General features: G+C 66.2%; 98 protein-coding genes and 3 pseudogenes (1 of these 101 only partly in view). 63 read left to right on the top strand and 38 right to left on the bottom strand.

Annotation, left to right across the window (positions count from 1 at the left end; translation table 11 throughout):
* The 3 genes in view from V9K93_RS18480 to V9K93_RS18470 are tightly spaced (at most 1 nt apart) and all read left to right on the top strand, a layout consistent with a single transcriptional unit that may run on beyond the window.
* Window positions 1-501 carry the 3' portion of an MlaC/ttg2D family ABC transporter substrate-binding protein gene (locus V9K93_RS18480; protein ID WP_046983823.1) on the top strand. 162 nt of this gene lie to the left of the window's left edge, so only the last 501 of its 663 coding nucleotides appear in the window; the start codon falls outside the window, past its left edge; it ends in the stop codon at window positions 499-501.
* Complete coding sequence (locus V9K93_RS18475; protein WP_012512544.1) at window positions 491-802, top strand: STAS domain-containing protein; 312 nt, start codon at window positions 491-493, stop codon at window positions 800-802. The genes V9K93_RS18480 and V9K93_RS18475 overlap by 11 nt, the downstream gene beginning before the upstream one ends.
* Before the next feature lies 1 nt (window position 803).
* The gene (locus tag V9K93_RS18470; protein ID WP_337302991.1) at window positions 804-1814 is read left to right on the top strand and encodes an MlaA family lipoprotein; all 1011 of its coding nucleotides are present in this window, start codon (window positions 804-806) and stop codon (window positions 1812-1814) included.
* Window positions 1815-1914: 100 nt separating this feature from the next.
* Here V9K93_RS18470 and V9K93_RS18465 read toward each other — a convergent pair whose 3' ends face one another.
* The 3 genes from V9K93_RS18465 to V9K93_RS18455 all read right to left on the bottom strand — a co-directional run bounded on the left by V9K93_RS18465 (window position 1915) and on the right by V9K93_RS18455 (window position 4624).
* Window positions 1915-2460 carry a glutathione peroxidase gene (locus V9K93_RS18465; protein WP_046983825.1) on the bottom strand — a complete coding sequence of 182 codons (546 nt, stop codon included), beginning with the start codon at window positions 2458-2460 and terminating at the stop codon, window positions 1915-1917.
* A gap of 137 nt (window positions 2461-2597) precedes the next feature.
* A complete protein-coding gene (locus V9K93_RS18460; protein WP_046983826.1) occupies window positions 2598-2996 on the bottom strand; it encodes a hypothetical protein in 399 nt (132 codons plus the stop codon).
* Between the two features lie 71 nt (window positions 2997-3067).
* Entirely contained in the window at window positions 3068-4624 is a 1557-nt protein-coding gene (locus V9K93_RS18455; protein ID WP_046983827.1) for a DNA recombination protein RmuC, read from the bottom strand.
* 45 nt (window positions 4625-4669) lie between these two features.
* On the opposite strand from V9K93_RS18455, the gene V9K93_RS18450 reads away from it, so the two are divergent.
* Window positions 4670-5275 carry a glutathione S-transferase family protein gene (locus V9K93_RS18450; RefSeq protein ID WP_136639520.1) on the top strand — a complete coding sequence of 202 codons (606 nt, stop codon included), beginning with the start codon at window positions 4670-4672 and terminating at the stop codon, window positions 5273-5275.
* Window positions 5276-5396: 121 nt separating this feature from the next.
* Here the strand turns inward: V9K93_RS18450 and V9K93_RS18445 are convergent, their stop codons facing one another.
* Window positions 5397-6404 (bottom strand): zinc-binding alcohol dehydrogenase family protein, encoded by a 1008-nt coding sequence (locus tag V9K93_RS18445; RefSeq protein WP_046983829.1) that lies wholly within the window; start codon window positions 6402-6404, stop codon window positions 5397-5399.
* Between the two features lie 91 nt (window positions 6405-6495).
* Between V9K93_RS18445 and V9K93_RS18440 the strand changes: the two genes are divergently transcribed.
* Together V9K93_RS18440 and leuE are read left to right on the top strand one after the other, a co-directional pair.
* Window positions 6496-7467, top strand: a complete 972-nt coding sequence (locus tag V9K93_RS18440) for a LysR family transcriptional regulator (RefSeq protein ID WP_046983830.1) — start codon at window positions 6496-6498, stop codon at window positions 7465-7467.
* Window positions 7468-7482: 15 nt separating this feature from the next.
* A complete protein-coding gene (leuE, locus tag V9K93_RS18435) occupies window positions 7483-8112 on the top strand; it encodes a leucine efflux protein LeuE (RefSeq protein WP_046983831.1) in 630 nt (209 codons plus the stop codon).
* A gap of 124 nt (window positions 8113-8236) precedes the next feature.
* Here the strand turns inward: leuE and V9K93_RS18430 are convergent.
* A pseudogene (locus V9K93_RS18430) lies at window positions 8237-9147 on the bottom strand (LysR family transcriptional regulator).
* Between the two features lie 113 nt (window positions 9148-9260).
* On the opposite strand from V9K93_RS18430, the gene V9K93_RS18425 reads away from it, so the two are divergent.
* From V9K93_RS18425 to V9K93_RS18415, 3 genes are all read left to right on the top strand, one after another.
* Window positions 9261-10331, top strand: a complete 1071-nt coding sequence (locus V9K93_RS18425; protein ID WP_337302990.1) for an aldo/keto reductase — start codon at window positions 9261-9263, stop codon at window positions 10329-10331.
* A gap of 52 nt (window positions 10332-10383) precedes the next feature.
* Window positions 10384-10803, top strand: a complete 420-nt coding sequence (locus tag V9K93_RS18420) for a hypothetical protein (RefSeq protein ID WP_046983833.1) — start codon at window positions 10384-10386, stop codon at window positions 10801-10803.
* A 158-nt stretch (window positions 10804-10961) separates the two neighbouring features.
* The gene (locus V9K93_RS18415; protein WP_046983834.1) at window positions 10962-12389 is read left to right on the top strand and encodes an amino acid permease; all 1428 of its coding nucleotides are present in this window, start codon (window positions 10962-10964) and stop codon (window positions 12387-12389) included.
* Between the two features lie 58 nt (window positions 12390-12447).
* Here V9K93_RS18415 and V9K93_RS18410 read toward each other — a convergent pair whose 3' ends face one another.
* Together V9K93_RS18410 and V9K93_RS18405 are read right to left on the bottom strand one after the other, a co-directional pair.
* Complete coding sequence (locus tag V9K93_RS18410; protein ID WP_046983835.1) at window positions 12448-13689, bottom strand: dipeptidase; 1242 nt, start codon at window positions 13687-13689, stop codon at window positions 12448-12450.
* Window positions 13690-13783: 94 nt separating this feature from the next.
* Window positions 13784-14953: a class I SAM-dependent rRNA methyltransferase gene (locus V9K93_RS18405; protein WP_046983836.1), complete on the bottom strand. Its 1170-nt coding sequence runs from the start codon at window positions 14951-14953 to the stop codon at window positions 13784-13786.
* Between the two features lie 384 nt (window positions 14954-15337).
* On the opposite strand from V9K93_RS18405, the gene V9K93_RS18400 reads away from it, so the two are divergent.
* The gene (locus V9K93_RS18400; protein ID WP_012512556.1) at window positions 15338-16300 is read left to right on the top strand and encodes a TerC family protein; all 963 of its coding nucleotides are present in this window, start codon (window positions 15338-15340) and stop codon (window positions 16298-16300) included.
* A 94-nt stretch (window positions 16301-16394) separates the two neighbouring features.
* The gene (locus V9K93_RS18395) at window positions 16395-17165 is read left to right on the top strand and encodes a rhomboid family intramembrane serine protease (protein WP_337302989.1); all 771 of its coding nucleotides are present in this window, start codon (window positions 16395-16397) and stop codon (window positions 17163-17165) included.
* A gap of 127 nt (window positions 17166-17292) precedes the next feature.
* On the opposite strand, the gene V9K93_RS18390 is transcribed toward V9K93_RS18395, so the two are convergent.
* The 6 genes from V9K93_RS18390 to rpmH form a co-directional block, all read right to left on the bottom strand.
* A complete protein-coding gene (locus tag V9K93_RS18390) occupies window positions 17293-18408 on the bottom strand; it encodes a glycerophosphodiester phosphodiesterase (RefSeq protein ID WP_337302988.1) in 1116 nt (371 codons plus the stop codon).
* 292 nt (window positions 18409-18700) lie between these two features.
* The gene (gene mnmE, locus V9K93_RS18385) at window positions 18701-20050 is read right to left on the bottom strand and encodes a tRNA uridine-5-carboxymethylaminomethyl(34) synthesis GTPase MnmE (protein WP_337302987.1); all 1350 of its coding nucleotides are present in this window, start codon (window positions 20048-20050) and stop codon (window positions 18701-18703) included.
* A 3-nt stretch (window positions 20051-20053) separates the two neighbouring features.
* Window positions 20054-22726 carry a polysaccharide deacetylase family protein gene (locus tag V9K93_RS18380; RefSeq protein WP_046983840.1) on the bottom strand — a complete coding sequence of 891 codons (2673 nt, stop codon included), beginning with the start codon at window positions 22724-22726 and terminating at the stop codon, window positions 20054-20056.
* Window positions 22727-22845: 119 nt separating this feature from the next.
* On the bottom strand, window positions 22846-24561 hold the full coding sequence (gene yidC / locus V9K93_RS18375) for a membrane protein insertase YidC (protein ID WP_046983841.1): 1716 nt from the start codon (window positions 24559-24561) through the stop codon (window positions 22846-22848).
* Window positions 24561-25055, bottom strand: a complete 495-nt coding sequence (gene rnpA / locus V9K93_RS18370; RefSeq protein ID WP_006404563.1) for a ribonuclease P protein component — start codon at window positions 25053-25055, stop codon at window positions 24561-24563. The genes yidC and rnpA overlap by 1 nt, the downstream gene beginning before the upstream one ends.
* Window positions 25056-25060: 5 nt before the next feature.
* The gene (gene rpmH / locus V9K93_RS18365; RefSeq protein ID WP_006404565.1) at window positions 25061-25201 is read right to left on the bottom strand and encodes a 50S ribosomal protein L34; all 141 of its coding nucleotides are present in this window, start codon (window positions 25199-25201) and stop codon (window positions 25061-25063) included.
* A 255-nt stretch (window positions 25202-25456) separates the two neighbouring features.
* Between rpmH and dnaA the strand changes: the two genes are divergently transcribed.
* The 19 genes from dnaA to V9K93_RS18270 all read left to right on the top strand — a co-directional run bounded on the left by dnaA (window position 25457) and on the right by V9K93_RS18270 (window position 45481).
* Window positions 25457-26788 (top strand): chromosomal replication initiator protein DnaA, encoded by a 1332-nt coding sequence (dnaA, locus tag V9K93_RS18360; protein ID WP_046983842.1) that lies wholly within the window; start codon window positions 25457-25459, stop codon window positions 26786-26788.
* A gap of 276 nt (window positions 26789-27064) precedes the next feature.
* Window positions 27065-28165 (top strand): DNA polymerase III subunit beta, encoded by a 1101-nt coding sequence (gene dnaN / locus V9K93_RS18355; protein WP_006404569.1) that lies wholly within the window; start codon window positions 27065-27067, stop codon window positions 28163-28165.
* Window positions 28166-29164: 999 nt separating this feature from the next.
* A complete protein-coding gene (gene recF / locus V9K93_RS18350) occupies window positions 29165-30259 on the top strand; it encodes a DNA replication/repair protein RecF (RefSeq protein ID WP_136639524.1) in 1095 nt (364 codons plus the stop codon).
* 112 nt (window positions 30260-30371) lie between these two features.
* Window positions 30372-32831 (top strand): DNA topoisomerase (ATP-hydrolyzing) subunit B, encoded by a 2460-nt coding sequence (gene gyrB / locus V9K93_RS18345; RefSeq protein ID WP_046983844.1) that lies wholly within the window; start codon window positions 30372-30374, stop codon window positions 32829-32831.
* A 67-nt stretch (window positions 32832-32898) separates the two neighbouring features.
* A complete protein-coding gene (locus V9K93_RS18340) occupies window positions 32899-33744 on the top strand; it encodes a CPBP family intramembrane glutamic endopeptidase (RefSeq protein ID WP_046983845.1) in 846 nt (281 codons plus the stop codon).
* 71 nt (window positions 33745-33815) lie between these two features.
* Window positions 33816-34622, top strand: a complete 807-nt coding sequence (locus tag V9K93_RS18335) for a M48 family metallopeptidase (RefSeq protein ID WP_046983846.1) — start codon at window positions 33816-33818, stop codon at window positions 34620-34622.
* A 132-nt stretch (window positions 34623-34754) separates the two neighbouring features.
* The gene (locus V9K93_RS18330) at window positions 34755-35948 is read left to right on the top strand and encodes a tetratricopeptide repeat protein (protein ID WP_046983847.1); all 1194 of its coding nucleotides are present in this window, start codon (window positions 34755-34757) and stop codon (window positions 35946-35948) included.
* 143 nt (window positions 35949-36091) lie between these two features.
* Window positions 36092-36760, top strand: a complete 669-nt coding sequence (locus V9K93_RS18325) for an energy transducer TonB (RefSeq protein WP_012509602.1) — start codon at window positions 36092-36094, stop codon at window positions 36758-36760.
* A gap of 95 nt (window positions 36761-36855) precedes the next feature.
* Window positions 36856-37617, top strand: coding sequence for a TonB-system energizer ExbB (gene exbB / locus V9K93_RS18320; RefSeq protein WP_004132614.1), 762 nt, complete (start codon window positions 36856-36858; stop codon window positions 37615-37617).
* 60 nt (window positions 37618-37677) lie between these two features.
* Window positions 37678-38103, top strand: coding sequence for an ExbD/TolR family protein (locus V9K93_RS18315; protein ID WP_012509603.1), 426 nt, complete (start codon window positions 37678-37680; stop codon window positions 38101-38103).
* Window positions 38104-38106: 3 nt separating this feature from the next.
* Window positions 38107-38520, top strand: coding sequence for an ExbD/TolR family protein (locus tag V9K93_RS18310; protein ID WP_004132666.1), 414 nt, complete (start codon window positions 38107-38109; stop codon window positions 38518-38520).
* Between the two features lie 149 nt (window positions 38521-38669).
* Window positions 38670-40130: a cardiolipin synthase gene (gene cls, locus V9K93_RS18305; protein ID WP_136640080.1), complete on the top strand. Its 1461-nt coding sequence runs from the start codon at window positions 38670-38672 to the stop codon at window positions 40128-40130.
* Window positions 40131-40170: 40 nt separating this feature from the next.
* Entirely contained in the window at window positions 40171-40440 is a 270-nt protein-coding gene (locus V9K93_RS18300) for a hypothetical protein (RefSeq protein WP_046986642.1), read from the top strand.
* Between the two features lie 9 nt (window positions 40441-40449).
* A complete protein-coding gene (locus V9K93_RS18295) occupies window positions 40450-41193 on the top strand; it encodes a pyridoxine 5'-phosphate synthase (protein ID WP_046986643.1) in 744 nt (247 codons plus the stop codon).
* Window positions 41194-41335: 142 nt separating this feature from the next.
* Complete coding sequence (locus V9K93_RS18290; RefSeq protein WP_046986644.1) at window positions 41336-42427, top strand: PA0069 family radical SAM protein; 1092 nt, start codon at window positions 41336-41338, stop codon at window positions 42425-42427.
* Window positions 42428-42612: 185 nt separating this feature from the next.
* Window positions 42613-42978 (top strand): hypothetical protein, encoded by a 366-nt coding sequence (locus tag V9K93_RS18285; protein ID WP_136640027.1) that lies wholly within the window; start codon window positions 42613-42615, stop codon window positions 42976-42978.
* Between the two features lie 948 nt (window positions 42979-43926).
* Window positions 43927-44520, top strand: a complete 594-nt coding sequence (locus V9K93_RS18280) for a hypothetical protein (RefSeq protein ID WP_337302986.1) — start codon at window positions 43927-43929, stop codon at window positions 44518-44520.
* Between the two features lie 205 nt (window positions 44521-44725).
* Window positions 44726-44959, top strand: a complete 234-nt coding sequence (locus V9K93_RS18275; RefSeq protein WP_248298524.1) for a hypothetical protein — start codon at window positions 44726-44728, stop codon at window positions 44957-44959.
* Window positions 44960-45220: 261 nt separating this feature from the next.
* Window positions 45221-45481: a hypothetical protein gene (locus V9K93_RS18270; protein WP_337302985.1), complete on the top strand. Its 261-nt coding sequence runs from the start codon at window positions 45221-45223 to the stop codon at window positions 45479-45481.
* A gap of 602 nt (window positions 45482-46083) precedes the next feature.
* Here the strand turns inward: V9K93_RS18270 and V9K93_RS18265 are convergent.
* Window positions 46084-46418: pseudogene (locus V9K93_RS18265) on the bottom strand (hypothetical protein); the annotation flags it as partial.
* Here V9K93_RS18265 and V9K93_RS18260 point away from each other — a divergent pair.
* Window positions 46415-46585 (top strand): annotated as a pseudogene (locus V9K93_RS18260) (RHS repeat-associated core domain-containing protein); the annotation flags it as partial. The pseudogenes V9K93_RS18265 and V9K93_RS18260 sit on opposite strands and share 4 nt — an antisense overlap.
* 165 nt (window positions 46586-46750) lie before the next feature.
* On the top strand, window positions 46751-47428 hold the full coding sequence (locus tag V9K93_RS18255) for a hypothetical protein (RefSeq protein ID WP_337302984.1): 678 nt from the start codon (window positions 46751-46753) through the stop codon (window positions 47426-47428).
* 97 nt (window positions 47429-47525) lie between these two features.
* Here the strand turns inward: V9K93_RS18255 and V9K93_RS18250 are convergent, their stop codons facing one another.
* The 3 genes from V9K93_RS18250 to V9K93_RS18240 form a co-directional block, all read right to left on the bottom strand.
* Window positions 47526-48236 (bottom strand): 2OG-Fe(II) oxygenase, encoded by a 711-nt coding sequence (locus tag V9K93_RS18250; protein WP_337302983.1) that lies wholly within the window; start codon window positions 48234-48236, stop codon window positions 47526-47528.
* Between the two features lie 107 nt (window positions 48237-48343).
* A complete protein-coding gene (locus V9K93_RS18245; RefSeq protein ID WP_337302982.1) occupies window positions 48344-49360 on the bottom strand; it encodes a class 1 fructose-bisphosphatase in 1017 nt (338 codons plus the stop codon).
* A 341-nt stretch (window positions 49361-49701) separates the two neighbouring features.
* Window positions 49702-50904 carry an amino acid aminotransferase gene (locus V9K93_RS18240; protein WP_337302981.1) on the bottom strand — a complete coding sequence of 401 codons (1203 nt, stop codon included), beginning with the start codon at window positions 50902-50904 and terminating at the stop codon, window positions 49702-49704.
* A 171-nt stretch (window positions 50905-51075) separates the two neighbouring features.
* Between V9K93_RS18240 and V9K93_RS18235 the strand changes: the two genes are divergently transcribed.
* Window positions 51076-53166, top strand: coding sequence for a TonB-dependent receptor family protein (locus V9K93_RS18235; protein WP_337302980.1), 2091 nt, complete (start codon window positions 51076-51078; stop codon window positions 53164-53166).
* Between the two features lie 76 nt (window positions 53167-53242).
* Here the strand turns inward: V9K93_RS18235 and V9K93_RS18230 are convergent, their stop codons facing one another.
* Window positions 53243-53596, bottom strand: a complete 354-nt coding sequence (locus tag V9K93_RS18230; RefSeq protein WP_337302979.1) for a hypothetical protein — start codon at window positions 53594-53596, stop codon at window positions 53243-53245.
* Between the two features lie 147 nt (window positions 53597-53743).
* On the opposite strand from V9K93_RS18230, the gene V9K93_RS18225 reads away from it, so the two are divergent.
* The 3 genes from V9K93_RS18225 (at window position 53744) to ligD (ending at window position 57692) form a co-directional block, all read left to right on the top strand.
* Window positions 53744-54142, top strand: a complete 399-nt coding sequence (locus V9K93_RS18225) for a hypothetical protein (protein WP_004132921.1) — start codon at window positions 53744-53746, stop codon at window positions 54140-54142.
* Between the two features lie 154 nt (window positions 54143-54296).
* On the top strand, window positions 54297-55202 hold the full coding sequence (gene ku / locus V9K93_RS18220) for a non-homologous end joining protein Ku (protein WP_046985040.1): 906 nt from the start codon (window positions 54297-54299) through the stop codon (window positions 55200-55202).
* Window positions 55203-55205: 3 nt separating this feature from the next.
* A complete protein-coding gene (ligD, locus tag V9K93_RS18215) occupies window positions 55206-57692 on the top strand; it encodes a DNA ligase D (RefSeq protein ID WP_337302978.1) in 2487 nt (828 codons plus the stop codon).
* Between the two features lie 71 nt (window positions 57693-57763).
* On the opposite strand, the gene V9K93_RS18210 is transcribed toward ligD, so the two are convergent.
* From V9K93_RS18210 to V9K93_RS18195, 4 genes are all read right to left on the bottom strand, one after another.
* Window positions 57764-58156 (bottom strand): hypothetical protein, encoded by a 393-nt coding sequence (locus V9K93_RS18210; RefSeq protein WP_046985038.1) that lies wholly within the window; start codon window positions 58154-58156, stop codon window positions 57764-57766.
* Between the two features lie 127 nt (window positions 58157-58283).
* Window positions 58284-59312, bottom strand: coding sequence for an alcohol dehydrogenase AdhP (adhP, locus tag V9K93_RS18205; protein WP_046985037.1), 1029 nt, complete (start codon window positions 59310-59312; stop codon window positions 58284-58286).
* A gap of 96 nt (window positions 59313-59408) precedes the next feature.
* Window positions 59409-60047, bottom strand: coding sequence for a bifunctional 4-hydroxy-2-oxoglutarate aldolase/2-dehydro-3-deoxy-phosphogluconate aldolase (gene eda / locus V9K93_RS18200; RefSeq protein WP_046985036.1), 639 nt, complete (start codon window positions 60045-60047; stop codon window positions 59409-59411).
* A 116-nt stretch (window positions 60048-60163) separates the two neighbouring features.
* The gene (locus V9K93_RS18195) at window positions 60164-60754 is read right to left on the bottom strand and encodes a cysteine dioxygenase family protein (protein ID WP_046985035.1); all 591 of its coding nucleotides are present in this window, start codon (window positions 60752-60754) and stop codon (window positions 60164-60166) included.
* Between the two features lie 239 nt (window positions 60755-60993).
* Here V9K93_RS18195 and V9K93_RS18190 point away from each other — a divergent pair, with 239 nt between their 5' ends.
* Window positions 60994-62049: a LacI family DNA-binding transcriptional regulator gene (locus tag V9K93_RS18190; RefSeq protein WP_337302977.1), complete on the top strand. Its 1056-nt coding sequence runs from the start codon at window positions 60994-60996 to the stop codon at window positions 62047-62049.
* Window positions 62050-62147: 98 nt separating this feature from the next.
* Here the strand turns inward: V9K93_RS18190 and phhA are convergent, their stop codons facing one another.
* The gene (gene phhA, locus V9K93_RS18185) at window positions 62148-63041 is read right to left on the bottom strand and encodes a phenylalanine 4-monooxygenase (protein WP_295381612.1); all 894 of its coding nucleotides are present in this window, start codon (window positions 63039-63041) and stop codon (window positions 62148-62150) included.
* A 125-nt stretch (window positions 63042-63166) separates the two neighbouring features.
* Between phhA and V9K93_RS18180 the strand changes: the two genes are divergently transcribed.
* Window positions 63167-63652, top strand: coding sequence for an Lrp/AsnC family transcriptional regulator (locus V9K93_RS18180; RefSeq protein WP_046985032.1), 486 nt, complete (start codon window positions 63167-63169; stop codon window positions 63650-63652).
* A 39-nt stretch (window positions 63653-63691) separates the two neighbouring features.
* Here the strand turns inward: V9K93_RS18180 and V9K93_RS18175 are convergent, their stop codons facing one another.
* Both V9K93_RS18175 and V9K93_RS18170 read right to left on the bottom strand, forming a co-directional pair.
* Window positions 63692-64684 carry a patatin-like phospholipase family protein gene (locus V9K93_RS18175; protein ID WP_019337382.1) on the bottom strand — a complete coding sequence of 331 codons (993 nt, stop codon included), beginning with the start codon at window positions 64682-64684 and terminating at the stop codon, window positions 63692-63694.
* A gap of 178 nt (window positions 64685-64862) precedes the next feature.
* Entirely contained in the window at window positions 64863-65879 is a 1017-nt protein-coding gene (locus tag V9K93_RS18170; RefSeq protein WP_337302976.1) for a TIGR00266 family protein, read from the bottom strand.
* Window positions 65880-66038: 159 nt separating this feature from the next.
* Between V9K93_RS18170 and V9K93_RS18165 the strand changes: the two genes are divergently transcribed.
* The gene (locus tag V9K93_RS18165; RefSeq protein ID WP_046985030.1) at window positions 66039-68309 is read left to right on the top strand and encodes a TonB-dependent receptor; all 2271 of its coding nucleotides are present in this window, start codon (window positions 66039-66041) and stop codon (window positions 68307-68309) included.
* Between the two features lie 108 nt (window positions 68310-68417).
* Here the strand turns inward: V9K93_RS18165 and V9K93_RS18160 are convergent, their stop codons facing one another.
* Window positions 68418-69257: an acid phosphatase gene (locus tag V9K93_RS18160; RefSeq protein WP_100442918.1), complete on the bottom strand. Its 840-nt coding sequence runs from the start codon at window positions 69255-69257 to the stop codon at window positions 68418-68420.
* 260 nt (window positions 69258-69517) lie between these two features.
* Between V9K93_RS18160 and V9K93_RS18155 the strand changes: the two genes are divergently transcribed.
* From V9K93_RS18155 to V9K93_RS18145, 3 genes are all read left to right on the top strand, one after another.
* Window positions 69518-70396 carry a hypothetical protein gene (locus V9K93_RS18155; protein WP_253077926.1) on the top strand — a complete coding sequence of 293 codons (879 nt, stop codon included), beginning with the start codon at window positions 69518-69520 and terminating at the stop codon, window positions 70394-70396.
* 11 nt (window positions 70397-70407) lie between these two features.
* Window positions 70408-71610 (top strand): DUF4785 domain-containing protein, encoded by a 1203-nt coding sequence (locus V9K93_RS18150; RefSeq protein ID WP_337302975.1) that lies wholly within the window; start codon window positions 70408-70410, stop codon window positions 71608-71610.
* Between the two features lie 395 nt (window positions 71611-72005).
* Window positions 72006-74381, top strand: coding sequence for an autotransporter family protein (locus V9K93_RS18145; RefSeq protein WP_337302974.1), 2376 nt, complete (start codon window positions 72006-72008; stop codon window positions 74379-74381).
* Between the two features lie 170 nt (window positions 74382-74551).
* Here the strand turns inward: V9K93_RS18145 and V9K93_RS18140 are convergent, their stop codons facing one another.
* Window positions 74552-75337, bottom strand: a complete 786-nt coding sequence (locus V9K93_RS18140; protein ID WP_046984689.1) for an ABC transporter ATP-binding protein — start codon at window positions 75335-75337, stop codon at window positions 74552-74554.
* A 187-nt stretch (window positions 75338-75524) separates the two neighbouring features.
* Here V9K93_RS18140 and V9K93_RS18135 point away from each other — a divergent pair, with 187 nt between their 5' ends.
* From V9K93_RS18135 to V9K93_RS18115, 5 genes are all read left to right on the top strand, one after another.
* The gene (locus tag V9K93_RS18135) at window positions 75525-76727 is read left to right on the top strand and encodes a DesA family fatty acid desaturase (RefSeq protein WP_046984690.1); all 1203 of its coding nucleotides are present in this window, start codon (window positions 75525-75527) and stop codon (window positions 76725-76727) included.
* Window positions 76724-77059 (top strand): EF-hand domain-containing protein, encoded by a 336-nt coding sequence (locus V9K93_RS18130; RefSeq protein ID WP_046984691.1) that lies wholly within the window; start codon window positions 76724-76726, stop codon window positions 77057-77059. The genes V9K93_RS18135 and V9K93_RS18130 overlap by 4 nt, the downstream gene beginning before the upstream one ends.
* A gap of 14 nt (window positions 77060-77073) precedes the next feature.
* Window positions 77074-77712 (top strand): hypothetical protein, encoded by a 639-nt coding sequence (locus tag V9K93_RS18125; protein WP_046984706.1) that lies wholly within the window; start codon window positions 77074-77076, stop codon window positions 77710-77712.
* A 40-nt stretch (window positions 77713-77752) separates the two neighbouring features.
* Window positions 77753-78565 (top strand): bifunctional DNA-formamidopyrimidine glycosylase/DNA-(apurinic or apyrimidinic site) lyase, encoded by an 813-nt coding sequence (mutM, locus tag V9K93_RS18120; protein WP_046984692.1) that lies wholly within the window; start codon window positions 77753-77755, stop codon window positions 78563-78565.
* A gap of 105 nt (window positions 78566-78670) precedes the next feature.
* Entirely contained in the window at window positions 78671-80275 is a 1605-nt protein-coding gene (locus tag V9K93_RS18115; RefSeq protein ID WP_337302973.1) for an OpgD/OpgG family glucan biosynthesis protein, read from the top strand.
* A gap of 449 nt (window positions 80276-80724) precedes the next feature.
* Here V9K93_RS18115 and V9K93_RS18110 read toward each other — a convergent pair whose 3' ends face one another.
* Genes V9K93_RS18110 through V9K93_RS18100 form a run of 3 tightly spaced genes read right to left on the bottom strand, consistent with a single transcriptional unit; the run spans window position 80725 to window position 82757 of the window.
* Window positions 80725-81345 (bottom strand): thymidine kinase, encoded by a 621-nt coding sequence (locus V9K93_RS18110; RefSeq protein WP_046984694.1) that lies wholly within the window; start codon window positions 81343-81345, stop codon window positions 80725-80727.
* A gap of 9 nt (window positions 81346-81354) precedes the next feature.
* Complete coding sequence (locus tag V9K93_RS18105) at window positions 81355-82089, bottom strand: SEL1-like repeat protein (protein WP_337302972.1); 735 nt, start codon at window positions 82087-82089, stop codon at window positions 81355-81357.
* Entirely contained in the window at window positions 82086-82757 is a 672-nt protein-coding gene (locus V9K93_RS18100; RefSeq protein WP_046984695.1) for an SEL1-like repeat protein, read from the bottom strand. The genes V9K93_RS18105 and V9K93_RS18100 overlap by 4 nt, the downstream gene beginning before the upstream one ends.
* Window positions 82758-82856: 99 nt before the next feature.
* Between V9K93_RS18100 and V9K93_RS18095 the strand changes: the two genes are divergently transcribed.
* On the top strand, window positions 82857-84833 hold the full coding sequence (locus V9K93_RS18095) for a UvrD-helicase domain-containing protein (RefSeq protein WP_012509630.1): 1977 nt from the start codon (window positions 82857-82859) through the stop codon (window positions 84831-84833).
* Between the two features lie 261 nt (window positions 84834-85094).
* Entirely contained in the window at window positions 85095-85622 is a 528-nt protein-coding gene (locus V9K93_RS18090) for a GNAT family N-acetyltransferase (RefSeq protein WP_136638441.1), read from the top strand.
* 114 nt (window positions 85623-85736) lie between these two features.
* Here V9K93_RS18090 and V9K93_RS18085 read toward each other — a convergent pair whose 3' ends face one another.
* A complete protein-coding gene (locus V9K93_RS18085) occupies window positions 85737-86387 on the bottom strand; it encodes a YceH family protein (protein ID WP_046984700.1) in 651 nt (216 codons plus the stop codon).
* Between the two features lie 102 nt (window positions 86388-86489).
* Between V9K93_RS18085 and V9K93_RS18080 the strand changes: the two genes are divergently transcribed.
* The 4 genes from V9K93_RS18080 to plsB all read left to right on the top strand — a co-directional run bounded on the left by V9K93_RS18080 (window position 86490) and on the right by plsB (window position 92123).
* Window positions 86490-87413: a 5'-nucleotidase, lipoprotein e(P4) family gene (locus V9K93_RS18080; RefSeq protein WP_046984708.1), complete on the top strand. Its 924-nt coding sequence runs from the start codon at window positions 86490-86492 to the stop codon at window positions 87411-87413.
* Window positions 87410-88135 carry an orotidine-5'-phosphate decarboxylase gene (gene pyrF, locus V9K93_RS18075; RefSeq protein WP_046984701.1) on the top strand — a complete coding sequence of 242 codons (726 nt, stop codon included), beginning with the start codon at window positions 87410-87412 and terminating at the stop codon, window positions 88133-88135. The genes V9K93_RS18080 and pyrF overlap by 4 nt, the downstream gene beginning before the upstream one ends.
* 398 nt (window positions 88136-88533) lie before the next feature.
* Window positions 88534-89487, top strand: coding sequence for a hypothetical protein (locus V9K93_RS18070; RefSeq protein ID WP_337302971.1), 954 nt, complete (start codon window positions 88534-88536; stop codon window positions 89485-89487).
* Window positions 89487-92123: a glycerol-3-phosphate 1-O-acyltransferase PlsB gene (gene plsB, locus V9K93_RS18065; RefSeq protein WP_046984703.1), complete on the top strand. Its 2637-nt coding sequence runs from the start codon at window positions 89487-89489 to the stop codon at window positions 92121-92123. Before V9K93_RS18070 ends, plsB begins: the two co-directional genes overlap by 1 nt.
* Window positions 92124-92281: 158 nt before the next feature.
* On the opposite strand, the gene V9K93_RS18060 is transcribed toward plsB, so the two are convergent.
* A complete protein-coding gene (locus V9K93_RS18060; RefSeq protein ID WP_012509637.1) occupies window positions 92282-92485 on the bottom strand; it encodes a YdcH family protein in 204 nt (67 codons plus the stop codon).
* Window positions 92486-92575: 90 nt separating this feature from the next.
* Here V9K93_RS18060 and ttcA point away from each other — a divergent pair, with 90 nt between their 5' ends.
* From ttcA to V9K93_RS18045, 3 genes are read left to right on the top strand one after another with little or no spacing between them, the layout of a single operon-like run.
* A complete protein-coding gene (ttcA, locus tag V9K93_RS18055; RefSeq protein ID WP_337302970.1) occupies window positions 92576-93472 on the top strand; it encodes a tRNA 2-thiocytidine(32) synthetase TtcA in 897 nt (298 codons plus the stop codon).
* A gap of 36 nt (window positions 93473-93508) precedes the next feature.
* Window positions 93509-94414: a recombination-associated protein RdgC gene (locus V9K93_RS18050; RefSeq protein ID WP_005411825.1), complete on the top strand. Its 906-nt coding sequence runs from the start codon at window positions 93509-93511 to the stop codon at window positions 94412-94414.
* Between the two features lie 59 nt (window positions 94415-94473).
* Window positions 94474-95253 (top strand): M48 family metallopeptidase, encoded by a 780-nt coding sequence (locus V9K93_RS18045; RefSeq protein ID WP_046984705.1) that lies wholly within the window; start codon window positions 94474-94476, stop codon window positions 95251-95253.
* Window positions 95254-95630: 377 nt separating this feature from the next.
* Here the strand turns inward: V9K93_RS18045 and V9K93_RS18040 are convergent, their stop codons facing one another.
* Complete coding sequence (locus V9K93_RS18040) at window positions 95631-96497, bottom strand: methylglyoxal synthase (RefSeq protein WP_253079662.1); 867 nt, start codon at window positions 96495-96497, stop codon at window positions 95631-95633.
* A gap of 167 nt (window positions 96498-96664) precedes the next feature.
* Here V9K93_RS18040 and V9K93_RS18035 point away from each other — a divergent pair, with 167 nt between their 5' ends.
* Window positions 96665-99073, top strand: a complete 2409-nt coding sequence (locus V9K93_RS18035) for an ATP-binding protein (protein WP_136638445.1) — start codon at window positions 96665-96667, stop codon at window positions 99071-99073.
* Here V9K93_RS18035 and V9K93_RS18030 read toward each other — a convergent pair.
* The 3 genes from V9K93_RS18030 to V9K93_RS18020 all read right to left on the bottom strand — a co-directional run bounded on the left by V9K93_RS18030 (window position 99059) and on the right by V9K93_RS18020 (window position 105609).
* Window positions 99059-100504, bottom strand: coding sequence for an FAD-dependent oxidoreductase (locus V9K93_RS18030; protein WP_046984763.1), 1446 nt, complete (start codon window positions 100502-100504; stop codon window positions 99059-99061). The genes V9K93_RS18035 and V9K93_RS18030 overlap by 15 nt on opposite strands.
* An 85-nt stretch (window positions 100505-100589) precedes the next feature.
* The gene (gene gltB, locus V9K93_RS18025; RefSeq protein ID WP_337302969.1) at window positions 100590-105044 is read right to left on the bottom strand and encodes a glutamate synthase large subunit; all 4455 of its coding nucleotides are present in this window, start codon (window positions 105042-105044) and stop codon (window positions 100590-100592) included.
* A 175-nt stretch (window positions 105045-105219) separates the two neighbouring features.
* Complete coding sequence (locus V9K93_RS18020) at window positions 105220-105609, bottom strand: I78 family peptidase inhibitor (RefSeq protein WP_029380146.1); 390 nt, start codon at window positions 105607-105609, stop codon at window positions 105220-105222.
* A gap of 111 nt (window positions 105610-105720) precedes the next feature.
* On the opposite strand from V9K93_RS18020, the gene V9K93_RS18015 reads away from it, so the two are divergent.
* Window positions 105721-106776: a DNA topoisomerase IB gene (locus V9K93_RS18015; RefSeq protein WP_337302968.1), complete on the top strand. Its 1056-nt coding sequence runs from the start codon at window positions 105721-105723 to the stop codon at window positions 106774-106776.
* Here V9K93_RS18015 and V9K93_RS18010 read toward each other — a convergent pair.
* Entirely contained in the window at window positions 106754-107062 is a 309-nt protein-coding gene (locus V9K93_RS18010; RefSeq protein ID WP_046984765.1) for a putative periplasmic lipoprotein, read from the bottom strand. The two genes, V9K93_RS18015 and V9K93_RS18010, sit on opposite strands and share 23 nt — an antisense overlap.
* A 195-nt stretch (window positions 107063-107257) precedes the next feature.
* On the opposite strand from V9K93_RS18010, the gene V9K93_RS18005 reads away from it, so the two are divergent.
* The 3 genes from V9K93_RS18005 (at window position 107258) to V9K93_RS17995 (ending at window position 110715) form a co-directional block, all read left to right on the top strand.
* Window positions 107258-108364, top strand: a complete 1107-nt coding sequence (locus tag V9K93_RS18005) for an SDR family oxidoreductase (protein WP_046984766.1) — start codon at window positions 107258-107260, stop codon at window positions 108362-108364.
* A 119-nt stretch (window positions 108365-108483) separates the two neighbouring features.
* Window positions 108484-109899, top strand: coding sequence for an XVIPCD domain-containing protein (locus V9K93_RS18000; RefSeq protein WP_046984767.1), 1416 nt, complete (start codon window positions 108484-108486; stop codon window positions 109897-109899).
* Between the two features lie 3 nt (window positions 109900-109902).
* Entirely contained in the window at window positions 109903-110715 is an 813-nt protein-coding gene (locus tag V9K93_RS17995; RefSeq protein ID WP_136638449.1) for a hypothetical protein, read from the top strand.
* On the opposite strand, the gene V9K93_RS17990 is transcribed toward V9K93_RS17995, so the two are convergent.
* Complete coding sequence (locus tag V9K93_RS17990; protein WP_295382241.1) at window positions 110650-111771, bottom strand: serine hydrolase domain-containing protein; 1122 nt, start codon at window positions 111769-111771, stop codon at window positions 110650-110652. The two genes, V9K93_RS17995 and V9K93_RS17990, sit on opposite strands and share 66 nt — an antisense overlap.
* Before the next feature lie 191 nt (window positions 111772-111962).
* Between V9K93_RS17990 and V9K93_RS17985 the strand changes: the two genes are divergently transcribed.
* The gene (locus V9K93_RS17985) at window positions 111963-112349 is read left to right on the top strand and encodes a BlaI/MecI/CopY family transcriptional regulator (protein ID WP_136638451.1); all 387 of its coding nucleotides are present in this window, start codon (window positions 111963-111965) and stop codon (window positions 112347-112349) included.
* A 3-nt stretch (window positions 112350-112352) separates the two neighbouring features.
* Window positions 112353-114338, top strand: a complete 1986-nt coding sequence (locus V9K93_RS17980) for a M56 family metallopeptidase (protein WP_337302967.1) — start codon at window positions 112353-112355, stop codon at window positions 114336-114338.
* Window positions 114339-114441 lie beyond the last annotated feature (103 nt).

The following is a 114441-nucleotide window of genomic DNA, read 5'->3' as shown; positions in this document are numbered from 1 at the left end:
CAGCGCAAGAGCGAATTCACCAGCAACCCGGCCAGCCTGCGCAGCTACATCGACAGCGAGCTGACCCGCACCTTCGACCGCGACTATGCCGCGCGCCTGGTGCTGGGCCCGCACGCCCGCGGTGCTTCCGATGCTGACATCAAGCTGTTCGCCGATGCGATGGCCGACAGCCTGATGCAGCGCTACGGTTCGACCCTGCTGAACATCCAGGGCAAGCCGAGCTTCCGCCTGAAGGGTGAAAGCCCGCTGCCGGGCAATCGTGGCGTGCGCGTGAGCACCGAACTGGTGCGCGCCGGCAACGAGCCGACCCCGGTCGAGTACTGGATGCGCAACGTGAACGGCCAGTGGAAGATCTTCGACGTCAACATCGAAGGCATCTCCTACGTGCAGACCTTCCGCAACCAGTTTGACACCCCGCTGCGCCAGAAGGGCATCAAGCAGGTGGCCACCGAACTGCACAGCGGCAGCATGCAGGCCGGGCCCGCGGGCAATGGCAAGTAACGCGCTGGCACTGCTGGAAGGCGACACCCTGCGCCTGCGCGGGGTGCTCGACCGTGCCGCGGTGATCGCACTGTGGCCGCAACTTCAGGCACTGCCGGCGAAACTGGCACGGCTGGAGCTGGGCGAGGTCGAGCGCGTGGACAGCGCCGGCCTGGCCCTGCTGGCTGAGCTGGCCGCGCGTGCACGCACGAGCGGCCATCCGCTGGCGATCTCCGGCGCGCCGGCCGGCTACAACGAATTGAGCGCGGCCTACCGGCTGTCGCCCGACCTGGATTTCAACGCTACTTCTGCTGCGAGCTGACATGAACGTCGTACGCACTCTCCCCCTGATCGTCCTGGCCACCGCCCTCACCGCCTGCGCCGGCAAACCCGCGCGCAGCGATGCACCGGTGGCCAGCACCGTGGTCCCGGCCAGCACCACCGCCGAGGCCCCTGCCGTCGATACCGCAGCGGCCGAAGCCGGCTCGGCCGCACCCGTCGCAAGCCCGCCGGCTGCGGCCAGTCTGCCTCAGGCAGCGGCCGCGTCCAGCGCCGACACCGACGCTGCGAAGGCTGCAGCCGCCACCGCACCGGGCGGTGACGACGACTTCGATGCCCTCTACGGTGGTGCCGGCAACACCGGCAGTGCAGCGGCCTACGACCCGTGGGAACCGTTCAACCGCAAGGTGCACAAGTTCAACAACGCGGTTGACCGCGGCATCGCCCGCCCGCTGGCCACCGCCTATACCCACGTGGTGCCGCGCTTCGCGCGTACCGGTGTCAGCAATTTCTTCAGCAACCTGCGTGCGCCGGTGACCATCACCAACCAGCTGCTGCAGGGCCGCGGTGGCGATGCCTGGGACAGCCTGGGCCGCTTCCTGATGAACAGCACGCTGGGTATCGGTGGCCTGTTCGATCCGGCCAGCAAGGCGATGGTGCCGCGTCGCAATGAAGACTTCGGGCAGACCCTGGGTGCCTGGGGCTGGCGTCGTTCGCGCTACGTGGAACTGCCGTTCTTCGGCCCGCGCACCGTGCGCGATGTGTTCGGCCTGGCCGGTGACATTCCGCTGTCGCCGATCCGCCGCATCGAAGAGGACAAGCTGCGTATCGGCCTGCAGGGCCTGCAGCTGGTCGATACCCGCGCCCAGCTGCTGGCGATCGACGACCTTCGCGACACCGCCGTGGACGAGTACTCTCTGGTCCGCGACGCGTGGATGCAGCGCCGCAACTACCAGATCGAGAACGATCTGCGCAGCAAGCGCGACCGTGGTCACGACGACGCCAATTCGCCGATCCCGGTCGATGCGATGCCGATGCCGCAGTGGACGCATTGAGTCCTTCCATCGACGCATGAAAAACCCCGCCTCGGCGGGGTTTTTCTTTTCCAGCGAGATTCTTTTCCGGTAGGTGCCAACCTTGGTTGGCACGCTTTCCTCAGGCGGCCAGCGCTGCCTCGATGGCCTCGCGCACGCGCGCATCGTCAGCGGCCACGTCCGGGGCAAAGCGGGCGATGACCTTGCCGTCGCGGCCGATCAGGAACTTCTCGAAGTTCCACAGCACCGCCGGTGCCGGATGGATCGGGATCTCCTTGCTGGCCAGGCGCTCACGCAGCGGGCCTTCGCCGATCGACTGCGGCTGTGCGGCGGTCAGCTGCTGGTACAGCGGGTGGGTGTCGTCACCGGCCACGCTGATCTTGGAGAACATCGGGAAGCTGACGTCGTAGGTGAGCTGGCAGAACTGCTGGATTTCCGCCTCGCTGCCCGGCTCCTGGCCGAGAAAGTTGTTGGCGGGGAAGCCCAGCACTTCCAGGCCCTGCGCGTGCTTTTCCGCATACAGCGCCTGCAGGCCTTCGTACTGCGGGGTCAGGCCACACTTGGAGGCGACGTTGACCAGCAGCAGCACCTTGCCCTGGTAGTCGGCAAGCGAGGACGGCTGGCCGTCAATGGTGGTGAGGGAAATGTCCTGGATCGGGGTGCTCACGCGGGGGCTCCGGCAACAGCGGGGAATGGCCCACCAGCATAGCGCCGCGCGATGCCGGTAGTGCCGGCCGCTGGCCGGCAATCGTGCGACCGTTCGCAAGGGTTCATGCGGTTGCCGGCCTGCGACCGGCGCTACGATCAATCCACGCAGATCGTGCCCAGCGCCTTTCCATCCTCGATGCGCTGGCGGCAACCGAAGTTCTGGCTGGCATCGCGCTGGCATGTACCGGTGGCGGCACTGCCGGCGGCCACTTCGCCCGTGGCCAGGCACTGGCCGGTGCAGTCGCTCTTGCGGCTGCAGGCCTTGCCGGCATCAGCATGGGGAATCACGCATTGCTCGCGCTGCAGCCGGCCGAGCCGCTGCAGGGTGCCACCCGCTGCCTGGCAGTCGACGTCACGCGCTTCGCGGTACGCCTCGGCTGCTTCAGGGCTGGTGGCTGCGGCAGGTGTCGCCGCCGTATCGGCAGCCGGTGGTGCGCTGCTGCAGGCGGCAAGCAACGCGGTCAGGACGAGGCTGGTACAGAGGCACAGGCGCATGGCGGTACCTGATCGAGACGGACAGGCCGCCAGCATACGCATCGACGATGCAGGCGGCGTATCCGCGTGACTCAGGCCTCGTCGGTGTCGCCGTCGCTGCCTTCGTCCTCGCCCGCCGCATCACTCTCGGCCAGATCGCCCAGCAGCGACTGCGCCTGTTCGGATGCCAGCGACTCCACGCCACGCAGGCGCCGTTCGATCGTACGCGTCTTGCGGCTGGCCTCGCCGATGCTGCGACCAACCGTGGTGATCTGCTTCTCGGCCTTTTCCAGGATGCCGGCGAACTTGCCGAACTCGCTCTTCACCGCGCCCAGCAGGCTCCACACCTCGCTGGAACGCTGCTCGATGGCCAGCGTGCGGAAGCCCATCTGCAGGCTGTTGAGCAGGGCGGTGACCGTGGTTGGCCCGGCCACCACCACGCGGTGCTCGCGCTGAAGCAGATCAACCAGGCCCGGGCGCCGGATCACTTCGGCATACAGGCCTTCGGTGGGCAGGAACATCACCGCGAAGTCGGTGGTGTGCGGCGGCGCGATGTATTTGTCGCAGATCGACTTCGCCTGCACGCGTACCGCGCGCTCCAGCTGGATGCCTTGCAGGCGCACACCCTCGGCGTCGCCCTGCTCCTGCGCGTCCAGCAACCGCTCGTAGTCCTCACGCGGGAACTTGGAGTCGATCGGCAACCACACCGGCGTGTCGTCGCCGCTGCGACCCGGCAGGCGCACCGCGATATCAACCATCTCGCCGCTGTCCGGGCGCACCTTCACCGCACGCGCGTACTGCTCCTGGGTCAGCGTCTGCTCGAGAATGTTCTCCAACTGCACTTCGCCCCAGCTGCCGCGGTTTTTGACGTTGGTCAGCACGCGCTTGAGGTCGCCGACGCCTGTGGCCAGCTGCTGCATCTCTCCGAGGCCGCGCTGCACCTGCTCCAGGCGTTCGGAGACCAGCTTGAAGGAATTGCCCAGGCGGGTTTCCAACGTCGACTGCAGCTTCTCATCCACGGTGTGGCGCATCTGCTCCAGCTTCTGCGCATTGTCGTTCTGCAGCGCGCGCAGCTGTTCTTCGAGGGTCGTACGCATCTCGGCGATGCGCTGTTCGTTGCGCTGGGTCAGTTCCTGCAGGCGCAGGCCCAGGCTTTCAGTCAGGCGCTGCTGCGACTGCGCACCTTCCTCGCGCCCCTTGCGCGCATCGTCCACCAGGGTCTGGCGCAGCGCGCCGAGCTGGGTATCGGTGCGCCCGGTGAGTTCCTGCAGCTGCTGGCCAAAGGCATGGATGCGGGCCTCCTGCTGCTGGCCGAACACTTCCAGCTGCGCGCGCAGTTCCTGCAGGCGCTGTCCCATCAACGCCGCGCCCCGCTGTTGGCTCTCGGCCGCTTCGGCACGCGCCTTGCGCGCGTCTTCGCCCAGCGCTTCGCGCAGCAGGTCCAGGCGCTGGTCGGTGCGGGTCGACAGATCGGTCAGCGCGCGGGCGAAGCCATCGAGCTGTTCACGCAGTTCACTGCGCCCGGAGCGCGCTTCCTCACGCACAGCCTGTTCCAGGCGATCGTGCGGCGGGCGGCGCAGCAGGGCGACCAGCTGCAGGATGAGCACGGCCAATAGAAGGGCGCCAATAAGCAGATATTCGGTTTGCATGGGGCAAGTGTAGGCTGGCCGAGTCTCAACTGCTGCGTCAGGACCATGCTCACCCTGTACGGAAAGGCGACCTCGATCAACGTCCGCAAGGTACTGTGGCTGGGCGCCGTGCTGGATCTCCCGCTCCACCACGAACCGACGCCATCGTCGGCGCTGCTGGCCACGCTGAACCCGAACCGGCAGGTCCCGGTGCTGCGCGATGGCGACTTCGTGCTGTGGGAATCCAACAGCATCTGCCGCTACCTGGCCACGCGCGGCGGACGCGAGGACCTGCTGCCCGCCGCGGCGCAGGCCCGTGCACGGGTGGAGCAATGGATGGACTGGCAGGCCAGCGACCTCAACAGTGCCTGGCGACAGGTGTTCATGGCGCGCGTGCGCCAGCATCCGGACTATCCGGATGACGCCCGCGCCGAGGCCAGCCTGGTGCAGTGGAACCGGCTGATGGCGGTGCTTGATGCACAGCTGGGCGCTACCGACGGCTACGTGGCAGGCAACACCTTTACTCTCGCTGACATCGTGCTCGGGCTGTCGACCCAACGCTGGCGCAGCACGCCTGGCAACAAGCCCGTGCTGCCACACCTCGCGGCGTGGTTCGAACGCCTGCGCCAGCAGCCGGGTTTCGCCGCCCACGTCGACAACGGTGTGGCCTGAGCAGTGGCTTCCGCAGCTGTTGGTAGGTGTCGACCTTGGTCGACACGGCTGATCCACGCCATGCGTGGATGAAGCGCTGTAGAGCCGAGCGCAGGCTCGGCTCTACAGGAGAAACCGGGCCTTACCAGCCTTCCAGCACGATCTTGCCCTTGGCGCGATGGCTTTCCAGCAGCGCGTGGGCACGCCGCAGGTTGGCGGCATCGATGCGGCCGAAGTGCTCGCCCAGGGTGGTCTGCAGCACACCGCCGTCGATCAGCTCGGCCACCCGATTCAACAGGTCATGCTGGCGCTGCATGTCGGCGGTCTTGTACAGCGGTCGGGTGAACATCGATTCCCAGTGCAGGGACAGTGCCTTGCGCTTGAGCGCCATCACGTCGACCTGGCCCGGATCATCGATCAGCCCCAGCTGGCCCTGCGGCGCCAGCAGTTCCACGATCTGCGCGTAGTGCTGGTCGGTATGGGTCAGGCTGGCCACGTGCTGTACCTCACTGATGCCGAGCCGGGCCAGGCCCTCGGCCAGCGGCAGGCTATGGTCGATCACATGATGCGCGCCCATCGCATGGACCCAGTCCTGGGTATCCGGGCGCGAGGCGGTGCCGATCACGGTCAGCTTGGTCAGGCGGCGCGCCAGCTGCACCAGGATCGAACCAACGCCACCGGCAGCACCGATCACCAGCAGGGTCTGGCCTTCACCGCCGCCCTCGGGAATGCGCAGGCGGTCGAACAGCAGCTCCCAGGCGGTGATTGCGGTCAGTGGCAACGCGGCGGCGGCCGCATCGTCGAGGCTGGCCGGCTTGCGGCCGACGCTGCGCTCGTCCACCAGCTGGTACTCGGCATTGCTGCCCGGGCGGTCGATGACGCCGGCGTAGTAGACCGCATCGCCAGGCTGGAACAGGGTGACCTCGCTGCCCACTGCGTCGACGATGCCGACCGCATCCCAGCCCAGCACGCGCGGGCCATCGGTGGCCACGCCGCGGCGGACCTTGGTGTCGACCGGGTTCACTGCCACCGCGTGCACCGCCACCCGCAGATCACGCGGGCCGGGCTGCGGCAGCTCCAGTTCGATGTCGATCAGGGCCCGGGCATCATCGATCGGCAGGCCGGCTTGGGTGTAGGCAATGGCGCGCATGGCAGCGGTCCAGTGGGGAAGGAGGCGACAGGTTGCGCCGCGCGCGCTCCCGCAGAAAGGCGCAGAATCGGTCAGCACTTTCACTCTGGCAATGAAGATGATCCGCTTCGACGATCTGCAGCTGTTCGTCCGCACTGCCGCGCTGGGCAGCTTCTCGCAGGCCGCGCGCGAGGCCGACCTGCTGCCCGGCCAGGTGGCTGCAGCTGTGGCGCGGCTGGAACGCGAGCTGGACCTGCGCCTGTTCGTGCGCACCACCCGCAGCCTGCGCCTGACCGGCGAGGGCGCGCTGTACCTGCCGTACGCGCAGGAGGTGCTGGCCACCCTGCGCGAGGGCCAGGCGCGCGTGCAGGGCGAGGACACCGAGCTGCACGGCACCCTGCAGCTGTCGGCTCCCTCGGACCTCGGCCGCAACCTGCTGCTGCCCTGGCTGAGCGCCTTCCGCGCTGCGCACCCGCGGCTGCGCCTGCACCTGCGCCTGTCCGACGAAGTGGCCGATGTGTTCCGCGACCCGGTCGACGTGGCGATCCGCATCGGCCACTTCGACGACGCCAGCTACGTGGCGTTGCCCCTGCTGGAAGGCAATCGGCGCGTACTCGCGGCCTCGCCCGACTACCTGCAGCGGCGTGGCACGCCCACCCGCCTGGAGGATCTGCGTGAGCACGATTGCCTGGTCTACCAGCTCAGTGGCCGCGCCTACGATCGCTGGTCGTTCGACGTGGATGGACGCCGTGTGGTGATGCCGGTGCGCGGCCCATTGGTCTGCGACGACGCCGATGTAGTGCGACGCTGGGCGGTGGCCGGCGAAGGCATCACTTACAAGTCCTGGCTGGACCTGCGCGAGGACGTGCTGGCCGGGCGCCTGCAGCTGCTGCTGGACGGTGTTGGCAGCAGCATCCCGCTGCAGCTGGTATGCCCGCACCGCAAGCAGTTCTCGCCGGCCGTGCGACAACTGCACGCGCAGCTGCGCCAGCACCTGCAACCGCTGCTGTCTGGCATGCCTGGTGGGTCCACCGGCCCCCTGTCGCCAATCCCGGCGCTGACCGACAATGGCGGCCCCCCGTAACAAGAGAACGCCGCCATGCCGTGGATGGGCATCCAGGACCTGTGGACGTTTCTGGTCGCTGTGCTGGTGTTTCTCGCCCTGCCCGGCCCTGGCACCTTCACCCTGCTGACCGCCACCGGCCGTGGCGGCGTGCGTGGCGGCTACACCGCGCTGGCCGGCCTGCTGGTCGGCGATCAGATCCTGATGTGGCTGGCGCTGGCCGGCGTTGCCGCATTGCTCAAGGCCAACCCGCTGGTGTTCCACGCGGTGCAGTACCTGGGTGCGGCCTACCTGGTGTGGGTGGGCATCAGCCTGCTGCGCACGCCCAAGCATGACGGCGGTGACGCCGGCCCGATCCGCATGCAGCCGGGCCGCTACTTCCAGCAGGCGATCCTGGTCAGCCTGCTCAATCCGAAGGCGATCCTGTTCTACATGGCCTTCCTGCCGTTGTTCATCGATCCCAAGGCGCACCAGGGCATCGCTACCTTCGCAGCGCTGGCGGGCATCATCCTGGTGGTCAGCATCGCCTACTGCTCGATGTTGATCGGGGTCGGCAACCTGGCCCGTCGCCGCCTGATCCAGCACCCACGGATCAGCGATGCGCTGCGCCGCGTGGCTGGCCTGTTCCTGGTGGGGTTCGGCATCCGGCTGGGGCTGAACGGATGAAACCGCAAACGAGCAGGCTCGACGCCACGTCTGCCAACCAAGGTTGGCCTCTACCAGAGCGCGGGATCCGGTAGTCGCCGACCTTGGTCGGCGCTGGCGCCATCGGCGTTCATGAGGCTGGCCTCTACCCGCCGAGCATTTCCGCGCGCAGGTGGTCGATGAACACCCGCAGCTTTGGCGCCATGTGCTCGCGGGCGGGGTAGTACAGGTGGAAGCCGGGGAACAGCGGCTGCCAGTCCTGCAGCACTGCCTGCAGCCGCCCTGCCGCCCTGCCGCCAGATCATCGGCCACCAGTGACGCGAACCCCTGCGCCATGCCGAGCCCGGCCAGCACTGCGGCATAAGCCAGTTCGGCATCGTTGAACACCAGCCGCCCATCAACCTCCACTTCCATGTCGTGGCCATCGCGACTGAACTCCCAGGGCATCAGCCGGCCATTGGCACGGCGATGGACGATGCACGGATGGCCCTGCAGGTCGTGCGGGCTCGCGGGTATGCCGTGCTGCACGAAGTAGTCGGGCGTGGCCACCACCACTTGCCGTTCCGGCGGCCCGATCGGCACCGCGATCATGCCGCGTGCCAGCGACTCGCCAAGGCGGATGCCCGCATCGAAGCCCTCGGCCACCAGATCGGTCAGCGCCGGCTCCACGCACAGTTCCACATCCACCTGCGGGTAGCGCGCCAGGAACGAAGGCAGGGCCGGTAGCACCCGGCGCTCGGCAACGATGCGTGGCAGGGTGACGCGCAGCTTGCCGGCCGGCACCGCACGCGCGCTGTCGAGATCAGCAAACGCCGATTCGATCTGTGCCAGTCCGCCGCGCACGCGCTCGAGGAAGCGCGCGCCGTGCTCGGTCAGGCCGACCCGGCGGGTGGTCCGCTGCAGCAGGCGCACGCCCATCCGCGCTTCCAGCGCGCGCACGCTCTGCGACAGCGCGGAAGTGGAGACGCCCAGCGCATCAGCGGCACGGGTAAAGCTGGCATGGTCGGCAACGTGGACGAAGGCGACCACTGCCGACAAGGGGGCGGAGGGATCCATTGTGAAGCCACTCTTCATGGTGAGTCCGGTTCCATCCAGTTTATCCACAGGATCGGGCGGCGGATGCTGTGCCTCCCGGCGGCACGCCCGCCTTCCTGTAATGGAGACCTCCCATGTCGCTGGACCACTATCGCCTGCTCGGGCGCTCCGGCCTGCGAATCAGCCCGATGGCGCTGGGTACGATGACCTTCGGCGCCGATTGGGGCTGGGGCGCGGACGAAGCCGAGGCCCGCCGCATCTTCGACAGTTACGTCGATCGGGGCGGCAACTTCGTCGATACCGCGAACAACTACACCAATGGCAGCGCCGAGACCCTGCTCGGCCGCTTCGTCCAAGGGCAGCGCGACCGGCTGGTGATCGCCAGCAAGTACACCCTGGCCACCGTGCCCGGCGACCCGAACAACGCCGGCAACCATCGCAAGAGCATGCTGCGCTCGGTGGAGGACAGCCTGCGCCGGCTGGGTACCGACTATCTGGATCTGCTGTACCTGCACGCCTGGGATGACACCACCGGCGTGGACGAGGTGATGCGTGGCTTCGACGACCTGGTCCGCAGCGGCAAGGTGCTGTACGCCGGCATCTCCGATACGCCGGCCTGGCAGATCGCGCGCATGCAGACCCTGGCCGACCTGCGCGGCTGGTCGCCGTTGGTGGCGCTGCAGATCGAGTACAGCCTGATCCAGCGCAGCGTCGAACACGAACTGCTGCCGATGGCCGACGCGCTGGGATTGGGCGTGGTGGCGTGGTCGCCGCTGGGCAGCGGCGTGCTGACCGGCAAGTACAGCACGGCCGATCTGGCCAGCGCCGACGCGCTGCAGGCCACGCCGGGCGGATCGCGCCGCAGCGTGGCCCTGAACAATGGCGCGTTGACATCCCGTTCGCTGCAGATTGCCGATGAAGTTCAGAAGATCGCCGCCGATCTTTCGCATTCCCCTGCGCAGGTAGCATTGGCCTGGTTGTTGCGACGACCCGGTGCGGATGCGCTGCCGATCATCGGCGCCCGCACTCTGGAACAGTTCGAGCACAATCTGATCGCGCTGGATCTGGAGCTGCCGACCGAGGCATTGACCCGCCTCGATGCAATCAGTGCGGTCGCGCCGGCATTCCCGCACGATTTCCTGCAGATGCCTTTGCCGCGAATGCTGATGAGCGGGGGCACCCGCCTGCGCCCACGCGCGCGCTGAGGTCGCGGCAGCGGCGCTATGCTGGCAGCCCCTGCTGGAAGGATGCGAGAGGATGGCCCGCCTGGCCTGCTTCACCCTGCCGTTGCTGCTGCTGGCTGGTGCCGCCCCAGCGGCCACCGCGCAGGATCATCGCTGCCTGAGCGGCGGCCGCAATGACGGCATCCATCTGGAATGGCGTTGGCTGGATGACGGCCAGGCCGACGTTCGCTATGCCGGGCAGCGTGAACGCCTGTTGCTGCGCCGGGTTTCGATGGAGACCACGGTGCTGGCCGAAGACCGCCCCTACCAGTTCGACAGCGTCTGGGAAGAGCACGTCGACGGCCGCCTCAACGGTCGCTACACGATCAGCACGCAGGGGGCGCTGGTGCTGGATCTGCGCTACGAACGCGCCCGCGATGGCCGTCGCACCTCCTTCCACGATGACATCGAGGCCTGGCAGGAAGACGGCTGCCACTGGCCCGGCGCCTCCTGAGCCAGGATCGGACTGGCCTCCCTTTATGCCGATTCCGGCAGCCTGGTCGCGGTGCAGCGCGCGTCTTGCCGGGTATGACCCCCGTCAGTGGTAATGCTGCGCTGCGTTCGGTCACACTCGGGAACTTGTCGTTCTCAGTCACCCCTTCCGAGGCCTGCATGTCCCTGTTCCGGCGCAAGTCCCTAGATTCCGTCACCGTCCACGAAGCCGGCAGGCGCCTGGTCCCGACCCTCAGCTGGCCGCACCTGATCGCGCTGGGTATCGGCGCCATCGTCGGTACCGGCATCTACACGCTGATCGGCGTCGGCGCCAACCTGGCCGGCCCGGCGGTGCTGATCTCCTTTGCCATCGCCGGTGCGGTGTGCGCCTGCGCGGCGCTGTCCTACGCCGAACTGTCGACGATGATGCCGGCCGCAGGCAGCGCCTACACCTACAGCTACAGCGCGCTGGGCGAAGTGTTCGCCTGGGTGGTGGGCTGGAGCCTGATCCTGGAGTACTCGCTGGTGGTGAGTACGGTGGCGGTCGGCTGGTCGGGCTACTTCGTCGGCTTCCTCGAATGGGTCCACACCCAGTTCGGCTGGAACGTGCAGCTGCCTGCCTGGCTGGCTGCCGGCCCGCACGTGGAAGGCGGCATGATCAACCTGCCGGCGATCGTCATCACCTGGCTGGTGGCACTGATGCTGATGGCAGGCACCAAGGAAAGCGCCACCCTCAACGCCATCCTGGTGGTGTTCAAGCTGATCGCGCTGGCCATCTTCGTGGCCGTGGCCCTTCCCGCCTTCGACAGCAACAACCTGCAGCCGTTCATGCCGTATGGCTTTGCCAAGTCGATGGGCCCTGACGGCGTCGAGCACGGTGTGATGGCAGCAGCGGCGATCATCTTCTTCGCCTTCTACGGCTTCGATGCGATCTCCACCGCAGCCGAGGAAACCAAGAACCCCAGCCGCGACCTGTCGATCGGCATCATCGGATCGATGATCGGCTGCACCATCGTCTACGTGCTGGTCGCGCTGGCGGCCGTGGGTGCGATGAGCTACGCCGTGTTCGGCCACAGCGCCGAGCCGCTGGCGCTGATCATGCGCCAGCTCGGCCACCCGACTGCAGCAATGGTGATCGGTGTGATCGCGATCATCGCCCTGCCGACCGTACTGCTGGCCTTCCTGTATGGCCAGAGCCGCATCTTCTTCGTGATGAGCCGCGATGGCCTGCTGCCGCGCGGCCTGTCCAAGGTCAACGCACGCACCGGCACGCCGGTGGCAACCACGCTGTTCACCGCCGTGGTGGTGTCGGCGCTGGCCGGCGTGGCGCGCCTGGACGAGATCGCCGCACTCGCCAACGCCGGTACCCTGGCCGCGTTCACTGCGGTGGGTATCTGCCTGGTGGTGCTGCGCCTGCGCGAACCGGACCGTGAGCGCAGCTTCCGCACGCCGTTGGCCTTCGTGGTCGGTCCGCTGGCCGCGCTGGGCTGCATCTACCTGTTCATCAGCCTGCCGCACCGCACCCAGCTGTACTTCCTGCTGTGGAACGTGGCCGGCCTGGTGCTGTACTTCCTGTACAGCCGCCGCCACGCGTTGATCGCGAAATAAACGGATCACCGGTAGCGCCGGGCCATGCCCGGCGGAATTCCGGATGCACGCAGGGCGCTCAGCCGCCCTGCTTTGCCGCGTAATCCTGCGCCTGACGCATCACCCGCAGCAGGTTGCCGCCCCAGATGCCGGCAATCTGCTTCTCGGTATAGCCTTTGCGCAGCAGCCACGCGGTGATCTTCGGCAGCTGGCTGACATCGGGCAGGTCGCTCAGGCCGCCGCCGCCATCCCAGTCCAGGCCGATGCCCACGTGCTCGGGACCGACCACCTTGAGGATGTGCTCGAAGTGGGCGAAGAAGTCATCCAAGCTGGCGTGGCGCACCGGATGCTCGTGATCCAGCGCCTGCTCGGCCTTGAGCAGCTGCACGCCCTGCTCGATGCCCATCCCTTCCCAGCCGCCCAGCTGCTTGCTCAGCGCTTCCTCGGCCTGCTTGCGCTCCGGCGTCTTCGCGGTGTCAATCAGGTAACCGCCATAGGCATTCACCTGGATCACGCCGCCTGCCTTGGCCAGCTTGCGCAGACGCGCGTCATCCAGGTTGCGCGGATGGTCGTAGACCGCCTTGGCCGAACTGTGCGACAGCACGAACGGCACCGGCATCATCGCCAACAGGTCATCGAACACGGCGTCGGAGGCGTGCGACTGGTCGATCACGATGCCCAGTTTCACTGCCTGACGCACCAGATCCTTGCCGGTCGGGCTCAGCCCCTTCCACTCCGCGCCCTTGGGGTCGGTGGCCGAATCGGCGAACTCGTTGTTGGCGAAGTGCACGGTGCTGAGCAGGCGCAGGCCGGCGCGATGGTAGAAGGACAGCAGGCTGGGATCGGCCACCAGCGGGCTGGCGTTTTCCATGCTGATGTAGACCACGCGCTTGCCGGCGCCCTTGATCCGCGCGGCGTCATCGGCGGTCAGTGCCAGCGCGAAGCGCTCGGGGTTGGCCGCCAGCATCTCGCGGATCTGCAGCAGCCGCTGCAGGCCGTGGTCGCGCTCGGCCAGGTGCGCAGCGGCACTACGGTCCCCCTGATCGGTGTAGATCGCCCAGAAACCGCCGTCCAGCGCACCTTCGACCATGCGCGGATAGTCGACCTGCGACAGCGCGTTGCGGTCGTGGCGCTGCTCGATGTCGAAGCCGGTTCGGCCGAAATTGGCCGGCGTGTCCAAGTGGCTGTCGAGAGTGACCAGGCGCTGCTGCAGGGCCTTGGCGCGGGCCAGTTCCTGCGCACTGAACTCGATGGCGTGGGCGGACAGCGGCGCGCACAGCGCCAGAGCAAGCACGACGGACAGATGGCGCAACGAAGGCATGGGCTCTCACCGCGAATGGGAAGAGCCCGACCATAGCGCTGCGGCCACGCATTGGGTAGCGCCGGGCCGCGCCCGGCGCTACGGCATCACGCGATCAGTCGACCACGCGGCAGAACACGGCCTTCAGGTAACGCGATTCCTGGACGTGGGCCATGAACGGATGGTCCGGGCCGGCGCCGGCCACCTTCAGGATCTGGATCGTACGGCCGGAGAAGTACGCCGCACGACGCAGCATGTCGAGGAACTGGTCCTCGGCCACCAGGCCGGTGCAGGAGAACGTGGCGAACAGGCCACCGGGCTTCACCACGCCCAGCGCCAGCTTGTTCATGTCCAGGTACTTCTTCAGCGCGGTGATGACCTGGTCGCGGTCGCGGGTCATCTTCGCCGGGTCCAGGATCACCACGTCGTACTGTTCGCCGCGGTTGGCAGCATCGCGCAGCCACGGGAAGATGTCGGACTGGACGAACTTCGGGCGCACGTTGTTCAGGCGCGAATTGCCCTTGGCGATCTGGATGACGTCTTCATCGATGTCGATGCCGACCACTTCCGAAGCGCCACGCGCCGCCGCATACACCGCGAAACCGCCAGTGTTGCAGCACAGGTCCAGTACGCTCTTGCCTTCCACCTGCTGGCTCAGCCACTCGCGGTTCTCACGCTGGTCGGCGAAGAAACCGGTCTTGTGGGCACCGGCCGGGTCGGCGCGGAACTTGATGCCGTACTCGGTGATCACCGACGCTTCGGTGGTGGTGTTGCCGTGGAAGTCGAAGCTCTCCTGCTTCTGCACGTGCTCGTCGGCGAAGCTGTGGAAGCGGCAACCCGGGAACTGCTCGCGCAGCGCTTCGTAGATCCATTCGCGATGGCGGAACATGCCGGCGGCGAAGAACTCGACCACCACCAGATCGTTGTAACGGTCCACCACCAGGCCGGACAGGCCGTCGCCTTCGCTGTGCACCACGCGCCAGGCGTCGGACACCGCATCGAGCTTCAGCACCTCACGGCGCAGCGACACGGCCTGGGCGATCTTGCGCGAGAACCAGCCGGCATCCACCGGCACGTTCTGATCGGTTTCGAGGATGCGCACGGCGATGCGCGAGTGCCCGTTGTAGAACCCGCGGCCGATGAACTCCCCGTCCACGCCGACCACGTCGACGATGGAACCGGGCTTGGGCCGGACGGTCGGCTTCTCGACCAGTTTCTGGAAGATCCACGGGTGGCTGGAACGCCACGCATTCTTGAGGCGGACAATCGGAAGGGGGGTATTCATTCACCTATTGTAAACCGGGCGCCGGGGTCAGATCCCGCAGGGGCTCTGTCCCCGGCGGGGATGCCAACCAAGGTTGGCACCTACCAGAGCGGGGGCACGGGACGGGGGTCGGAGCCCCTCTGGGGATCCGACCCCGGTCACCCGCCATTTGACGGCGGCCCGGCCAGGCCGCAGAATCGGCGCCAGAAGGGGAGTAGCTCCCAGACGTTGTCGCCGTCATTTCGAGCCCGCAGGCTCCGGTGCAACGGCAGTTCCAGCCGACTGGAACTGCGAGCGAGACCTTCGCCGTACTGGCGAAGCTCTGTCCCTGGATCCCCCTCCCGATCCTCCGTTGCAGATCCTCGCCGTCCGGCCTGGCATTCATCTTTCCAACGGACATTCCCAATGCAGACGATCGGTAACGTGTGGTTGTGGGGCGGCTTCGGAGCAGTGGTGATCATCGCCCTGCTGGTCGACCTCGTATTGATGCGCCATGGTGGACCACACAAGGTCACCTTCAAGGAGGCCTTGTGGTGGTCCATTGGCTGGGTCGCGCTGGCCCTGCTGTTCAACGCCGGCCTCTGGTACTACCTCAATGAGACCGCCGGCCAGGTCGTGGCCAACAAGGTCGGCCTCGAGTTCCTGACCGGCTACCTGGTCGAGAAGGCGCTGGCCGTCGACAACATTTTCGTCTTCCTGATGATCATGAGCTACTTCGCGGTGCCGGAGGAGCAGCGCCAGAAGGTGCTGATCATCGGCATCCTGGGCGCGATCGTGCTGCGTACGGTCATGATCTTCGCCGGCAGCGTGCTGATCACCCAGTTCCATTGGCTGCTCTACGTGTTCGGTGCCTTCCTGCTGTTCACCGGCTGGAAGATGTGGTTCGCCGCCGGCCAGGAGCCGGATCTGGAGGCAAACCCCGCCCTGCGCTGGATGCGCAAGCACCTGCGCCTGCTCCCGGATTACGCCGGCAACGCAATGAGCGTGAAGCGCGACGGCGTGCGTTGGTTCACCCCGCTGTTCGCGGTGCTGATCCTGATCGCGGTGACCGACGTGATCTTCGCGGTGGACAGCATCCCGGCGATCTTCGCCATCACCACCGACCCGTTCATCGTGCTCACCTCCAACGTGTTCGCGGTGCTGGGCCTGCGCGCGATGTTCTTCCTGCTGGCTGGCATGGCCGACCGCTTCCACCTGCTGCCGTACGGTCTGGCGCTGGTGCTGGGCTTCATCGGCATCAAGATGATGATCATCGACCTGTTCAAGATCCCGACCCCGGTGTCGCTGGGCGTGGTGGCGGTGATCATCGCCGCGACCGTGGTGCTCAGCCTGAAATACCCGCCGAAGGAAGGCTCCGGCCACGCCTGATCACGGCCGGCCGGCGGGATTGTCCCGCCGGCCGCACCCCACTCTCCCGCGGCGGTGGCCTTGGTTTCGCGCCAGTCACCGCCATTGCTGAGGTATGAACAGCAACGCGCCCCTGCCCGCTGGCGACGCGCCAGCCACCCGCAATGACCGCATGCGTATCCTGCGGGCGTTCAACGTCAGCCTGGCCACGGTGCTGGTACTGATCGCCGTGTTCGCACTGCAGGGCTCGTTCGACTGGCGGCCATGGGCGGTTGCGCCACTGGAAGCGAAGGGCCTGCTTGGCCTGATCGGCGGCCCGCTGCTGCATGCCTCGGTCGAGCACATCGCCGCCAACAGCATCGCCATCCTGATCCTCGGTACCCTGGCCGGCAGCGTCTACCCCAGGGCTACTCTTCGCGCGCTGCCGCTGTTGTGGCTGGGCTCGGGGATCGGCGCGTGGATGCTCGGCAATCCGGGCAGCGTGCACCTGGGTGCCAGCGGCGTGACCCATGGCCTGATGTTCCTGCTGGCCAGCCTCGGCCTGCTGCGCCGCGACCGCGCAGCAATCGCCACCGGACTGATCGGCATGCTGTTCTACGGCGGAATGCTGATGACCATCCTGCCGCACGCCGACGGCGTGTCCTGGCAGTCGCACATGGGCGGCGCCTTCGCCGGCATCATTGCCGCGCTGCTGTTCCGCAACGCCGATCCGCTGCCGCCACGCCAGCGCTACAGCTGGGAAGACGAAGAGGACGCGATCGAGCCGTTGTCCGACGACGAACTCGAGCCGCCGTCGCCGCAGCGCGTGCCGGTGCTGTGGCAGCCGCGCGAGGGGCAGGACTACGTGGTGATCCCGTTCCGCCGGCCGGAAGAGCCGCGCGGTTGAAACGGTGACGGGGTCGGATCCCCGTAGGGGCTCCGACCCCACCCGGCATTTTCATGACCCGGTAGTGGCCGACCTTGGTCGGCACTCCTGCCGTGTGCCAACCAAGGTTGGCATCTACCAGAGCGGGTCAGTTCGCCGCGTTCCCCGCCGCGCCCATCCCATCCACCGCCTGCCGGCCCAATGCCGGGTCATCGGTGAAGAAGGCATCGATGCCGGTTGCCAGATAGGCACGCATCTCGGCGATCGAGCCTTCCGCGTTGCGCGCGTTGTCGGCGCCCCTGCGCAGGTTGCTGGCCTGGAAATGATTCTCCGGGCGGAAGGTGTACGGGATCACCATCAGGCCCACCGCATGTGCATCCTGTACCAGCGTGGTTGGCGTCCCCAGTGCGCCCTTGGCGTCCAGCGGAATGATCGAGCGCAGTTCCGGGCCGATGCTGTCGGCGTAGACGGCGATGTCCTTCAGCCCAGACGGGGTCATCATCTGCGCGTAGGTCAGCTTGCCGCCTGCATTGACGATGTCGGCCGGCTGGGTGTCTCCCTTCCACAGCAGCTGCAGCAGGCGGATGTTGCTGCCACGCGGGATCTTGCCGCGCAGGTAGCGCAGGTTGGCGGTCTCGAACGACTGGATGGTAACCGGGCCAACGTTGGTATAGGCATTGCCGCGCAGCGCGGCGAGCAGCTTGTCTTCCATCGGCAGGCCGACCGACTGGAAGTAGGTCGGGTGCTTGATCTCCGGCACCAGGCCGATGCCGCGGTTGGCACGACCGGCCTGCTGCACCAGGAAGGCCAGGATCTCGTCCAGGCTGGCAATGCGGAACTGGCCGTCGTAAGCGGTGCTGCGCAATTCCGGCAGGCGCTCGCGCGCGTACAGTGTCTTCAGCTCGGCCAGGGTGAAGTCTTCGGTGAACCAGCCCTCGACCTTCTGCCCGTCGATGACCTTGCTTGTCCGGCGGCTGGCGAATTCGGGATGCGAGGCGACATCGGTTGTGCCGCTGATCTCGTTCTCGTGGCGGGCCACCATCACCGCGTCCTTGGTCATCACCAGGTCCGGTTCGATGTAGTCGGCGCCATCGGCGATGGCCTGCGCATAGGCCGCCAGGGTGTGCTCGGGCAGCAGCGCGCTTGCGCCGCGATGGCCATAGACCGACACCTTGTGCGCGGCCGGGGTGGAGGATTCAGCACTCATGGCCACCGATGGTGCCACGGCCAGCGACAACAGCAATGCACAACCCCACGACTTCACTGCGACTTCCCCAAGCGGTATGTGATGGGCGTCAGTATGCGGCGGCAATGTGACAGGTTGGGGGAGCTGGGGTCGGATCCCCGAAGGGGGCCCGGCCTCATGTATCCGGTAGTCGCCGACCTTGGTCGGCGCTCTGCCAGCGGGCGTTCACGACCCCAGACGGCCTGTGCCAACCAAGGTTGGCACCTACCAGAGCGTGAGCCGCGCGATTGATCGATGACGGGGTCAGAGATCCCTTCGGGGATCTGACCCCGAGGTGCTGCCCCAGCCGAGCATGGGCTCGGCTCTACAGTTACTTGCCGATGCAGAAGCTGGAGAAGATCCTTCCCAGCAGATCATCAGCACTCATCTGCCCGGTGATCCCGCCCAGCGCGTCATGCGCCAGCCGTAGTTCCTCAGCGGCCAGTTCCAGGTGCTCGTGCGCCAGCTCGCCATCCGCGCGCTGCGCGTGTTCCTGCGCACGCTCGATCGCATCCACGTGGCGGGTACGCGCGGAGAATTCGCCATCCACCTGCTCCCCTGCCCCGGCACTGGCGATGCTGCGCAGGCGCGCATGCAGGTCTTCCAGCCCGGCGCCGGTCGCAGCAGAGACGAACACGCGATCAGGATCGTCCAGTCCCGGCAACGCATCCAAGAGATCCGACTTGTTGTGAATGTAGACCTTGTGCGGCACCGCGGCCACGGCTTCGCCCAGCGCGGCTTCACCTGCAACGGGGTCGCGCGCGTCCAGCACGATCAGCGCCAGGTCGGTGCGCTCGATTTCCACGTGGGCGCGGCGCATGCCTTCGCGTTCGATGGCGTCGCCGCCATCGCGCAGGCCGGCGGTGTCGACCAGGGTCAGTTCCAGGCCATCCAGCCGGATGGTCTCGCGCAGCGTGTCGCGGGTGGTACCGGCGATGTCGGTGACGATGGCACGCTCGCTGCCGGCCAAGGCGTTCAGCAGCGAACTCTTGCCCGCGTTCGGCGGGCCGATCAGCACCGCGTGCAGGCCATCGCGCAGGCGACGACCGCGTTCTGCATCGCGGCGCAGCAAGGCCAGGTCGCTGCGCGCCTGCTCCAGCCCACGCCGTACCTGTGCCCCACCAAGCGTATCAAGTGGTTCGTCGGCGAAGTCGATGGCTGCTTCCACATGGATGCGCAGCAGTACCAACTGCTCGATCACCGCGTCGATGCGGCGCGAGAACACGCCGTCCAGCGAACGGCGTGCAGCGCGCGCGGCGCGGTTGTCACCGGCGGCAATCAGGTCGGCGATGGCCTCGGCCTGGGCCAGGTCGAGCTTGCCGTTGAGGAACGCCCGTTCGCTGAACTCACCCGGCCGCGCCTGGCGTGCACCGAGCGCGATGCAGCGCGCGACCAGTTGCTGCAGCAGCACCGGGCTGCCATGGCCCTGCAGTTCCACCACTTCTTCGCCAGTGAAGCTGTTCGGTGCCGGGAACCACAGCACGATGCCATCATCAATGACCTCGCCGTCGGCATCGCGCAGGCGTGCGTAATGCGCGTGGCGCGGGCGCAGTGCAGGCGCGCCCAGCGCGTTGGCGATGGCCGCGGCGCGCGGACCGGACAGGCGCAGCAGGCCGACACCACCAGCGCCCGGTGCGCTGGCGATGGCCACGATGGTGTCGGTGCGGATCGCTTCGTTCATGGCTCAGAGTTTCTCCAGCTGCGCGCGCGCCTGTGCTGCGCCGCTGCCCTGCGGCTGCAGCGCAAGGTAGGTGGTGTAAGCCTGCTTCGCCTTGGCCTTGTCGCCGGCGTTGAAGTAGGCATCGCCCAGGTTGAGATAGGCCACCGCACGCGAGGGGTCGATCTTCAGCGTGTTCTCCAGCCAGCGCGCGGCTTCGGCGTAGCGCTGCTGACGGTAGTAGACAAAGCCCAGGTTGTTGGCGGCCTGGGCGAAGTCCGGGCGCAGCTTCAGCGCTTCGGTGAACTGCGCCACTGCTTCGTCGTACTGCTTCTCGCGGTACAGCTGCAGGCCACGGTCATTGGCCTGCTGCGCGCGCTGGCGGTCGGAGGCAGGTCCGGCAGTGGGCACCACCAGCTTGGCCTTGCCGCCCTGCAGGTCGGCCACGGTCACCGGTGCCTGGCTGCCCTTGGCTTCGCTGGCGGCATCCACCTTGCTGTTCAGCGCGATCGCATCGGCAGTCAGCTGGCGCGTGTCGGCATTGAGGAATTCCTGGCTGTCCGGCACCTGGAACACGAACTCGCCGCCCTGCGAACCGGGCAGGCTGCCGAAGGCCGGTGTCTGGTGTGAAACCGCGGACACCGCCGGCGCCACGTAGGCGGCCAGTTCGGTGCCGGTGATCAGGCCATCGCCATTGAGGTCCCCCTTGCCGGCCAGCGCCTGCAGCAGCACCCAGGTGAACACCGAATGGCCGTTCGGGCCGGCATCGGCCACCTGCTGGTCCGCACCACCGGCGGTCAGCATCTGCCGCGCGCTGCGACGCGCATTCTCGCGCAGGAACGACGACGACGATGGGCCGCCGCGGGTCAGGCCGAGGCCGCTGTAGCAGGCATCCATCACGAACATCACGTGCTTGGCCTGCATGCTTTCGGCGATGTTCTGGATGTCGGTCATCGCGATGGCGTCGGTGGCGAATTCCTTCGGGTCCGAGTCCACCGGGATGATGTAGCCGAGGTCGCGCCCGGAGGCGAGCTGACGGGTAGCGCCATGGCCGGCGAAGAACACGAACACGCGGTCGTTCTTTCCGGTGCGGTCGTCGGCGAGGCGGTCGTGGAAGGCGGCCAGGATGTTGTTGCGGGTGGCCTGCTCGTTCTTCAGCACGATCACCTGCGAGGACGGGAAGCCGAACTGCCCGGTCAGGGTATCGGCCACCGCCTGTGCGTCATGGCTGGCGTATTCCAGCTTCGGCCACTTGGCGTAGGTGTCGATGCCGACCACGATCGCCCACGACTTCTCGTAGCCGGTGGTGACGGTGGCGGCACTGGCCTCGCCCTTGCGCGCGCGGGCGACAGTGAACTCACGGCCATTCCAACCGGCGAACTGGTAGCCGTCGGCAATCAGCCGGTCGAGAATCTGCGGCAACGCCTTCACCGCACGATCGTGGATGTCGTGGAACAGGATGATGCCGCGCTGTTCCTTGTTCACCTGGTCGAGCACGCGTTGCACGATCGACTCCGGCACCGGGTCGGCCCAGTCCATCGAGTCGATGTTCCACATGATCGACTTCAGCCCGGCCTCGTTGAGCAGCTGCAGGCCTTCGGCATTGCGCGCGCCGTACGGGAAGCGGAACAGCGGTGCGCGCTTGCTGTCGACATCCTTCAGCAGCGTATCGGTGTCGAGCACCTGCTGGCGCAGTGCGTCGCCGGTGGTACGCGACAGCTGGGCGTGGGTCAGGCTGTGGTTGCCCACGGCGTACCCATCTTCCATCAGGCTGCGGCTGATCTTCGCCATCGGCCCTAGGCTGACTTTGCCATCACTCTCGACCTTGCCGAGGTTGCGGCCGACTTCGAAGAACACACCCGGCACGTCGTAGCGCTTCAGGATCGCCACCACTTCATCGGTGTAGGCCTTGTGCGGGCCATCGTCGAAGGTCAGCACCACTGTCTTGGCTGGCAGGTCGCGGCCGAAGATCTCGCGGTCGCTGTCCTTCATTGACATCGGGTACGGCTCGATCACCCCGTAGTCGCGCAGGATCGCTTCGCGGCTGTAGTCCTTGTGCAGGTGGGCGATGTAGTCATCCCACTTCTCGCGCTTCAGCTCGATGGCGCGGGTGCGCTCGAAGCGGCTGAAGATGCGGGTCAGTTCCTGGTTGTAGTTGCGTTCGATTTCGTCGAGCGCCTCCAGGTCCTCGCCGATGCGCTGGTGCAGCTTCACCGCCGGCAGCGACGAATCGGTACCGACCCGCTCGTGCAGATCACGCAGTACTTCGCGGAAGGCCAGGCGATCGGCATCGAACAGTTCCGGTGCGGATTCGATGTAATCCAGCACCGTGCCGAGGGTGGCGAAGCGCTGCGGGCTGGAACCGCGCAGCAGGCTGTCGAACTGCGCGGCGATGGCCGCGCGTTGCTCCAGCCCATCGTGGAACAGTTGCTGGCCAATCTGGGTGGAGGTGCTGCGGTCGGCGGCCGACTGCCTTTCTTCGTCGGCCAGCAGCACGATGATCCGGCGGTAGCCATCCAGCTGCTTCTGCAACACAGCCAGCAACGGCGCAGCGGCGGGATCGGCGGCGGCCGCGGCCTGCGCGCTGGGCTGGGTGACCGTGGTCGCCGGCGCCTTCGCATCCTTGTCGCCACAGCCGGCAACGACCAGGGTCAACAACAGCGAGGGCAGGAACAGGCGGAACGACGACGCACGCGGCATGGCGGACTCGATGGATGCAGGAACGGTGTGTGTGCCGGCGATTCTAACGCCGGATGCGAAAAGCCCGCCTTGCGGCGGGCTTTTGCTGAGGTCAGCCGGCCAGCGGCCGGCTCTACCGATTACTTCTTTTTGACCGGGGCCGGTGCGGTGGTGGCCGGAACCGGCTCGCCACCGTGGCGCTTGGTCATCCACCACTGCTGCAGCAGGCCCAGGCCGCCGTTGACCACCCAGTACAGGACCAGGCCGGACGGCATGAAGGCCATCATGACGCCGAACACCAGCGGCATGAACTGCATCATCTTCTGCTGCATCGGGTCCATGCCCGGTGCCGGGGTCAACTTCTGGGTGAACCACATCACCGCCACGTTGATCACCGGCAGGATGAAGTACGGGTCGCGTGCGGTCAGGTCCTGGATCCAGCCGAACCAGGGTGCCTGGCGCAGTTCGACCGATTCCACCAGCACCCAGTACAGCGCGAAGAAGATCGGCATCTGGATGAGGATCGGCAGGCAGCCGCCCATCGGATTGATCTTTTCCTTCTTGTACAGCTCCATCATCGCGGTCTGGAACTTCTGGCGGTCATCGCCATAGCGTTCCTTCAGCTGCGCGATGCGCGGCTGGAAGCGACGCATCTTGGCGCCACTCTTGTACTGGGTCGCCGACAGCGGGTACAGCACCAGCTTCAGCAGTACCACCAGGCCGACGATCGCCCAGCCCCAGTTGCCAACCAGCTTGTGCACCTGGTTCAGCACCCAGAACAGGCCCTGGCCGATCACCGCCATCATCGAGAAGCGGCTGTAGTCGACCACGCGGTCCAGGCCCGGCACGTCTTCCTTGGCGATCAGGTTGACCAGCTTCGGGCCGACCCACAGGCGGGCTTCGGTGCTGGTGGACTGGCCCGGGGCCACGGTGAAGGCCGGGCCACGCGCTTCGATCAGGTCACGACCGGCCACCTGCGACAGCACGTAGTGTGCGGTCTGGTCCTTCTGCGGGATCCAGGCGGTGAAGAAGTGGTGCTGCAGCATCGCCAGCCAGCCGCCGGTGATGTTCTGGTTCAGCGTGCCGTCTTCCAGGTAGTCCTTGAACGCACGACGCTGGTACTTCTTGTCGTTGTCGTACCAGGTGGCGCCGTTGAAGCTGAAGGAGTCCGGGTTGGTCATGCTCCGCGACAGGATGGTCGGGCTGCGGTCCAGTGTGCGGTAGACGTAGCCGTTCCACGGCGCGGCGCCGGTGTTGCTGACCTCGTCCTTGAAGCGAACGGCGTATTCGTTGCGGGAGACGGTCAGGGTGCGCTTGATGGTCACGCCGTTGTCGGCGGTCCACACGAACGGGATCTGCAGTTCGTTCTGGCCCTTGGCCAACACGAAGTCCTTGGTGTCGCCGACCAGCTTGAAGCCGTCAGCGCCGGGGACGGGGGTGTTCTTGTCTTCACTGGCCCAGCCGCTGATCGCGCTGTACGGATGCGCGGGATCTTCGGTCAGCAGGCGCACCGGCGGGCTGCCTTCGTCCTTGCTCTGCGGGAACTGCAGCAGTTCGGCGTCGAGCACGCGGCCGCCATCGAGCTTCAGGCGCAGCACGTCGGTGGTGACGGTCACGGTCTGTGCGGACGGGGTGGCGCTGGCCTGGGCCTGTACTGCGGCCTGACCCGGGGCACCGGGAACCTGCGCGCTGGGGATGCTACCCGGGGTCGCGCCCGGAACATTCTGTGCAGCGGCCGGAGCCGACGTGGTCGCCGGTGCCGGAGTCGGGGCAGCCTTTTCGCGGCTCCACTCCATCCACAGCAGCACGGCCACCATCAGCCAGGCAAAAATAAGGAATACGCGGGTCTGGTTCATCAGCGGGCAGGCTCAGCGGTGCCGGAACGCGGTGCCGGCTCGGTCAAAGAGGGAGTTGCGATGCCATCAGGCGGCGGCATTGTGCCGTCCACGCCCGGCGTGGGCAATGCACGCAGGCGCCGCAACAGGCGCAGGAAGGCCTGGCGGATATCGTCGTTGCTGGCGTTACGCGCAGCACTACGAGCCACGACGACGAAGTCGCCTGGCTGCATATCGGTTCGTGTCTGACGCAAGGCGTCGCGCAGGACGCGCTTGATCCGGTTACGCCCAACGGCGTGCGGATCGACCTTGCGGGAAACCGCCAGACCCAGCCTGGCCGGCCGGTCAGCCGGCAGCCAGTGCAGGGTCATCAGCGGATCGGACACACGGCGGGCGCCGTTGAAGACCGTTGAATATTCGGCACGCGTGCGAACCCGCGCAGAGCGAGGGAATCGCTTGCGCGGGTCTGCAGTATTCACTGTCGAATGGATTGCGTCTGCCGCTGGATGCGGCATGGCAATCAGGCGCTCAGGACTTTGCGGCCCTTGGCGCGGCGACGCGACAGGATCTTGCGGCCGTCAGCGGTCTTCATACGGGCACGGAAGCCGTGGTCGCGCTTACGCTTGAGGTTGCTGGGCTGGAAGGTGCGCTTGGTGGCCATGTGGGCCTCTCGTATGAATGGGACGGAAAGAACCGGAAATTTTAGAGAGGTACCCCACCCCGCGTCAACCCCTTGGAGCTACGCGAATTCACCGGCCTGTGCAATAGCTGTGGATGTTTTTGTGAATAAGTAGGGGACAAGCATTCCGAAGCCCTGCGCTCGGTGGTAGTCTGAGCCATCCATTTCCCCCCCTTTCCGGCCTGTGTTTGGGCGCCTTGTCGCGTCCATGCCCCGGCCACCGGACGATTATTGCTGATGGATGCCTGGTCCCGTAGTCTCGAGCGCCTCGAAGCGGAGTTCCCGCCGGAAGACGTTCACACCTGGTTGAAGCCACTGCAGGCCGATCTGCGCGTGGACAGCCTGGTGCTGTATGCACCGAATGCCTTCATCGTCGACCAGGTACGCGAACTGTACCTGGCCCGGATCCGCGAACTGCTGGCCCACTTCGCCGGTTTCAGCGACGTTTTTCTTGAAATCGGCTCGCGCCCGCGGCCGGTGGAGGCGCAGAACGCGCCGGTTTCCACGCCGTCGGGACATGCTTCCAGCGAACCGCAGGTTCCGTTCGCCGGCAACCTGGACAATCACTACACCTTCGCCAACTTCGTCGAAGGCCGCAGCAACCAGCTGGGCCTGGCCGCTGCCTTCCAGGCGGCGCAGAAGCCGGGCGACCGTGCGCACAATCCGCTGCTGCTGTACGGAGGCACCGGCCTGGGCAAGACCCACCTGATGTTCGCCGCCGGCAACGCCATGCGCCAGGCCAACCCGGGGGCGAAGGTGCTGTACCTGCGCTCGGAACAGTTCTTCAGCGCGATGATCCGGGCCCTGCAGGAAAAGACCATGGATCAGTTCAAGCGGCAGTTCCAGCAGGTGGACGCGCTGCTGATCGATGACATCCAGTTCTTCGCCGGCAAGGACCGCACCCAGGAAGAGTTCTTCCACACCTTCAACGCGTTGTTCGATGGCAAGCAGCAGATCATCCTCACCTGCGACCGCTATCCGCGCGAAGTCGAAGGCCTGGAAGCGCGCCTGAAGTCGCGGCTTGCCTGGGGCCTGTCGGTCGCGATCGAACCGCCGGACTTCGAGACCCGCGCCGCGATCGTGCTGGCCAAGGCGCGCGAACGCGGTGCCGAGATTCCCGATGATGTTGCGTTCCTGATCGCCAAGAAGATGCGCTCCAACGTGCGCGACCTCGAGGGCGCGCTGAATACCCTGACTGCCCGTGCCAATTTCACCGGCCGTGCGATCACCACCGAATTCGCCCAGGAAACCCTGCGCGATCTGCTGCGCGCCCAGCAGCAGGCGATCAGCATTCCCAACATCCAGAAAACGGTTGCCGACTACTACGGCCTGCAGATCAAGGATCTGCTGTCCAAGCGCCGGACCCGTTCGCTGGCTCGTCCGCGCCAGGTCGCCATGGCCCTGACCAAGGAGCTGACCGAGCACAGCTTGCCCGAGATCGGCGACGCCTTCGCCGGTCGCGACCACACCACGGTGCTGCATGCCTGCCGGCAAATCCGCACCCTGATGGAGGCCGACGGCAAGCTCCGCGAGGACTGGGACAAGCTGATCCGGAAGCTGAGCGAATGATGCACGTCCGCCGATAAGGCGTCATCGCATAAAACGGTGCAAAATCCGGTAGCAAGCGCGGGACAGGGTGTGGATAAAAAAGCCGTTCGATTTCGCGGTAAATTTATCCACAGCTTTCCCCACCCCTTGGGGGCTGGTAGTGCAGAGGGTTTCGAGGCCTGAAATTTCTTTTATTACAAAGACTTAGCTGCGTTTTCCAGCGATTCTGGCTCTACCATCACCACCAAGCTTTTGATTTATTCCACATCTTTTTAAAGCATAGGGGCACGGAACCACATGCGTTTCACACTGCAGCGCGAAGCCTTTCTCAAGCCGTTGGCACAGGTCGTCAACGTGGTCGAACGCCGCCAGACCCTTCCGGTTCTGGCCAATTTCCTGGTCCAGGTGCAGAACGGCCAGCTGTCGCTGACCGGTACCGATCTGGAAGTCGAAATGGTGTCGCGGATCGCGGTTGAAGATGCGCAGGACGGCGAAACCACGATCCCCGCCCGCAAGCTGTTTGAGATCATCCGCGCCCTGCCCGATGGCAGCCGGATCACCGTCTCGCAGACCGGTGACAAGATCACCGTGCAGGCAGGCCGCAGCCGCTTCACGCTCGCTACCCTGCCCTCCAACGACTTCCCGTCGGTGGATGAAGTGGAAGCGACCGAGCGCGTTGCGATCGGCGAAGCGACCCTGAAGGAGCTGATCGAACGCACTGCGTTCGCGATGGCCCAGCAGGACGTGCGCTACTACCTCAATGGCCTGCTGTTCGACCTGCGTGGCGATGCGCTGCGTACGGTTGCCACTGACGGTCATCGCCTGGCCCTGTGCGAAACCGATCTGGCCAAGCCCAGCGGTTCCAAGCGCCAGATCATCGTGCCGCGCAAGGGCGTGACCGAATTGCAACGCCTGCTGGAAAGCGGCGACCGTGAGATCGAGCTGGAAGTCGGTCGCAGCCACGTGCGCGTCAAGCGCGACGATGTCACCTTTACCTCAAAGTTGATCGATGGCCGCTTCCCGGACTACGAAGCAGTGATCCCGATCGGCGCCGATCGCGAGGTCAAGGTGAACCGTGAGTCGCTGCGTGCGTCGTTGCAGCGTGCGGCGATCCTGTCCAACGAAAAGTACCGCGGTATTCGCGTGGAAGTCTCGCCGGGCAACCTCAAGATCAGCGCGCACAACCCGGAGCAGGAAGAGGCCCAGGAAGAGATCGAAGCGGACACCACCGTCAGCGACCTGGCCATCGGCTTCAACGTGAACTACTTGCTGGATGCCCTGTCCGCCCTGCGCGACGAGGAAGTCATCATCCAGCTGCGCGATTCCAACTCCTCGGCGCTGGTGCGTGAATCCAGCAGCGAGAAGTCGCGCCACGTGGTGATGCCGCTGCGTCTCTGACATCAGCGCTGTTTCACGTGGAACCGAACGACGCCCGGGATCTTCCCGGGCGTTTTTTTTGTTCCACGTGGAGCATCGTCACCTGGATCTTTGCGGAGCTGAGTCATGCCCGCTGGTTCTTTCAGATGCTCCGCTTCTCTTCGATCACTCGTGGCGTGAAGTGCTGCCTGCATTGACGAAGAGCTTCACTCACCTCGAGGCCTGCTTCCAACGCAATTGCGATCATGTCGAGGGCGAGTTGTGCGGGTGAATCCGCAGATCGAGGGAGCGCTTCCAGGAAAGCGGAAGTCGCGACGATTTGGGTATGGCTCAACGATCGATCTGCAGTGCCTGCTGACGCGACTGTCCACAGGGTTGATTCCGGGGGATTCGGGCCCTGCCAAGCTTCTAAATCTGGGTATAAATCTAAAGCATGGTGGTGATGGTAGGGCCAGATTTCGTGGAGAAACAGCCTATCTTTATGATTTAAAAGAGATTTATTGGCCTGAAACCCCCTGTATAGCGGGCCCTGGGGCTGGGGGGGAACCTGTGGATAGTTTCGAACTGAGCGCTGAAGGCCTTTTTTATCCACAGATTGCCCATACCTTGTGTATAAGTCATACAGTCCTGCTGTGGATAGCGTGAAACGGCAATGCGAATTTCTTTGAAATCTGTGGAACCTCGCGGGCCAGGGCTTCCCGGATTTCAAGGAATCTGCAGGTGTAGATCCGGTGGCGGCTGGTGCCGGCTGCTGAAGATCCTGTAAGTGGCACTGAAATCGTTGAAATCTGCGGGTCAACCCCCTGCCACGGCGCACAGATTTGAAGGATTTTTCGCTGGGTGCGGGCCTTGGCACCGCCGCTACGGCAACCGTTGTCCACGTGGAACCCAGCATTGGGTCAGCGCCAACGGTGTCCTGTGTGCCAAGCATCCAGCTGCAGCCGCTGGGCTTGACCGATGCAGTAAGCTGATGGATTCCCCGCTCCTCTACCGCCCTGTGCGGATGGTCCTTCGCGCCCCATGCAGATCCGCCGCCTCGCCCTGCACCAACTGCGTCGCTTCAATGTGGTGGACCTCTCTCCGCAGCCGGGCTTGAACCTGCTGACCGGAGACAATGGCGCCGGCAAGACCAGCATTCTTGAGGCCCTGCACCTGATGGCCTATGGGCGCAGTTTCCGCGGCCGGGTACGTGATGGCCTGGTCCGCCAGGGGCAGGAAGCGTTGGAGATCTTCGTGGAATGGGATGAACAGCGCGCCAGCCACCCTCCTCATCGGCGAAAGGCCGGTCTGCGCCACAGTGGCCAGGACTGGAAGGGACGATTGGATGGCGAAGACGTTGCCCAGCTCGGCAACCTCTGTGCTGCCTTGGCGGTGGTGACCTTTGAACCAGGCAGCCACGCACTGGTCAGCGGGGGCGGCGAACCCCGCCGCCGGTTCCTCGATTGGGGCTTGTTCCACGTGGAACCGGATTTTCTATCCCTGTGGCGCCGCTACTCCCGGGCGCTCAAGCAACGCAATGCACTGCTCAAACAGGGCGGGCCTTCGCGGATGCTGGATACCTGGGACCACGAGCTGGCCGAGGCAGGCGAACCGCTGACCAGCCGCCGCCAGCACTATCTGGAACGGCTGCAGCAACGAACCGTGGCACTTGCGGCGGAACTGGCTCCCCAGCTGGGTATCCAAGCGATGGAACTGAGTCCGGGCTGGCGTCGCCACGAGTTGCCGTTGGCCGATGCGCTGCTGCTGGCCCGCGAACGCGACCGCCAAGCGGGCTATACCTCGGTCGGGCCGCACCGGGCGGACTGGAGCGTGGACTTCCACAGTATTCCTGGCCGTGATGCGCTGTCCCGTGGCCAGGCCAAGCTGACAGCCCTGGCCTGCCTGCTGGCCCAGGCCGAAGACTATGCGGAACAGCGTGGGGAGTGGCCGGTCATCGCCCTGGATGATCTGGCCTCGGAGCTGGATCGTACCCACCAGGCACGGGTACTGGAGCGGCTGCTTGGCGGGCCGGCCCAGATTTTCGTCACCGCTACCGAAACCCCGGTGGCGCTGCAGGAACTGACCCACATCGCCCGGTTCCACGTGGAACATGCACAGATCGTGGCTGTGCCATAGTGGGCACAACAGGGCCGCTCGACCCCGGCTGGTATAATTTGGGTTGGAATCCTTTCATTCTCGGAGCATCGCCCAAAGCGGTGCCCGACCTGCGGAGCCTACGGCAAGCGCAATGAGCGACGAACAGAACACCCCGGCAAACAACGGCAACTACGACGCCAACAGCATTACGGCCCTGGAAGGCCTGGAGGCTGTCCGCAAGCGCCCAGGCATGTACATCGGTGACGTCCATGACGGCACCGGCCTGCACCACATGGTGTTCGAGGTGGTCGACAACTCCATCGACGAAGCCCTCGCCGGCCATGCCGACCACGTGGCGGTGACGATCCACGCCGACGGCTCGGTTTCGGTGTCCGACAACGGTCGCGGCATTCCGACGGGCAAGCACGAGCAGATGAGCGCCAAGCTTGGCCGGGAAGTGTCCGCTGCCGAAGTGGTGATGACCGTCCTGCACGCAGGCGGCAAGTTCGACGACAACAGCTACAAGGTTTCCGGCGGCCTGCATGGCGTCGGCGTCAGCGTGGTCAACGCGCTGTCGCAGAAGCTGCTGGTGGACGTGTTCCAGGGCGGTTTCCACTACCAGCAGGAATTCAGCAACGGCGCCGCGGTCACCCCGCTGGCAAAGCTGGAGAGCACCACCAAGCGCGGTACCACCGTGCGCTTCTGGCCCTCGACCGTGGCGTTCCACGACAACGTGGAATACCACTACGACATCCTGGCCCGTCGCCTGCGTGAGCTGTCGTTCCTGAATTCCGGCGTCAAGATCGTGCTGGCCGACGAGCGTGGTGATGGCCGTCGCGATGACTTCCACTACGAAGGCGGCATCCGCAGCTTCGTCGAGCATCTGGCCCAGCTGAAGACCCCGCTGCACCCGAACGTCATCTCGGTCACCGGCGAGCACAACAACATCGTGGTGGATGTGGCGCTGCAGTGGACAGACTCCTATCAGGAGACGATGTACTGCTTCACCAACAACATCCCGCAGAAGGACGGTGGTACCCACCTGGCCGGCTTCCGTGGCGCGCTGACCCGTGTGCTCAACAACTACATCGAGCAGAACGGCATCGCCAAGCAGGCCAAGATCAACCTGACCGGCGACGACATGCGCGAAGGCATGATCGCGGTGCTGTCGGTGAAGGTGCCCGATCCCAGTTTCTCCAGCCAGACCAAGGAAAAGCTGGTCAGCTCCGACGTGCGCCCCGCCGTGGAAAACGCCTTCGGCGCGCGGCTGGAAGAGTTTCTGCAGGAAAACCCGAACGAAGCCAAGGCGATCGCGGGCAAGATCGTCGACGCCGCGCGTGCCCGTGAAGCCGCGCGCAAGGCCCGCGACCTGACCCGCCGCAAGGGCGCGCTGGACATCGCCGGCCTGCCGGGCAAGCTGGCAGACTGCCAGGAAAAGGATCCGGCACTGTCCGAACTGTTCATCGTCGAGGGTGACTCGGCAGGTGGCTCGGCCAAGCAGGGCCGCAACCGCAAGAACCAGGCGGTGCTGCCGTTGCGCGGCAAGATCCTCAACGTGGAACGCGCGCGCTTCGACCGCATGCTGGCCTCGGACCAGGTCGGTACGCTGATCACCGCGCTGGGTACCGGCATTGGCCGTGACGAGTACAACCCGGACAAGCTGCGCTACCACAAGATCATCATCATGACCGACGCCGACGTTGACGGCGCCCATATCCGCACGCTGCTGCTGACGTTCTTCTACCGTCAGATGCCGGAGCTGATCGAGCGTGGTTACGTCTACATCGGCCTGCCGCCGCTGTACAAGATCAAGCAGGGCAAGCAGGAGCTGTACCTGAAGGATGACCCGGCGCTGGACAGCTACCTGGCCAGCAGTGCGGTGGAAAACGCTGCGCTGGTTCCGGCTGCCGGTGAACCGGGCATCGAAGGCCTGGCGCTGGAAAAGCTGCTGCTGACCTACGCCGCCGCGCAGGATTCGATCGAGCGCAACGCGCACCGCTACGACCGCAACGTGCTCGAAGCACTGGTCGACTTCGTGCCGATGGATATGGACAGCCTGCGCAATGCTGGCGAAGGCGAAGGCCTGGATGCACTGGCCAAGCGCCTCAATCAGGGCAGCCTGGGCAGCCCGCGCTTCACCCTGGAGCTGCAGGAAGCCAACGAGCAGCGCCCGGCAGCCGTGCTGGTGACCCGCCGTCACATGGGCGAAGAGCTCATCCAGGTGCTGCCGCTGTCGGCCTTCGAAAGCGGTGAACTGCGTGCGATCCACCAGGCGTCGACGCTGCTGCATGGCCTGGTCCGCGAAGGCGCGATCATTTCCCGTGGCGCCAAGTCGATCGAAGTGGACACGTTCGCCAAGGCACAGAACTGGCTGCTCGAGGAGGCCAAGCGCGGTCGTCAGATCCAGCGATTCAAGGGTCTGGGTGAAATGAATCCGGAGCAGTTGTGGGACACCACGGTGAATCCGGAGACCCGCCGACTGCTGCAGGTGCGTATCGAAGATGCCGTCGCAGCTGACCAGATATTCAGCACCCTGATGGGTGATGTCGTCGAACCGCGTCGCGATTTCATCGAAGACAACGCGCTGAAGGTCGCAAACCTGGATATCTGACACAATCGGATCATGGCCGGTGCGCGGGGAGGTGCACCGGCTTTCGACCCTTGAACGCAGGTACCTGATGTCCGCTTCCGCCCCGGTTTCCGCCCCGCCCCCGGTTCCGCCGGCCTCAGTCGCGCCGCGCGCGGGTTCCCCGTTGGCGGGCTTCTTCATCGATCTGGGCATTGCCGCGGTCACCCTGTTCGGCCTGAGCATGGTCACCGGCCTGCTCTGGGGCTTCTATCGCGCCATCGTGGTTGGTTATGCCAATGCACAGGCAAATGGCGGCGCCCTGTCGCCGGCAGAAACAACAGCGGCCGTCGGCCAGCCCGGGGCCCTGGCGCAGATCCTGATGGCCCTGATCGCCACCGGTGGAGCCGCCCTGCTCCTGTACTTCTGGCGACGCCCGGCCAATGCGGCCGAACGTCTGGCTTCACGACAGGCGCTGCGGCGGCCCTCGACCTGGGGCTGGACCGTGCTGGTGGCCCTGTTGATCGTGCTGGGCAGCAACGGCATCGCCTTTCTGGCCAAACAGTTTGGCATCGCGCCGGTGCCCACCAACGTGGAACTGATGCAGAACGCGATCGCGCGTTTCCCGCTGTTCCTGGTGCTGTTCGCAGTCGTGCTGGCGCCTGCCTACGAGGAGCTGCTGTTCCGCCGCGTGCTGTTCGGCCGCCTGTGGCAGGCTGGCCGTCCCTGGCTGGGTGTCATCCTCAGCAGCCTGGCCTTCGCGCTGGTCCACGAAGTACCAGGGGTGAGCAGGAATTCACTGCTGGGCATGGCCCAGCTGTGGCTGGTCTACGGCGGCATGGGCGCCGCGTTCTGCTGGCTGTACCAGCGCACCGGCACGCTGTGGGCGGCGATCACAGCCCATGCACTGAACAACGCTGTCGCACTTGCCGCTATGGTGTTCCTGGGATCAACGTAACGCCGTGTCCGCTTGACGAAAGATTAAGCCGTTACGCTACACACTGCGCATATGAACACGGGGGTGCACCCATGAAACACCTGCTGCTGGCCCTTGTCATCACCACGTTGGTCAGTGCTTGTGCGACCACGACGTCACCCACTGGCCGTCGGCAGATGGTCGGTGGCGTGTCACAGGCGCAGCTGGACCAGCTCGGTGCGCAGGCATTCGCCGAGACCAAACAGAAGGAAAAGATCAGCACCGATGGCCGCCAGAACGGCTATGTGCAGTGCGTGGTCAACGCCCTTGTCGCGCAGCTGCCGCCTCAATACCGTGGCGTACGGTGGGAGACGGCGGTGTTCGTCGACAAGGAGCCCAACGCCTTCGCCCTGCCCGGTGGCAAGGTTGGTGTGAACACCGGCATCTTCACCGTGGCCAAGAACCAGGATCAGTTGGCTGCCGTAATCGGCCATGAAATCGGCCACGTCATCGCCCGCCATCACGAAGAACGCATCACCCGCCAGATGGGCGCACAGACCGGCCTGGCCGTGCTCGGTGCGCTGGCCGGTGCCGCCTACGGGGAAGGCGCCGCCAGTACGGTCAACCAGCTCGGTGGCATGGGCGCGCAGACCGCTTTCCTGCTGCCGGGTTCGCGCACCCAGGAAAGCGAAGCCGACGTGATCGGCCAGCGGCTGATGGCGCAGGCGGGGTTCAACCCGGCGCAGGCGGTCGATCTGTGGCAGAACATGATGGCCGCCAGTGGCGGTCGTAGCCCACAATGGCTGTCCACCCACCCTGATCCGGCCAACCGGATCCAGGAACTGCGACGCGATGCACCGGGCCTGACCCCGGTCTATCAGCAGGCGCAGGCGGGTGGGCTGCGGCCAAAGTGCGGATGAGTGCGCAGTTTCATGCTGTATTGCAGCACATAAAACGATTTCTCACGCCATCTGTTTCTGATACGTTTGGCGGCTCAGATTTTTCTGACAGTCCGACTTTGCCGCTAACCGGCGGTTCGATCGAGGTGAACGATGATTTTCCGTAACCACAAAGCAGTGCTTTCCGTCCTCGTCGCGACCGCCCTGACCGGCGCCGTGGTCACCGATGCCTTCGCGCAGTCCTCGCGTTCCTCCGAGCGCGGCAACCGCGGTGGCAGCAGCAAGCAGGCCAAGGCCGAGGCGCTGTACCCGAACGCGACCCGCCAGGAGCCGTCGGTCAAGGCCTCGGCCAAGATGGGCAGCAAGCTGCAGAAAATGATCGACAGCTACAACAAGGAAAAGTTCCCGGAGACCCGTACCCAGGCCGACGCAATCCTGGCTGACAGCGCCGCGAACGAGTACGACAAGTCGCTGGCCGCGCAGCTGGCCTCGCAGGCCGCCTACCAGACCGACGACACTCCGGCTGCCGTCGCCTACCTGAAGCAGGTCCTGCAGTTCAACGGCCTGGACAACAACGGCCACTTCCAGTCGATGCTGATGCTGGGCCAGCTGGAGCTGCAGGAAGACAAGACCGCCGAAGGGCTGGCGACCCTGGACAAGTACTTCGCCGAGAGCAAGTCCACCAAGCCGGAAGAACTGATTGCCAAGGGCCAGGCGCTGTACCAGCTGGAGCGCTACCAGGAAGCGATCCCGGTGCTGAAGCAGGCCATCGCCGGCTCCGCCGAGCCGAAGGACAACTGGAACCAGCTGCTGATGGCGGCCCTGTCCGAAGCCGGCCAGTCCGGTGAAGCGGTCAAGGAAGCCGAGGCGCTGGCCGCCAAGAATCCGAATGACAAGAAGGCCCAGCTGAACCTGGCCAACATGTACATGCAGGCCGATCAGATGGACAAGGCTGCCACGGTGATGGACAAGCTGCGCAGCAGCGGCCAGCTCACCGAAGAGCGCGAGTACAAGCAGCTGTACTCGATCTATGCCAATACCGAGCACAAGGAAAAGGACGTCATCGCGGTCATCAACGAAGGGTTGCAGAAGGGCATCCTGAAGCCGGACTACCAGGTCTACCTGGCGCTGGCCCAGTCCTACTACTACTCCGACCAGGTGCCGCAGGCGATTGATGCGTGGCAGAAGGCCGCCCCGCTTTCCAAGGACGGTGAGACCTACCTGAACCTGGCACGCGTCCTGCATGCCGAAGGTCGCGTCCCCGAGGCCAGGCAGGCCGCCCAGCAGGCGCTGGCGAAGGGCGTGAAGAACCAGGCTGATGCCAAGAAAATCATCAACCTGAAGTAAGTAGGAATAACGCCTGAATGCCTGCACAGTTGATGCGCAGGCGCTCAGGATTGGTATAAGCTTGGAGGTTCCTGCGGTGTCATGCACCGCTGATCAGGGATTCCGCCCCCGGCATCCCGGCCCCACTATTGAGCTCTTGGCGCATGACGGAACAACTAGTCGTTCACCGGTACGAACAACCCGATGACAAGGGGCTGAGCTGGCCTCGCATCGTCGGCATCGCGTTTGTAATTGCCCTGCATCTGGCCGCCTTCATGATGCTCCTCATCCCCGCCGTGGCTCCCAAGGCCGTGGCTGAGAAGGAGCGTAACGTCATGGTGACCATCGTAGACGCGCCGCCGCCGCCACCCCCGCCGCCGCCGCCGCCGCCGCCGACGGATACTCCGCCGCCGCCGGTGAAGAACCTGTCGCCGCCGAAGCCGTCGCCGGTTCCGCCGCCGCCGCAGGCGCCGGTCGTGGACGTGCCGGAGCCGCGCCCAAGCGACATCGTCACCCCGCCGTCGCCGCCGTCGCCGCCGGCTCCGCCGACCTCGATCGAGGCCAGCGTGGACATCTCGTCGAAGGCCATGAACCCGCCGCGCTACCCGCCGGCAGCCTTCCGCGCTGGTATCCAGGGCGAAGTGATCCTGATCATTGATGTCGATGCCAGCGGCAACGTCACCAATGTCACGGTGGAAAAGTCCAGCCGTAACCGCGACCTGGACCGTGCTGCGATGGAAGCTGCCCGGAAGTGGCGTTTCAACGCCGCCGAAGCTGGCGGTAAGAAGGCTGCTGGCCGCGTCCGCGTCCCGGTCAACTTTGCACTGAACTGATGCGGCCCGGGTGGCCAGCTGGCCACCCTCGCCCCCGGTTCGATTGTTTAGCTTAGCTACACCCTTTATCACCACACACAACAAAGGTAAGCGTCATGCTGCAGGAAATTTTCATCGCCGCTGCTGCCGGGGGCAATCCGTCCAACGCCCTGTCGCAGATGGGCTTCGAGCATCTGATCCACGAAATGACCACCAAGCCGGGTGATTTCGCGGTCTCCTGGGTCGTGCTGCTGACCCTGGTCGTGATGTCGGCCATGTCCTGGTACTGGACCGTCATCAACATCTTCCGTGCTACCCGCCTGAAGAGCGCCGCTGATCGCGTCGTCAGCCTGTTCTGGGATACCCCGAACGCGCAGGACGCCATCCGTGCGATGGAAGAGCAGCCGGCTTCGGAGCCGTTCTCGAAGATCGCTCTGGACGCTGCCCAGGCAGCTGCCCACCACCAGCGCGCTGAAGGCGGCGCCACCGGTGGCGTGGGTGAGAACCTGAGCCGCTCGGAGTTCGTCGACCGCGCCCTGCGCCAGGCCGTGACCCGCGAAAGCAACAAGCTGCAGTCGGGCATGACCCTGCTGGCCACCGTCGGTGCGACCGCTCCGTTCGTCGGTCTGCTGGGTACCGTGTGGGGCATCTACGGCGCGCTGATCAAGATCGGTGCCACCGGCTCCGCTTCGATCGACGCCGTTGCCGGCCCGGTGGGTGAAGCGCTGATCATGACCGCGATCGGTCTGTTCGTCGCGATCCCGGCCGTGTTCGCCTTCAACTTCTTCAGCAAGATCAACAGCGCGACCATCAGCAAGTTCGATACCTTCGCGCACGACCTGCACGACTTCTTCGCCACCGGTTCGCGCGTCCGCTAATTGCGACGCGCTGTACCTGCGACGAAGTAAGTAGTCACCAAGATCTAGACGGAGCCCGTTATGGCTTTCAGTAGTGGTAACAGCGGCGGCCCCATGGCCGACATCAACGTTACGCCCCTCGTGGACGTGATGCTGGTGCTGCTGATCATCTTCATCATCACGGCGCCCCTGATGTCCCACAAGGTCAAGGTGGATCTGCCGGAGGCCAACCTGGTCCAGAAGCCGGACGACACCAACGACCGCAAGGGTCCCATCACCCTGGCAGTCAAGGAAGATGGCTCGATCTACTGGAACGACGAAGAAATCAACAAGCAGACTCTCGAGTCGCGCTTGGCGACCGCCGCCCAGCAGACCCCGCAGCCGCCGCTGAACCTGCGTGGTGACCGCACCACCAAGATGCGCGTCATCAACGAGATGACCAAGATCGCGCAGGAACAGGGCATGCTGGACGTCGGCTTCGTTGCGACCAAAGAAAAGGGGCAATAAGCCATGGCATTCAGTAGTGGTGGTGGCAAGGGCCCCATGGCAGACATCAACGTCACGCCCCTCGTGGACGTGATGCTGGTGCTGCTGATCATCTTCATCGTGACCGCGCCGATCATGACGTACCCGATCGCCGTGGACCTGCCGCAGCGCGTGCTCAACCCACCGCCGCAGCTGGTCGAACCGCCGCCGCCGATCGAGTTGAAGATCGACGCCAGCAACCAGGTCTCGTGGAACAACAGCCCGATCAATGCGAGCGAGCTGCAGCAGCGGATGGAGCAGGAGGTCCAGCGTGACCCGACCAACCAGCCGGAACTGCGTATCGACGCCAGCCCGGATTCCGAGTACGACGTGATGGCCAAGGTCCTGGCCGCCGCGAAGAACGCTCAGATGAAGAAGATCGGTTTTGTGCAGCAGTAAACGCAACACCGCAATACAACAGTCATGACGCGACTGCAGACGCCCCTGGAAACAGGGGCGTCTTTTTTTGCCCGTTGGGGTCAGATTCCTTTTCAACAGGAAGAGGGATCTGACCCCATCAGGCTGCACGCGCCCGTTATGATCGGCGGATGCTCGCCCTCTTCGACTCCCTGCGCCACTGGCTGGATGGCATCGCCCACCTCGGGACGATCCTGGCGGTGGCCTATCTGCTGTACCTGTTCGCGCTGGCGGGCTGGATCATGCTGCAGAAGCGCGAGCCGGTCGCCACGCTGAGCTGGATCCTGTCGCTGGCGCTGCTGCCGTACCTCGGCCTCTTCATCTACTACCTGCTGGGCCCGCAGAAGGTGAAGCGGCAGCGCCTGCGTCGCGGGCGTGCGCGCTCGGGCATGGAGCATTACAGCGACGTCTGCCCGCCCGATGCCGACTGCACCGAGCTGGCCAAGATCGCGCAGGCCACCACCGGGCTGGCACCGAGCAGTGCCACCGAAGTGACCTGGCTGGTGGACGGCGCAGCCACCTACGCCGCGCTGCTTGAAGCTGTCGCGCAGGCACGCGATCACGTGCATCTGGAGTACTACATCTTCAACCCGGACCATGCCGGCACCGCGCTGCGCGACGCGCTGGTGGAACGTGCGCGGGCCGGCGTGCAGGTGCGCCTGCTGCTCGATGCGGTGGGCTCATCCGCCCTGCCGCGGCGCTTCCTGCAACCCCTGCTCGATGCCGGTGGCGAAGCGATCTGGTTCCACCCACGGCAGCTGTTGAAGCCGTTCAAGCGCCCATGGTTGAACCTGCGTACCCATCGCAAGCTGGTGATCGTCGATGGCCGCCTGGCCTTCACCGGTGGCATCAACATCACCGACGACGAGGACGAAAGCCGCAGGACCGATGCATACCGTGATCTGCACATGCGCATCCGTGGCCACGTGGTGCGAAGCCTGCAGCTGGTGTTCGCCGAGGACTGGCTCTACGCCAGTGGACAGGATCCATCGCGGATGGATATCGCGCGCCTGTGGCCAGCCGACATGCCCCTGCGGGGCGAAGGCCCGATCAATGCCCAGGTACTGGTGTCCGGCCCGGATTCGGGCTGGGAGACCATCCATCGCCTGCACGTGGCGGCCATCCAGGAAGCGCACGAACGGGTATGGCTGGTCACGCCCTACTTCGTCCCGGGCGAAGCGGCGCGGATGGCGTTGACCTCGGCCGCGCTGGGCGGGCTGGACGTGCGCCTGCTGGTGCCGAAGATGAGCGACTCCTGGTTCGTCACCCAGGCCGCGCGCTCCTACTTTGACGAACTGCTGCATGCTGGCGTGAAGATCTACGAGTACGGCCCACGCATGCTGCATACCAAGGCCTTCATCGCCGATGACGACGTCTGCATCGTCGGCAGCGCCAATTTCGACCACCGCAGCTTTCGGCTGAACTTCGAACTATCGATGATGATCAGCGATCGAGGTCGTGTTGCCGCACTGGCCGAGCTGCTGCAGGGCGAATTCGACCGCGCCACCCGGGTGAATGACCAGGCCGGCCGTTCGCTGTGGCTGCATCGCCTGCCGGAGGCGTTCGCACGGCTGGCCTCGCCGCTGCTCTGACGCAGCGCTACACTGCGGCGATCATCCGGGGAGCCCGACTATGTACTGGTTGTACCTGCTGCTGGCGCTGGGCTGTTTCGCCTTCGCCCTGAAGACGCCCAATGCCGGGTTGATGACCCTGTGCCTGCTGGCCGCCCTCGCCTTCCTGCTGGCCTGGGTACGCGGCCGCTACGTGGCCCGCTTTGGCGATCTGCAGCGCGACCCCGCTACCCTGGTCGATGCCGAGGAACTGCGCCGCCTGCGCGAACAGGCCCAGGCCCGTCGCAATGCCGCCCCCGACGAACACGATCCGTCCCCTCTTTCCAAGTAGTTCCGTTCCATGACCCAGCTCAGCGTCAACGTCAACAAGATCGCCGTCCTGCGCAACTCGCGCGGCGGTGCCGAACCGGACGTGGTGCGTGCCGCCCAGGCCTGCCTGGATGCCGGCGCGCATGGCATCACCGTGCACCCGCGGCCGGACCGTCGCCACATCACCGCCGAGGATGTGCTGGCCCTGTCCACGCTGACCCGTGCCCGTGGCGTCGAATTCAACATCGAAGGCAACCCGTTTGCACCGCCGCGCGAGGGCTACCCCGGCCTGCTGCCCTTGTGCGCACAGACCCGTCCAGCGCAGGCCACCCTGGTACCGGATGGCGACGGCCAGATCACCTCCGATCATGGCTTCGACTTCGAGCGCGATGCCGAGCGCCTGCGCCCGCTGATCGCGGAACTGAAGGCGATGGGCTGCCGGGTCAGCCTGTTCGTCGATGCCGGCAACCCGTTGCTGGAGCAGGCGGCCGAGGTCGGTGCCGACCGCATCGAGCTGTACACCGGGCCCTACGCCGAAGCGCATGCGGCCGGCGATGCCGATGCGATGCTGGCGCTGTTCGCCACCGCTGCACGCCGCGCGCAGGCCGCTGGCCTGGGCGTCAATGCTGGGCACGATCTGTCGCAGGACAACCTGCGCGATTTCCTGGCCAACGTGCCGGACGTGCTGGAGGTGTCGATCGGCCACGCGCTGATCGGTGAGGCCCTGTACGACGGGCTGGATGCCACCGTGCGCGGGTATCTGGCGCTGCTTTGATGCATTGCAGCCGAGCGTAGGCTCGGCTCTACAAGGTCCCAGCATCAACTGTAGAGCCGAGCCCATGCTCGGCTCAGCACAGTCCTGAACCCTTCAGGCGCCCGTCGCAGCCATTGAGACGGCCGCAGCCTACGCTTCCGCAATGGGTATTGCGATCAAGGGCCGAGGTTCCACGTCCCACCTTGCCGGGCGCTTTGAAAGCACCGTCAGCGAGGCGGTGGACGACGGCTGGGCGGTCGACGAGAGCGAAGAATTCCTTGCTCCGCGCCTGCGTACCGAAGTGCGTGCCGAAACCGCGCGCAGCATCATCACCCGCAACAACTCACCGGACGTTGGCTTCAGCCAATCGGTCAATCCGTATCGCGGCTGCGAGCACGGTTGCTCGTACTGCTTTGCACGTCCCTCGCATGCCTATCTGAACCTGTCGCCGGGCCTGGACTTCGAAACCAAGCTGTTCGCCAAGACCAATGCGCCGCAACTGCTGCGCAAGGAACTTTCGAAACCGGGCTACGTGCCGCAACCGATTGCGCTGGGCATCAACACCGATGCGTACCAACCGATCGAGCGCAAGTTCAAACTGACCCGCCAGCTGATTGAAGTGATGCTGGAGACGAAGCATCCATTCTCGCTGATCACCAAGAACGCGCTGGTCGAGCGCGATATCGATCTGCTTGAGCCGCTGGCGGCGGAGAACCTGGTCAGCGTGCACTTCTCGGTGACCTCGCTGGATCCGCATCTTTCCGCAAAGCTGGAGCCACGTGCGTCTGCACCGCATGCACGGCTGCGCGCGATGAAGCGCCTGCATGAGGCAGGTATTCCGGTTGGGGTGATGGTGGCGCCGGTGATTCCGTGGATCAACGACAGCGAACTGGAAGCCGTGCTGGAGGCCGCACACGATGCGGGCGCCAGCACCGCCGGCTACGTGCTGCTGCGCCTGCCGCTGGAAGTGGCACCGCTGTTCCGCGACTGGCTGGATACCCATCATCCCGATCGCGCCGCGCATGTGATGAGCACCATCCAGCAGCTGCGCGGGGGCAAGGACTACGACAGCCAGTTCGGCACTCGCATGCGTGGCCAGGGCGTATATGCCGATCTGTTGAACAACCGCTTCAAGCTGGCACGCAAGCGACTGGGTTTCAATGCGCAGAACAGCCATTGGCCGAAGCTGGATTGCAGCCGGTTCCAGAAGCCGCTGCCGCCGCGCAAGGAATCGCCGCAGGGCTCGTTGTTCTGAGGCAGCGCTGTGTCGGAAGGACGCCATCGCGTTCCGTGAGACGCACTGCGCACTGTTCAATCTGTCGGATATCGGACTACCATTCTCTCCCTGAACGCGCTGCGCTTGCGCGGGGGGGACGTGGATTGAAGAGAGGCTCAGTCCCTCAAGGATCGCCTGCGATGACAGGCTGAGGAGTGCGGCGAATGGACAAGTTGCCTCTTGCCACAATGGTAGCCCTGTTGCTGGCCAGTTGCAGCACCGTGGGGGGGGACATCATCATCCGTATTTCAGGGACAGTGCCGGCATCCTCAGTCATCGCCGAGCGCCAGGACACATGCCAGCTGCAGATGGTCTCCATCGAGACCGGGGAACATCTGAATACCAGGGAAGTTGAGGGTGAGTTCTCCTTGACGATGATGGTTGTCTCAGGCCCTGCGCCGACACACTACTTCTTTGTTGCCGACTGCAGCGATGGTCGCAGGTTGAACTCCAGGAAAATCAGCATCAGCAGTCGCCGCTCACAGAGCAGGACCTTCAATCTTGGAACGCTCAGTGAAGGCGACCTCTGACGCTTCGAACCGTTGTTCTGGATCATCTCCAGGTGCAGTGGAAGATGGAAATGCACCTGATCAGCACCGCAATGATCGACCGGGACAGCAGCGTTGTATGCGCGCGATCATGGGGACATTCAGAGCCTTGATGCCGCTGCTCATTGCGATGGTGCTGAGTGTCTGCGCCTTCCTGCCAACAAGAACAAGCAGTAAGTTCTATGTCGCAGCTGCGGACTCAGGTCGTGACGGATGCTCAATGGTTGCCTACAGGGAGCTGGCGTTGGCCTGCGGAGGGCCACTGCGGCGCCCGTGCATTCAATAGGCACATCAAGGCGGTGTGGCTTCCGGTTGAACGCTTGCCTGCGTGGGAGGGTGTCCCGGGCAAGGGGGACTCAATCATCGAGGAGAGTCTACAGCCGGCGTGAGGGAGCAATGCCGGCGAAGCCTGTGTGGTCGCCGCAGCTTACGCACTTCAGCCTGTAGCGATCCATATGCTCTCGGCGGAGTTGTAGAGGTTGCAACCGTCCGCTACGGTAGCAGGGGGAGCGATTCGGTCGACTATAGGATGACCGGTCAATCGCGGAAGCTTGCCGTGGGGAAGTCGAGGCAAAAGGGTGAATAAAGAACAGTTGAGAACGATGGCTCTTCCAGTCGGACGAGCCCTCTGCGTCGGTGCGGTGGTCTATTTCTACAGCAGAGCATCGTCCCTGTATCGCCTCGTCAGAGAGTGCCTCGATCATGTGGACGACACCCCTGCGTTCGAGTACTGCAAGGGATACCCGGATTCCATCCAGTTCCAGCTTATCGGTATGACGATCGCGTTCTTCATGCTTCTTCTGATAAATCACAGGATGGGAGCTTCCAATACGAACAGACCCGGGCGAACCTCCGGGTAACCACGCGGCGACAGGTGAATCTTCTCCAACCTCTGGCAGACAGCTTTCAATATGGAGCTCGAATCCAAGAATGAAGTTGTCGGTCCAAATACTCTGCTTCCTCATTCCTCTTGTGTTCGGTACGCAGCCTGCACAGGCGGAGAAAGTGCATGAATGTATCGTCGTTCCGCAGGCCACGGTCGTCACTGACATGCCGGCTGGCCTGGACGAGTTCGAACAACGACTATGGGCGGCAAGTACAGGTCAGAGAGTGCGCAAGGGCACGGACACCCTTCTTCTGCTGCGCCTCTTTTCGGAGTCGCCGGGCGTGATCGATTCCCAGCAGTACACCAAGATCACAGGCAGCCTGAAGCGAAACACGCCTTCGACGGAAGGGACGCCGGAGGTAGTGGATGCGCGCTTGACAAGTGGCGGCGCGGGCTTCGCGCACAAGGGAGACTTCTGGCTGTCCGATTCAGCGGACGTCGAACTACATCAGCCGCACAAGGGCGATAGTCGGTTCGAAGTCAAAGTGTCGGCTGTTGGGTGGAACAGCTATCGAAAAGAAGACCGTTCCTTTTATCTCCAGTTCACCTGTCAACTCAAGGAAATCCCTGTCGAGAAGCTCAGTGCCTGGCAAGGAGGCAACGAAGATCTCTGGGGATCCTTTGGACCTGCCAGATAACTGTGCGACCTCGGCACATACCCGGCAGCTATTGATCAGGCGGCGTGGATCGGGCCAGCTTGAGAGCTTGTCTTGCTATGCCAACACGATGGAAACGACATGGAACAACTACGAGAGCCGGAGATGGAAGAACTCAAGTCGTGGACGCAGAACAGATCTGCCTGCTGGTTAGGGGCAATGTATCCGGAACAACGCGATAGCTGAAATGAAGATCATCTATTGGCTGGGTATCGCGTTCCTGTGGATGCTCCCATTGAATTTTCTTCTGCTGACGGCGGCCAAATTGCTGTCAGCGGATGCGCTAGGCATCGAAGAGCTCGTCGGCCTCGGCATGGCCGTATTTGGTGGGGTAGCGGGAGGGATCCTGTATCGCCGTCGTCCTCGCAAGCGCACCGATCAGCCGAGCATCAATGCTTCGGTTCTCGGGACAAACGATTGAACCCTTGCGGGATTCAAGTTGCAGCGAACAACGGCAGTCGGGGAATGGGCCATGAAAAAGGTACCGTTGCGCCATCTGCTTCTATGCGCTGTCGTTGCTGCCTTGATAGGAGGGAATTACCTTTCAATGTTCGGATCCATCGGAGGTGGCGATTGGACCGGAAAGCCAACAGAAGCAGAACTGCGCGCTGCTACCGAGACTTTTGAACTCCCTTCAGGGATCCGTCCTACGAACGTGAGGTTCTTACGGAAGGTCACATTCATGAGTGTCGTTTTCGACGCCGAACTCGAATCTGATCCAGAGCAGAGCGCTGCCTTCTTCATCAAACAAGCTGCAGAGAAGCACTGGCGACTGCAGAAAGACAAACGGCAGCGCCATTACCGATTGATGGTCTTCTGCGAGGATCGCCTGGCGCACTCGGTAGAGCTGACGACAAGAGGCAGTACGGTGAAGCTCTATGGAGGAACCTATTGGGACTCGGACAGGGACGGTGACTACTACTGCTCTACGAGCGCCCGGTAATCCACCGATGGAACAACGAGCTTCCACGGATACTGGCTCCAATTGGAAGGGGCACGGTGACCTCACCCACCCCCAAACAACTTCTATGCGCCCTGGAACAGGATCCAGCTGGTCGCGATGAACTTATCCCCGTCCTGCGGCCGGTTGCCACGATGCAAGGAGCCTATGACGCCGCAAAAGCCGGGAAAGAGATGGTAGATGGCCAGTCGTCCGGCACCGATCCGTGCAATTGCAAGTGAGAGAATGATGAAGGTTCTACTTTGGGCACCAGTAGTTATATTTTCTTTGCTGTCATTGAGAGCAGTGGCTTTCGTCGTATACCAAGGGCTAAATGGATCTCCCTTCGAGGAGGAGGAGATCATTGTCGCTGGGATCGGCTTGATCTGTGGCTGGATCGCCTGGGTTATGTATAAGACCCTGATCAGACCATGGAGGAAGCCGAAGTCCTAGTCTTGAGCTGGAGATTGTGAGTCCCCCAGTCGCTGGATGGACTTTGCGCGCAGCCCGTCGCGCTGGGCTGCTGGTCAGCGCAACGGACGCAAGGCGACCGATAGCGCGCATCGTAAGCAAGAGATCACTGGTCAAATTGTCTCTGTACCTTGTCATGGCTCTCTTGATCGGAATGAAGACCGTCCTTCTATCTTCAGTTCAACTTTCAAATCAAGGATATCTCCGTCGAGAAGGTCAGTGCCTGGCAACACGGCAACGACAATTTCTGGCTGTTCTTTGGACCCACGAAATGGTTGGGTAGCCCTCCCCGTCCCCCCTCCCCCTAACAACTTCAGCGCGCCCTGGAACAGGATCCAGCCGGTCGCGATGAACTTATCCCCGTCCTGCGGCCGGTTGCCACGATGGTTGGGGGTAATGCAGTCGGCGCGATCAGCCGGCTGCCGGTGCGCGGCGCGATCTTCCGCTCCTGCTACAGGAACTCGGTTTCCGAGACAGTACTACGATGGCGAGAGCGGGCTCTGGTACAACGGCTTCCGCGACTACGACGCGAGTGCGGGGCGGTATGTGCAGAGTGATCCGATTGGCTTGGCGGGAGGGATGGACACTTACTCCTATGTATCGGAGAACCCTATGCGATACGTCGATCCCCTTGGACTAACCCAGGCCGATATCGATTGCCTTTACGCGTTGGCAAAGAAGAATGAAGTAGATCTGATGTTTCCAACTTGACCAAAGTTTGATGATTTCGCTGTATGACACTATTGTTCATGAGGTTCTTCACCCGAACTTGGGGGCTGCGCGGAGCATCTGGAAAAGGCCATGAAAAATTGGCCAGGGATGCAAACATTCGAACCGAACGAGCCAGTATTCCTGGGGAGCGCACCTGTGCAAATTAGGTTGTTGACTACGCTTGCTCTGGTCCTGGCCTGCAGTGCGTGCGCATCGCTTCCTGGCAACCAGAAGGTCAGTGCCTTCTATGTCTCCAACGCCAACTCTGATGTGGCGGGCTGTGATACGACTGACTTCAGGGAGGTTGCCCTTGCCTGTCACCGGATTGTTGATGGAAACAATGTAGTGGTGGCTTTGCGTGAATACACAGCGCCTGAAGTCGAAAACGAAAGGTACAAGAAGCTGACGTTGATCCTTCGCTCGAATCTGGCTGAAGGCGATGTGCTTGATTTGCCAAGCAGTGAAGGCAGGGCGGTCTACAGCACTGGCCTTAGCTTGAGACCCGGCAGCACTGGATGCTACGGAAAGGCTGTTTCCGGTAGCGTCGAGATCCTCAAGAAGTCCGCCGATCTGATGCGGGTCCGCATCAACGCACGCTTTGATCTCGATAGCCCAGCGGGCTGGAAGGACCACTGCAAGATGCGCGAGTTCAGTTACGAATTGAATGCCATTCAGAGATCGCTGGGTCAGCTGGACGCATGGGAGGGAGTGCCAGCACCTGGGGATTCTCTTATCAGCGAGGGCAGCCCGGGTAGCGGTCTGCCTTAGGGAATAGCACCAACCGCTCGCGCCACGGCACAGGGTCTGGCCGGCGTGCTCCATGATTCAAGCGTGGGCGCTGAGATCATCGAGTGACCAGCTTGTATCACCCACCCCCAAACAACTTCTGCGCGCTCTGGAACAGGATCCAGCTGGTCGCGATGAACTTGTCGCCGCCCTGCGGCCTGTTGCCACGATGGGTATGAGTAAACGCAGTCGGCGCAATCAGCAGACTGCCGGTGCGCGGCGCGATCTTCCGCCCCTGGAACAGGAACTCGGTTTCGCCCTCTTCGAAGTCGTCGTTGAGGTACAGCGTCCACAGCACATGCCGGTGCAGGGTCTCGGCCTGCGCGTCCTTCGGGTACAGCTCGCAGTGCCAGTACGGGTAGCCGCCCTCGCCTGCCGCATACCACTGCAGGTTGATCGCGCCCGGGCGCAGGCAGGTGCGGGCCAGATCGGCCAGCTGCTGCGGCGGCATGTCGGGGAAGTCCTCGGCAGACAGGCGTCGCGGTTGGCCGTTGCTGTCCTGGATCTGCAACATCAGCGGTGCGATCAACGCCTGTGGATAACGGCGTAGATAAGTCAGCAGGCCATTGAACACTGCGATCTGCAGCTGCTGATCGACATCCTGCCAGCCGTCCAGCCCACTGATGCGCAGATCCTTGCTGTGCTTGAGTTCCGGGAACACGCCACTGCCTACGGCACCGGGTTGCAGGTCACGCGTGGCGCGCAGGCGCTCAACGATCGCCGCGCAGACCTCGCTGGGGACGGCGTTGTGGATGACTTCGATGAAATCGACCGGGCCCTGCTCGTGCATGCGTGCATTCCTTAGGCGGCAATGGCTTGATGGTGCCGTTTGCCGCCCTCGGTGTCACCCCACGGTCATGTCATCGTTCTGCCATGATCGTTGTCGGGAGACTTGCCTCAGCCCTGCGCGTCGTCGTGCGCGTGGTGGTAGCGCACGGCTTCGGCCACTTCCTCGCGCGAACCGAGGAACACCGGTACGCGCTGGTGCAGCTGGTCGGGCTGGATGTCGAGGATGCGCTCGCGGCCGGTCCAGGCGGCGCCGCCGGCCTGCTCTACCAGCAAACCCATCGGGTTGGCTTCGTACATCAGCCGCAGCTTGCCGGCCTTGGACGGATCCTTCTTGTCCCACGGGTAGATGAAGATGCCGCCGCGGGTCAGGATGCGATGCACGTCGGCGACCATGCTGGCGATCCAGCGCATGTTGAAGTTCTTGCCGCGCGCGCCTTCCTTGCCCGCCAGCAGATCGCCGACGTACGCCTGCATCGGCGCTTCCCAGTGACGCTGGTTGGACATGTTGATGGCGAATTCCTGGGTGGCCGCCGGAATCTGCATGTTCTCGGTGGTCAGCACGAACTCACCCTTCTCGCGATCCAGGGTGAAGGCGTGGGTGCCGTGGCCGACAGTCAGCACCAGCTGCGTGCTCGGCCCATAGATGCAGTAGCCGGCGGCGATCTGCTTGCTGCCTTGCTGCAGGAACGCGTCATCGCCCGGCAGTTCGACATTGGTCGGGCAGCGCAGCACCGAGAAGATGGTGCCGACGGAAACGTTGACGTCGATGTTGGAGCTGCCATCGAGGGGATCGAACAGCAGCAGGAAGTCGCCACGCGGATAGATGTCCGGCACCGGCTGGCTGTGGTCCATTTCTTCCGAAGCACAAGCGGCGAGATGACCGCCCCAGGCGTTGGCTTCGAGCAGGATCTCGTTGCTGATGACGTCCAGCTTCTTCTGCGCTTCGCCCTGCACGTTGCCGGTACCGGCATCGCCGAGCACGCCACCGAGGGCGCCCTTGCTGACGGCAATGGAGATGCTGGTGCAGGCGCGGGCGACCACGGCGATCAGCTGGCGCAGGTCGGCGTTGATGCGGCCGGCGTGCTGTTCCTGGATCAGGAAGCGGGTCAACGAAGTACGGGACATGGTCGGGCAGGTCTCGGCAGCGGGAAAACGCCTATTGTCGCCCGTATGGCGGGGCCGTGCGTGAGCGCGGGAAGGCGTAATCGTTTCCAGATGCGTTGCGCTCGTGGCGCCTTCCTTTTGTCGAGGCTCGTGGGAGGGGGAGGCGATGCAGGACACGCTGCAAGTACGTCCATGTAAGCTCGATGGCGCCATCCATGGCGCCAACGGTCCTGCATCGCCTCCCCCTCCCACGCGCTTCAGGGTTCGCCGCGAGCGCGGTGGGTGTGGCAAAGGCAGGGGCAAATGCAAAAAAACAAAGGCGCCTTTCGGCGCCTTTGTTTTCAAGCACGTGCAACGTTTTTTCAGCTCTTGGCGACGGTGGCCACGGCCTTGGCGACGTATTCCAGGTTGTTCTGGTTCAGCGCGGCCACGCAGATGCGGCCGGTGCCGACGGCGTAGATGCCGAACTCGTCGCGCAGGCGCTCGACCTGCTCACGGCTCAGGCCGGAGTAGGAGAACATGCCGGCCTGTTCGTTGATGAAGGCGAACTGCGGCGCACCAGCGGCGGCCAGCTTCTCGACCAGGCCGTGGCGCAGGGCATGGATGCGCTCGCGCATCTCGGTCAGCTCCTGCTCCCACATCGCGCGCAGTTCCGGGTTGGTCAGCACGCCTGCCACCAGCGCGGCACCGTGGGTGGACGGGCTGGAGTAGATGGTGCGGATCACGCGCTTGACCTGCGACTGCACGGCCTTGGCGTCAGCAGCGGTCGGCGCCACCATCGACAGCGCACCCACGCGCTCGCCGTACAGCGAGAACGACTTGGAGTACGAGTTGGCGACGATGAAGCTGTCGATGCCGGCTTCGGCGATGATGCGCACGGCGGCGCCGTCCTGCTCGATGCCCTTGTCGAAGCCCTGGTAGGCCATGTCGATGAACGGGAACAGCTGGCGGTCCTTCAGCAGCTGCGCGACCTGCTTCCACTGGCTGACGGTGAGGTCGGCGCCGGTGGGGTTATGGCAGCAGGCGTGCAGCAGCACCACGGTGCCGGCTTCCAGCTTGCCGAGGTCGGCCAGCAGGCCATCGAAGTTCACGCCATGAGTGGTCGGGTCGAAGTAGGTGTAATCCACCACTTCGAAACCGGCCGCACTGAACACCGCGCGATGGTTTTCCCAGCTCGGGTTGCTCAGTGCAACGGTGGCGTGCGGCAGCAGCTTCTTCAGCACATCGGCGCCGACACGCAGCGCACCGCTGCCACCGACGGTCTGTGCGGTGGTGACGCGGCCGGCGGCCAGCAGCGGCGAGTCCTTGCCGAACACCAGCTCACGCGTTGCCTGCGTGTACGCCGGCAGGCCATCGATCGGCAGGTAGCCGCGCGGTTTGGCCTCGTTGGCGAGCTGCTGCTCGATCTGCTTGACGGCGCGCAGCAGCGGAATGCGGCCGCTCTCGTCGTAGTAGATGCCCACACCCAGGTTGACCTTGGTCGGGCGGCTGTCGGCGTTGTACGCCTCTGTCAGGCCCAGGATCGGGTCGCCTGGGACCAGTTCCACGTTTGCAAAGAAGGACACGGCGGTACTCGTTCGGTAGACGGAAAGGGGGAGGAATTGCGCCACGCGGTCTGCGGCTTTTCGGCCGGAAACAGCCCATCGTAACAAAGCCTGCCGGGGCTGGCCGCCGCCATCGTCATCCGTGTCCCCGTACCATGGCGTGCGTTGCCGCCCGATCCATCAACCTGAATCATGAATCCCGCCGCACGACGCCACTGCCTGCCGTTGTCCGCCCTGCTGCTGTCGCCACTGGCGGCCATGGCCGAGCCTGCGCCCACCGCCCTGCCCGCCGTGCAGGTGCAGGCGGCGCGGGTGCCGGGTATCGACCCGTTCGCGCTGCCGGCCAGCCAGGACACGGTCTGGATCGACGCTGGCCGGGCCGGCAACAGCGTGCAGTTGTCCGAGGCACTGGCCGGGGTGCCGGGACTGCTGGCGCGCGACCGGCAGAACTTCGCCCAGGACACGCAGCTGTCGATCCGAGGCTTCGGCGCGCGCTCGACCTTCGGTGTGCGCGGGGTGCGGGTGTTGATCGACGGGGTGCCCGCGACCATGCCCGATGGCCAGGGCCAGCTGTCGCATGCCAGCCTGCTGGGTGCCGAACGCATCGAGGTGCTGCGCGGGCCGTTCTCGGCGCTGTACGGCAACTCCTCCGGCGGCGTGCTGCAGGTGTGGAGCGCGCAGGGCCAGGCTGGCGACCCGTGGCGGTTGCGCCTCAACTCAGGTGCCGACAACACGCTCAGCGTCGGCACGCAGCTGAAGGGAGCCAGCCACGGGCTGGACTACAACATCGCCGCCAATCACTTCCGCACCGATGGCTGGCGCGAACACAGCCGCGCGCGCCGCGAATCGCTCACTGCGCGCATTGGCGGCGATCTGGGCGGTGGGCGACTGGAGCTGCTGCTCAACGCGCTGGATGCGCCGGACGCACAGGATCCACTGGGCCTGACCCGCGCGCAGGTCGCTGCGGATCCACGGCAGGCTACTGCGGTGGCGCACCAGTACAACGCCCGCAAATCGGTGCGCCAGCAGCAGGCTGGGTTGCGTTGGACCCGCGAAACCGACACCCAACGCTGGCAGCTGATGGGCTATGCCGGGCAGCGTGAGGTCACCCAGTACCTGCCGATTCCGCCGACCGCACAGGCCAACCCGTTGCATGCGGGCGGCGTGATCGATCTGGACGCAGGCTATGGCGGGCTGGACGCGCGCTGGGGCTGGCACGGCGATCTCGCCGGCCGCCCGTTGGATCTGGTGGCCGGGCTCAGCGCCGACCGCCAGCGCCAGCACCGTACCGGCTACGAGAACTTCATCGGCAGCACTCTGGGCGTGCGTGGGCGCCTGCGCCGAGACCAGATCGACACCGTGCAGAACGTCGACCAGTTCGCCCAGGCCTGGTGGCAGTGGAGCCCGCGCTGGTCGCTGCTGGCCGGGCTGCGCCACAGCGCGGTGCGTTTCGAATCCGATGACCGCTACATCACCGGGCGCAATCCGGACGACAGCGGCCGCCGCCGCTACCAGGCAACCACGCCCGTGGCCGGGATCAGCTTCGAGGCCAGCCCGCAGTGGCGGCTGCACGCCGCCGTGGGGCGGGGCTTCGAGACGCCTACCTTCAACGAGCTGGGTTATCGCGCCGACGGCCAGGCGGGATTGGCGCTGGATCTGGTGGCCGCGCGCAGCCGCAATCTGGAGATTGGCAGCAAGTGGCGCGCACAGGATGGAACCCAGCTCGATATCAGCCTGTTCCGCGCAGATACCGACGATGAGCTGGCAGTTGCCAGCAATATCGGAGGACGCAGCACCTATCGCAACATCGGCCGCACCCGTCGCCAGGGCGTGGAGCTGCAGTACCGACAGCCGCTGGCCGAACAGCTGGAACTGCAGCTGGCCTGGACCTGGCTGCAGGCGCAGGTGCGCTCGCCGTACCTGACCTCGAACACCGGCGTCGCCGTGGGTAGCCGTCTGCCCGGCGTGCCACGCCAGCAGGCCTTCGCCCGCCTGCAGTGGAGCCCCGCCGACTGGCAGTGGGCGCTGGAGGCCTCGGCCAGCACCGATACCGTGGTCAATGACGTGGCTACGGCGCGCGCACCCGGTTTCGCTCTGCTGCACCTGGAAGGCGGGCGCCGATGGACCCTGCCGGGCGGTGAGCTGCGTGCCTTCGCGCGGTTGGAGAACGTGCTGGACCAGGCCTACATCGGCTCGGTGATCGTCAACGATGGCAACGGCCGCTTCTACGAGCCGGGACCGGGCCGACGGGCCAGCCTCGGGCTGCAGTGGTCGTGGCGATGAAGTGGTAGTGCCGGCTGGCCGGCATGGCGCTGTGCAGGACGTCAGGAGGTTGCTGGCCAGCGGCCGACACTACCGGTCAATCGGGGGCCTTGGCCGGTACAAACGGCGAGGTCGGGTCGCTGGCCGGGAAGGTCTCCTCCAGCGCCTCGTCCTGGTTGTCGCTGGCATGCTGCTTGCGCTCGCGGCGCTTGAGCGGGCTTTCCTGGCCCCCACGATGGCGGTCGCCGCCGTCCTTGCGGTCCTGTGCGGCCTGTTCAGACTCGTGCTTCACCGGCAGATGCTCGCCACCGTGTTCGGCGTCAAAGAACGGTGCGCCGGTGCCGCGGTAGTCGGCGTTGTCGGCGTTGTCGGCATCGCGCTTACCGCGCTGCTCGCCGGGAATGGGCGGGTGGTTTTCCCGCAGCGGGTCACGGGAGGTCTCTCGGCTCATGATCTGGCTACCTGCGCTCGGGGGCTCCCACTACACCCCTCACAAGGTAAAGCCGCCGCGAACCTGGCGTCATGAACATCTCGCTCACCCCCCGGTAACGGGATCGCGCGTATTCCTGCCCACCCGCCCCCGCTGCAGGAGCCGGCCATGCCCCGTCTTGAACGACCCGCACCGTCCGTGTTCAACGCCCTGCTCGATCCGCTCGGCCAGCGTACAGCTCAGCGCCGCACGCGTCGCCATGAGGACCCGCAGGCGGTGGCGCAGGACTACCTGCAGTACATGCTGAGCGATTACGAAGAGCGCCGTGGCCAGAGCCATCGCAATTGGCGTGACCTCTGCCCGGTCTACGCCTTCGCGCTGACCACGCATGCCGCCGACTGGCCGCGCGGTGACGCCGCCGATACCTGCGAGGAGCTGGCCGAGCACTGGGAACAGATGCGTGGGCACTCGCGCTTGAGCTGGTCGCAGGCGCGGCCGGTGGTGGAAGATGCGTGGCGCGCACTGGACCATATCCCGGCGGCAGCGGTGAGGCCGTTGCTGCAGTAGCGCAGGGGTTCTGCGTACACGCTCAGGTGTGCTTTGGTTGCCGGCCGGCGGCCGGCACTACCGTGTTCCGTAGAACCCACGTGCACGGCATGGACACGGCTGGTTTACGCCCTCCGGCCCACGCTGGGCCCCCTGCCCCGCCAAAGGTGCACCCATGGCTCGCCCGATCTGGACCGGCACGCTGTCGTTTGGCCTGCTCAACGTGCCGGTGTCGCTGATGTCCGGCGAACGCAAGGTCGATCTGCAGTTCCGCATGCTCGACTCCCGTGACCGCAAGCCGATCCGCTTCGAGCGGGTCAACGCCGATACCGGCGAGGAGGTGCCGTGGAAGGACATCGTCAAAGCCTACGAGTACGACAAGGGCAGCTACGTCGTGCTGGAGGAAGGCGATATCCGTTCGGCGGCGCCGGAAAGCCACGAAGCGGTGGAAGTGGAATCGTTCGTGGATGCGGCGCAGATCGACCCACGCTACTACGAGAAACCGTATCTGCTGGTACCCGGCAAGAAGGCCGAAAAGGGCTATGTGCTGCTGCGCGAAACGCTGCGCAGTACCGGCAAGGTGGGCATCGCGCGGGTGGTGGTGCGCACGCGCGAGTACCTGTGCGCGGTAATGCCGCAGCAGGACGCGCTGGTGCTGATGATCCTGCGCTATCCGCAGGAGCTGGTGGATCCCGAGGACTACAAGCTGCCCGCCGGAAAACTGTCCGACTATCGCATCACCAGCAAGGAAACGGCGATGGCCGAACAGCTGATCGAGTCAATGGCCGGTGACTGGGATCCCTCGCAGTATCACGATGAGTTCCGCGAGCGTCTGCAGCTGGTATTGAACAAGCGCATCAAATCCAAGGGCGGCACTACCCGGGTGGAAGACGAGCCCGCACCGCGCGAAGATGCCACCACCAATGTGGTGGATTTCATGGCGTTGCTGCAGAAGAGCCTGGACGCGAACAAGCGCACGCCGGCGAAGAAGACGGCAACGCGCAAGGCACCGGCGAAGAAGGTGGCAAAGAAGGCCACCAAAAAGGCCGCAAAGAAGACCACGCGGCGCAAGGCAGGTTGAACCATGTCGCTGCACCAGTACCGGCGCAAGCGCAGACTGGGTGGTGGCGCCGGACAGACGCCGGAGCCTGACGACACGCCCGCACGCGGTGATCCGAAGCGGCGGCCGACCTTCGTCATCCAGCTGCATCATGCAAGCTCGCGTCACTATGACTTCCGCCTGGAAATGGACGGTGTACTGAAGAGCTGGGCCGTGCCGAAGGGGCCTTCGCTGCGCGTCGGTGAGAAGCGGCTGGCCGTGGAAGTGGAAGATCACCCGTTGTCCTACGCCGGCTTCGAGGGAAACATTCCTGAAGGCCACTATGGTGCTGGCCACGTGGATGTCTTCGATCACGGCACCTGGGCCTGTGAAGGTGATCCACTGCAGGCGCTGGCGGCTGGAAAGATCGACTTCGTGCTGCACGGGCAACGCCTGGCCGGTGGCTGGAAGCTGGTGCGTACGGCAATGAAAGGGCGTCAGGTGCAGTGGCTGCTGATCAAGCGCGGTGACGAGGAAGCGCGCGATGCCGAAGCGGATGACCTGCTGACGGCACCGATGCCGAAACGAGCGCCTGCGGCGAAGAAGCGTTCCGCAGAGAAGGCGACGCGTGCTGCACCTGCCGCACGCACGACCACACGCAAGGCTGATGCGCGCTGGCATGCGCGCGCGCTGAAACTGGACGGTGCACGCGATACACCCTATCCACGCGTGTTCAAGCCGCAGTTGACCGATCATCGCGACAGCGCGCCGGACGGCGCGCGCTGGCTGCACGAGATCAAGTGGGATGGTTATCGTCTGCTGGCCGATCTGCACGATGGTGAGGTGAAGCTCCGCTCCCGCAACGGCCTGGACTGGACGGCGGATTTTCCCGAGGTCGTGCAGGCCGTGCAGGCGGTGCCGCTGCGCGATGCGCGCCTGGATGGCGAGCTGGTGGTGTTGGACAAGGAAGGACGCAGTGACTTTGCGGCATTGCAGCGGGTGATCGACGGTAGTTCGAAACAACCGCTGCGCTACATCGTGTTCGATCTTCCGGGTGTGGCCGGTGCGGATATCAGCCGTTCGTCCTTGCTCGAACGCAAGGCATTGCTGAAGGATCTGATCGGGCCAGCGCCCGGCACCCTGGCCTTCAGCGAGCACGTGATCGACCACGGACCGCAGGTATTCGATGCCAGCGGTGAGGCCGGCTTCGAGGGCATCGTCAGCAAGCAGGTGGATGCTCCCTACGTGAACACGCGTGCGCGCAGCTGGGTCAAGGTGAAGCACGAAGACACCGACGAGTTCGTGATTGTCGGCCACACGGCACCCAAGGGTTCCCGGGTGGGATTTGGTTCGCTGCTTCTGGCCACGCCGGACAAGGCTGGCCTGCGCTATGTGGGCCGCGTTGGCACCGGCTTCGACGACGATAGCTTGCGCGCGCTGCTCAAGGCACTGCAGCCGTTGGCAGTGAATGCACCGGTGCTGCAGCTGCCAGCGCATGTGCCGTTCCGTGCCGCCAGCGTGCGCTGGGTGAAACCGGTGACGGTGGCGGAGGTGGCATTCCGTGGCTGGGGCAAGGAAGGCCTGCTGCGCCAGGCCAGTTTCAAGCGGCTGCGCAGCGACAAGCAGAAGGAGGATCTGGGTATGAGCACAGCCGATATCGAAGCCGGAGGCGAGGTCCAGATCACTCATCCAGAGCGGGTGGTGTTTCCAAAGGAGAAGCTGAGCAAGGGCGACGTGGCCGACTACTACCAGCGCATGGCGCGTTGGATCCTGCCCGAACTTGCCGGACGTCCGCTGTCACTGCTCCGGTGCCCGGACGGCGTGGGCAAGGCCTGCTTCTTCCAGAAGCACCACGGTCCCGGCCTGGGCGATGCCGTGCACGCGGTTCCGCTGCAACAGAAGAGCGGCCGCGAGGACTATGTCTATATCGACGATGCACGGGGCCTGTTGCAGCTGGTGCAGATGAACACCCTGGAGCTGCATCCGTGGGGCGCGACCGTGATCGATCCAGAGCATCCGGATCGCCTGGTGTTCGATCTCGATCCCGGCGAAGGCGTGAGCTGGGCACAGGTGAAAGCCGGTGCACGCGATGTGCGTGACCGCCTGCAGCAGGTGGGCCTGAAGAGCTTCGTACGCCTGTCCGGTGGCAAGGGCGTGCACGTGGTGGTGCCGCTGCAGCCCAAGGCAGGCTGGGACGAGGCGAAGGCGTTCTGCGAGGCGTTCGCGCAGGCAATGGCGCTGGAGCAGCCTGATCGCTACGTGGCGACGATGAGCAAGGCCAAGCGCAATGGCGTCATCTTCATCGACTGGTTGCGCAATACGCGGGGGGCCACCAGCGTCTGTTCGTGGTCGCTGCGCGCGCGCGATGGTGCGGGCGTGGCGGTGCCGCTGCGCTGGGAAGAGCTGGCCCGGGTGAGCGCGGCTGACGCGTTTCCGATGGCCAAGGCGCTGGCGCGTGCCAAGCGGCTGAAGGGTGACCCATGGCAGGGCATTGAACGGTTGAAGCAGACGCTGCCGTCGCTGAAGCGGTAGTGCCGGCCGCTGGCCGGCAACTGTAGGATGGCCGAGGTTGCCGGGCAGCGGCCGGCACTACCTGGATGCGCTCAGCGCGGATCGCGCGACGCGCGGCGACCGAACCACCAGCCGGCCAACAGCTGCAGCGGCAGTGACGCCAGCAGCGAAATGACGAACCAGAGTGGGAAATCCGCGCCGGCGGTCCACATCGCGTAACCGCATCCGAGTGCGATCAGCGACCAGATCGAGAAGCCATGCGAACGCGGCCAGCACGGCGCGTAGTAGGTGGCGAAGGAAATGCCGGCAACGCCACCGAGCACGCTGAAGGCCAGGTCCCATCCCAGCTGCACGCTGTTGCTGTCCGGTGACAGGCCCAACAATGGGGGCAGCCAGCTGGCGACGCTGCTGACCAGCGCAAGCGACAGCACGCCGCCGATCAGGGCGACGAGGGACAGGAACAGAGTCTTGAGCAGGCCGGGCATGCGCGCATTGTACGGCTGCGCGAAGTGCCTGGGGATGCCGGCCAGCGGCCGGCCCTACCGATGGATAGGCATGGCCGCCGCGTCCGTGGGAGAGGGGAACGGAGCGACGACGGCCATGCACAGGCGGTCAGGCGGCGAAGTCGAGCACCACGCGGCCTTCGATGGTGCCCGCGTGCATGCGCGCGAACACCTCGTTGATGTTTTCCAGGCGGTCGGTGCTGACCGTGGCCGCGACCTTGCCCTCGGCGGCGAACTGCAGCGATTCCTGCAGGTCCAGCCGGGTGCCGACGATCGAGCCACGCACGGTAATGCCGTTGAGCACCATGCCGAAAATGTCCAGCGGGAAATTGCCGGGTGGCAGGCCATTGAGCGAGACGGTGCCGCCACGGCGGACCATGCCCAGTGCCTGCTCGAACGCCTTCGGCGAAACCGCGGTGACCAGCGCACCGTGCGCGCCGCCGATTTCCTTCTTCAGGAAGGCGGCGGGATCGGTGGTGCGCGCGTTGACAGTGATCTGCGCGCCGAGCTGCCGGGCCAATGCCAGCTTGCTGTCGTCCACATCCACCGCAGCCACGTTCAGGCCCATCGCGCGGGCGTACTGCACCGCCATGTGGCCGAGGCCACCAATGCCGGAAATCACCACCCAGTCCCCTGGCTTGGTATCGGTAACCTTCAGGCCCTTGTAGACGGTCACGCCGGCGCACAGCACCGGCGCGATCTCGACGAAGCCCACTTCCTTCGGAAGCAGGCCGACATAGTTGGCATCGGCCAGTGCGTACTCGGCGAAGCCGCCGTTGACCGAGTAGCCGGTATTGCGCTGCGTTTCGCACAGCGTCTCCCAGCCACCCAGGCAGTGCTCGCAATGGCCACACGCCGAGTACAACCAGGGGATGCCGACCCTGTCGCCTTCCTTGACGTGCCCTACCCCGCCTCCCACGGCCACGATGTGCCCCACGCCCTCGTGACCGGGGATGAACGGCGGGTTCGGTTTCACCGGCCAGTCGCCCTCGGCGGCGTGCAGGTCGGTGTGGCAGACGCCACAGGCCTCGATCTTGACCAGTACCTCGCCCGCCCCCGGGCGTGGTACCGAGACTTCCTCGATCACCAGTGGCTTGCCGAACTCGCGCACGACAGCGGCCTTCATGGTCGAATTCATGTTCGGATCTCCGTAGTGCGCTTGCCCACAGAATGACGCCGGCACGAGGCCGGCGCTTTGATCACGATCAAACCTTTGAAGATTCCTGCAGCAGGTTCAGCCTGCCAGTACCGAAGCCTCGCGGGCCAGACGCTCGATCGCATCCCAGTCGCGGGTCTGCAGCAGCGCCGGGGTGGTAAGCCACGAACCGCCCACGCACAGCACGTTGGGCAGGTGCAGGAACTGCGGCGCGGTCTGCGCGCTGATGCCGCCGGTCGGGCAGAAGCGCACATCGGCGAACGGGCCATGCCAGGCGGCCAGCAGTGCGGCGCCACCGGCCTGCACTGCCGGGAAGAACTTGAAGGTGTCCTGGCCGTGCTCCAGGCCCAGGATCAGGTCCGAGGCGGTGGCGGCACCGGGCAGGTACGGCAGGTCGGCATCGCGCGCGGCGGCATACAGCGCCGGCGTGGCACCGGGGGAAACGGCAAAACGCGCACCGGCCTGCTTTGCCGCCTGCATCTGTGCGGCGTTGAGCACGGTGCCGGCGCCGATCACGGCATCGGGCACGGCCTCGACCATGGCCTTGATTGCATCCAGTGCCTGCGGCGTGCGCAGCGTCACTTCGATCACCGGCAGGCCACCGCGGAACAGTGCCTGGGCCACTTCGACCGCTTCATTCACATCTTCGGGGGTGTACACCGGAATCACCGGTGCCAGCTTCAACAGCGCGCGCAGGCGCGGATCAGCGCTGGACATGGTCTTGCTCCTTGCCCGACGGGGCATCGCGGATCGCCGCCGGGTCCGGCAGCGCAGCGGCGCATGATGCCACGTGGCTCACGAGGGTGCTGGTGGTGCCCCGCCCTGCCCCCCGCTCAGGCCGGGTCGGCCTGCAGTGCCTGGATGCGACGCTGGTACCAGTCACCACCGAGCGGATCGAACACCGCGGCCCGCTCCATCGGTGCCTCATACACATGCACCGAGATTGCCAGGGCCGCGTCGCTGGCATTGCGCAGGGTGTGGTACTCATGCGGTGGAATCAGGCTGCCAGCACTGCCGCAGCCCCCGCGCAGCGCGGCATGGCGACGGAAGCGGCAGCGCTCGCCGTTGCGCTCCAGCAGTTCATAGCGGGTGATCTCCAGTTCGCCCAACCACACTCCCTCCACACACCACATGGCATCGTGGTCGTGCAGCGGCGTGCCCTGCCCTGGGCCCCAGCTCATGGCAATCACGCTGTAGCCGTGTTCGCGGCTGTGGTAGAGCGGGCGTCGCGCGTAATGATCACCGACCGGACGATGCACGCACTCGGGAAGTTCGATGCGGCTGTCTGCGATGGCGTCCTGCAGTGCCAACTGCAGATCGGCGGTGATACGCCCGGCATCACCGGAGGTCATCGCCGCGTCGACGGCGGCGATCAACCGATCGCGGCCACGGAACGCCGGAAACGGAGAAGTCTGCAGGTCCATGCCCCGACTGTAGCGGAGCCTGGTTAAGGGAATGTTGGCGTTCGCGCGCGTCGCGCCCGCATTCATGGTGAACACGCGCGGAAGAACGGTTCAGATGCACATCAAGTAGAGCGATCACAATGGAACCTCGCGGAGCAGAAGCGGTCGAACACGACGCGATCCATCTTCGCTGCGACATTCCGCAACTTCGCGCCCCAACGGCGCAAGGCTAGAATTCTCCGACTTACCTGGTTCTATACATGTCAGTGCGAATTATTAGCGATGCCGCGTTGCCGGCATCGAAGGGCAAGGCTGCCACGATCAACGACATCGCACGACTGTCGGGAGTTTCCAAGAAAACGGTTTCAAGAATCATCAACAACTCGCCGCTGGTGCGCAAAGACACCCGCGACAAGGTCGAGGCGTTGATGCGCGAGGTCGGTTACGTGCCCGACCCCCTGGCGCGCGGGCTCGCGTTCCGCCGCTCCTTCCTGATCGGCCTGGTGTATGACGACCCGGGCGCCCAATGCATCGTCGACCTGCAGCAGGGCGCACTGGAAGCGCTGCGCGGCACCGGCTATGAGCTGGTGGTGCATCCCTGCGACAGCCAGTCCGCGGACTGCGCGCAGGGTGTGCGGCGCTTCGTGCAGCAGCAGAAACTGCATGGCGTGATCCTTGGCCCTCGCGCCTCCGAGTCGGTGGCGCTGACTGGAATGCTCGACGAGATCGAATGCCGCTACATCCGCATCAACGCGCATGCCTCTGACGACGAAGCACAGGTGGTGGTCACCCACGATCGCGACGGTGCAGCCGCTGCGGCGGGCTACCTGCTCTCGCTCGGCCACCGCGACATCGCGGTGATTGCCGGTCCGGGCGACCGCCGTACCGCACGCGAGCGTACCCATGGTTTCCTTGATCGGCTGGCCCAGGTGGGGCTGACCCTGCCGGGTGAGCGTGTGCTGGAAGCAGGCGATACGTTCGAGTCGGGCGTGCATGCCGCCGAGCGCCTGCTGATGGGCGAAGGACGGCCCAGTGCGATCTTCGCCGGCAACGATGAAATGGCGGCTGGCGTGTACCAGGTGGCGTTGCGTGCGGGCATCGCGGTGCCGCAGCAGTTGTCGATCGTCAGCTACGACGACAGCCCGCTGGCGTCGCGGTTGTGGCCCCCGCTGACCTCGGTGCGCCGCCACGTCTCCGACATCGGCCGCATGGCCGCTGCGATGCTGGTGCAGACCGACGTGCCGGATGCGCCGGCTGCGGCCAGTGTGCATCCACAGCTGATGGTGCGCGGTTCCTGCCGGGCGGTGGACGGCTGACTGCCCTGCCCTCGCCTGCACCGCAGCAGCAGTGCAGGCAAGCATCAATGAAAACGGCGCACCGGAGTGCGCCGTTTTCATTGGCAGGTTGCGCGTGCTTACACGTCGCCGCCGTCGGCCCAGCCTTCGCCGCTGCCCTTCTGGAACACGCGGTCATCGTCCTGCACGTCACCCGCCGGCAGATGCGACTGATCGGCCAGCGCGGCGTAGATCGGGGTGAAGTCCGGTGACGTTGCCTGCATCAGCTGTTCGAAGCTGTCGATGACGAAGTAGGTCTTCTGGAAGGTGTCGATGCGGTACTTCGTGCGCATGATCCGCTGCAGGTCGAAACCGATGCGGTTGGGCGCGGCCGATTCCAGCGAGTACAGCGATTCGCCCTTCGACGACACGATGCCGGCGCCGTAGATGCGCAGGCCTTCGGACGTATCGATCAGGCCGAACTCCACCGTGTACCAGTACAGGCGGGTCAGGTTCTGCAGCGCGTCCGGACCGATCGCGTGGGCTTTGACGCCGCCACGGCCATACGCCTCCATGTAGTCGGCGAATACCGGATTCATCAGCAGCGGCACATGGCCGAACAGATCGTGGAACAGGTCCGGCTCGGCGATGTAGTCGATCTGTTCCGGGCGACGGATCCACCAGGTCACCGGAAAACGACGGTTGGCCAGGTGGTCGAAGAAATCCAGCTCCGGCAGCAGGCCTTCGACACCGACCAGGGTCCAGCCGGTGGCGGCGCCGAGCACTTCGTTGAGCTGGTCGAAACGCGGAATCATGTGCGCGCTCATGCCCATCTCGTCCTGCGCATCCAGGAATTCCTGGCAGGCGCGGCCGACCAGCAGCTCGCGCTGGCGCTGGTACAGCGTGCTCCAGGTGGCGTGGTCGTCGGCGCTGTAGGTGTCCCACGGCTGCTCGACGAGCGCGGTGGTATACACCGGCACGTAGCCCTTGTCGGTCTGCTGGTGTTCGACGCGGCGGGGCTGGGCGAGGTCCATGGGGCACTCCGGGATGAGATACCCACGATGCTAGGGCAGGGCGCGCGCAACAGGGTTGCAAAAGTTGCGTCGATTGGCCTTGTTGGCGCAATATCCTTGCGTACTCACCATGTTGCGGGGCAACAATGGCCGGAGAAGTCCAGTTCGATCGCACGGATATACGTCTGCTGGCTGAAATCCAGCGGGATGGGCGCGCCACCAACGCCGAGCTGGCAACGCGGGTGAATCTCTCGCCCTCGGCCTGCCTGCGGCGCCTGCAGCGGCTGGAAAGCGAGGGCGTCATCGTCGGCTATGGCGCGCGGCTGGAACCACGGCAGCTGCGCCTGGGCCTGCAGGCCTTCGTGCGCGTGCAGCTGGAAAAGCACGACCAGGCCGCGATCGGGCACTTCGTCGACAGCGTGCAGGCCTGGGATGAAGTGGTGGCCTGCCATGCGCTGACCGGCGACATGGACTACCTGCTGCACGTCTACGTGCGCGACCTGGAGCACTTCTCGCGCTTCCTGCTGGACCGCCTGCTCAATGCCGGTGGCGTGGCCGATGCCAACTCCAGCTTCGTGCTGCGCACGGTGAAGGGCTTCCAGGCACTGCCGCTCTCGCAGCTGGAGCCCTGAGCGACCACCGGGCGAACCCGGTGGCCAGGCATCACGCCGTCAGCATTTGTCCTTGCGGCCCATCAGCTTGCCCAGGCGCGAGGCTTCCTCGCACTTCGGCGCGGCCACCGGCGCCGGTGCCGCCGCGGCGGCGCGTGCGCGCTGCAGCTGCTGGATCTTGGCGCGGATCTGCGGCATCGCCGCCATTGCGGCCTTTTCGCCTTCCAGGATGGCGGTGCCGCGCTGGCTGAAATCGGCAGCGCCGATGTCCAGCACCTTCGGGCGGATGACGATGTCGGCGCGCGCCAGTTCCTGCTCGCCCAGGCGTTGGCCCATGATCGAGATGGACTGGTTGACGATGCCCAGCATATCGGTCGGCGCTTTGCCGCTTGCCTTGCTGGAGATGTCCACGGCGATCACGAAGTCGGCGCCGAGCTGGCGCGCGGCATCCACCGGCACCGGGCTGACCACGCCGCCGTCGATGTAGTTGCGACCGCCGATCTTCACTGGCTCGAACACGCCGGGAATGCTGCTCGACGCGCGCACGGCCTGGCCGACATTGCCGCGCACGAAGATCGCGCGTTCGCCGGTTTCCAGCTGGGTGGCGACCGCGGCGAACGGTTTCTTCAGGCGCTCGGCAGGACGGTTGGCGACCTGCTCGTTGACGTAGTCCTGCAGCTTCTGGCCCTGCACCAGGCCGCCGGAGAACAGGCGCACGTCGCGGATGCTGGCTTCGTCCAGCGCGACCGCCTTGCTCTGCATCTGGAACGCGTCCATGCCGCTGGCATACAGCGCGCCAACGACGCTGCCGGCGCTGGTGCCGGACACCACGGCCGGCTCGAAGCCGTTGGCCTCGAGCATCTTGATCACGCCGATGTGGGCGAAGCCCTTGGCTGCGCCACCGCCGAGGGCGATACCGATCTTCACCGGCTTGGCCTGCGGCACCACGGTCGGCGCCGGCGGCGGCGTGGGGCGGACCGGGTCGCCACCGCAGCCGGCCAGCAGGCCGATCAGGGCGACGGACAGCAGCATGCGGGGGCGGAACAGGCTCATCGGCAGTGCGCTCGCGGCGCCGGATTCAGGAAAGGGCGCCAGCATACCGAAGCCGTGGTGGGCCGGGCAGGGTGGGGAGTCTCGCCCATTCAGGAAAGGGGGCCGGTAGGTGCCGACCTTGGTCGGCACGCGCAGATTCCAGTGCCGACCAAGGTCGGCACCCACCGAGATCCTGTGGTCAGAACCGGTTGTCGCCGTCCAGCATCCGGCCCAGGCCGCCCAGCACCGAACCCTCGCCGCGGTTCTGGCCACCGCCCTGCGGTGCGGCCATCCACATGCGGCCGGCCAGGCGCGAGAACGGCAGCGACTGCAGCCAGACCTTGCCGGGACCGGTCAGCGTGGCCAGGAACACGCCTTCGCCACCGAACAGCATGCTCTTGATGCCGGCGACCCGGCGCACATCCATGTCCACGGTCGCGTGGTAGGCCACCACGCAGCCGGTATCCACATCCAGCCGCTCGCCGGCCGCCAGCTCGCGCTCCACCACGCAGCCACCGGCGTGGATGAACACCCAGCCGTCGCCCTCCAGCTTCTGCATGATGAAACCTTCGCCGCCGAACAGGCCCGTCATGATCTTGCGCTGGAACTGCACGCCGATCTGCACACCGCGCGCGCCGGCCAGGAAGCTGTCCTTCTGGCAGATCAGGCGGCCGCCATGCTGGTCCAGCTTCATTGCCAGCACGGTGCCGGGGTAGGGCGCGGCGAAGGCGACCTTGCCCTTGCCGTGGCCGCTCTGGGTGTAGACGGTGGCGAACAGGCTCTCGCCGGTCAGCACGCGCTTGCCGGCGGCCATCACCTTGCCCATCAAACCGCCGCCCTGGTCGCCGGTGGCGGCACCGAACACCGTGTCCATCTGCACCGTTGCGTCCTTGAACATCAGTGCGCCGGCTTCGGCAATGGCGCTCTCGCCGGGATCAAGCTCGATTTCGACGAACTGCATTTCATGGCCGACGATGCGGAATTCGATGTCGTCGGCACGGCCGCTGGCGGCGGCGGGGACTGGCGGTGGGGTGTTGGGCATGCCCGGGGCCGCGGACTGCAGCTCGGCCACATCGGCAATAGGGGTCCATCCGCTCATGCCCTGGCACCAGGCCAGGGCGCGCGGGTTGGTCTGCGCATATCGGCGCGCGGCCTCGTCATCAAGCGGGCCGATACGCTCGGCCTGGGCGGAGGCATGGAAGTACCACTGGGTCATCGCGGTGGCTCCGCAGGGTTGGAAAACCCCGAGTCTAGCGAGCGACCCGGCCGCCGGGCGACGCGGCCATGAACGGCCGGCATTTGCGGGGCAGGTGCTGTATTGCAACAATTATCTGGTAGCGCCGTTTTACCACCCCTCCAAACACAGCCTACCGCCATGTCTCCGACCCGCACTTCCCGTGGCCGCCTTCCGGTCGCGCGCCCCCTCGTTGCTGCTCTTTCCGCCCTGCTGCCGCTGGTAGCAGCCGCCCAGGAAACCCCCGCCGCCAAGGATCCGGTTGCCCTCGATGCCCTGCAGGTGACCGCGCAGCGCCGTGTCGAGAACGCCAAGGACGTGCCGGTTGCGATCAGCGCGATCCAGGGCGAGAAGCTCGATGTGCTGGGTTCGGCGGGTGATGACATCCGCTTCCTGGCCGCACGCGTGCCCAGCCTCAACATCGAGTCCTCCTACGGCCGTGCCTTCCCGCGCTTCTACATCCGCGGCCTCGGCAACACCGACTTCGACCTCAACGCTTCGCAGCCGGTGTCGCTGGTGTACGACGACGTGGTGCAGGAAAGCCCGCTGCTGAAGGGCTTCCCGCTGTTCGACCTGGCCAACGTGGAAGTGCTGCGCGGCCCGCAGGGCACGCTGTTCGGCCGCAACACCCCGGCCGGCGTGGTCAAGTTCGATTCGGCGCGCCCGTCGCAGGATGCCGACGGCTACGTGCGCGTGGGCTATGGCAGCTACAACAGCTGGAACGTGCAGGGTGCCTACGGCGGCCCGCTGACCGATCGCTGGTCGGCGCGCGTGTCGGCCATCTACCAGCGCCGTGACGACTGGGTCGACAACACCCGTGCCGGCGCACCCAACAGCGGTTTCGAAGGCTATGACGAAGCTGCCGGCCGCGTGCAGTTCCTGTACGAAGGCGACGACTTCGAAGCACTGTTCAACCTGCACAAGCGCAAGCTCAACGGCACCGCTCGCCTGTTCCGCGCCAACATCATCGAAAAGGGCGGCAATTCACTGGTCGAGAACTTCGACCGCGACAAGGTCGCCAACGACGGCGTCAACTTCTCCGACCTGAAAACCTGGGGCGGCAGCGCGCGCCTGCAGTGGAACCTCGGCTCGGTGACCCTGCATTCGATCACCGGCTACGAGACCGCCGAATCGCTCAACCGCGGCGACATCGACGGTGGCTACGGCGCGGCGTTCCTCGGTGCGGGCAACTCCGGCCCAGGCCTCATCCCGTTCTCGTCCGAGTCGGCCGACGGCCTGCCGCACCACCGCCAGTGGACCCAGGAATTCCGCGTTGAATCCAACGAATGGGGTCGCTTCGACTGGCAGGCCGGCGTTTTCTACTTCGATGAAGACGTGACCATCAACAACTTCAACTACGACTCGCTGACCCCGGGCAACCCGCAGACCGGCCACGTGGTGCAGAACCAGCGCAACAAGGCGTGGGCGGTGTTCGCCTCGGGTGACTTCGATGTCACCGACCGCTTCAAGCTGCGTGCCGGCGTGCGCTATACGCAGGACAAGAAGGACTTCAGCGCCAGCGTGCTGCAGGCCGTGCCGTTCGGTACCCCGGTCAGTGGCCCGTATCTGGCCAACACCGACGTCAACGACGTCAGCTGGGATGTCAGCGGCGTGTACAAGCTGACCGACAACGTGAATGCCTACGCCCGCGTGGCCAAGGGCTTCCGTGCGCCGTCGATCCAGGGCCGCCTGGCCTTCGCGCCGGGCCTGTCTCAGGCCGATTCGGAGAAGGTGATCTCGTACGAAGCCGGCATCAAGGCCGACCTGTTCGAGCGTCGTGCGCGCCTGGGCTTGAGCGTGTTCCGCTACAACGTCGATGGCCAGCAGCTGATCGCGGTGGGCGGCACCAACAACACCGCCACCCTGCTCAACGCCGACAAGACCATCGGCCAGGGCGTGGAGCTGGACCTGGAAGCCTACCTGGCTGACAACGTCCTGTTGACCTTCGGCAGCAGCTACAACGACACCGAGATCAAGGACAAGGATCTGGCGGTGGCGATCTGCGGCGGTGGCTGCACCATCAACGACCCGACCACCGTCATCAACGGTGGCACCTACGCACTGGTGAACGGCAACCCGCTGCCGCAGGCGCCGAAGTGGATCCACAACGCGACCCTGCGCGTCGGCTTCCCGCTCAGCGATGGCAGCGAGCTGTATGCCTACACCGATTGGGCCTACCGCAGCGCGGTGAACTTCTTCATCTACGAGTCGCCGGAATTCCGCGGCCGTAGTTCGCTGGAAGGCGGCCTGCGCCTGGGTTACAACTGGGATTACGGCCAGTACGATGTGGCGGTGTTCGGCCGCAACCTGACCAACCAGACCCGTGTGGTCGGCGCGATCGACTTCAACAACCTGACCGGCTTCCTCAACGAGCCGCGTACCTGGGGCGTGGAGTTCACCGCGAAGTTCTGATGCGGTCGATCGTGATGCAATGAAGAAGGGCCGGCGCAATGCCGGCCCTTCTGCTGTATGGGGTCAGAGCCCTTTCCTGCGGAAAGGGATCCGACCCCGGATCGCCGCTTACAGCGCGCTCTGCGGGCGCACCTTCAGCACCGCATTCTCGGTAGCGCAGTCGCGGCTGGAGTGCAGGCCGGCCTTGCGCGCGGCAGCGATCTCCTTGCGTGCGGCCAGCAGATCCTTGTTGAACGCGGCGTTGTCGTGCAGGCGGGCCACGGCGGCGGCGCCCATGAAACGGCCTTCGAGGATGTCGCTCTGCCAGTGCACGTTGCACACCAGGCGGCTCTCGCCGTAGTTGCGGCCACGCGCCTGGATGGCATCGGCGCGGTCCGGTGCGATCTCCGACAGGATCAGTGCCCAGGCCCAGCCGATCGAGGTGTGGCCGGACGGGTAGGAGCCGTTCTTGCGCAGGCCTTCCTCGTCCTTCGGCGAGCAGGTCGGCTCACCGTTGACCATGAACGGGCGCGGGCGCTGGTAGTGGTTCTTGGCCGCCTTGGTGGCGGCGCTGGCGTCGATCCGGCTGCGCTCGAGCAGGCGGTACAGCGCCGGGGTCTTCACTGCATCGACGTCGATGTCGGCGGCGCAGGAGAAGTGGTTGGCGCCTTCGGGGAAGCCGAGTTCGGCATCGACGCCGGCCTGGGCGAAGCGCGGGCTGCCACGCAGCGCGCGGGCTTCACGGCTGACCTGTTCGTCCAGCGCGAGGGCGGCCGAACCGGCCACCGGCGGTGCCGGCACCAGGTCGAGGCTGGCCGGAACCGCACTCTTGTCCAGATAGCCCACCGCCTTGGTGGTGATGTTGGCTTCGACGGCGGTCGGCTTGGCGGCGGTGGCGGCACAACCAGCCAGGGCCACGGCAACGGCGAGGCCGAGCAGGGGGCGGGCGGGGTGGGAAATCAGCGACATGGACGGGCTCCGGAGGAAAAACATCGCGTCATGATCGCAGCCCGTATGCGACACCGCAGTGGCCATCGGTCATACGGCCAGACCCGGCATGGTCATCGCAGCAGTATGAAAAACGTCATCGAGTGTCGTCAGTCTCCTGAATCCGGGCGCAGCGCACGGACTTTCACGCGGCCGCGCCGTGAGCATCGGCACAACGGTGATCGAGACGCCGTCCAGTTCCAGCCGGGTCGGGGGGATCCGCTGACAGAGGGAGAGAAGCGATGCGCAGCACCGCAACAGGAAGTACCGTCCTGGCCCTGCTCCTCGGGCTGGCAACCGCCCAAGCGCAAGCCGCCGACGTGGTCGGCGTGGCCTTCGTGCATGGCACCGGCGCGCAGACCAATGCCACCCAGGACTACTGGCAGCCGGCGATCATCGACACCGTCCGCCAGGGCCTGCCGAACAGCAGCAACTATGTGGTCATCAACTGCGACTTCACCCAGTACATGTGGAAGCCGGAAGCCGCCGGCTGCCTGGCCAACCAGCTGACCGGCTTCATCGACAGCCGCGGCATCACCCAGCTGGTGGTGATCACCCACTCCAATGGCGGCAACGTGATGCGCTGGATCCTGTCCAATCCGACCTACGACAGCCGCTATCCGAAGATCATCCGCACGGTGCGCAAGGTCAACGCGCTGGCGCCGTCTTCTGCCGGCACACCGCTGGCCGATGCGGTGCTCAACGGCAATACCTTCGAAACCTCGCTGGGCTGGTTGCTGGGTTACAAGAACGACGCGGTGCGCCAGCAACAGGTGGCAAGCATGGCCACCTACAACGCGCAGAACCTCTACGGCACCGCCGGTCGCCCTGCGCTGCCCAAGCCGTTCCGTGCGGTGGTCGGCAGCGACGTGGAGTCGGCCGTGTGGGACAGCAACAGTTACTGCGGTGGCTATGCCGCCAACGTCGGCCTGGAATTCACCCAGAACTGGTTGTCGTCCTGCTCCGATGGCTTCCTGGAGTGCAGCAGCCAGAAGGCTGCCGGCACCACCTGGTTCACCGACAAGGCGCGTACCCAGGGTGCAGAACCGCTCAGCCATAACCAGAGCCGCCGCGAGTGCTTCGGCCTCGGCACCCTTCTGCGCAACGACCTGACCCAGTGAGGAAAACGACCATGACGATCCATTCCACCTTGCTGGCCAGCGCCGTGCTGGCAGTGCTGTCCCTGTCCACAGCGCAGGCCGCACAGCCGCTGCAGGCCGTCCGCGCAGGCGATCAGGTGCCCGCCGCCCTGGTGGCCGCGCCGCTGCCCACCGATGAAAGCGAACACGCGCCGCTGGCCTTTGCCTGGGCCTTGGACCCGACGCAACCGCTGCAGCCGACCACGCCGTATGCCTCGGTCAGTCGCAGCTACTGGCAGCAGGTCGATGGCACGCAGTTGCAACGCGGCCTGGACCTGCCGCTGACGGCGCCGGATGCGGTGATCCAGCTGAGCCCGGCCGACGGTGCCCGCGCACTGCCGGCCAACTCCCTGCAGGTGCGCGACCCGGCCGGACGCAGCAGCGTGGCGCGCAGTGTCGATGCGCGCGCGCTGCAGGATGCCGGCATGCCGGTGAGCGATGGCAGCAGCATGCTGCGTACCGGCGCGACCAGTGCAGTCGGTGCGTATACGCTGCAGAGCGCGCAGGCGCAGGGTCGCTATGTGGTGCAGGTACTGGAACCGAACAGCCCGCTGCGGCTGGAGGTGCAGGCCAACCAGGCGCAGGTGCTGGCCGGCGGCAGTGTGCAGCTGCAGGCACGCCTGCTGGAAGACGGTACCTCCGCCGCAGCGTTGGCGTCGCGTCGCGGCAGCCTGGGCGGTGAAGCGTTGCTGGTCGCACCGGATGGCCGCAGCTGGCCGCAACGGCTGCTGCGCACCACCGATGGTGCGCTGCGCGCGCAGGTAAGGATCCCGGCCGATGTCGGAACCGTTCAGGGGCTGTGGGAACTGCAGGTGTTCGCGCAGGCCGACGGTGTGCTGCGCGATGGCAAGGTCGCCTTCGCGGTGGCACGGCCGACTGCCCGCTTCAGTGGACAGGCCGCACCGGACCCGGACACCCGCCGGGTGGCACTGCCCCTGCAGGTGGCTGCAGCCGGTCGCTACGAAGCGCGCGGCACGCTGTACGCCACTGCCCGCGATGGCCAATTGAAGCCGGTTGCACAGGCGCACGCGGCGGCGTGGTTCGATGGCCCGGGCGCAGGCCAGCTGGTGCTGCCGTTCGACCAGGCTGCGTTGCCGGCTGGCTTCGGCGCACCGTACGAGCTGCGCGACCTGCAGCTGCAGGACCAGAGCCGGATGGCACCGATCGAGTCGCGCGCGCTGGCGTTGCGGTTCTGAGGGAGGCGGCGGCGGGCCGGGCTCTCGGCACCTAATGTGCCAGAGTCGCAAGAGATAAGAGCCGAGCCCATGCTCGGCTGCGCGCCGGTCAGATCACGCAGAGCGCCGCGCTTCTCGCGGTGAGCCGAGCATGGGCTCGGCTCTACAACATGCTGCGCTGCACACGTTTCACAGCCCTGAACCGCGCCACCACGAACTGTGTCGAAAACGACACTTTGCAACTAATTGCATGGGATCAGCCAAGGGCAGCCGGGACACTGGCGTCCGATCAGGATATGCCAAGACGACTTGCCCTGTGCATCACCCGCTCTTCACCCCACTGAGCGCATTCAGCAGCGTGCGATAGCAAGCTCATCCGGAAACCTGACCGAACCATCTTCCATCAAGAGCGTCCCATGCATCGCGAGTTCCAAACCCGCCGCCGCTTTCGCCTGCTGCCGCTGACGCACGGTCTGTTGCTGGCCCTTGCCGCAGCTCCCCTGCAGCCTGCACTGGCCCGCAACCTTGATGGGCAATCGGCCACAGTGCGTGAAAGCAGCACCGTAGAGGCCTGGAATCTGATCAATGGCTCCTCTTTGACGGTTGACGGGGGCCGCACGGAGGAGATCACCAGCAAAGACTCGCTGGTGACGCTGCGCAATGGCCGCGTCGAAGCGCTGGCCAGTGGAGGGAGGGCAAACATCGTACTTCGAGGCACATCAGCGCTGGATATGACGAACAGCACGCTGCATGACGGGGGCGTGGAGGTCAATGATCTTTCCATCGCACGCATTACTGGAAGCACCCTGCATTCGGTCGGCGCCAATAGGGGGTTCAGCGTCGGCATCTCCCTTGGAATGTCGCCAAGCACATCCGATGCCAACAGCACGCTCATCGTCGATTCTTCCTTCGTGCGGGCCGAGGCCTCGCCAGGTGCAGTCAACCTCAGCAACGGCCACGCCGTGCGGCTTCAGCAGGGCACTGCCATCCTGCAGAACCGCACCCGCGTAGAGGGCGCAAACTCCGGCGTACTGCTGTTGGGTGGCACTTACAGCGCTCTTCTCGGCCAGCCGATTACCCTGCGCGTGGACAATGCCCAGGTTGCCTCGGACAACGGCGCAGCCATCTGGGTGGCGCCGCGCAGGCTGGTGCGCTACGACATCACCGTCGCCAACGGTTCGCAGCTGTCCGGCGGTGATGGCCATCTGCTGCTGGTGCGTCCTGATGGCGTAGCTACGAGTGAGGCCCAGGTCTATTTCACCGTGGACGACGCCCGGCTGGGCGGTGACATCACCTTCGATACCGACCGCGTCAGCGGAAACCTGGACGTCGTGCTGCGCAACAAGGCGCAGATTGACGGGCGCTTCAATGGCGTCACCTCGGCCGACATCGGCAGCGACAGCACCTGGCTGATGACTGGCGACAGCACTGTCGGCCAGCTCACCCTCGGCGCCACTGGCACCATCGGCCTGGGTGACGCCAGCACCTTCAACACGCTCACCGTGGATGAATTCACCGGCAACGGCGGCACCCTACTGTTCAACACCGTGCTGGGCGACGACACCTCGCTGACCGACACGCTGGTGATCACAGGCGATGCCAACGGCCAGGCCAATGTGCGCGTGCTCAACGCCGGCGGCGCCGGTGCCAAGACCGACCGCGGCATCGAGCTGATCGACATCGGTGGCGCGTCCAATGCGCAGTTCGATCTGGTCGGCCGCGCGGTGGGTGGGCAGTACGAGTACTTCCTGGTGAAGGACGCCAACGGCAACTGGTACCTGCGTTCGGAAATGACCACCACGCCGGACCCGTGCAAGATCGACCCGACCTTGCCGGACTGCACCCCGATCACGCCGATCGATCCCATCGACCCGGTGCCCGTGCTGCGCCCGGAAGCCGGTGCCTACCTGGCCAACCAGTTCGCGCTGGACCAGATGCTGCGCCATCAGTACCGCGACCGCCAGGGCGGCGCTGCGGCGCCGGACGGCATTCGTGGCTGGGCCCGCGTGGATGCAACCCAGAGCAAGCTGGGCGCCGTGCATGACCAGCTCGACCTGCGCGTGGACCGCTCGCGCCTGCAGCTGGGCACCGATCTGGGCGTGTTCGACGACGGCCGTGGCCGCGTGGGCGTGATGGGCACGTTGGCGCAGTCCAGTGCCACCTCGCGTTCGCAGCTGACCGGCTACAGCGCACGCGGCAAGGTGGAAGGCGGCGCGCTGGGCGTGTATGGCAACTGGGCCACCGATGCGCTGTATGTGGATGCCAGCGTGCAGCGCGGCCAGTTCCGCAACCGCGTGCAGGGCGAGGGCCTGGCCGAGGAACGCTATGACTCGGATATCTGGCAGAGCTCGGTGGAAGCGGGCTACCGCTTCGGTGTCGGGCAGATCGGCAACACCGCGTTGAGCCTGCAGCCGGAACTGCAGCTGATCTACACCGATGCCAAGACGGATGTGCATACCGAAAGCAACGGCACCGTGGTGCGTGCCGCCGGCAACAGTGGCCTGGCCGGCCGTGCCGGCCTGCGGCTGCAGGGTGAATCGCGCTCGGCGACGGGCGCCTCGGTCAGCCCGTATCTGGCAGCCAACTGGTACCGCGATGGTGCCGGCAATGGCATCGCCTTCGATGATGAAGTGCTGAAGGCCGGCATTCCGCGCAACCGCTATGAACTGAGTGCGGGTGCGCGCGTGGAATTCCGCTCCGACTTCAGCGCGTGGGGCGGGCTGGGCGTGATGTGTGGTGATCACGGCTACCGCGAAGCGACGGCGAACGTGAGCGTTGCGTACAAGTGGTGATGTAGTTGAAGCAACGGCGCCAAAGAGATCCGGCGCCGCTTTTGTTTTGACTCGGCACGACCGGTGCACCCTGCTTTCTGCTTTTTTGTAGAGCCGAGACCATGCTCGGCTGCCGTTTGCCGTAATCAGAAGCGGCCGAGCGTGGGCTCGGCTCTATAACGGCATGTCGATTACCCCGCGTACGCGGTCAGCCGGCCTTCCTGCTCGACCACCGTGATCGCGCCGCCGAAGACCGCCGACAGCGGCTCGTTGCGCAGCAGCTCGGCGCGGGTGCCGTCGGCCAGTACGCGGCCGTCGCGCAGCAGCACCACCCGCTCGATCTCGGGAATGATCTCTTCGATGTGGTGGGTCACCAGCACCAGGGTGATGCCCTGCTGGGCCAGCACTCGCATGGTCGCCACCAGCTGCTCGCGGGCGACCAGGTCCAGGCCGGTGGAGGGCTCGTCCAGCAGCAGCGCCTGTGGCCGGTTGACCAGCGCCCGTGCGATCAGCACGCGGCGGGTTTCGCCGGCGGACAGCTCGGCATACGCGCGCCCGCGCAGGGACAGGGCGCCGGTCATCGCCAGTGTCTCGCCAACTCGTTCTTGCATGTCGGCGGTCACTTCGCGGAAGGCCGGCACCACGTAGCTGGCGAAGAAGCCGGACAGCACCGCCTGCTCCACCGTCAGCCCGGGCATGTCGGCTAGGTTGCTGCTGAGGTCGCCAGTGACGATGCCCAGCTGTGAGCGCAGCCGGTCGACCTGCCAGCGGTTCTGCCCCAGCACCTTCACCGCCACCGTGCCGTCGGCCTGCGCCAGCGGGTACAGCTCGCGGGTGATCAGCTTGATGAAGGTCGACTTGCCGCAGCCGTTGGGGCCGAGCAGGGCGGTGTGCTGGCCCTGCGCGATGCGCAGGCTGAGTCCGTGCAGCACCTTCACCTGGCCGCGCACCACGGTGGCGCGGTCCAGTTCGATCAACGGCGGCAGTTCCCCGGCGGACGGGGCAACGGTAACGGCGCAGGCGCGCGGATCAAGGCTCGACAACTCAGGTCCCCAACTGTGAACGGTGCCTCGGATGGCGATGCGAAGCACCGCCGCAGGGATGCAGTTTGCAACGCAAGCGCCCATGATGTCTGCCATACCTGTGTCGCTCTGGAGAGCCGCCATGCCTGATGCCCTGATGTCCCTGCTGACCGGTGGCGTGCTAGGCCTGGGCTGGTGGCAGCTGGCCCTGGTGCTGCTGGTCTTCACCCAGCTCACGATCTTCTCGGTCACGCTTTACCTGCACCGCAGCCAGGCGCACCGGGGCGTGGACTTCCACCCGGTGGTCGCGCACTTCTTCCGCTTCTGGACCTGGCTGACCACCTCGATGATCACCAAGGAGTGGGTGGCGATCCATCGCAAGCACCACGCCAAGGTGGAAACCGAGGACGACCCGCACAGCCCGGTTACCCGTGGCATCGGCCAGGTGTTCTGGCGCGGCGTGGAGCTGTACCGCGAAGCACGCGGCCTGCGCGGGGACATCGAACAGTACGGTCGCGGCACTCCGGACGACGCGATCGAGCGCCGCCTGTATACCCCCTATGCAACCTTCGGCCCGGTGCTGCTGTTTGCGATCAACACGGTGCTGTTCGGCCTGCCGGGCGTCGCCCTGTGGGCGATCCAGATGGCGTGGATCCCGTTCTGGGCCGCCGGCGTGGTCAATGGCCTGGGCCACTGGTGGGGCTATCGCAACTACGAATCGGCCGACACCTCCACCAACCTGACGCCGTGGGCGTTCTGGATTGGTGGCGAGGAACTGCACAACAACCACCATGCGTTCCCCAGTTCGGCGCGCTTTGCGATGCGGCGCTGGGAATTCGACATCGGCTGGAGTGCGATCCGCCTGCTGCAGGCATTGCGCCTGGCCAAGGTCCTGCGTGTCGCGCCGGCCATGGACGTGCGCCCGAACATCGCCGTGCCCGACGCCGATACCCTGAAGGCACTGCTGTCGCATCGCTTCCAGGCGATGACCGACTACCAGCGCAACGTGTTCATGCCGGCATTGCGCGAGGAAGCACGACACGCGGGTGCCAAGCTGCGCCGGTTGCTGCCGCGCCGGCTGCGTCGCGGCCTGGTCAACGACGGCCGCTGGTTGAAGCCGGACAGCCGCGCGCAGCTCAGCGAATGGGTCGCCCAGCGCCCGCGCATCCGCACCCTGGTGGAATATCGCGCGCGCCTGGCAACGCTGCTGGAAGCACGCGGCCATGATGCCGCCGAGCGCCTGCGTCAACTGCAGGCCTGGTGCCGCGAGGCCGAGGAAAGCGGCATTGCCGCGCTGCAGGCCTATGCCGCGCGACTGAAGGGCTACACCCTGGTGGGCGGATGAGGGCTGCGCTGACGGCATTGCTGCTGGCCGCCGTGTGCGCACCTGCCGTGCAGGCCCAGGTCAGCGACACTGCCAGCTATCTGCAGCGCATGGACAGCGATGGCGACGGCAAGGTCAGTGAAGCCGAGTACCTGCAGTGGATGCTGTACGCCTTCGATCGCATGGACCGCAACGGTGATGGCGTGCTGAGCGCCGATGAGCTGCCCGGTGGCAAGGGCAGGGCCATCACCCGCGAACAGCAGCGGCAGACGATCGTGCAGCGCTTCCACAAGCAGGACGCCAACGGTGACGGGTTCCTGGATGCACGGGAACTTTCGGCGCCGCCGCGCTGACCATGGATGACCGGATGGACGACGAACTCCTCGCCGAATGGCTCGATTTCTGCGCTGGGCGCAGCGAGCAGGAAGACTGGTATTTCTCCGGCCTGCTGCAGGGCGTGACCGACGGGGACACACTGGCGGCCGTGTTCGCCGCTTTCCCGCATGCCGACGAACTGCGGTCGCGCGCGCTGGACCTGCTCGCCGCCGGCCACTGGGGCGACCACCTGTACCTGCAACCGGCCATCGCCGGTAATGCACAGGCACGGGCGGCTGCCGCGCGCGCCTGGCTGGACGAGCTGGCGCGCGTGGCCGGCGCTGCTGGTGAACCCGGCCTGCAGGCCACGCTGCGCGAGGTGCCCGTGGTGGCTGCTCCGGCCGAGCGCCTGGAAGCGGCGTTACGCGGGTCGGGCCCGGCCGACTACCTGCACGATGTCATCTGCGATGCGGTGCATGAGGCGCGCACGCTGGACAGCCCACAGATGGCCGCGCTCGACGAGGCGCTGTATCACATCGCCTCCGATCTCTATCTGGGCTGGTACATCACCCAGCCCTTGGCCCCGATGGCGATCGACTTCGCCCCCTACCTGGCGTTCTGGAGGCTGGGCGGACGTGGCGCGCTGGTCGAGGGCGCCTTCCTGGTCGAAGCGAACGACCTGGAATCGTAGCCGGTGCCGGGCTTCGCACGGCCCGGCGTAGAATCACCCCATGCCCGAACTACCCGAAGTAGAAACCACCCGCCGCGGCCTGGCGCCGCACCTGCAGGGCCGCCGCGTGCACGGCGTGATCCTTCGCCGCGCCGACCTGCGCTGGCCGATTCCGCCGGAAGTAGCCGAGCTGCTGCCAGGGCAGCGCATCGAGGACATCCGTCGGCGCGCCAAGTACCTGCTGCTGGATACCGCCATCGGCAGCGCGGTGCTGCACCTGGGCATGTCCGGCAGCCTGCGCGTGCTGCCTGGCGATACCCCGCTGCGTGCCCACGACCACGTCGACATCAGCCTGGACAACGGTCGCCTGCTGCGCTTCAACGACCCGCGCCGCTTCGGCAGCCTGCTCTGGCAACCCGCCGGCGAGGTCCACCCACTGCTGCAGGGGCTGGGTCCGGAGCCGCTGGATGATGCCTTTGACGGCAGCTATCTGTTTGCCCGCAGCCGTGGACGCAGCGCGCCGGTGAAGACCTTCCTGATGGACCAGGCGGTGGTAGTGGGGGTGGGCAACATCTACGCCGCCGAGAGCCTGTTCAAGGCCGGCATCAGCCCGCTGCGCGAGGCCGGGAAGATCTCACGCGAGCGCTACCAACGGCTGGCCGACGCGGTGAAGGAGATCCTGGGCTACGCCATTACCCGTGGCGGCACTACGCTGCGTGATTTCATCAGTCCCGATGGTGCGCCGGGCTACTTCGAGCAGGAACTGCTGGTGTACGGCCGCGACGGCCTGCCCTGCCCGAACTGTGGCCGCACGCTGAAGCACGCCACCATTGGCCAGCGCGCCAGCGTCTGGTGCAGCCACTGCCAGCGCTGAGGCGCGCGGCCAGCGGCAGCTGAACGGGCAGGGCGCGTCTCCGCTGCCCGTTAACGTTTGTCTGCCTATGATGGCCGACCTTCCCTCTGTGCCCGACGCGCCTGCATGCAACGACGCGACTTCATCCGCAATGCCTCCCTCGCCCTGGCTGCATTCGGCCTGCCGTCCCTGCCCGCGTGTGCGGCCAGCAAGAGCGGCCAGATGGGCCTGCGCCGCCTCGGCCAGCCGCAGCCGTTCGACTTCGCCACCCTGAAGGGCCAGGCGCGCGCGCTGGCACAGGCGCCCTACAAGAGCCACAAGCGGGTATTGCCGGGCCGCCTGGAAGGCCTGGACTGGGACCAGTACCAGTCGATCGGCTACCGCCAGGACCACGCACTGTGGGCCGACCAGCCGGGCAAGTTCCAGGCCAAGTTCTTCCATCTGGGCCTGTATTTCCATTCGCCGGTGCGCATGTTCGACGTGGTCGACGGCAAGGCGCAGGAACTGGCCTATGACGGCGCAGCGTTCAACTACGGCAAGAGCGGCATCAAGGACGGCGAGCTGCCGGCCGACCTTGGCTTCGCCGGTTTCCGGCTGAACACCCGCAAGGACACCGACCGCGATTTTGCCGCCTTCCTCGGCGCCAGCTACTTCCGTGCGGTCGGCAATGAAGGCCAGTACGGCCAGTCCGCGCGCGGCCTTGCGATCGACACCGGTATGGGCAAGCCGGAGGAATTTCCGGACTTCATCGCCTATTACCTGGAACAGCCGTCGGCTGATTCGGAGACGATCGTGGTCTACGGCCTGCTGGATTCGCCCAGCGTGGCCGGCGCCTATCGCTTCGCGATCACCAATGGCGACGTGCTGCTGATGGATATCGACAGCGCGCTGTACCCGCGCAAGGCGATCGAGCGGCTGGGCATCGCGCCGTGCACCAGCATGTACCAGGTGGGCGAGAACGATCGCCGCATGGCATGGGACTGGCGCCCGGAGATCCACGACACCGACGGCCTGTCACTGTGGACCGGCGCCGGTGAGTGGATCTGGCGGCCGCTGTTGAACCCGCGCAACCTGCGCTTCAACATGTTCGTGGACCGCAACCCGCGTGGTTTCGGCCTGCTGCAGCGCGACCGCAACTTCGACCACTACCAGGACGACGGCGTGTTCTACGAGAAGCGCCCCTGCCTGTGGGTGGAGCCGAAGGGCGAATGGGGCGAAGGCTCGGTGCAGCTGGTGGAGATTCCCACCGTGGACGAGACCTTCGACAACATCGTGGCGTTCTGGAACCCGAAGGAAAAACCGCAGCCGGGCCAGGAACTGCTGGTCGGGTATCGCCTGTACTGGGGTGCCGAGCCGCCCGCACGGCCGCCGCTGGCGCACTGCGTGGCCAGCCGCACCGGCCTGGGTGGCGTGGTCGGCAAGAAGCGCGAGTACTTCAGCTGGCGCTTCGCGGTGGACTTCGAAGGCGGCGAACTGGCCCGGCTGATCGACAAGGGCGAGGTGGAGGCAGTGGTGGAAGCCAGCCGCGGCCGGGTCGAGATCGTGTCGGCGCGCCCGCTGCGCGAGATCAACGGTTACCGCGCGATGTTCGACCTGGTCCCGCCGGAAGGCAGCACCGAGCAGATCGACATCCGCCTGTTCCTGCGCAGTGGTGGCAAGACGCTGACCGAGACCTGGCTGTACCAGTACACCCCGCCGCCGGCGGGTGCGCCGGAGCGCACGCTGTACTAATAAGAGGGGTGGTGGGTTGCAGGGCTTGCAGCCCTGCACCTGCTTACAAGCCAGATCAACGTCAAAAGCAGGCATTCATGCCGCGGATACTCCCGCCACCGGACCCACCCCGCCTTCGACAGATTTCTGCGATCTGTCGGAACAGCTCGTGGGGTCAGATCCGTTTTCCGAAGGAAAACGGATCTGACCCCACGAGAATTTCATTCGATATCTGACAGATGTGTCGACCAAGGTCGACACCTACCAACAGCCGTGGGGACCTGTCGAAGGCGGGGTACTGTGGGTTTGCGGGGTGTGAGCGGCATGGATGCCGCGACCAAGCCCCCATGGACGGGTTTACGGCGTCCCCGCAAACCCACAGTGCCCCGCCATCCCACGGATAGCCCGCTTTTGCCGTTGCTCTGGCTCCGGCCTCGGCAGGTGCAGGGCGCAGCCCTGCCGAACACCCTTTACAGCGGCAGCGGCGCCTGCGCCGGATCGATCCGGCCTTCGCCGCGTGTGATCTTCTTGAACTCCGCGCGGCTGACCGACACGTAGCGGTCGTTGCCGCCGATCTCCACCTGCGGGCCGTCCTGCACGGCGTGGCCATGCTCGTCCACGCGCACCGTCATCGTCGCCTTCTTGCCGCTGTGGCAGATGGTCTTGATCTCCTGCATTTCGTCGGCCCAGGCCAGCAGGTACTGGCTGCCTTCGAACAGCTCGCCCCGGAAGTCGGTGCGCAGGCCGTAGCACAGCACCGGAATGCGCAGCTGGTCGACGACCTCGCTGAGCTGCCAGACCTGGGCGCGGCTGAGGAACTGCGCTTCGTCCACCAGCACGCAGCCCATCGGCCCGTTCGTCGCCAGGTCCTGCTCGACCCAGCGCTGCAGGTCGGTGTCACGGTCGAAGGCCATGCCGTCCGCACGCAGGCCGATGCGCGAGGCGACCACGCCGGCGCCGGCACGATCGTCCAGGCGCGGGGTCAGGATCGCCACCCGCATGCCGCGCTCGCGGTAGTTGTGTGCGCTCTGCAGCAGGGTGGTGGTCTTGCCGGCGTTCATCGCCGAATAGTAGAAATAGAGCTTGGCCATCGGCCAATTCTAGTCGCCACCCGGCTCCTCGTCGCGCACCTGCCGCAGGGTGCCGATCTCGACGCTGGGTGTCGGCGGAGCGTTCTGCCAGATCTGGTCCTGCAGGCACCAGTAGCTGTCCGGTTCCCAGAAGGTGTCACGGTAGTAATCATCGCCGGTAATCATCCGGTTGGCTTCCGGGCCTTCGCCCAGCTCCATGCGCAGACCGGGGTTGACGAAGCCGGTACGGCTGCCGGTCATGCTGTTGCGCGCGACCCGCAGAACGGTCTCCATGCGTGGCTTGGCCACGGTATCGCCGTACTGCGCGTACAACGCCGGGCCTTCGGCAAGCACCCGCCGGCGCTGTGCAGGATCCAACCGTTGCCAGTAGCGCTCGCGCTCGACCAGCAGGTCGCGGTAGCCGCGTTCGGAGGCCAGGTCCATCCAGATGTAGGCCAGTACCAGGTCGGTCTCGGTGCCGACACCTTCCTGGTACATGCGCGCGACCATCGATTGCGAGAACTTGTCGGCGTACAGGCTCGCGCGCTGGAAGCGCATCAAGGCCTGTGCCGGCTTGCCGCGCCGCCAGGACAGCTGGCCCAGGTCGCGCCAGTAGAGGTCAGGGTGGGCCTGCAGGAAGCCTTCGGTCAGCAGGGCCGACGGGATCGACGCCGTAGGGTCGGGAGCGCAGGGGCTGGCGGTGGCGCAGAAGGGCGCCAGCAGCATCAGCGCGACGGCGCCGATTGCACGTGGGATGAGGGTCATCGTCCGGACCGGGCCAGCTCCTCGTCCTGCCACTGTCGGTAGGCCACTGGATCCCAGTAGCGCGCCAGTTGATGCTTCTCCGGCTGCAGCACGCGTGCCCCGGCATCGCCGCGGCCCTGGCTGCGCATGGCACCGCTCCAGCCGGCGCGGCTGCCGGTTTGTTGCATGCTGCCGGCCCGCAGTTCGCGCTCCAGCCTCGGGCTGGCTGCCGGGTCGCCGAACTCGGTGTACAGCGTGCGACCCTCGCGCACGGCGCGCTCGCGTTCCTCGGGCGTCAACGCCTGCCAGTAGCGCTCGCGCTGCACCACCAGCCATTCGGTGCCGCGCTCGGCGGCCAGGTCCATCCAGGCATAGCCCAGCGCGCGGTCGGCGGGACCCCCCTGGCCGTTCCACAGCATGTCCGCCAGCGCCGCCTGGGAGAGCTTGTCGCCATAGCGCGCGGCATTGCGGAACTGGGTGCGGGCTTCTTCGTCGCGGCCGCGTTCACGGGCATCCATGCCGAGCCCGCGGAAGCGCAGGTCCGGGTGGTAGGTCAGGAATTCGTGCGACTGCAGCACGATCGCTTCATAGGCATCGGCGCGCGGCGCCTGCGCCGACCCGAGGGAGGGTACCGCCAGCAGGCCCAGCAGGGCGGCCGCGAACGGTCGGATGATGACAATCGATGACATGGACCACGCTCCTGTGTTCCGAAGCCGATTCAATACCTTACGGCGCGCTGCGGTGCAAGTCAGGTCGGCCCGTCGCCGCCCCGCTACAATCCCCATCCAATGCACGGTCTCAATCCCCCCCAAGCCGCCGCCGTCCTGCACATCGAAGGTCCGTTGCTGGTGCTCGCCGGCGCGGGCAGCGGCAAGACGCGCGTGATCGTGGAAAAGATCGCCCACCTGATCGGCTGCGGCCGTTATCCCGCCCGGCGCATCGCGGCGATCACCTTCACCAACAAGTCGGCCAAGGAAATGCGCGAGCGCGTGGCCAAGCGACTGCGCGAGCAGGACGCCGACGAGGTGACCATCTGCACCTTCCACGCACTGGGGTTGAAGTTCCTGCAGATCGAGCACGCGGCGGTGGGCCTCAAGCGCGGCTTCTCGATCTTCGATGCCGACGATGCCGCCGCGCAGATCAAGGACCTGATGTACGGGGCCAAGCCCGATGACATCGAGGACATGAAGAACCTGGTGTCGCGCGCGAAGAATGCCGGCCTGTCGCCCGAACAGGCGATGGCGGCCGCTCGCAGCAACCGCGAGAAGGAAGCGGCCAGCGTCTACGAGCGCTACCAGCTGCGCCTGACTGCGTTCAATGCGGTCGACTTCGACGACCTGATCCGTCTGCCGGTACAGGTGCTGGAAGAGAACCCGGACATCGCCGTGGCCTGGCGCGAGCGTATCGGTTACCTGCTGGTGGACGAATGCCAGGACACCAACGATGCGCAGTACCGACTGCTCAAGCAGCTGGCCGGCGACAAGGGCAATTTCACCTGCGTGGGTGATGACGACCAGTCGATCTACGCCTGGCGCGGTGCCAACCCGGAAAACCTGCAGCAGATGGGGCGCGATTACCCTGCGCTGGAAATCATCAAGCTGGAACAGAACTACCGCTGTTCCAACCGCGTGCTGCGCGCGGCCAACGCGCTGATCGCCAACAACCCGCATGAGCACCTGAAGAAGCTGTGGAGCGACCAGGCTGATGGCGAGCGCATCCGCGTATGGGAATGCCGCAACAGCGAACACGAAGCGGAAAAGGTCGCCGCCGAGATCGCCTTCGTGGCGCAGTCGCGCAAGGTGCCGTGGAGCGATTTCTGCATCCTGTTCCGCGGCAACTTCCAGTCGCGTCCGCTGGAAAAGGCCATGCAGCTGCTGCGCATTCCGTACCACCTGACCGGTGGCACCATGTTCCTGGAACGCCAGGAAGTGAAGGACACGCTGGCCTGGCTGCGGTTGCTGGTGAACCCGGACGACGACACCGCGTTCATGCGTGCGGTGCAGTCGCCCAAGCGCGATGTGGGCGCCGGCACGCTGGCCAAGCTGGCCGAATTGGCGCAGGAAAAGGACATGCCGATGGCCCAGGCCGCAGAAGCGATCGGTGCCCTGCAGCAGCTGCCGCCGCGCGCGGCCAACAGCCTGGCGCGCTTCACCGACATCCTGCGTGACCTGCGTGCGCAGACCCGCCAGATCAGCTCCGGCGACATGATCCGCAAGGTGGCCAAGGAGTCAGGCCTGCTCAGCGAGCTGCGCCAGCAGGCCAAGGAAGAGGCCAGCTACCAGCGCCGTGCCAACAACATCGAGGAACTGGCGCAGTGGTTCGAGGGCGGCCCGCGCGGCGCCACTGCCGCCGACCTTGCCGGCCAGCTGGCACTGCTGTCGCGCAGTGACAAGGACGAGGGCGGCAACCAGGTGCGGATGATGACCATGCACGCCTCCAAGGGCCTGGAGTTCCCGTATGTGTTCATCGTCGGTTGCGAGGACGGCGTGCTGCCGCACCAGGTGAGCCTGGACGAGGGCAACCTGCAGGAAGAACGTCGCTTGCTGTACGTGGGCATCACCCGCGCCAAGATCCAGTTGTGGATGAGCTACAGCAAGTTGACCCGCAAGTTCGGCGAGCACGTGCGGCTTAAGCCGAGCCGGTTCTTCGAGGAAATTCCGGCCGAGGAGATCCAGCGTGATGGCGCTGACCCGGTGGCGGATGCGGCGCGCAAGAAGGAGCGGGCGAGTGCCGGGTTGGCGGCGATCGAGGCGCTGTTCGACTAAGGCGCTCCAACGGCGCCGCCCCTCCGTGGTGGAGCGCGCGTTGGCTACGCGGTGTGGCTGGTCGGGGTGGGTTCGCGGGGGACGCCGTGAACCCGTCCCTGGCGGCTTAGCCGCGCCATCCATGGCGCGGATACCCCCGCGAACCCACCCCGACCGGCCTCTGACAGATTCCGGGCGCGTCCTGCCACGGCAATGCAAAGAAAATCAAAAGCAACAGCCGCGCGTTGAGGCAGAATCGGGGTTTCTGCTGGAGGTCTGCGCGTGCATCCCATTGAAAGCGAACGCCTGCGCCTGCGGGCCATTGAACCCGACCGCGATGCGGCGCCGATGCTGGCGCTGCTCAACGATCCGGGCTTCGTGCGCTTCATCGGTGACCGCAACGTGCGCAGCGAGGAGCAGGCGCGTGAGTACATCGCACTGCGGGTGCTGCACAGCTACGCGTTGAATGGGTTCGGCATGTATGCGATCGAGCGTTTGGCCGATGGCGCGTGGCTGGGCAATGCCGGGCTGGTGCGGCGTGATGGCCTGCCGGGGCCGGATATTGGTTATGCGGTGCTGTCCGAATTCGCCGGGCAGGGCTATGCCGGTGAGGCGGCGCGGGCGGTGTTCACGCATGCGCGCGCTGAGTTGGACCTGCAGGATCTGTACGGCATCACCGACCTGGACAACGTGGTTTCCGGGAAGATCCTGCTGGGGCTGGGCATGCAGGAGCGCGGTGTGGTCCAGTTGCCGGGTGTCGACTCGCCCAGTCGGTTGTATGCCACGCCGGGTGCGGCGCTGGTCGGGTAGTGCCGGCCGCTGGCCGGCAACCCGGTGGATCATGGATGCCGGCCAGCGGCCGGCACTACCTGATGCGCACGGGGTCGGAGCCCGCCTCGCGGGATCCGACCCCGATGGACTGTTTCAGCCGCGCAGTTCGGCCAGCTGCGCCTGCAGTTCGGCCACCGCCGCTTCCAGCTGGGCCACGCGCTCGGCCAGGCCGGGATCGGCTGCTTCGCTGCCACCGCCGCTGCTGGCGTACTTCGCCGCCAATGCAGCGCCATCCACCTCACCGCACAGCAGGTGCATGTAGCGGTCCTCACGCTGGCCGCTGGCGCGCGGCAGCACCACCAGCAGGGCGCGCTGCTGCAGGCGCTCGATGGCGTGGCGGGCTTCGTCGGCGTCGGCGAAGCGGTGCAGGCGTTCGCTGCGCGTGACCAGCTCGCCCAGGGTCTGCGGCCCGCGCAGCAGCAGCTGCGCCAGCAGCACGGTCTGCTGCCGGGTCAGGTCCAGCGCGGCCTGCAGGCGGTGTTCGTAGCGATCGGCGCGCGAGGAGAAGTGCTGGCGGGCCAGGCCCAGGGTCTCCAGCTGGCGCAGCGCATGCTGCACGCTACCGGCATCGACGTTCATCACCGGCTCGCGGGCGGTCTTCTGGTTGGCGGCCGACTGCGCGGCGTTGACCGTCAGCGGATAGGTGTCCGGGGTGGTCGCTTCCTTCTCCACCAGGCAGCCCAGCAGGCGGGCCTGCACGGCGTCGAGCAGGGGAACGTCGGGGGTCGGGGTGGAATCGGTCATGGCGGCCTTCGCAGGGACAACGGGTCAACCATCAAGCATAGCCGTCCCGGGGCCGCCTTTGCCGGTAAAATGGGCCGGTATATCTGATTGCCGGTGATCTTCATGCGTCGTCCCGTTTCCCTGTCCCTGACCCTGCTCGCCACCGCGGCGCTGGGCTTGTCCGCCTGCAAGCGCGTGGACGCGCCTGCCGCCGACGCCGCTGCGCCGGAGGCTCCGGCCGCCGCTGCCAAGGCTGAAGGCACGCCCGATCTGACCGCCAACGACAACCTCAACGCGGTGCTGTGGATGCAGCGCGCGCAGGAGTACAAGGCGATCACCGAGCAGACCTACCGTGCTGCCGCCGATCACCTCGATGTGGCGCTGAAGGAAGCCCATTGGGACGCGCTGGTGCCGGAAGAACGCGGCAACGAGGCCAAGGGCCTGAAGCCGGCGGTGGTGCTGGACGTGGACGAGACCGTGCTGGACAACTCGCCCTACCAGGCGCGCCTGGTCCGCGACGGCAAGGAATACGATGAAATGACCTGGGACCAGTGGGTGGCCGAAAAGAAGGCCAAGGCGATCCCGGGCGTGGTCGATTTCGCCAAGGCCGCCAATGCCAAGGGCGTGACCCTGCTGTACATCTCCAACCGCGCCGTGCACCTGAAGGACGCGACCCTGGCCAACCTGCGCGAGCAGGGCCTGCCGGTGGCCGACGACAGCGTGTTCCTCGGCCTGGGCACCGTGGTTGAAGGCTGCGAGCAGGCCGGCAGCGAGAAGAACTGCCGCCGCCGCCTGGCCGGGCAGAAGTACCGCGTGCTGATGCAGTTCGGCGACCAGCTGGGTGACTTCGTCGAAGTGACCGCCAACACCAACGACGGCCGCGACGCGCTGCTGCAGCAGTACCACGACTGGTTCGGCGAGCGCTGGTGGATGCTGCCGAACCCGACCTACGGCGGCTTCGAACCGGCGCAGTTCAACAATGACTACAGCCAGTCGCGCCAGGCCCGCCACGACGCAAAGCGCGCTGCCCTGGACTATGCACCGTGAGCCGCGCGCCGCTGCCGCTGCGCGATGAAGAGCGCCTGATCTTCGCGCTGGACGTGCCTGACCGCGTGCAGGCGCTGGACTGGGTCGAGCGCCTCGGCGACAGCGTGGCGTTCTACAAGATCGGCATGGAACTGCTGGCCTCCGGCGAGTACTTCCAGGTGCTGGACGAGCTGGCTCGCCGTAACAAGCGCGTGTTCGTCGACCTGAAGTTCTTCGACATCCCGGCCACTGCCGCTGCGGTGATCAAGCGCCTGTCGCAGTGGCCGGTCAGCTACGCCACCATCCATGGCTGGCACCCGGCGATGATGGAAGCCTGCGCGGCCGCCAACAGCAGCGACATGCGCCTGCTGGCGGTGACCGTGCTGACCTCGATGGGGCGCCCGGACCTGGCGCAGATGGGTATCGACCGCGAGCCGGTGGACGTCGTTGTCGAACGCGCGCTGGCCGCCCAGACCGCCGGTATTGATGGCGTAATCGCCTCGGGTCAGGAGGCTGGCCCGATCCGCGCCGCCACCGGCGCCGGGTTCTCGATCGTCTGCCCGGGCATCCGCCCCGGTGGCCCGGTCGGCGATGACCAGAAGCGCACGGTCGGCGTGGCCCAGGCCTTCGCCGATGGCGCCGACGCCATCGTGGTCGGCCGCCCGATCCGTCTGGCCGCCGATCCGCAGGCCGCAGCGCGGGCGATCCAGCAGGAAATCGCGTCGGCACTGGCAGCGCGCTGAGGCTGTCGCCGATCTTGCTCCACGCAGGTGTTGTGCCCGAATCGGCAGGAATCGCGCCGGAGAAGTCCTCCGGTCTCGCCTATGGCTCTAGATTTTTAAATAAATCAACAAGTTGAATGGCATTACATCATGTGTTGCCTTAACTTGCGGGGCAGCGTAGGATCGCCGCCATCCGGTCCTCGGACCGGACATGTGCCACAACACTGTCCACCGGCCTCGCGCCGGCTTGAAGAGCCTGTGATCCTCGTGATCCGGGCTCTTTTTTTTCGCGCGGGGTCAGAGCCTCCTGCCGCTGGCAGCGGGATCTGACCCCTCTGCTGACGGAACCGTGACCGGGCGGCTTGCCGCTGTCACGTCGCAGGCCGCAAGATGCGGACCGGTCCGGGGAGTCCGATTGCATGAGCGTGGCGGTGCGAGGAAGGTCTGCGCGTGGATGGGGGCTGGCAGCCATGCTGCTGCTGGCCGTGGCCGCGTGCCGCGAATCGGCCGACGATCCGGCCAAGCCCGCGGCCGAACCCGTGGCGGCGGTACAGGCGATGGCCCTGCGCCTGGCCGAGGACGATCTGATCGGCTACGCGAAGCTGTCGGTTCCACCCAGCCAGTACCAGCGCCTGCAGCAGGCCTGGGCCGACGGCCACAGCCAATGGCCGCTGACCGAGCTGCCGTTGGGCGACCAGCTGCTGCCGATGCTGGCCGCACTGCGCAAGCCCAACGCCAGTACCGAACTGCAGCGCAGCTTCGACCGCCAGCTGGCAGGCCAGGCCAGCGCGGTACGCCAAGCGGCGCAGTCGATGGGCAATTTCGGCGTGCAGTACCTGCGCCACCAGAAGGGCTACACGCCTGGCCAGCAGGCCCATTACGTCGCTCTGGTGCAAACCCTCGCCGAGTGGGCGCAGGGAGCACCCATCAGCGACCGCGCCCGTGCGCGCAACACCATCGCCGCGCTGGTCGGTGCGGCGGGCAAGGTCGGTTTCGACGATGAGGCCGGCCTGCAGGCCGCGGGCATGGAAGGCAGCCTGCAGCAGCTGGCACCGTTCATCCACACGCTCAAGGCCGTGCTTGGCAGTTACGGGCTGGGTGTGGACGAAGCGCTGCGCAGTGTGCGTGGCGAACTGCTGTCGGTGGAGGGCGACAACGCGCTGGTGCGCCTGCGCTACGACCTGGCCGGCCGCGAGATGACCCTGCAGCTGCCGCTGAGCCGGCGCGAGGGCCACTGGTACCTGACCCGCACCCTGGCCGATACCGATGCCCTGCTGCGCCAGGCCGATGCTGCCCGGGCACCGGCGGCTCCAACGCCTGCCGACGCCCCCATCGAGGGTGGGGAAGCGGCAACGCCGCCGCCTAAGCCATAATGGCGCCGATGTCGAAACAGAACCCGCTGCCGTTCCCCGGCGAAGAATCCCAGTCGACGCCCGCCGATACGGCGCCGGCGTCCCCCTCGACCGGTACCGGCCCGAATCCGGTACCGCCGTCGGCGCATGCGCGGCCGGCCGGCCGTCGGCCGCTGTGGGCGCGCCTGCTCGGCCGCCTGGTCGAGCCGTGGCTGTCGCTGAAGATCGAGCCGGAAGACCCGGGCCAGTACAACGATGGCCGCCCGGTGATGTACGTGCTGGAAGACTACGGCCTGTCCAATGCGCTGATCCTGGACAAGGCCTGCCGCCAGGCCGGACTGCCGTCGCCACTGGTGCCGCTGGCCGGTGACCCGACCGGGCGCAAGCGCGCCTACCTGGCGCTGTCGCGGCGCAGTTCCAGCAACTCGCTGATCCCCGAGCAGCGCGGCGCCAAGACCCACTCCGATTCGCTGGCCAAGGTCCTGCAGGCACATCGCGTGCGCGATGACCTGGACGTGCACCTGGTGCCGGTGTCGATCTTCGTCGGCCGCGCGCCGGACAAGCAGAGCGGCTGGTTCGCCGTGCTGTTCTCGGAAAACTGGGCGCTGGTGGGTCGCTTCCGCCGCCTGCTGGCGGTGCTGCTCAACGGCCGCAGCACCATCGTCCGCTTCGCCCCGCCGATCTCGCTGCGCAGCACCGTGGACGAAGGCCTGGAGCCGGAGCGTACGGTGCGCAAGCTGCAGCGCGTGCTGCGTACCCATTTCCGACGCATCCGTGAATCGGTGATCGGCCCCGACCTGTCTACCCGGCGCCTGCTGGTGGACCAGGTGCTGGCCGCCGAACCGGTGCGCGAAGCGATCGCCGCGCAGGCCAAGCGCGACAATTCGAAGCCGGCCGATGCCTGGAAGAAGGCGCATGCCTATGCCTGGGAAATCGCCGCGGACTATTCCAGCCCGGTAGTGCGCTCGGCCAGCTTCATGCTCAGCCATGTGTGGAACCGCATCTATGCGGGCGTGCTGGTGCACCACCTGGACAAGTTCAAGGCCGCCGCGCCGGGCCACGAAGTGGTCTACGTGCCCAGCCACCGCAGCCACATGGACTACCTGCTGCTGTCCTACCTGTTGTACGACCGTGGCATCGTGCCGCCGCACATCGTGGCCGGCATCAACCTGAACCTGCCGGTGGTCGGCACCCTGCTGCGCAAGGGCGGCGCGTTCTTCATCCGTCGCTCGATCCGCGGCAACGCGCTGTACTCGGCGGTGCTCAGCGAGTACGTCGCACAGCTGGTGGCCGGCGGCTACTCGCTGGAGTATTTCGTCGAGGGCGGCCGTTCGCGTACCGGCCGCCTGCTGCAGCCCAAGGGCGGCATGATCTCGATGACGCTGCGCGCGTTCCTGCGCCAGCCGCGCAAGCCGGTGCTGTTCCAGCCCATCTACATCGGCTATGAGAAGTTGATGGAAGGCGGCAGCTACCTGGATGAACTGTCCGGGCGGCCGAAGGAAAAGGAATCGATCTGGTCGCTGCTGTGGGGCATCCCCAAGGTGCTCAAGCAGAACTACGGCCAGGTGGTGGTGAACTTCGGCGAGCCGATCGCGCTGAACGACGTGCTGGCCGAGAAGGCCCCGGAGTGGGGCGGCGAAGCGGTGTCCGAGGATGAGAAGCCGTCCTGGCTGTCGACCACCGTCGATACGCTGGCCGAGCGCATCCAGGTACGCATCAACGGTGCCGCCGACGTCAATCCGATCAACCTGCTGGCGCTGGCCCTGCTGTCCACGCCGAAGCACGCGATGGGCGAGGCCGACCTGATCGCGCAGATCGAGCTGTGCAAGACCCTGCTGGTCGAGATGCCGTATTCGGACCGGGTGACGGTGACCCCGCACTCGCCCGAGCGGATCATCGCCCACGCCGAGGAAATCAACGTCCTCACCCGCATCAAGCACCCGCTGGGCGACGTGCTCAGCGTCAGCGGCGACACCGCGGTGCTGCTGAGCTACTTCCGCAACAACGTGGTGCACCTGTTCACCGCCTCGTCGTGGGTGGCCTGCTGCTTCCAGAACAACCGCCGCATGAGCCGCACCGGCCTGGTCCAGCTGGGCCGCACGGTGTACCCGTTCCTGCAGGCCGAACTGTTCCTGCCGTGGACCGAGGACGAGTTCGCCCAGCGCATCGACCAGACCATCGACGTGTTCGTGCGCGAAGGGTTGCTGCAGAACGTCAACGAGGACGACGGCGGCATCCTTGCCCGCAACACCGGGCAGACCGATGAAGTGTTCCGCCTGCGGGCCATCGGCCACTCGCTGCAGCAGGCCTTCGAGCGCTATTACATCGCCATCTCGGTGCTGGTGAAGAACGGCCCGGGCGTGCTCGGCGCGGCCGAGCTGGAAAGCCTGTGCCAGCAGGCCGCGCAGCGGCTGAGCCTGCTCTATGCACCGGCGGCACCGGAGTTCTTCGACAAGTCCCTGTTCCGTGGTTTCATCCAGAAGCTGCGCGAGCTGCGCCTGGTGTGGCCGGACGAGAACAGCAAGCTGCTGTTCGACGAACGCCTGGACGCCTGGGCCAAGGATGCCAAGTTCATCCTCGGCCGCGAATTGCGCCACACCATCGAACGGGTCAGCCCGGAAGCGGCACGCCCGGACGAGCCTGCGCCGCAGGATTGAGGCTGGCGCTGGGACATGCGGTGGGTGTGGACCTTGGTCCACACACCTTCCAGCCGTGCCAACCAAGGTTGGCACCTACCAGAGCAGGAGGCCAACCAAGGTTGGCAGCTACCGCAAGCAAAGGTACCAACCAGGATTGGCACCCACCAGGGCCGTCTTTAGGCCGGTTCGTCGGGAATCTGCAGGCTTTCCAGCTTGGCGATGCAGTCCTTCAGCTGCAGCTTCCGCCGCTTCAGCCGCTTGGATTCCAGCTCGTCCTCGCCGTTGGCGGCCATGCGGGTGATCTGTTCATCCAGCAAGCGGTGCTCGGCGCGCAGGGCGGCGAGGTGTTCGACGATCTCGGCGGGGCTGTAGGTGTCCACAGCCTCCGAGCATACACAGCGATGATGACTGCCGGGAGAGGGGAATCCCGACACGGGGTCCAGGCTGCCGCAAGCCGTTAGAATGGGCCGATGACCGCCGTGATTTCCCTTCCCGATCCCCCGCAGCGCGCTTCGCGCGATCCGCGCGTGGCCGGGCCCGGGGCGGACAAGCTGGGCAAGCGCCTGCGCCGCCAGGTCGGCCAGGCCATCGCCGACTTCGGCATGATCGAAGCGGGCGACAAGGTCATGGTCTGCCTGTCCGGCGGCAAGGACAGCTACACCCTGCTGGACATGCTGCTGCAGCTGCAGAAAAAGGCGCCGGTGCCGTTCGAACTGGTCGCGGTGAACCTGGACCAGAAACAGCCCGGCTTCCCCGAGCATGTCCTGCCGGAGTACCTGGCCGCGCTGGGCGTGCCGTACCAGATCATCGAGCAGGATACCTACTCGGTCGTCAGCCGGGTCATCCCGGAAGGCCGGACGATGTGTTCGCTGTGCTCGCGCCTGCGCCGCGGTGCGCTGTACAACCACGCCAAGGCACATGGCTTCACCCGGATCGCGCTGGGCCATCATTGCGACGACATGGTGGCTACGTTGTTCATGAACCTGTTCCACCATGCCAAGCTGGCGGCCATGCCACCGAAGCTGCTCAGCGACGATGGCCAGCACGTGGTGATCCGCCCGTTGGCGTACGTGCGCGAGCGCGACATCGCCGAGTATGCGCAGGCCCGCCGTTTCCCGATCATTCCCTGCACTCTGTGTGGCAGCCAGGAAAACCTGCAGCGTCGGCAGGTCGGCCTGATGCTCAAGCAGTGGGACCAGGACCATCCGGGCCGCATCGAACAGATCGCACGCGCCATGGCCGATGTGCGGCCAGCGCAACTGGCCGATGCCATCCTGTTCGATTTCAGGGCCCTGGGCCACAGCGGGCGTGCGGCGCATGCCGATGCCTGGCTGGCCGACGCAGTCCCCGAGACGCCTGCCGTTTAAGGTCAGGCGCCCTTCTCCTTCAGACACCGGAATTCCATGTTCTTTCGCAACCTGACGTTCTTCCGCTTCCCGACCACCACCGATTTTTCCGAAGTCGACACGCTGCTGCCGCATGCCCTGTTGAAGCCGGTCGGCGCACTGGAAATGAATTCGCGCGGCTTCATCTCGCCGTTCGGCCGCGAGGAGAAGGAACTGCTCTCCCACCGCATCGCCGAGCACCTGTGGCTGACCGTGGGCGGCGAAGACAAGATCCTGCCGGCAGCGGTGGTCAACGATCTGCTCGAGCGCAAGCTGGAGGAGATCGAGGAGAAGGAAGGCCGCCGCCCCGGTGGCCGCGAGCGCAAGCGCATGAAGGACGACCTGCTGCATGAACTGCTGCCGCGCGCCTTCGTGAAGTCCTCGCGCAACGACGCCTTCATCGACCTGCAGCACGGCTACGTCGCGGTGGATACCTCCAGCCGGAAGACCGGCGAGTACTTCATGTCCGACATCCGTGGCCTGCTCGGCAGCTTCCCGGCGATGCCGCTGAACGCCGAAGTCGCGCCGCGCTCGATCCTGACCGGCTGGATCGCCGGCGAGCCGCTGCCGACCGGGCTGAGCCTGGGCGAAGAGTGCGAGATGAAGGACCCGGTGGAAGGTGGTGCAGTGGTCAAGTGCCAGCACCAGGAACTGCGCTGCGACGAGATCGACAAGCATCTTGACGCCGGCAAGCAGGTGACCAAGCTGGCGCTGATCTTCGAAGACAACCTGTCCTTCGTCATCGGCGACGACCTGATCGTACGCAAGCTGAAGTTCCTCGACGGCGCGCTGGACCAGCTGGAGCATGCCGACGAAGACGGCCGACGCGCCGAGTTTGATGCCCGCTTCGCCCTGCAGAGTGCCGAGATCCGCCGCCTGTTCCTGTTGCTGGAAGAAGCCTTCAAGCTCAGCAAGGCTGACTGAACAGGCAGCCCGACGGCCGCCGGTCATCCGGCGGCCCGAAGCGGCGCTATGCTGGGTACATGAGCCGTCTGCTGCGCCGCCTGATCAGCCCGACCCCGCCCGCCACCGTCCAGCGCGACACCGTTCGCCTGCGCCTGGAGGATGCCGAGATCGAGGTGCTGCGCGTGCGTGATCCGCGTGCGCGCCGCATCAAGCTGAGCGTGGACGAGCGCGGCGCACGCTTGACCCTGCCGCCGCGTGCAAGCCTGGTGATGGGCGAACGCTTCCTGGAACAGCACCGTGACTGGTTGGCACTGCAGCTACGCCAGTACCAGGGCCAGGAACTGCCAGCACCCCTGCAGCCGGGCGAAGCCGGCGTGCTGCCACTGCGCGGTGAACTGCTGCCACTGCGCTGGCAGGAAGGCCGTTACGCGCGCCTGGAGATCGACGACCACGGTGCCTGCGTGCAATGGCCGACCCGTGCCGGTGATGCCACACTGCGCCGCCTGCTGCGCGAGTTCTACGAAGCGCAGACCCGCGCCGACGTCGGCCGCTGGCTGCCGAAGTACCTGCCGGGCCTGCCGCGTGCACCCAGCCGTCTGCGCCTGAAGGTGATGTCTTCGCAATGGGGCTCGCTGGCACCCGATGGCAGCATGGCGCTGGACCTGGCCCTGGTGCTCGGTCGACCGGAAGCGTTCGAATATGTGCTGGTGCACGAACTCTGCCACCTGATCCAGGCCAACCACTCGCCCGCGTTCTGGCACGAAGTGGAACAACGCTTCCCCGCCTGGCGCGAACAGCGCGACTACTTCCAGCTGGAAGGGCGCCGCTTGAAAGCCATGCTTCGCCAGCTTCTGTAACTGTAGAGCCGAGCCCACGCTCGGCTGCCGTTGAATGCAAGCGAGCATGGGCCAGGAGCGCGCGCAGCGCGCGACCCGCTCCTGCTCTTCCTTCCTTCTTCCGTGGCTGAGCACGCACGGAAACTGTCTGAGGCCGGGCGGGTGAGCCATGCAGGGGCGTTGGCGCCATGGATGGCGCCATCGAGCTTACAGGGGTGAAGGCGCTTTGCTTGCGAAGCACTGCTTCGCAAGCGCCTGAACGCACAGCCGCCAGCGGCTGGGCCGGGCCCCGGAGGGGGACTTGCAGCGACCCCTGCGCAATTCACCCCGCCCGGCCAAGCACGGCTTTGCCTTCAGATGTCACCCACCAAGAGGGGCTCAGCCGTTGGCCGAAACCCTCACCCCGCCCGCAGCGCCGCCGCCGTCGCCCAACGCGCCGCCACCCGTGGCGCCGTAATGCACACCGCCTGGTCGGTCACCGTCGTCACCGCACGCTCCAGCAGCTGGATATCCGCCTCATGCTGGCGCGCCACATGCGGATCCTCGAAGAAGATCGCGCGTTGGCAGCGGCCTTCCAGCACCCGGTCAGCAATCTGCGCATCCCCGCCCATCGGGCCACTCTGGTAGCGCGTCACCCACGGCGTATCGCTGGGCCAACCGCGGCTCCAGGCCAGCTCGTTCAAGCGCTGGCCGGTGGTGCCGGTTGCCACGCGTTCGCCGAACCGGGCCAGCACATCGAAGTGCTCATCGGCGAAGGCCAGCATCGCCGGCTTCATCGCATCGTGCGCGATCAGCGCCAGTGTCTGGTCTTCGAACGCATGCAGATCGTCGGCGCCGGCATCGGCCGCCAGCCCGGCGTGGATGCGTTCGACCTCGACCCAGTCGCGCGCCGTCGCCACCGTCGAAATGAACGGCTTGCCGTGGATCACGCACTGCCGTTTCAATGCCGTGGCTTCCGGAAACACCGAGGACGGATCGACCGGATCAATCAGATAGATCGCACCATCCAGTGTCCGATCCGGCCCCATGCCGACCACCTCGGCGACCAGCTTCATCAACCCGCCTTCGCGGCCATAGGGATAACGGTGCAGGCCGCCGTATCCGGCCAGGAAGCCGTGCCGTTCGATCGCATCATGGGTACGCCCGACCGCGTGCAGCGATACACCGAGTTCGCGCAGGCCAGCCTCACTGGCACGCAGCCAACGAAACAGGGCGGCGCGCACGTCGTGGTGGTGGAGACGGTTGGCAGCCAGGCCGATACGCATCAAGAGCTCCGCAGGTACGGGTGAAGGCGGCAGTGTATGTCGCCATTAGCGCTTCCGGATGCTTTTGCAACTTTCTTCATTGCCGCCCGTCCGCAGGTCGATAGCGTGTCACGCAGCGGTACCGCTGCGCGGCCGTTGTTTCCGCCTGCGAAATGAGGAAGTCCACCGTGAATGCCGCCGGCCTCCCTGCAGCTGTTGCTGTCATGGTCTGCCTGATGCTGCCCGCAACTGCGTCTGCGGCTGGCTGCGAGACACCGCTGCGCATTGCCTTGCCCTCCGATCGGGCGCCGTTGTCGTCCGTGGTCGAGGGCCAGGCGGACGGGGTCAGCGCGACCTACCTGAACCTGCTGGGCGAACAACGGCCGCTGCAGGCGCAACTGCTGCCGGCCACGGCGGTCGTCGAAGGCTTGTTGCCGCCCGCCACCCAGGCGTTGCTGGGCTGGCCGCACTCGCAGCTGCCTGCCGGCTGGGTGGCCAGCGCACCGTACCTGCAGCTGCCGCAGGTGATCGTGCGCCGCGCCGATGCGCGGCCGGTACTGGGGCTGGACGACCTGCGCGAGCACGCGGTGGCCAGTCCCGACCGGCTGCCGTTGGCCACGCTGCTGGCCGAGCAGGCTCCGGGTGCACAGCTGCTGCCGCCGGCGCCGTTGGATGATGCGCTGTCGCTGCTGGGCACCGGTCTGATCGACGCGGTGATCGCCAATCTCGGCGAGGTCGAGGCCGCGCTGCGCCGCTACCAGGGTGATCGGCTGGTGATTGCCGCGCCAGCCGGGTTCAACGACGCGCTGGTGCTGGCCACCGTACCGGCCTGCGCCGGCGTCATCCCCGATTTCGAGCATGCAATGTCGCAGCTGACCGACACGCAGCGCGACGCGATCCGCACAGCATGGCTGCCGGCCCGGCCACGCAACCCGCCGTCGTCGTCCCCCTTGCGTTGGTTGGTGCCGGCCTCGCTGATCCTGCTGGCGCTCGCGCTGGTCTACGCCTTCGGCTACTGGCGCGTACATCGCGAAAGCGCAAGGCGTCGCATCGCCGCGCAACGCCTGCAGGAAGTGACCGCGAACCTGCCGGCTGTGGTCTACCAGGCGCGCCGCACCGCTACCGGGGACTACAGCTTTCCGCAGATTGCCGGCGATGTGCAGGCGCTGTTCGGGGTGAGCGTGGAGACCGCGCGGATCGACCACCCGCGGCTGCTGGCTGCGGTCCATCCCGATGACCGGACTGTGGTGATGGGCTGTGTCGAAGCGGCTGCATTGGCCCGTGGACCGATCGACGTCACCTTCCGTACGCGCTCGCCACAGGGCTGGCGCTGGGTGCATTCGCAGGGCCGCACGCTGGCGTGCGATGACAGCAACGTTGAGTGGAGCGGCTACTGGATGGATGTCAGCGAGGTGCACACACGTACCCAGGCGCTTGCAGATGCACGGCGCGAGGCCGAACAGGCCGCGCTGGCCAAGACCCATTTCCTGGCGACCATGAGTCACGAGATCCGCACGCCGATGAGCACGCTGCTGGGCATGCTCGAACGATTGGCCGCCAGTGATCTGGACCCGCGGCAGCAACAGGTGCTGGCCACCATCGGCGACGCCGCGCAGATGCTGCGGCAGATCCTCGACGACGTGCTGCACAGCCAGCGCCTGCAACCCGCGCCACTGCAACGGCAGCCGACCGATCTGGCCGCATTGCTGCGGGCAGTGCAGCAGCTGCTGCTGCCGGTGGCTGCCAGCCGAGGCCTGTACCTGCGAATCCATCTCGATCCTGCGCTGCAGGCCGGGTCGCTGGCCGACAGCCTGCGCCTGCGCCAGATCCTGTTCAACCTGGTCGGAAATGCGCTCAAGTTCACCCTGCATGGCGGGGTGGAACTACGGGTGCAGGTGCTGCAGCAGCACGCACAGGGGCAGCGGTTGCGCCTGCAGGTAAGCGACAGTGGCGTGGGCATCAGTGCGGAACGGCAGCAGGCGGTGTTTGCTGCCTACACCCAGGCCGAGGCTTCGACCACGCGCCGCTTCGGCGGCAGTGGACTGGGCCTGGCAATCTGCCGTGAGCTGGCCGTGTCGATGGGGGGAGACCTGCAGCTGCACAGCACGACCGGCGAGGGCACCACGGTGTGGCTGGAGCTGGACCTGAGTGCCTGCGAGCTGCCTGCTGGCGCGCCATCACCTGCGATCGCCGAGGAACCGCCGTTGCCGCCGGCGCGGGTACTTGTGGCCGAAGACCATCCCACCAACCTGCAGCTGCTGGAGCAGCGCCTGCACGACCTGGGGTTGCAGGTGCATGCCTGCGCCGATGGAGCGCAGGCCCTGCGGGCCTGGCAGTCGCAGCCATTCGAACTGGTGATCACCGACTGCCACATGCCGGGCATGGATGGCTTCGCGCTGGCACGGGCGATCCGTGCTGACAGCTGCCAGCACCGCGCGCGGGTACCGATCATCGCGCTCACCGCCAGCGTTCTGGAACGTACCCGCGAGGCTTGCCGCGACGCTGGCATCGATCACTTCCTGGCCAAGCCGTTGGAGCCGCGTGAACTGCGTGCATTGCTTGCGGCGCTGCTGGCGCCGGACTCAGTGCGCCAGTAGCCGGACGATGCTGGCGGCGGCGTCGCGCCCTTCAGCTACCGCAGTCACCACCAGGTCGGCACCGCGCACCGCATCACCTCCGGCGAACAGGCGCGGATGTGCTGTCTGGAACGGCAGGCGGTCCTTGCCGCCGGCGAGGATGCGGCCGTTGGACTGCCCCTCCACGCCATGTTCGGCCAGCCACGCCGGCACGCTCGGCGAGAAACCGAACGCGATGATCACCACGTCCGCTTCCAGCAGCGATTCGCTGCCCTCGATCGGTACCGCGTTCTGGCGGCCATTGGCATCGGGCTCGCCCAGCCGCGTTTCAACTACGGTCACGCCGATCACTTCGTCATCGGCACCGGCTTCGATCGACAGCGGCTGCCGGTTGAACAGGAAGCGCACGCCTTCCTCGCGCGCATTGGCCACTTCGCGCGCGCTGCCCGGCATGTTCGCTTCGTCCCGGCGGTAGGCGCAGGTCACCTTGGCCGCACCCAGGCGCACTGCGCTGCGCACGCAGTCCATGCCGGTATCGCCGCCGCCGAGCACCACCACGCGCTTGCCGTTGAGATCGGGCAGGGCGATGGTGTCTTCCCAGCCGGCGATCGGCCGGCCTTGCGGATCATCGCCACCGACGATGCGGCTGTTCTGCACCAGGAAGGGCAACGCCGGCAGCACGCCCTTCAGGTCCTGGCCGTCGAGGCCGCCATCGGTGTAGCGGTAGGCGCCGGTGCCGAGGAACACCGCGTCGTGCGTATCCAGCAACTGCTGCAGGCTGATGTCACGGCCGATCTCTACCCCCAGGCGGAACTGCACGCCCATGCCTTCGAGCACCTCACGGCGGCGACGGATCACGTCCTTGTCCAGCTTGAAGCTGGGAATGCCGAACTGCAGCAGCCCACCGACCTGCTCGTAGCGGTCGTAGACCACGGCGGCGATGCCGGCATGCGCGAGGCGGTCGGCGCAGGCCAGACCGGCCGGGCCGGCGCCGATCACCGCTACCGTGTGGCCGGTGGCCTGCACGGCGGCCATGTCCGGCCGCCAGCCGGTGGCCAGCGCGGTATCGACGATGTACTTCTCCACTGCGCCGATGGTCACCGCACCGAACTCCTCCAGCGTGCAGCTGCCTTCGCACAGCCGGTCCTGCGGGCACACCCGGCCGCACACTTCCGGCAACGGGTTGGTGCTGTGGCACAGGGTGGCCGCTTCATGGATGCGGTTTTCCTGCACCAGCTGCAGCCACTGCGGAATGGCGTTGTGCACCGGGCACTTCCAGCTGCAGTAGGGGTTGCCGCAGTCCAGGCAGCGCCCGGCCTGGTACTGGGCATCTTCCTTGCCGAATTTTCCGTACAGCTCGCCCCAGTCGCCGGAGGTGCGCAGTTCCACCGGAATGCGCTGCGGCATGGTGCGGGGCAGGTCGAGGAACTGGAAGGCGTGCTTGCGGCTCATGGCGGGCTCTGTGGTGTTTTCCGGTTGCCAGCCAGCGGCCGGCACTACGTGATCCTGGGTTGCCGGCCAGCGGCCGGCACTACCGTTATGCGGCGCGGCGCAGGGTTTCGGTCAGGGATTCGATGCTGGCGGCCTTGGGTTTGACCAGCCAGAACCTGCCGATGTAATCGCGGAACTCGTCCAGGATCTGCTGTGCCCAGATGCTGCCGGTCAGCTCGCGGTGGCGGCCGATCAGGCGGTGCAGGTGCTGGCGGTAGTTCTCGAAGCCCTCGGCCGATACGCGGTGGATGTCGATCAGCTCGTGGTTGTAGCGGTCGACGAAATCGCGGTCGACGTCCAGCACGTAGGCCAGGCCACCGGTGAAGCCGGCACCGAAGTTCAGGCCGACCTTGCCCAGCACCAGCACCACGCCATCGGTCATGTATTCACAGCAGTGGTCACCGGCGCCTTCCACCACCGCCAGCGCGCCGGAATTGCGCACAGCAAAGCGTTCGCCAGCGCGACCGGCCGCGAACAGTTCGCCGCCGGTGGCGCCGTACAGGCAGGTGTTGCCGATGATGGCCGTGCTGCGTGCCTCGAAGCGCGCGCCGCGCGGCGGACGCACCACCAGGCGGCCGCCGGCCATGCCCTTGCCGACGTAATCGTTGGCTTCGCCTTCCACTTCCAGATGCAGGCCGCCGACGTTGAACGCGCCGAAGCTCTGCCCGGCACTGCCGCGGAAGCGTAGTTCCAACGGTGATTCGGCCATGCCCTGGTTGCCATGCGCGCGTGCCACCGCACCGGACAGGCGGGTGCCGATGCTGCGGTCGGTGTTGTGGATCAGGAAGCGGTGTTCGCCACCGCGCTTGTGCTCAATGGAATCGGCCAACAGGCCATCCATCTGCGTGGCCAGGCTGTCCGGCGATTCGTACAGGCGCTGCGCGGCACAGTGGCTGCCTTCGTAACGGGCATCGGCCAGCAGGCGCGACAGGTCCACGCGCACGCCGTCGCGTGGCGCCGCCTCGATCTGCCGCAGCAGGTCAGTACGGCCGACGATCTCTTCCAGCGAGCGCACGCCCAGGTAGGACAGCCAGCCACGCACTTCCTCGGCCAGCAGGCGGAAGAAGTTCTCCACGCGCTCGGGCTGGCCGGTGAAGTGGTTCTCGCGCAGGCGCTCATCCTGGGTGGCAACGCCGGTGGCGCAGTTGTTGAGGTGGCAGATGCGCAGGTACTTGCAGCCAAGCACGATCATCGGCGCGGTGCCGAAGCCGAAGCTGTCCGCGCCCAGCAGTGCGGCCTTGACCACATCCAGGCCGGTCTTCAGGCCACCGTCGGTCTGCAGCAACGTGCGCCCGCGCAGGTCGTTGGCCAGCAGCGCCTGGTGTGCTTCGGCAATGCCCAGCTCCCACGGCACACCGGCATAACGGATCGAGCTGACCGGCGACGCACCGGTACCGCCATCGTGTCCGGAGATGGTGATCAGGTCCGCACCGGCCTTGACCACGCCTGCGGCGATCGTGCCCACACCGGCATGGCTGACCAGCTTCACCGACACCAGCGCGGTCGGGTTGACCTGCTTGAGGTCGTAGATCAGCTGCGCCAGATCTTCGATGGAATAGATGTCGTGGTGCGGCGGCGGCGAGATCAGGCCGATGCCCGGCCTGGCATAGCGCAGGCGTGCGATCAGTTCGTTGACCTTGTGGCCGGGCAGCTGGCCGCCTTCGCCGGGCTTGGCGCCCTGCGCGACCTTGATCTGCAGCACTTCGGCGTTGACCAGGTATTCGGCGGTGACGCCGAAGCGACCCGAGGCCACCTGCTTGATCTTGCTGCGCCGCGCGGTGCCATAGCGTGCGGGATCTTCGCCACCTTCGCCGGAATTGCTGCGGCCGCCCAGGCGGTTCATGGCGATGGCCAGCGCTTCATGCGCTTCAGGAGAGAGGGCGCCGAGACTGATGGCGGCAGTGTCGAAGCGCGGGAACAGTTCGCTGGCCGGAGCCACGTCATCCAGCGGTGTCGGCGCAGCGGCTGGAACCAGTTCCAGCAGGTCGCGCAGCGCCGATGGCGGGCGCGCATGCACCGCATCGCAGTACTGCTGCCACGCACGCGGGTCGCCACTGCGCGCCGCGCGCTGCAGGGTGGTCACCACGTCCGGGTTGTACATGTGGTACTCGCCGCCGTGCACATACTTCAGCAGGCCGCCGACATCCACGCCCTGCTGCGCGTCCCAGGCCTGAGCGCACAGTTCGCGGGCGTCGGCATCCAGCCGCGCGAAGCCGGCGCCGCCGATGCGCGAGGCGGTGTCGGGGAAGCACAGGTCCACGACTTCCGGCTCCAGGCCGATGATCTCGAACAGCTGCGCGCCGCGGTAACTGGCCACGGTGCAGATGCCCATCTTCGAGATGATCTTGGACAGGCCCTTGTAGATGCCCTTGCGGTAGCGGCGGCCGATCTGCGATTGCTCGCCGCCCTTGCTGAGCTTGAGGATGCCGCGACGGCCGAGGTCGAACAGGGTCTGGTAGGCCAGGTACGGATACACCGCGGTGGCGCCGAAGCCGAGCAGGCAGGCCATGTGGTGCGGATCGCGCGCGGTACCGGTTTCCACGATCAGGTTGACGTCGCAGCGCAGGCCCAGGCGCGACAGGTGGTGGTGGACCGCACTGGTGGCCAGCAGGGCATGCACCATCGGACGCCCGGCCACCGGGTAGCGGTCGGACAACAGCAGCATCACCATGCCATCGTGCGCGGCCTGTTCGGCTTCGGCGCAGATGCGCTCGATGCCGGCACGCAGGCCTTCATCCTCGCCGTAGGACAGGTCGAGCAGGCGGTTGGCCTGCACGTACTGGTCCATCTTCAGCAGCTGCCGCAGCTTGCGCTGGCTCAGCACCGGCGAGTTGAGGATGACGTGGTTCACCGTCTCCGGGCCGGCATGGAAGATGTTGGTCTCCTTGCCGAGCTGGGTGGACAGCGACATCGCGCAGTCTTCGCGCAGCGGGTCGATCGGCGGGTTGGTGACCTGCGCGAAGGCTTGGCGGAAGTAGTCGTACAGCGGACGGCTGCGCTGGCTGAGCACCGCCATGGGCGTGTCATCGCCCATCGAGCCAGTGGCTTCCTGCTCGGTCTCGGCCAAGGGCCGCAGCACCTGCTCCACTTCCTCACTGCTGAGCTGGTACAGCTTGTGGTAGCTGCGCAGGGTGCCTTCGTCGAACGGTTCCTCCACCAGCGATGGATCGATCAATTCGGTCTGCAGGTAGGTCACGCCCTGCTGCAGCCATTGCTTGTACGGCGCGCGACCGCGGTTGATGCGGTCCACCGCATCCGAATCGAGCAGGTCGCCGCGCTTGAGATCGATGGCGATCATCTCGCCCGGGCCGAGCTTGCCCTTGCGCACCACGCGCTCGGTGGGCACTTCCCATACGCCTGCTTCGGAGGCGACCAGGAAGTGGCGATCCGCGGTCAGCATCCAGCGCGCCGGGCGCAGGCCGTTGCGGTCGAGGGTGCACACGGCATAGCGGCTGTCGCAGGCGACGATGCCGGCCGGGCCGTCCCAGGGTTCGCTGTTGAGGCCGTGGAACTCGTAGAACGCGGCCAGGTCCGGGTCCTTGAATTCCAGCGACTGCGTTGCCGGCGGCACCAGGATGCGCAGGGCCTGGATCAGCTCCATGCCACCGGCGACCATCAGTTCCAGCATGTTGTCCAGGCTCTGCGAATCGGAGCCATGCATGGAGATGACCGGGTCGAATTCACCGATGTCGAAGCGCGGCGTCTTCCACACCTTGCTGCGCGCCTGCGCCCAACGCCGGTTGCCTTCAATGGTGTTGATCTCGCCGTTGTGGGCGAGCATCCGGAACGGGTGTGCCAGCGGCCAGCGCGGCAGCGTGTTGGTGGAGAAGCGCTGGTGGAACACGATCGCGCTGGAGGCCAGTTCGCGGCGCTGCAGGTCCAGGAAGAAGCGGCTGAGCTTGTCTGGCAGCACCATGCCCTTGTAGCTGATCGCATCCGGGGTGAGGGTGGTGACGTAGAAATCGGCATGCTCGCGCAGCTGCTGTTCGCTGCGACGGCGGGCCAGGAACAGCGCCAGCGCGAAGCCAGCATCATCCTGGCCGACGCCGGCGTCGACGAACACCTGCTCGATGCGCGGCAGCGTGTCGCGCGCCAGCTGGCCGCAGACGCTGTCATCGGTGGGCACCTCGCGCCAGCCGGCGAGCTTGCAGCCCACCGCTTCCAGCTGCGCCTGCAGCTGCGTACGGCACGCCTGCGCGGAATCGGCATCGTGTGGCAGGAACACCAGGCCGGCGGCGAAGCGTGCGGAGACCGCGATGTCGGCTTCGCTGGCCAGCAGTTTCAGGAAGGCATCGGGGCGGCGCAGCAGCAGGCCGCAGCCATCACCGGTCAGGCCATCGGCGGCGACACCGCCACGGTGGGTCATGCGCGAAAGCGCGGCGATGGCGGTATCAACCAACAGGCGCGATGGTTGATCGTCGAGCTGGGCGACCATGCCAAATCCACAGGCATCGCGCTCGGAGCGCGGGTCGTAAAGCCCTTGGCGGTTGCGGGGGGCCATCTCTACCTCGATGCGGAATGAATTGAACGGGGACACTCAAGCCCGCTCAATCCCTGGAGCGCATCGTGAGGCCACCGGATGCCTCGACTAGATCACAGGTTGCTGCAACGCCGCAATACACGGTTGCAGGTGCAACAGAACGCGCCGGCAACACGGTGCCGGCGCGGGGCCGGACTCAGCCGCAGCGCGCGCCGCTGACGGCGCCCTTGGCGTCCACTTCGATGTTCAGGCGGTCGCCGAGGAACTCCATCGTGGCCACGTCGTTGGGCTTGAGCACGCGCACCTGGCTTGCGCCGGCATCTTCCTGTGCCTGCTTGCCCAGTGCATCGGTGTAGGCCTGGCCGACCAGGCTCTGCACCTGGCTGGCATCGCAGGTGCCGACCGGCGGAGCCTCGGTGGCCTTGCCGGCTTCGTCGGCCGGCGCCTTGGCTGCTTCGGCGGCCTGCTGGGCGTGGGCCGTGGCCGAATCCTGTTCATCCAGCGCCGGTGCCTGGCAGGCGGTCAGGGCCAGCACGGCCGGCAGCAACAGGGCGGAGAGCGAACGGGCGCGAATCGGGAACGACATCATGACTCCGGAAGGGGTTGTGAAGACCCGAGCATAGCGGCGAACCGGCCCTCACGTGTTTGTCTTGTGTTATCGACAGGATCGCGGCATGGCGACGGCGACACTACAGGCATGCCACCCCCCTCCACCCCCGAACGACAGGCCGCACGCGCGGCCGGCCTTCGCTATGTCGACGACACCCAGCCGGGCATCAGCCGGCGCCGCGCAGGCAAGGGTTTCAGCTACCGGGATGCTGATGGCCACGCGATACGCGACGCCACCACCCTGCAACGCATCCGTGCGCTGGCGATTCCGCCGGCGTACACCGCCGTGTGGATCTGCGCCCACGCCAACGGCCACTTGCAGGCCACCGGCCGCGATGCACGCGGCCGCAAGCAGTACCGCTACCACGCCGACTGGGCCAAGGAGCGCGACGCCGGCAAGTTCGACCGCATCATCGCCTTTGGCGAGGCCTTGCCCGCGCTGCGGCGGCGGTTGTCGCGGGATCTCAAGCGACCTGGGTTTCCGCAGGAAAAGGTGCTGGCCATGGTGGTCGCGCTGTTGGCGGACACCTTGGTTCGGGTCGGCAATGAAACCTATGCACAACAGAACCGTTCGTTCGGACTGACCACACTGCGCAACCGCCATCTGGAGTTGCTGCGCGGCGGCCGGGTACGCATGCGCTTCCGTGGCAAGTCCGGCCAGCTGCAGGAAGTGACGGTGGGCGATCGCAGGCTGGGACTGCTGGTACGGCGCCTGCAGCAGTTGCCGGGGCAGGCGCTGTTCCAGTACCGCGATGACGACGGTGCGCTGCAGCCGGTGGATTCCGGCGCGGTGAACGACTACCTGCGCGGGGTGATGGGCGAGGACTTCACTGCCAAGGATTTCCGCACCTGGGGCGGAACGGTGGCGGCGGTGCAGGCATTCGCCGCCACCGAGCTGCCGGAACCGGCCAGCCAGCGCGCGCTGGCGCAGGCGCAGCGCGCGGTGGTGTGCGAAGTGGCGGCGCTGCTGGGCAACACCCCGGCGGTATGCCGCAAGGCCTACATCGACCCTTGCGTGTTCGTCGGCTGGGAGCGCGGCGAACTGGCCAAGCTGGCCGGCCTGCGTGGGCCGCGCCAGTGGGAACAGGCCACCTTGCGCGTGCTGCGCAGGGCGCGCAGGCTCAGCCGCAGTAGATCGCGGTGATGTTGTTGGTGCGGCCCTTCTCTATGGTCAGCCGGTCGCCGCCCTCGCTGGCCGGCGGCACCCGCGGACCGTCGTGGCGCAGCACCCGCACGTGCAGGCTGTCGCTGTCCACGCGTGCGCGGGCCACGGTGGCATCCGAAGCGGCCAGGCCCAGTGCGCCGCGCACCATGTCGCTGTGGCACTGCCCGGAAATGACGCCGTCGATTGGCTGCACCTGGGCCACCGGCGAGCTGCTGCAGGCGGCGAGGGCAAAGCAGACGGCGGCGGTGGCAATGGCATGTTTCATGGAGGCGTTCCTTGTGTGGTTGCGTGCAGCGTGCGACGCCGCACGTGGTGGCGGAATGAATACCGTGCACATCGTGGACACGGTGCGCTCACTGCCGCTAACAGGATAGGTGCAGACACTGCAGGAGCGGCGTGCGCCGCCCCCGGTAGTGCCGGCCGCTGGCCGGCAGCCCCCTTCCCTCCCGAGGAGACCTGCATGGCCACCACCAAGAAAACCCCCGTTCGCCGCAAAGCCTCGCCCAAGGTGCGTAAAGGCAGCACCGCGACGAAGACCGCTGCCGACCCCGATCGCCCACGGGTGGTGAAGACGGCAACCCGCAAGGCGGCCGCCAGCGATCCACGGGCAGCGCGCGTCGCGGCCCGACAGCGACGCCTGCAGGACCAGGAAAAGGCCAAGGACGTGCGCGCGGCAAAGAAAGCCACGAAGAAGACCGCAACCCAGGCCGGCATACGCCGACAACCGGAGGTGATGCCGGCGCAGCAGCTGGCCAAGCCCGGGCAGGAACACGAACTGGAGTTGGCGCCGCGTTTCCTTGCACCGGACTACGCCGGCAGCGGCAAGCTGCAGGGCATGCGCGCGATTGTCACCGGTGGCGATTCCGGCATCGGCCGTGCGGTGGCGGTGCTGTTCGCACGCGAAGGCGCCGATGTGGCGGTACTGCACCTGGACGAGGCTGCAGACGCCGACATCACCCGCCAGCATGTGGAGCGCGAAGGTAGCCGCTGCGTGGTGATCGCCGGCGACGTGCGCGATCCGCGCTTCTGCAACAAGGCGGTGAAGCAGGTGGCCAAGGCCTTCGGCGGCATCGACATCCTGGTCAACAATGCTGCCTTCCAGCTGCATTGCGAGCGCCTGGAGGATCTGGAGGACGCCCATCTGCAGGAAACCCTGCAGACCAACATCGGCGGCTACATCCAGATGGCGCGCGCGGTACTGCCGCATCTGGGCGAGGGTGCCAGCATCATCAACACCGGTTCGGAAACGGGAATCTTCGGCAGCAAGGCGCTGATCGACTACTCGGCCACCAAGGGCGCCATTCATGCCTTCACCAAGGCGCTGGCCAGCCAGCTGCTGCCGCGTGGCATCCGGGTCAACTGCGTGGCACCGGGTCCGGTGTGGACGCCGTTGAACCCGGCCGACAAGCCGGCGGAGGACGTGGCGGAGTTCGGCAAGGACAGCGACATGGGCCGGCCCGCACAGCCCGAAGAACTCTCGCCGGCCTATGTGTTCCTGGCTTCGCCGGTCTGTGCCAGTTACATCAGCGGGGTGATCCTGCCGGTGATGGGCGGGCCGCGGGGGTGAGGCCGGGCGCGGCATGTGCTGCCTGAATGGGGCGTGGCGCGGGGTGTGCGCTGTGTCAAAAGCTCCGCCGGGCGGCTGGGGTAGGCTGACTCCCAACCGATCACGTTCAAGGACCGACCATGCCCGGGATGGACATCAACGCGGCGGCCAATGAAGTCGTCGCGCTTTTACGACAGAACGACGCGCGCGGTGCCGCCGTTCGCCTGGAGGCCCTGCACGACGGCCAGAGTGTCGTGGTGCAGGAATCGCTGGACCGCTACATTTCGGCGCGTGCCGCCACCGAACTCGAGGCGTTGCGACGCAGCGGTGGTGTTGCCGCAGCGGATGCGGCCACGGTGAACCCGATGCTGGATCGCCTGGGCGAGGCGACGCGGCCACCGCGGATGCCCGATGCGGCAGAGACCGCAGCGCTGAGCCAGGCCCAGCAGTACGATGTGTATGGCAGCATCGTGGCCCAGCGCGGCAACACTGCGGCGAATGACGCGATGGCAACGCAGGACCGCGTGGTGCTGGGGCTGCGCGACGAGAACCGCACCACCGAGGCGCGCGGGCGTGGCGTCTACGACGACCGTATCGTGGTGCTGTGGAAGGATGCGCAGGGCCAAGGCCATGTGCGTGAGTTCAACCAGGCGACGACCGAACCGACCGCCCAGTACGACGGCCATGCCAAGACCACGCCGCGCAGCCCGGGCTTCGGCAACGTGGCACCGCGTACCAAGACCGAGGGTGAGGACGTCAACGGCGACCGGGTCAAGGACCTGGGGCGCTTGGGCGAGGGCACCACCGAGATGCGCGCAACGACCCATCCGCGCAATGGCCATCCCGATGAGTTTGCGCTGCGCCCCTCGCAGGACGCGATCACCGCAGGCGCCGGCCGTGTGGAGCGCGACAGCAATGGCGACGGCTGGTTCGATGCGCGCGATACCCAGGGCGTGCAGGACCTCAACGACACCTTCAAGATCCATCGTGGCAGCCGCTCCAACACCGATTCGGCCGGCTGCCAGACCATAGGCGGCGGTGAGTACGACGACTTCGTGTCGACGGTGCGCGGCACGCCTGGGCAGAACCGTTGGCAGTACGTGCTGACCTCGGTTGCCCCCGGCCAGGCGCGCGAGCTGGGGCAGAACGTGCCGCTCGCGGCCACTGACGATCCCCGTCAGCCGCAGCATCGCGACCATGCCCTGCAGCAGCAGATCAGCACGCGCCTGCAGGCTCTGGGCGGACGCTACGCCGAGCATGCCGATGACTACAGTCTGGTGATGCTGCGCGAAGCGAAGGCCGCGGGCATCACCCGGGTCGACCAGATCGTGGCCAGCAATCCCAGTGCTGGACGCACGGCGGGCGAGACACTGTTTCTGGTGCAGGGCAGTCCGGGCGATCCTGCGGCGCTGCGCGCAGGGGTCAATGCAGCCGAGGTGCGCGAGACTGCGGTGGAAGCCAGCCTGCGTCAGCTGCAGCAGCAATCACGCGAACAGGCGGCACCCACACCCGCGCCTGCACACCTGCAGGAAGCGCCGGCGATGGGAGGGCGTTGAGCGATGATCCGATCACACCTGATGCCGAGCGTTTCGTTGACGCTGTTGCTGGCCTGCAGCGCCTGCGCGCCCGCTGGGGAGCGCGTCGCGCCGGTAGCGCCCACCGCCAGCTCGGCGGCGAAACCTGAGGCCTTGCCTGCGCAGACCCTGCCCACTGATCGTGGATTGCCCGCACTGCCGGAAGCCTCCGGCAGCGCCCATCCCGGCGGTCGCTACGCTGCGCTGCCCGAACCTGCCAGGCAGGTGCTGTCGCAGTTGAAGTGCAACGTGGAGAGCGCCAGCAAGGTGCAGGTGCTTTCCATTCCCGCGCAGGATGGCCAGCAGGATTTCATGGTCACCGATCGCAGCGGGCCGCGTTTCCGCTACTGGATGCGGTCGTTCTCCGGTCGTGGCGGTACCACCGGGTATCTGGTGCAGCTGCAGGACTGCCCGGCAACCACCACGGGCATGCGCGCCTACATCGCACAGGGAGCCGCACCGCTGCAGGATGTCACCGCGTCGTTGCTGGCGCAGGCCGAGCTGCCCGACGCGGCGACCATGACGGCTTACCAGGACAAGGGCGCGGGTGATCTGTTCGCCTTCATCGGGGCGCTGGACAAGGTGCCGGTGCTGCGCTGGGTGGCCGAAGCAGACCCCGAACAGCCACTGGCCGTCGAGGCGCGCAGCTTCGACCATGGCAATGCCATCCACGGTGGTTTCCTGCGCTGGAACCAGGATCACTTCGAAGTGGCCAGGACCGTACCCGCCGCCCTATGGCCCTGCGACGACAGCCCGTTGCTGCCGTGCAAGGGGGACCCGTTCGTGAGCGGGCGGTGAGGCGTCACGCGCGTAGAAATCGGCAATGCGGGGGATGAACTGCTGTGGATTGGCGCCGACCAGATTGGTCAGCACCACCACCGCGACGTCGCGGTCGGGATAGACCACGAAGGCCGAGCGCGCACCGCCGATACCGGCCACCTGAAGGTCGGGCGATGCGCGCAGTACCGGCCAGCCACCCGCCCACGGGCCGGCACGGCCATCAGCCAGGCGCTCCGCGCTCCACATCCGCCGCAGGGCCGTCTCCGGCAGCAGGCGGCCTTCGGTCAACGCAACCAGCCAGCGCGCGGTGTCATCGGCGGTGGTGAGGATGCCACCACCGGCCCACAGTGAAGGCGGAATGTCGTAGAACCAGTGCGACAGGCGCGGCGGTGCATCGGCTGCGTCGGTGGCACGCGGGGCCAGGCTGTACATCGTCGCCACATCCGGGATCAGGTCGTAGCTGTCGCCAAAGGTGGTGCGTGCCATGCGCGCGCTGCTGAACTGGCCGGTGGCGAGGAATCGTTGATAGGACATGCCCGATTGCTGCGCGATGATCCGCGCCAGCAGCACGTAGTTGGTCTGGTTGTATGCGAAGCGCTGGCCGGAGGCCGCCTCCATCGGCAGCGCGGTGACCGCCGCCCACGCTTGGGCTTCGGTACCACCGCCCAGCAGTCCGCTCGCATCGAGGATGTCGGGCAGTCCCGAGGTATGGGCCAGCAGTTGGCGCACACGCACGTCCTGCCAGGTGGCCGGAAGATCATCCAGATAGCGCGATGCCGGGGCATCCAGATCCACCCGGCCCTGCTGCGCCAACTGCGCGATGGCCACGCCGGTGAACGCCTTGGTGGCCGAGTTGAGCGGGAAACGGGTATCACGCGAGGCCCGCACCCCGTTCTCGACATTGGCCAGGCCATAGGCCTCGGACAGCACGACCTGCCCATCCTTGACCACTGCGATCTGCAATCCGGGGATGCGCTGCTCCAGCATGGTCTGGCGGATCAGGCGACGGGTCCGGTCGTTGGGGTGGTCCTGGCTGGCGGACACGGCGGGTAAGGGCAGGGCGCTGATGAGCATGAGCACGACTCGAAGCGTTGGGCGGAACATGCGGGATTCCGGCGGGGCGTCGAGGATCGGATGCAGGGGGCACGGGAAAGGTTTAACGGCATTGTTGCGCCTACCGTTCGTCGGCCCATGACTTCCGGGGGGTTGACTACAGTTGTCGTCAAGCAGAAATTGGCGACACGTGTAGTCAAGGGAGTGGTGTCATGCGTGGCAAGACGATCGGGGACCAGGAACTGGCCCTGCTGCAGTACATCGATGAACATGCGCCGGCCACGGTCGGCGAGGTTGCCAGTGGCTATGGCGAGGCCCGTGGCCTGGCCCGCTCTACCGTGCTGACGATGATGGAGCGACTGCGGGCGAAGGGGTATCTTCGTCGCCAGCAGCAGGACGGCGTCTACCGCTACCAGGCCACCCGTGGCCCGGAAAGCGTGCTGCAGGGCGCGGTGGCCCAGTTCGTCGACAACACCCTGCAGGGCTCGGTGTCGCCGTTCGTGGCCTACCTGTCGCAGCGCCAGCAGGTCAGCGACAACGAGCTGGCCGAGCTGGAAGCGCTGGTCGCCGAACTCCAATCGCGCCGCCACGAGGGCTGAGCCATGGACACCACGATGCTGATCCTGTTGTTGGAACGGCTGGGCTGGACCAGCCTGCAGACCGTGCTGCTGGTGGCCCTGGTGTACGGCGTGTGCCGCGCACTGCCGTCCCTGTCGGCGGCCACCCGCTGCCGCCTGTGGTGGCTGGTTTCGCTGCAGGCCGTGCTCGGCCTGTTCTGGAGCCAGCCGCTGCAGCTGGCCTGGCTGCCGGCACCGCAGGCGGTGGCGATCACCGCCACTGACGTTGCCGCCGATCTGGTCTACCCGCTGGCCCCGGAGGCCTCGGCACAGCTGTTGGCCGCAATGCCGATGCCTGCCGCGGATGTGCCGGCGGTGGCATGGTGGACCGTCGCACTGGCCGCGCTGTGGATGTCCGGCGTGCTGCTGATGGCACTGCGTACCTTCGGTGAGTGGCGTCGCTGCCGCGCGCTGTTGGCAGCGGCCTATCCCTGCGAGGACCAGGCGCTGGTGCAGGCCCTGCAGCTGGCCGCCGACGCGCACGGCGTGCGCCCTGCGCCGCGGCTTTGGATGAGCACGCAGGTGGACGCACCGCAGCTGGTCGGCCCGTTCCGCCCGGTGCTGCTGCTGCCGGCCGGCGACAACGCCTTGCAGGGCGATGCGCTGGACCTGGCACTGACCCACGAGCTGCAGCATCTGCAGCGGCGCGATCTGCAGTGGGGCCTGCTGCCCGCATTGGCCCAGCACCTGTTCTTCTTCCACCCGCTGCTGCGCTTGTCGGTGCGCGAATACGCACAGGCCCGCGAGGAAGCCGTGGATGCGGCCGTGGTCGGCCAGCACGGCGCGAGTCGCCAGGCCTATGGCCGCCTGCTGTTGCAGCTGGGCGTGGCACCGCAGCCACACCTGGGCGTGGCCAGCGCCGCGCCGAACACCACCAGCCTCAAGCGCCGCCTGCTTTCGTTGCAGTCGCGCCGGTCCTGCCCGCGCATCCTGGCGATGGCGTTGACCGCTATCGTCGTTGTGGTGGGCGTGGCACCGATGCGGCTGGTGGCGGCGCCAGTGCCGCCGGCACCGCCGGCGCCTCCGGCCGCACCGAAGGCCGTGGTGCCGCCGCCACCGAAGGCATCGCCAGCGCCTCCGATGTCCGCGCGAGTGCCAGCCGTTCCGGTGGCTCCTGCGGCACCGGCCGAGCCGGCCGATGTCGAGGCGCTGTCAGGCCCGGACGATGCGGATGTGGCGGTCGACGTGGATGTCGATGTGGATACCGACATGGACAGTGAGCATTCGACCTCCCACACCACCTCCATCACCACCTATGGCCGTCTGGATCTCGGCAAATCACCGCGACAGGCCTACGTGCTTGTCGATGGTGATTCGACCTTCGCCAATGGCGGCATCGACGATGTAACGGTGGCCCGCAGGCAGCTCGGCAAGGGGCCGGCGCTGTGGTTCCGCCAGGGCGACAAGCGCTATGTGGTGCGTGACCCGATGCTGATCCAGACCCTGCAGCGCGCCTACAGCGGCGCCGCAGACCTGGGCCGCCAGCAGAGCGAACTGGGCCGCCAACAGAGCGTGCTGGGTCGCCAGCAGGGCGAACTCGGCAGGCAGATGGGTGAAATGGGTCGCCTGCAGGGCGAGGAGTCGCGCCGCATCGCACTGGCCGCCGCCGAGGCAGCACGCAATGCGATGGCCGCCCATGACATCAACCGTGATGCCGCCGCGGAAGCGGCGAAAGCGGCGCGCGGTGCGACCCACGATGTGGCCGTTGCGCGAGAGGCTGCACGCGAGGCTGCCGCCGAGGCACGTCGTGCGATGCAGGAAGCCCGCAGCGAGGCCGCGCAATCCGGCCGCACCCGTGACATGCAGCGCCTGGCCAGCCAGCAGTCCGAACTGGCCAGCCGTCAGGCGGCACTGGGCAGCCAGCAGGCCGCGTTGGGCGAGCGCCAGGCACGCGTGCAGGCCCAGGCATCGCAGCAGGCGCAGCAGGTGATCGCGCGTGCACTGGCCAGCGGCAAGGCCGAGCGGCTCTGATCGGTAGTGCCGGCCGCTGGCCGGCCACGCCGCGATCAGCCGAGAATCCCCGGCAGATCCAGTCCCTTTTCCTTCGCGCAGTCGATTGCGATCTCATAGCCCG

The organism is Stenotrophomonas sp. CCNWLW162 (assembly GCF_037203745.1).
Taxonomy (GTDB): Bacteria; Pseudomonadota; Gammaproteobacteria; order Xanthomonadales; family Xanthomonadaceae; genus Stenotrophomonas; species Stenotrophomonas maltophilia_AQ.
Note: the sequence above shows the minus strand (reverse complement) of the source record. Positions and strands in the feature narration are given on the sequence as shown.

Coding starts and splice junctions, on each gene's coding strand:
- V9K93_RS18195 (WP_046985035.1), bottom strand. CDS start 60,754: ATGGACCTGCAGACTTCTCCGTTTCCGGCGTTCCGTGGCCGCGATCGG.
- V9K93_RS18300 (WP_046986642.1), top strand. CDS start 40,171: ATGTACTGGTTGTACCTGCTGCTGGCGCTGGGCTGTTTCGCCTTCGCC.
- V9K93_RS18470 (WP_337302991.1), top strand. CDS start 804: ATGAACGTCGTACGCACTCTCCCCCTGATCGTCCTGGCCACCGCCCTC.
- adhP (WP_046985037.1), bottom strand. CDS start 59,312: ATGAATTCGACCATGAAGGCCGCTGTCGTGCGCGAGTTCGGCAAGCCA.
- V9K93_RS18095 (WP_012509630.1), top strand. CDS start 82,857: ATGCACGGTCTCAATCCCCCCCAAGCCGCCGCCGTCCTGCACATCGAA.
- V9K93_RS18275 (WP_248298524.1), top strand. CDS start 44,726: ATGAAGATCATCTATTGGCTGGGTATCGCGTTCCTGTGGATGCTCCCA.
- V9K93_RS18450 (WP_136639520.1), top strand. CDS start 4,670: ATGCTCACCCTGTACGGAAAGGCGACCTCGATCAACGTCCGCAAGGTA.
- V9K93_RS18110 (WP_046984694.1), bottom strand. CDS start 81,345: ATGGCCAAGCTCTATTTCTACTATTCGGCGATGAACGCCGGCAAGACC.
- V9K93_RS18310 (WP_004132666.1), top strand. CDS start 38,107: ATGGCATTCAGTAGTGGTGGTGGCAAGGGCCCCATGGCAGACATCAAC.
- recF (WP_136639524.1), top strand. CDS start 29,165: ATGCAGATCCGCCGCCTCGCCCTGCACCAACTGCGTCGCTTCAATGTG.
- V9K93_RS18125 (WP_046984706.1), top strand. CDS start 77,074: ATGGACGACGAACTCCTCGCCGAATGGCTCGATTTCTGCGCTGGGCGC.
- V9K93_RS18040 (WP_253079662.1), bottom strand. CDS start 96,497: ATGCGTATCGGCCTGGCTGCCAACCGTCTCCACCACCACGACGTGCGC.
- V9K93_RS18150 (WP_337302975.1), top strand. CDS start 70,408: ATGACGATCCATTCCACCTTGCTGGCCAGCGCCGTGCTGGCAGTGCTG.
- eda (WP_046985036.1), bottom strand. CDS start 60,047: ATGTCCAGCGCTGATCCGCGCCTGCGCGCGCTGTTGAAGCTGGCACCG.
- V9K93_RS18145 (WP_337302974.1), top strand. CDS start 72,006: ATGCATCGCGAGTTCCAAACCCGCCGCCGCTTTCGCCTGCTGCCGCTG.
- ligD (WP_337302978.1), top strand. CDS start 55,206: ATGTCGCTGCACCAGTACCGGCGCAAGCGCAGACTGGGTGGTGGCGCC.
- V9K93_RS17990 (WP_295382241.1), bottom strand. CDS start 111,771: ATGCTCATCAGCGCCCTGCCCTTACCCGCCGTGTCCGCCAGCCAGGAC.
- V9K93_RS18335 (WP_046983846.1), top strand. CDS start 33,816: ATGAAACACCTGCTGCTGGCCCTTGTCATCACCACGTTGGTCAGTGCT.
- V9K93_RS18230 (WP_337302979.1), bottom strand. CDS start 53,596: ATGAGCCGAGAGACCTCCCGTGACCCGCTGCGGGAAAACCACCCGCCC.
- V9K93_RS18045 (WP_046984705.1), top strand. CDS start 94,474: ATGAGCCGTCTGCTGCGCCGCCTGATCAGCCCGACCCCGCCCGCCACC.
- V9K93_RS18395 (WP_337302989.1), top strand. CDS start 16,395: ATGAACAGCAACGCGCCCCTGCCCGCTGGCGACGCGCCAGCCACCCGC.
- V9K93_RS18000 (WP_046984767.1), top strand. CDS start 108,484: ATGCCCGGGATGGACATCAACGCGGCGGCCAATGAAGTCGTCGCGCTT.
- V9K93_RS18285 (WP_136640027.1), top strand. CDS start 42,613: ATGGACAAGTTGCCTCTTGCCACAATGGTAGCCCTGTTGCTGGCCAGT.
- V9K93_RS18015 (WP_337302968.1), top strand. CDS start 105,721: ATGCCACCCCCCTCCACCCCCGAACGACAGGCCGCACGCGCGGCCGGC.
- V9K93_RS18330 (WP_046983847.1), top strand. CDS start 34,755: ATGATTTTCCGTAACCACAAAGCAGTGCTTTCCGTCCTCGTCGCGACC.
- V9K93_RS18270 (WP_337302985.1), top strand. CDS start 45,221: ATGAGTGTCGTTTTCGACGCCGAACTCGAATCTGATCCAGAGCAGAGC.
- V9K93_RS18225 (WP_004132921.1), top strand. CDS start 53,744: ATGCCCCGTCTTGAACGACCCGCACCGTCCGTGTTCAACGCCCTGCTC.
- V9K93_RS18085 (WP_046984700.1), bottom strand. CDS start 86,387: ATGACCGATTCCACCCCGACCCCCGACGTTCCCCTGCTCGACGCCGTG.
- V9K93_RS18415 (WP_046983834.1), top strand. CDS start 10,962: ATGTCCCTGTTCCGGCGCAAGTCCCTAGATTCCGTCACCGTCCACGAA.
- leuE (WP_046983831.1), top strand. CDS start 7,483: ATGCCGTGGATGGGCATCCAGGACCTGTGGACGTTTCTGGTCGCTGTG.
- gltB (WP_337302969.1), bottom strand. CDS start 105,044: ATGGCCCCCCGCAACCGCCAAGGGCTTTACGACCCGCGCTCCGAGCGC.
- V9K93_RS18155 (WP_253077926.1), top strand. CDS start 69,518: ATGCGCAGCACCGCAACAGGAAGTACCGTCCTGGCCCTGCTCCTCGGG.
- V9K93_RS18115 (WP_337302973.1), top strand. CDS start 78,671: ATGCAACGACGCGACTTCATCCGCAATGCCTCCCTCGCCCTGGCTGCA.
- V9K93_RS18050 (WP_005411825.1), top strand. CDS start 93,509: ATGTTCTTTCGCAACCTGACGTTCTTCCGCTTCCCGACCACCACCGAT.
- V9K93_RS18080 (WP_046984708.1), top strand. CDS start 86,490: ATGCGTCGTCCCGTTTCCCTGTCCCTGACCCTGCTCGCCACCGCGGCG.
- V9K93_RS18255 (WP_337302984.1), top strand. CDS start 46,751: ATGAAAAATTGGCCAGGGATGCAAACATTCGAACCGAACGAGCCAGTA.
- exbB (WP_004132614.1), top strand. CDS start 36,856: ATGCTGCAGGAAATTTTCATCGCCGCTGCTGCCGGGGGCAATCCGTCC.
- V9K93_RS18290 (WP_046986644.1), top strand. CDS start 41,336: ATGGGTATTGCGATCAAGGGCCGAGGTTCCACGTCCCACCTTGCCGGG.
- V9K93_RS18170 (WP_337302976.1), bottom strand. CDS start 65,879: ATGACCCAGTGGTACTTCCATGCCTCCGCCCAGGCCGAGCGTATCGGC.
- ku (WP_046985040.1), top strand. CDS start 54,297: ATGGCTCGCCCGATCTGGACCGGCACGCTGTCGTTTGGCCTGCTCAAC.
- V9K93_RS18175 (WP_019337382.1), bottom strand. CDS start 64,684: ATGAGCCTGTTCCGCCCCCGCATGCTGCTGTCCGTCGCCCTGATCGGC.
- cls (WP_136640080.1), top strand. CDS start 38,670: ATGCTCGCCCTCTTCGACTCCCTGCGCCACTGGCTGGATGGCATCGCC.
- V9K93_RS17985 (WP_136638451.1), top strand. CDS start 111,963: ATGCGTGGCAAGACGATCGGGGACCAGGAACTGGCCCTGCTGCAGTAC.
- dnaN (WP_006404569.1), top strand. CDS start 27,065: ATGCGTTTCACACTGCAGCGCGAAGCCTTTCTCAAGCCGTTGGCACAG.
- V9K93_RS17980 (WP_337302967.1), top strand. CDS start 112,353: ATGGACACCACGATGCTGATCCTGTTGTTGGAACGGCTGGGCTGGACC.
- phhA (WP_295381612.1), bottom strand. CDS start 63,041: ATGGACCTCGCCCAGCCCCGCCGCGTCGAACACCAGCAGACCGACAAG.
- V9K93_RS18005 (WP_046984766.1), top strand. CDS start 107,258: ATGGCCACCACCAAGAAAACCCCCGTTCGCCGCAAAGCCTCGCCCAAG.
- V9K93_RS18180 (WP_046985032.1), top strand. CDS start 63,167: ATGGCCGGAGAAGTCCAGTTCGATCGCACGGATATACGTCTGCTGGCT.
- V9K93_RS18455 (WP_046983827.1), bottom strand. CDS start 4,624: ATGCAAACCGAATATCTGCTTATTGGCGCCCTTCTATTGGCCGTGCTC.
- rnpA (WP_006404563.1), bottom strand. CDS start 25,055: ATGCCGCATCCAGCGGCAGACGCAATCCATTCGACAGTGAATACTGCA.
- rpmH (WP_006404565.1), bottom strand. CDS start 25,201: ATGGCCACCAAGCGCACCTTCCAGCCCAGCAACCTCAAGCGTAAGCGC.
- V9K93_RS18160 (WP_100442918.1), bottom strand. CDS start 69,257: ATGTCGCTGATTTCCCACCCCGCCCGCCCCCTGCTCGGCCTCGCCGTT.
- V9K93_RS18445 (WP_046983829.1), bottom strand. CDS start 6,404: ATGCGCGCCATTGCCTACACCCAAGCCGGCCTGCCGATCGATGATGCC.
- V9K93_RS18315 (WP_012509603.1), top strand. CDS start 37,678: ATGGCTTTCAGTAGTGGTAACAGCGGCGGCCCCATGGCCGACATCAAC.
- V9K93_RS18380 (WP_046983840.1), bottom strand. CDS start 22,726: ATGCCGCGTGCGTCGTCGTTCCGCCTGTTCCTGCCCTCGCTGTTGTTG.
- V9K93_RS18190 (WP_337302977.1), top strand. CDS start 60,994: ATGTCAGTGCGAATTATTAGCGATGCCGCGTTGCCGGCATCGAAGGGC.
- V9K93_RS18235 (WP_337302980.1), top strand. CDS start 51,076: ATGAATCCCGCCGCACGACGCCACTGCCTGCCGTTGTCCGCCCTGCTG.
- V9K93_RS18340 (WP_046983845.1), top strand. CDS start 32,899: ATGTCCGCTTCCGCCCCGGTTTCCGCCCCGCCCCCGGTTCCGCCGGCC.
- V9K93_RS18325 (WP_012509602.1), top strand. CDS start 36,092: ATGACGGAACAACTAGTCGTTCACCGGTACGAACAACCCGATGACAAG.
- plsB (WP_046984703.1), top strand. CDS start 89,487: ATGGCGCCGATGTCGAAACAGAACCCGCTGCCGTTCCCCGGCGAAGAA.
- V9K93_RS18295 (WP_046986643.1), top strand. CDS start 40,450: ATGACCCAGCTCAGCGTCAACGTCAACAAGATCGCCGTCCTGCGCAAC.
- V9K93_RS18250 (WP_337302983.1), bottom strand. CDS start 48,236: ATGCACGAGCAGGGCCCGGTCGATTTCATCGAAGTCATCCACAACGCC.
- V9K93_RS18280 (WP_337302986.1), top strand. CDS start 43,927: ATGAAGTTGTCGGTCCAAATACTCTGCTTCCTCATTCCTCTTGTGTTC.
- V9K93_RS18410 (WP_046983835.1), bottom strand. CDS start 13,689: ATGCCTTCGTTGCGCCATCTGTCCGTCGTGCTTGCTCTGGCGCTGTGC.
- V9K93_RS18030 (WP_046984763.1), bottom strand. CDS start 100,504: ATGAGCCGCAAGCACGCCTTCCAGTTCCTCGACCTGCCCCGCACCATG.
- V9K93_RS18460 (WP_046983826.1), bottom strand. CDS start 2,996: ATGCGCCTGTGCCTCTGTACCAGCCTCGTCCTGACCGCGTTGCTTGCC.
- V9K93_RS18475 (WP_012512544.1), top strand. CDS start 491: ATGGCAAGTAACGCGCTGGCACTGCTGGAAGGCGACACCCTGCGCCTG.
- V9K93_RS18020 (WP_029380146.1), bottom strand. CDS start 105,609: ATGTCGTTCCCGATTCGCGCCCGTTCGCTCTCCGCCCTGTTGCTGCCG.
- mutM (WP_046984692.1), top strand. CDS start 77,753: ATGCCCGAACTACCCGAAGTAGAAACCACCCGCCGCGGCCTGGCGCCG.
- V9K93_RS18130 (WP_046984691.1), top strand. CDS start 76,724: ATGAGGGCTGCGCTGACGGCATTGCTGCTGGCCGCCGTGTGCGCACCT.
- V9K93_RS18010 (WP_046984765.1), bottom strand. CDS start 107,062: ATGAAACATGCCATTGCCACCGCCGCCGTCTGCTTTGCCCTCGCCGCC.
- V9K93_RS18070 (WP_337302971.1), top strand. CDS start 88,534: ATGAGCGTGGCGGTGCGAGGAAGGTCTGCGCGTGGATGGGGGCTGGCA.
- yidC (WP_046983841.1), bottom strand. CDS start 24,561: ATGAACCAGACCCGCGTATTCCTTATTTTTGCCTGGCTGATGGTGGCC.
- V9K93_RS18105 (WP_337302972.1), bottom strand. CDS start 82,089: ATGACCCTCATCCCACGTGCAATCGGCGCCGTCGCGCTGATGCTGCTG.
- V9K93_RS17995 (WP_136638449.1), top strand. CDS start 109,903: ATGATCCGATCACACCTGATGCCGAGCGTTTCGTTGACGCTGTTGCTG.
- gyrB (WP_046983844.1), top strand. CDS start 30,372: ATGAGCGACGAACAGAACACCCCGGCAAACAACGGCAACTACGACGCC.
- mnmE (WP_337302987.1), bottom strand. CDS start 20,050: ATGAACGAAGCGATCCGCACCGACACCATCGTGGCCATCGCCAGCGCA.
- dnaA (WP_046983842.1), top strand. CDS start 25,457: ATGGATGCCTGGTCCCGTAGTCTCGAGCGCCTCGAAGCGGAGTTCCCG.
- V9K93_RS18425 (WP_337302990.1), top strand. CDS start 9,261: ATGTCGCTGGACCACTATCGCCTGCTCGGGCGCTCCGGCCTGCGAATC.
- V9K93_RS18245 (WP_337302982.1), bottom strand. CDS start 49,360: ATGTCCCGTACTTCGTTGACCCGCTTCCTGATCCAGGAACAGCACGCC.
- V9K93_RS18440 (WP_046983830.1), top strand. CDS start 6,496: ATGAAGATGATCCGCTTCGACGATCTGCAGCTGTTCGTCCGCACTGCC.
- V9K93_RS18420 (WP_046983833.1), top strand. CDS start 10,384: ATGGCCCGCCTGGCCTGCTTCACCCTGCCGTTGCTGCTGCTGGCTGGT.
- V9K93_RS18405 (WP_046983836.1), bottom strand. CDS start 14,953: ATGAATACCCCCCTTCCGATTGTCCGCCTCAAGAATGCGTGGCGTTCC.
- V9K93_RS18135 (WP_046984690.1), top strand. CDS start 75,525: ATGCCTGATGCCCTGATGTCCCTGCTGACCGGTGGCGTGCTAGGCCTG.
- V9K93_RS18165 (WP_046985030.1), top strand. CDS start 66,039: ATGTCTCCGACCCGCACTTCCCGTGGCCGCCTTCCGGTCGCGCGCCCC.
- V9K93_RS18210 (WP_046985038.1), bottom strand. CDS start 58,156: ATGCCCGGCCTGCTCAAGACTCTGTTCCTGTCCCTCGTCGCCCTGATC.
- V9K93_RS18400 (WP_012512556.1), top strand. CDS start 15,338: ATGCAGACGATCGGTAACGTGTGGTTGTGGGGCGGCTTCGGAGCAGTG.
- V9K93_RS18100 (WP_046984695.1), bottom strand. CDS start 82,757: ATGTCATCGATTGTCATCATCCGACCGTTCGCGGCCGCCCTGCTGGGC.
- ttcA (WP_337302970.1), top strand. CDS start 92,576: ATGACCGCCGTGATTTCCCTTCCCGATCCCCCGCAGCGCGCTTCGCGC.